The following is a 113,131-nucleotide window of genomic DNA, read 5'->3' as shown; positions in this document are numbered from 1 at the left end:
ATGCGCTCAAGGCCGACCCTGATGTGTACATCCTGTCTGGCAACCAGCAGCCCGGGGTGATGCTGGGTGCGGGCATCGATGCACAAACGGCCCGTACCTCGCTGATGCAGGTGTTGAAACGGCCGCAGTTCGCCGAATTGCGCGCGGTACGCGAGGGCACGGTGCATGCCCTGTGGCATGACTTCTACAACTCGCCGTACAACATCCTCGCCATTGAGGCCCTGGCCAAGTGGGTTCACCCGCAAAAGTTCACCGACCTTGATCCGCAGTTGACCCTCAATGAGCTCAACCAAGAGTTTCTCGACACGCCGCTGGCAGGTCAGTACTGGATCAGTGAACAACCATGAGCGCTATCGCCAACCCGGCAGTGCTTGCTGCCAGTCACGGTTATCGACGCCTGCTGGCGCGGCGCGTGTGCCTGTTACTGGTGATCGGCTGTGCGCTGCTGGGCAGCGTGTTGCTGGACCTGTCCACCGGCTCGTCCGGCATGGGGGTGGGGCAACTGCTGCAGGGTCTGCTGCATCCGCAGACCCTGGATGTCACGGCCCGGGTGATCATCTGGAATGTGCGCTTGCCCTATGCGCTGATGGCGGTACTGGTGGGCGCTGCGCTGTCGCTGGCCGGCGCAGAAATGCAGGCCATCCTCAATAACCCGTTGGCCAGCCCGTTTACCCTGGGCGTGTCTTCGGCGGCGGCGTTGGGGGCTTCGCTGGTGATCGTATTTCCGCTGAGCAGCGCCTTGTTGAGCCGCGACTCGCTGGTGGCGCTGGCAGCCTTTGTATTTGCCTGCGCTTCGATGTTCCTGCTGCACGGCATGTCGCGGCTGCGCGGGGCCGGGGTCGAGACCCTGGTGCTGTTCGGTATTGCCCTGGTGTTCAGTTGCAACGCCCTGGTGGCGCTGTTGCAGTTGCTGGCCACCGAAGATGTGTTGCAGCAACTGGTGTTCTGGAGCCTGGGCAGCGTCGCACGGGCCAATTGGGACAAACTGGGCATTCTTGCCCTGGTGCTGGGGTTGACCGCGCCGTTTTCCCTGCATGCAGCTTCGCGCATGACCTTGCTGCGCATGGGCGAGGAGCGGGCGCAGAGCTTTGGTGTGGACGTGCGGCGGCTGCGTTTTTTCGCCTTGCTGCGCATCAGCCTGCTGTCCGCCACGGCGGTGGCGTTTGTCGGCACCATCGGTTTTATCGGCCTGGTGGGGCCGCATATTGCGCGGATCCTGATCGGTGAAGACCAGCGCTTTCTGTTCCCGGCCAGTGCCCTGGTGGGGGCGTTGTTGCTGTCGCTGTCCTCGGTGGTGAGCAAGGTCATCATGCCGGGGGTGATTGTGCCGGTGGGTATTGTGACCGCGCTGGTAGGCGTGCCGATTTTTGTCGTACTGGTATTCAAGCGGGGCAGGCAGTTATGAGTGAACAAGGGTTGTTGATCGAGCACGCCCAAGTCAAATACGGGCGCAAGGTGGTGATTGCCGACGCTTCGCTGCCGGCCCTGCGCCCGGGTACATTGACCGCCCTGATCGGCCCCAACGGTGCGGGCAAGTCCACCCTGTTGCGCGGGCTGGCGGGCCTTGAGCCGATGACCGGCGCAGTCACCCTGCACGGTCAGCCGTTGGCGCCGATGAGCGTGGCACAGCGTGCGCGGCAGGTCACCTATATGCCCCAGCACCTGCCGCCAGGGCTGGGCTTGAGTGTGATCGAGAGCGTGATGGCGGCACTGCGGGTGGCGGGCAGTGGCGGTGATTGCCTGGAGCAAGCCTACGGGGCTTTGCAGCGCATTGGCATTGCAGCGCTGGCCGATCATATGCTCAACGCACTGTCCGGCGGCCAGCGGCAACTGGTCAGCCTGGCGCAGCTGATTGCCCGCAAGCCCCGGGTCATGCTGCTGGATGAGCCGACCAGTGCGCTGGATTTAAGTTATCAACTGCGGGTAATGGAGTGCGTGCGCCAGATGGTTGGCCAGCACCAGCTGATTGCCGTGATCGTGCTGCACGATATCAGCCTGGCGGCCCGTTTTGCCGACCATATTGCGGTGTTGCGCGAAGGGGCGGTGGTCGCTTTTGGCGCGGCAGAGCAGGTACTGACTGCGCAGCTGTTTGCCGAAGTATATGGGGTCAGGGCACGGGTTGAACGGTGTTCGCAGCAGACCCTGCAGGTAGTGGTCGATAGCCCGGTTTAAACCCCAGCATGCGTCAGCCTGCACGATGGGTTTTTGCTTGTTTTGCCAGGCGCTCTGCAGCGCCCGGTGCTTGACAGCGAAGCCATTGGCAGCCGTAATAGGAGGAAATGTTAACGTTAACTTAAATAATAACAAGAGGCGCAATCCATGCAGCGGACGGTCAAGCGTGATTACTGGCTTATCAGCGGTTTACTGTTTTTCTTCTTCTTTTCCTGGTCTTCCAGCTACTCGCTGTTCTCCATCTGGCTGCATCAGGTCATCGGCCTCAATGGTACCCAGACCGGTTATGTGTTCGCCGCCAACGCGATCGCGGCGTTGCTGATCCAGCCGTTCTACGGGGCCTTGCAGGACAAGCTCGGGTTGTCGAGAAAATTGCTGGTGTGGATTGGCGTGCTGCTGTGTGCTGCAGCGCCGTTCGCAATTTATGTCTACAGCCACTTGCTGGCTCAAAACGTGGTGCTGGGCGCTGTGGTGGGGGCGATTTTTCTGGCCTTTGCCATGCTGGCGGGGGTGGGCGTGATCGAGAGCTATACCGAACGCCTGTCCCGGCATGTGGGTTTTGAATTCGGTACCAGCAGGATGTGGGGATCGTTGGGTTGGGCTGCGGCCACCTGCATTGTGGGCGTGGTGTTCAATATCGACCCCAATATTGCCTTCTATATGAGCAGCGCTGCCGGCGCGGTGTTTTTGCTGATCCTGTTTCGGCTGGACTTGAGCCGCTTCAAGCAACCCGGCGCCTGCGGCGGCGAAAGCGGCGCTGTGCCGGTAACCGTCAGCGACCTGTGGGCATTGCTCAAGCTGCCGCGGTTTTGGGCCTTCAGTGTTTACCTGACCGGGGTTTGCGGGATCTACATGATCTACGAGCAGCAGTTTCCAGTGTATTTCTCGTCGTTTTTTGCGACCCCGGAACAGGGCATCCAGGCCTATGGTTACCTGAATTCATCCCAGGTCTTGCTGGAAGCGGGCCTGCTCCTGGTTGCGCCCTGGGTGGTCGGGCGTACCGGTGCGAAATACGGGCTGATCCTGGCTGGCAGCATCATGTTTTTTCGCATTCTTGGTTCCGGCCTGGCCACAGAAACCTGGGCCATCGCCGTGTTCAAGATGCTGCATGCGGTAGAGGTGCCGATCCTGCTGGTCTCGGTATTCAAATATATCGCGTTTAATTTCGACCCGCGCCTGTCGGCCTCGATCTATCTGGTGGGCTTTCATTTTGCCCAACAGCTCACCGCCATGCTGCTCTCGCCGCTGGTGGGCTACGGTTATGACCAGTATGGGTTTGCCGATGTTTATCTGCTGATGTCCGCGCTGGCCGGTGCCTGCCTGCTGCTGTCCTGGACCCTGCTGCGCAACGACCCCCGGCCGCCGCCGCGCAAGGGAAGTGTGGCAGAGGCGCTGGCAATGCCCGCTATCACTCAATCGGTTACCCGTTATGAACCCTGACAAGGACCACCCCATGCACGCTGTACGGCTGGACAAGGCCCATCGCGCCATCGCGCAAACACTGCCCGAACGCGGCACCGACTATCGCCTCGCTTATCACCTGGCCCCTGCGGCCGGTTGGATGAACGACCCGAACGGGCTGGTGTTCTTTCGCGGCCAATACCATGTGTTTTATCAGCACCATCCGTTTTCTGCGCAATGGGGCCCCATGCACTGGGGGCACGCCTGTAGCGACGATCTGGTGCATTGGCAGCATTTGCCGATTGCCCTGGCGCCCGGTGACGACTACGACCGCGATGGCTGCTTTTCTGGCTCGGCAGTGGTGCTCGATGACACCCTCTACCTGATTTATACCGGCCACATCTGGTTGCAAGAGCCGGGTGATGACCAGCACATCCGCCAGGTCCAGTGCCTGGCCAGCAGCATCGATGGTATTACCTTCACCAAGCTCGGGCCGGTCATCGAGACACCGCCGGACCCGGCCATCATGCATATTCGCGACCCCAAGGTGTGGCAGCGCAACGGTGCATGGTGGATGGCACTGGGCGCGCGGCTGGGCGATGACCCGCAGTTGCTGCTTTATCGATCTGCTGACCTGTTGCACTGGGACTTTCTGGGCTGTGCCCTGCAAGGCCAGCGCGAGCTGGATGGCTATATGTGGGAGTGTCCGGACATCTTTGCACTGGATGGCCGCGATGTGCTGCTGTATTCGCCCCAGGGCCTGAACCCCGTTGGATACGACAACTGGAACCTGTACCAGAACAGCTACCGGGTAGGCCAACTGGACGATAAGGGCGTGTTCAAGCCCTGCGGACCGCTGCATGAACTCGATCATGGCCACGATTTCTATGCCGCCCAGACCCTGCTGGCGCCCGATGGTCGTCGTCTGCTTTGGGCCTGGATGGATATGTGGGAAAGCCCGATGCCCAGCCAGGCCGAACACTGGTGCGGCGCGCTGACATTACCCCGCGAATTGAGCCGCGACGGTGACCGGCTGCGGATGCGTCCGGCCCGTGAACTGGTGGCGTTGAGGCAGTCCGGGCAAGTTCTGCAGATAGGTCAGGTCAAGTCCGCGAGCCAGTTGCTCGAGGCCCGCGGCGCGCTGCTGGAGCTTGAGGTTGAGCTGGATATTGCCCGCAGCAGCGCCGAGCATTTCGGCCTGGCATTGCGCTGCAGCGATGACCAGCAGGAGCAAACCCTGCTGTACTACGATGCCATGGCCCGCCGCCTGGTGCTCGACCGGCAGCACTCGGGTGCCGGGGTGAGCGGTGTTCGCAGCGTACCTGTTGCGGCGGACCAGACACACATTGCCCTGCGGATTTTTCTCGATCGCTCGTCCATTGAAGTGTTTGTCGATGATGGCGCCTGGAGCCTGAGCAGCCGGATTTACCCGCACGCTAACAGCCTTGCGTTGCGGGCGTATGCCGTCAATGGCACAGGGCACTTTGGCGAAGCCCTGGTATGGGGGCTGGCTGATCTGCAGCTTTAAGGCCAAGGTTTTTGCACAGGAGCGGCGGCGCCCGGGTTGGCGCTGTTCTGCCGCTGGCAGGCATGACATCATGCCCGGCCAGACAGGTAATGGCGCGCACCGATGGCCTCAGTAAAAGATGTTGCACGGCTGGCGGGGGTTTCCCTGATGACCGTTTCCAGGGCCCTCAATACCCCGGGAAAGTTGAACCAGGAGACCCTGGCCAAAGTGCTGCAAGCCGTCGAAACACTTGGCTATGTGCCCAGCCTCTCGGCGCGCAAGACCCGTGGCGGGCATTCCAGTGGCAAGACCATCGGTATCTTTGCCCTGGACACGGCCACCACGCCTTTTGCCGTTGACATGCTGCTGTCGATGGAGCGCACGGCCCGCGAACATGGCTGGAACGTGTTTATCCTCAACGTGTTTGAAACCCCGCCAGACCAGCAGGCCATCGAGTTGATGCTCTCCCATCAACCGGACGGCATCATCTTCAGCGCCATGCAGCTGCGGCGGGTGGACATTCCCCGGGTACTGCGCAGCGTGCCGCTGGTACTGGGCAATTGCGTCAGCACCGACCCCGGCATCGCCTGCTATATATCAGACGATGAAGACGGGCAGTATCAGGCGGTCCGCCAGGCGCTGCGACAAGGTTATCGCCGTCCGCTATGCATAAACCTGCCGCAAAGCAGCATGGCCTGGGGGCTGCGCCAGAGCGGGTTGGCCCGTGCCCTGGACGAGGCCGGGATTGAGGCTGCGCAAGTGCCGCAATATGACCTGTCCAACGATGATGGCTATCAGGAAACGCTGGTTGTACTGGAACAAAAGTTGCGTGAGGGTGAAGGGCAGGCGCCCTTTGATCTGCTGATCTGCGGCAACGACCGGATTGCCCTGGTCGCGTATCAGTATCTGCTCAGCCGCGGCTTGCGTATCCCGCAGGATGTGGCGGTGCTGGGTTTTGACAATATGGTGGGGGTTGCCGAGCTGTTTTACCCGCCCTTGAGCACCGTGCAGCTGCCGTATTACGACATGGGCCGGCGTGCGGTGCTGCACCTGATTGAAGGTCTGGACGACTGCGCCGTGCACAAGGTTGCCTGCCCGCTGGTTGAGCGCGAGTCCTGCTGACGCGGTCAATGGCCGCTAAAAATGTCCCTGTAGGCATACAACCCCGGTGTGCCACCGGTCATCACAAACAGCAGCTTATCGCCAGCCTGGTAACGGCCCTGGCGCAAGTCGCTCAGCAGGCCGGCCAGGGCCTTGCCCGAGTACACCGGGTCCACCAGTAAACCTTCGCAACGGGCCAGCAGGCGTACCGCTTCGAGCATGGCCGGGGTCGGCAAGCCGTAACCTTCGCCCAACTGGCTGCCATCGATGTCGATCGCGTCTGTGCGCAGGGCCGCCGAGCTGCCCAGCAGGGCCAGGGTCTGGCGGGTCAGTTGCAGGGTTCTGGCCGCCGCCGTGTCGCGATCCGCCAGCACCGACCAGGACCTGACCGTTGTCGCGCCGCGCCCAAGCAGTTCAAAACCGGCGGCAAGTCCGGCATGGGTGCCGGCACTGCCGTTGGGCACCATGACCTGGCTGAACCGCACCCCCAGCTGTGTTTCCTGCGCCAGGACCTCCGCCGCGCAGCGGGCGTAACCCAGACAACCTGCCGGGGTGGAGCCGCCGGTGGGGATCACCAGCGGCTTGCGCCCCGCCGCACGCAGTTGCTCCGCTCTGATGTCGGCCTGTGCCAACGGGTCTTCACCCCGAGCCAGTACCTGCACCCGGGCGCCAAACAGATGATCGAGGAGCCTGTTGCCGTTGAGTTCGTAATCGGCGTCGTGCCTGGGCACGGCACGGCTGAGGATCAATTCACAGTCGATGCCCTGGCGAGCACAGACCGCCGCCGTCAGCCGGGCATGATTGGACTGGATGCCGCCCACGGTGATGATCGTATCAATACCGTCCTGGAGGGCTGCGCCCAAGTGAAACTCAAGTTTGCGCAACTTGTTGCCGCCACCACCGATCAGCATATGGTCATCGCGCTTGATATACAGCTGCACTTGCTGCTCATGCAAACCCAGCTGTTGTTCAAGGCGGCTGGCCCGTTGAATCGGGGTAGGGCCCTGTAACAGGTCGGCGCGGGGGAACGCGCTCAGCGCCTTGTCCAGTACGGTTTGCATGGGTTGATACCTGAGTGTTCAATTGAATGGGGCCTAACTGTAGGGGTTAAATGGGCGGCAATAAATGCAGTAAGAGTTAGGACTGGTGGAACTGAAAGTTTGTAATGGATGGCCCGGGTTTTATAGATAAAAAGCCCGTTTAATTTATGCCTGACAAGCGCTTAAACTCAGATGAAAAGCATGGGCGTGCCGATGAGCCGTTTATTTTTCCAGCGTGGCCAGAAGGCGGTTTTATGAGCAAGCTCAGGCAGATGGAAGTTTTAGTGGCTGTGGTCGAGGCCGGCAGTTTTGCCGACGCGGCAGTGCGCCTGGACATGTCGGCGGTGATGGTGGGGCGCCATATTCAGAGCCTTGAAACAGCGCTCAACAGCAAGTTGATTCAACGAACTACCCGCCGCCAGTCGGTGACAGGTGAGGGGCGGCTGTTTTATGAAGAGTCGAAAAAGGCCCTTGAACAGATCAAGTACGCCTGGAGCCGGGTCGAAGCCTCCACTGGCAAGCCGGGCGGGTTGTTGCGCATGACTGCGCCCATGACCCTGGGCGTCACGCTGGTGGGGCCGCTGGTGAACGAGTTCATGCAGCTGTACCCGGACGTGCAAGTGGAGCTGATCCTCAGCAACGACGTGGTGGATTTGCACGAAAGCTCATTTGATCTGGGTTTCAGGATATCCGAGCTGATTGAGGTCAACCTCGAATCAAGGCCGCTGCCACCGTACCGAATGGTTATTTGCGCAGCACCCGGGTACCTGCAAACGCACCAGGAGCCACAGACGCCGGAGCAGCTGTACCAGCACCGAATCCTCACCCACACCTCGTGGACCAACCGTTTCGCCTGGCCCCTGCAACACGGTAATAAAACCATGCCCTGGCCCGATCACGCGGTGCTCAGAAGCAACGACGGTCAGGTCCTCCTGCAAGCGGCGATCGCCGGCAACGGCATCTTGATGCAACCCGACTTTCTGGTCGCCGAGGCCCTGGCCAAAGGCGAGCTGGTAACCATCATGGATGCCTGTGCACCGGCAGCCAAACCGGTACAGATGGTCTATCCACGCAGCAAAAAAGCACTGCCCAAGCTCAATGCTTTTGTGACGTTCATTGTCGAGCGTTTGCAGCCGGCATGACCAGGCGGGATGCAGGGCAAGCATTGCGCTGAGCTCCTCACCCCAACCCTCTCCCGGAGGGAGAGGGGGCTGATCAGTGGAGATATTGAGGCCGCTTGCGGCCAGCTCCCTCTCCCACATCAAAGTGCCTACAAGGCCAGAGCCTTACTCTTTGCCAACAGCATCCGGCAGCGCATAGGCAATGATGTAGTCGCCCACGTCAGGCGAATGGCTCATCCCCCCCGCCGAGATCACCACATATTGCTTGCCTGTGGCGGGTGACTTGTAGATCAGCGGTGCCGCTACCGCACCCACCGGCAAGCGGGCCTTCCACACTTGCTTGCCTGTTTTCGAATCCAGGGCGCGCAGGTAGTAATCCTGGGTACCGGCAAAGAACACCAGCCCGGAAGCGGTGGCGGTGGGGCCGCCCAGGGTCGGCATGCCCAGCGGCACCGGCATGTGGGTCTTGATCCCCAGCGGCCCGGTATCCTGGACAGTGCCCAGCGGGACCTGCCAGACCAGTTTCTGCGTATTGAGGTCAATCGCACTCATGCTGCCGAACGGCGGGGTGTTGCACGGCACGCCCAGGGGCGACTGGAGAATGTCGATTTTTACACCGCCATAAATACCGGCCACTTGCGGGCGAATGGTACCCATGAAGCCTGGCACTTCGTCGGTCGACACCTTGAACTTGTTCGTGTCTTCCTTGGTGACCAGTGCCATGCGCAGGGGCATGCGCATGTCATTGACGAACATCATGCCGGTGTTTTCGTCAATGGCAATCCCGCCCCAGTTCATCCCGCCCAGCAAGCCCGGCCATTCAATATAGGGCTTTTCGCCCGGAGGGGTGAACGGGCCCATATAGACCGAATCCTTGAACAGGATCCGGCAATAGAGCTGATCGAATGTGCTCACGCCCCACATGGATTTTTCGGTCAGTGGCTCGGCGCCAATCATCGGCATGCCTGTCGAGAACGGTTGGGTCGGCGACAGGTGTTCGCCTACGGCTGCAGGGGAGGTTGGTACGGCGCGTTCTTCAACGGCGGTCACCGGCAGGCCCGTGCGCCGGTCCAGGACAAAGATATTGCCCGTCTTGGTGGTCTGGATCAGCACCGGGGTTTTCACGCCCTGGGCATTCTTGATGTCGTACAGCACAGGCTGTGAAGGCAGGTCATAGTCCCAGACATCGTGATGGACGGTCTGGTACACCCACTTGGCCTTGCCGGTCGAAGCATCCACAGCGACCACGGCCGAGCCGTATTTCTCCTTGGCCTGGTTGCGGTCGCCGCCCCAATAGTCGGGCGGGCCGTTGCCGGTGGGCAGGTAGACCAGGTTCAGCTCTTTGTCGTAAGTCGGAATGGTCCATACATTGGGGGTTTCCAGGGCGAACTGGTGATCGGCCTCTGTGACGTCGCTGTTTTGCGGCGCACCCACATCCCATGCCCAGGCCAGCTTACCGGTCAGCACATCAAATGCGCGCACGGCACCTGAAGGTTCTCCGGCCACAATATCCCGCACCCAGCCACCCACCACCGTGAGATGGCCCATGACCACCGGCAGGGAAGTGGGGTGGTAGCGCTTGCTGTGTTCGGTGGGGCCCATGCCTTTTTTCAGGTCAACATAGCCGTTGTCGCCAAAGCTCGGGCACAGGGCGCCGCTCTGGGCATCCAGGGCAAACAAACGGGCATCCACAGAGGACACCAGAATGCGCTGACGGCATTGCTGTTGATCGTTGTAGGACGCTTTGACTTCAGCACTCAGGCTGTCGTCCTTGTCGATGTCGTAATAGCCCACGCCCCGGCAAGTAACATGCTCTTCGCTTTTGGCGTGAGGATCGAACTTCCACAGCGGCTTGCCGGTATCGGCGTCAAGGGCGGTGATCAGGTTTTCCGGGGTGCAGGAGTACAGCACATTGCCGATCTGCAACGGGGTGTTTTCGTCGACACCCGCGCCCGGGCCGCTGGTGCGGCGGCCAGTACGGTAGACCCAGGCCACTTGCAGGTCATTGACATTGTCCGGGGTGATTTGAGTGTAAGGCGCAAAGCGGGTACCCGATGCATTGCGGCCAAAGAACTCCCAGTTTTGCGCAGCCGGTGATGGCTCAGCGGCCGGCGCCGGGTCAGACGCGGCAACCGGGTTGGAGATAGCGCCGTGGGGGTAAAAAGCAGCGATCAAGGTGGCGATCAACGCCAAGAACACTGCAACACCGCTGCGGTTAGCCGCACGCCGGGTGTTCAGGGGAAGGCCTGGCAAGGTCGCGCCGACCCACAGACTGAGGGTCAGGATAATGGCCGGGACGACCAGACGTGGCAGCAGTTGCCAATAGCTGAACTGACCCACTTCATAAAATGCCCAGACGCACGTTGCCAGGAAAATGGCCACTGAAAGACTGATGCCGATGCGCTTGCGCAAAAAAAACAGCACCGCCAGCAGCAGATAAGCCAGGCCCGCGATCAGGTAGTAACTGGATCCTCCCAGAGCCACCAGCTTGACCCCGCCATATATCAGGGCCAGTGATACGACCAATACCAGCAGGGAAAATAGCACCCGCGCACTATTGCCAGCCGGGGGCTGTTTACTGTCCGTCATGTTGTTAAATGCTCCATGGTTGATACACACATATCGGTATTCATTAATCAGGAGCAGTCTATGCGGATGGTTTTTTCGATAAATCCGCAGGTTTGAGAAACATTGTTGGTAAAGCAGCAATAATCCGCTGTTGTGGCGAGGGCAACGACGAACATGAAATTTCGTCCGAGTGAGCAATCCGCCGCTGAAAAAAACCGCTGCAGCCCTTAATCTTGAGCTCTTTGTCTGTGTGCGGATGATTCATGTCTTCAATTGCCGATGGCTTGCCCAGCAACAAACGCCTGCCCGCCGTGATCGCGATCTCCCTGGGGATCGGTATGGCGACCCTGGATACCGCCATCGTCAACACGGCCTTGCCAACCCTGGCCGAAGGTATTGGCACTGATTCCGCCTCGGTGATCTGGGTGGTCAATGCCTACCAGCTGGCAACCATCGCCGCGGTGCTGCCGTTTGCCTCGCTCAGCGATGTGCTGGGCCATCGACGGGTGTTTCTCGGCGGTTTGCTGGTGTTTATCGTCGCCTCGCTGTTCTGCGGGCTGGCCTGGTCGCTACCCACGCTGACCGCAGCGCGGGTGGTGCAGGGGTTGGGCGCTGCAGCGATCATGAGCGTGAATATCGCGTTGTTGCGCCACATTTATCCGGCGAAAATCCTCGGTAGGGGCCTGGGTTACAACTCGCTGGTGGTGGGGTTGGCCTTTACCCTGGGGCCGACGGCGGCGTCGGCCATTCTGGCGGTGACCACCTGGCATTGGCTGTATCTGATCAATGTGCCGCTGGGGTTGCTGGCGGTTGTGCTGGGCTTGCGCTCGTTGCCGGAAATTCCCAGAAGCGGGCACGCCTTCGACCGCTTGGCGGCGATCTTGTGTGCCGGGTTGTTTGCCTTGCTGGTATTGGGTCTGGGTTCGGCGGTACATGGCGCCGAAGGTGACCTGAGCCTGGGCCTGGTCGCAGTAGCGCTGGTTTGCGGGGTGTGGCTGATGCGTCGTCAGGCCGATCATCCGGCGCCGATGCTGGCAATCGATCTGTTCAAGCGGCCACTGTTTGCGTTGTCGTCACTGACGGCGATTTGTGCGTTTTGTGCCCAAGGGCTGGCCTTCGTGTCGTTGCCCTTCTTGTTGCAGACGGCATTGGGCCATAGCCAGGTGGCTACCGGGTTTTTGATGACGCCGTGGCCGGCGGTGGTGGCGGTGATGGCACTGATTGCCGGGCGCCTGGCTGATCGGGTGTCGCTGGCGCTGCTGTGCGGGATCGGCTTGTTGCTGTTGAGCGCAGGCATGGCGGCGCTGGCGCTGCTGAGCGAAGGGGCTTCGGCCATTGATATCGGCTGGCGCATGGCGTTGTGCGGTGCCGGGTTCGGGTTTTTCCAGTCGCCCAACCTCAAGGCGATCATGACCAGTGCGCCGCTGGCCCGCAGTGGCGGCGCCAGTGGCATTGTCGCCACGTCGCGGTTGATGGGGCAGACACTGGGGGCGTCGCTGGTGGCGCTGTGCTTTCATCTGTCCACGGGCAGTGGCCCGCAGTTAGCGTTGTGGCTGGGTTGCGTTTTTGCCCTGGCGGGTGCGTTGGCCAGCGGCTTGCGGTTGATGCAGAGCCCCGTTGCATTGCGATCGTAAAAGCCGGCCTTTACAACGAGGTCGCCTCTGTGGGAGCGGGCTTGCCCGCGATGGTATCCCTGCGGTGTGCCGGCCAGACCGCGTCGCCAGCATCGCAGGCAAGCCAGCTCCCACAGGTTTTGCATTGCCAGCAGAACCTGCGGTTTGACAGGATCTTTTGTGGGAGCGGGCTTGCTCGCGATGGCATCGCTGCGGTGTGCCGGCCAGACCGCGTAGCCCGCATCGCAGGCAAGCCAGCTCCCACATGTGATGCATTGCCAGCAGAACCTGCGGTTTGGCAGGATCTTTTGTGGGAGCGGGCTTGCTCGCGATGGCATCCCTGCGGTGTGCCGGCCAGACCGCGTCGCCAGCATCGCAGGCAAGCCAGCTCCCACAAGTGATGCATTGCCAGCAGAAACTGCGGTTTGGCAGGATCTTTTGTGGGAGCGGGCTTGCTCGCGATGGCATCCCTGCGGTGTACCTGCCAGACCGCGTCGCCAGCATCGCAGGCAAGCCAGTACCCACAGTTTTTGCGGTGCTGCCTCCTCACAGACGACCACCTCCCATACAGCCGTTTCAGCCCATAACGTGGCACCTTACCCGCTGGTGCTCGCCCCCTCGCATCTCCTGGGGCTGGCCGCAGCCCTCGCGGCTTGAGCTGCAACGCTCCAGAAAGAAACACCCTTCAGGCAGCTTGCGGTTGCCCGGCAGTTCGGTGGGCGCCGCGACCTGCTCGGCGCGCAAGGGCACACCCAGGCGCGGCACGGCTTCGAACAGCAGGCGCGTGTAAGGGTGGTGCGGCTGGTCGAGCACCTGGGCGGCGCTGCCCAGTTCGACAATCTGCCCCAGGTACATCACCGCCACGCGGTCGGCCATATGGCGCACCACCGAGACGTTGTGGGAGATCAGGATATAGGTGAGGTTACGCGCCTGCTGCAATTCGGCCAGCAGGTTGAGGATCTGTGCCTGCACCGAGATATCCAGCGCCGAGGTCGGTTCGTCAAGGACGATGATGTCCGGGTCCGATGACAGTGCCCGGGCAATTGCGATGCGTTGGCGCTGGCCACCGGAAAACTGGTGGGCAAATCGGTCCAGATACTCGGGGCGGATACCTACTTGGGCTGCTACTTTGGCGGCAATGCTGCGCATCTGTTCGTTCGAGCGCATGCCCCGGGCGTACAGCGGCTCGGTGATGATGCGCCAGATCGGCAGGCGCGGGTTGAGCGACGACTGCGGGTCCTGGAACACGATCTGCACGTTGCTGCTGCCTTCGCCTTTGCTGCCGTTGGCCCAGCTCAGTTCGCCGCTGCTGGGCTTGAGCAGGCCCATCAGCAGTTGTGCCAGGGTGCTTTTGCCGCAGCCCGACTCGCCGACGATGCCCAGGGTTTCCCCGGCCCGCACCTGCAGGTCGATGCCATTGAGCGCGTGGGCGTAACCCCGGGGCCGGCCCAGCCAGTCGTTGCTGACGGGGAAGCGCACGCGCACGTCGGCCAGTTTCAGAATCTCGGGGCCGCTCTGGTTGACGGGGTAGATCAGCGCACTGTTCATTATGAAAGCTCCTGTTGCGGCAACCAGCACGCACGCTTGCGTTGTTCGTCACGGTTGATGGCGGTCAGCACCGGGCGCTCACCGCATACTTGCATGGCATGTACACAACGTTCGGCGAAGGTGCAGCCGGTGGGCAAACGCGACAGGTTGGGGACTTGCCCGGGAATGGTCAGCAGAGGCTGCCCCGGCTCGACCATCTCCGGCAGGCCGCTGAGCAGACCCCGGGTGTAAGGGTGTTGCGGGTTGCTCATCACATCGGCGGTAAGGCCCTGTTCCACCACCGCGCCGGTGTACATCACATACACCCGGTCGCAGAACTGCGACACCAGCGCCATGTCGTGGGTGATCAACAGGATGGCAGTGCCTTTTTGCCGGGCCTTTTCGCGCAGCAGCAACAGCACCTGGCGTTGTACGGTCACGTCCAGCGCGGTGGTGGGTTCGTCGGCAATCAGCAGTTGCGGTTCGCAGGAGAAGGCCAGGGCAATCATTACCCGCTGGCGCATGCCCCCTGACAGTTCGAACGGGTAGCTTTCCAGCACCTGCTCGGGGCTGGCGATATGCATGTCGCGCAGCAGGGCAACCGCCTTGGCGTGGGCTGCGCTGGTACTGATTTTCTGGTGGTGGATGATCACGTCGAGCATCTGCCGGCCAATGCGCCGGGTCGGGTTGAGCGCGGTCATGGGCTCCTGGAAGATCATCGCCGCATCGCGGCCACGGATTTTCAGCAGGTCCTTTTCCGGCGCCTTGAGCATGTCGCGACCGAGCATGCTCAGGCTGCCGGAGGTGATGCGATAGCTGCGTTCGGGCAGCAGGCGCATGCTCAGCATGGCGGTCACCGACTTGCCCGAGCCGGACTCGCCGACCACGCCGACAATCTCGCCGGGGTTGACGTGCAGCGACACGCCGTTGAGTGCCTTGACGCTGCTCTTGTAGGCCGGGAACTCCAGGCTCAGGTTGTCGATGGCCAGTACGGGTTGCGAATGAGTCATGGTCATTTCCCCTGTTGCCGCGGGTCGAGCAGATCGCGCACGCCATCGCCCAGCAAATTGAAGCCGGTGGCGGTGATCAGGATCGCCAGCCCCGGAAAGGTCGAGTACCACCAGTTGTCGAGGATGTAGTTGCGCCCCGTGGCGACCATCGCGCCCCATTCTGCGGTGGGCTGTTGCGCGCCCAGGCCGATAAAGCCCAGGGCCGAGGCCATGAGGATGGCGCTGCCGATATCCAGGCTCAGTTGCACCAGCAAGGGCGGCATGGCGTTGCGCGCCACATGCCAGTGGACCATGTGCCAGCGCCGGGCACCGAAGGTTTCGGCGGCCTTGACGTAGCCCATCTGGCGGATGCTCAGGGCCTGGCCGCGGGCCAGGCGCACATAGGACGGGATGCGCACCAGGGTAATGGCCAGCATGGCGTTGAACAGGCTGGCACCCAGTGCGGCAGCCAGGGCCATGATCAGCACCAGCGACGGCACCGACAGCATGATGTCCATCAGGCGCATGGTCAGGGCGTCGAAGCGCCCGCCAATCACCCCGGAAAAACAGCCCAGCAGGCCGCCGATAAAGCACGAGGCAAAGGCCACGAACAGGCCGACACCTACCGATTGCTGGCTGCCGTACAGCACCCGGCTGAACAGGTCACGGCCCACTTCGTCGGTGCCGAACCAGTGTTCGGCGGAAGGCGGCGCCAGGCGCTCGGCAAGGTTCAGGGCATTGGGGTCGTGGCTGGCCAGCCAGGGGGCGAAGATCATGCACATCACCACCATCAGGGTGATCAACAGGCCGGCCATGGTCAGTGGGCTGCGGCGGATCTGGTAGGCCAGGTAGGTGAGTTTTTCACGCCATTGCGGGCTGTGTGTTGCGCTCAAGGGTACCGACATTTCAATTCACCTCGCCGATACGCGGGTCGATCACCCGGTACAGCAGATCGATGGCCATGTTCAGCAGAACATAGATAAACGACACCAGGATGGCGAAGCCCATCACCGCCGGGAAATCCAGGGACTGGATCGACTTGACCACATAGGCACCCATGCCCGGCCAGGCGAATACGGTCTCGGTCAGGACTGCGCCGTAGAGCAGGTCGCCGAGGGTCAGGCCCAGTACGGTTACAGAAGGAATCAGCGCATTGGGCAGCGCATGGCGCAGGATCACAGTCCATTTCGACAGGCCATAGGCGCGGGCGGTGCGGATATAGTCCTCGCCCAACTGGTCGAGCATGGCCGAGCGAATTTGCCGCGAGATAACCCCCAGGGTCACAAAACCCAGGGTGGCGGCGGGCAGGATCAAGTGCTTGAGTGCATCGACAAACAGGCTGAAGTTACCCGCCAGCAATGAGTCGATCAGATAGAAACCGGTGATGGTGTTGGGTGGTGTCAGTCCTTCCGACAAACGCCCGCCGCCAGGCAGCCAGCCGAGGTGCCCGTAAAACAGCACGATGGCGCCCAGGCCCAGCCAGAACGCCGGGGTGGAGATGCCGGTCACGGCCAGGGTGCGGGCGATCTGGTCAATGGCGCGGTTGTGGTACACCGCCGACAGCACACCCAGCGGCACACCGACGACAATGGCGAGAAACAGCGCCACCAGGGCCAGCTCCAGGGTGGCCGGGAAAAACGCCTGCAAGTCTTCCAGCACCGGGCGATTGGTGCGGATCGAGGTGCCCAGGTCGCCCTGCACCAGGTCGAGCACATAACGGCCGTATTGCTGGTACAGCGGCAGATCCAGCCCCAGCTGATGGCGGATGCCGGCCACCAGCGCATCGCTGGCGCGGTCACCGGCGATCAACCGGGCCGGGTCGCCGGGAATCAGGTGGGAAATGGTAAAGGTAATCAGCGAGACACCGAACACGACCAGTAACAGGCCAAGCAGGCGCTTGCGCAACAACGTCAGGAAGGCCATAGGGCACCTCAGTCACTCTAACGACAGAAATCCAACGCCATGCGCGCCATGGCTGGCGCGCACGCAGCAGCAGGTTTACTTGCTCATGCTGCCCAGGTTGAACACCTGTTCGAGCATCGGGTTGAACACATAGCCCTTGACCGAATCTCGCATCGGCAGGGTGTAGCTCTTCTGATAGAGGTAAACGTAGGCACTGTCGTTGAGCACCGTTTTCTGCGCCTGCTGGTACAGTTCGGTGCGTTTCGCGGTGTCGCTGGTGGTGGCGGCTTCGCGGATCAGGGTATCGACCTGGGGGTTGCTGTAGAACGAGCGGTTGCCCTGCAGGCCCTGCATCTTGGAGTCGAACCAGAAGTTCATGAACATGTAGGGGTCGGCAAAGTCCGGGCTCCAGGTGCCGACGGCGATGTCGTAGTCGGCCTGGCCGACCCGTTCGCGCAGGGTGGCGTTGGCGGTTTTTTCCAGCTTGAGGTTGATGCCCAGGGGCATCAGCGCCGCTTGCAGGGTCAGGCCGATCGGCTCCCAGTTGGCGTCCTTGTCCGAGTACATGTAGCTCAGGTTGGTAATCTTTTTCGGCACTTTGGCCAGGCTGTCGGCGGCGGCCTGCATATCCTGTTTCATGGCTGGCAGCGAGCTGTCGTAGGCCCACATGCCGTCCGGGATCGGCCCGTTGAGCAGTTCGGCCTTGCCCTTGAGAATGCCCTTGACGATACCGTTGTAGTCTACGGCCTCGGTGATGGCCCGACGCGCATCGACGTTGGTCAGCGGGCCCTGCTTGTTATTCAGGTACAGGTAGGTCACGCGCAGCGACGGGTATTCCTTGACCACCACGCCCGGCTTGCTGGCGAGTGAGCCCAACTGGTCTTCTGGCATGTCTTCAATGATGTCCAGGTCGCCGCGTTCAAGTTGCAGACGACGCACCGAAGGCTCGGCGATGATCTTCAGTACTACGGTTTTAAGCGCGGGCTTGGCCCCGGCGTAGTGGGGGTTGGGCTCCATGGTCAGGGACTGGCCTTTCTGCCAGTTGGCCAGACGGTAGGGGCCCGAGCCGGCGGTATGGCTGGAGAGCCAGGCATTGGCCTCGGCGCCCTTGGCGGCCACCAGCGGGTTGACGATGGATGCGCCGTTGTGGGCCAGGGTGAACAGGAAGGGCGCGAACGGGGTCTTGAGGGTGAAGCGGATGGTCTGCGGGTTGACCACCTCGACCAGCATGTCTTCGGGGAATGCACCGGACGGCCCTTGCTTGAGGGTCATCAGACGGTCGAAGGAAAACTTGACGGCGTTGGCGTCCACTTCGGTGCCGTCATCGAACTTGTTGCCGGGCTTGAGCTTGAACTCCCAGACCAGGTTGTCCGGGGACACGGTCCAGCTCTCGGCCAGGTCGCCCTGGACTTCGGTGGTGCTTTTTTCGCCGTCGGTTTTGTAGCCCACCAGGCGCTGGTACGACGGGTAGGTGATGGTCCAGTCGTTGTTGTCGAAGGTCACGGCCGGGTCGAGGGTTTGCGGGTCGGCGGGCTTGCCGATGATCAGCGTGTCCTGGGCGGTGGCAGCGGTAGCGGCTTGCCAGGCGCCTAGGCTGAGGGCGGCACAGAGCAGGCTCGGCAACAGGTTGCGGGTGCGTGAAGCGGTGTTTATCAGGGTCATGCCGGTTTCCTTCAACATTCGATATCTGGAAGTAGGTTTATTTTTGGAATCTATAACCGGGCAGTAGCAGGTGAAGCAGGTGTGCAGCGTTTTCTTGTTGTGTTCAAACAGTGGTGCTGGCCGCGAAACTCTGGGGTTTCGTAGGCCGGATCAGGGGTTGATCAGGGGGTAGTCGTCGGCGTTGGGCAACTCGTAATGCCACCACTCCGTGGCGATCGCGTGGAAGCCGGCAATCAGCATGATGCCCAGCAGCAACAGGCGGTTGCGCTGCACGTTGGGCGGCAGGTCGGGGTAGAACTGATGGGACTGGTCTTGCATCGCGTCGAACGCCGTGCCCATGTCCAGTGGCTGGCCGTCGCCGTCCACCAGGGTCAGGTCCACGGCCACGCCGCGGCTGTGATGGGAACCCAGGTGCGGGTCGCGCACATAGTCGCCATTGGGCAGGGCTTCCCATAACAGGAATTGCGCGTAGGGCGGCCGGTAGGCGTCATAGATGCGCAGGGTAAAACCCGCCAGGGCGGCCAGCTCGACGGCCTTGCGCAAACACGCGGCGGCATCGCGGTGCAACTGGCAACGGGCGGTGGGGTAGATCACTTTGCCGGCCAGGTTATCGGCCGTGGCATAGATCATCTCGATCTGCACCTGGTACTGCTCGGCATCGATATCAACGAGCGGGCTTGGGTATGCAACGCTTTGATTCACACAAACACTCCAGTGGTGATTGGTTTCGGGCGACAGGCTCAGCCTTCGAACTGGCCAAAGGCTTTTTGCAGTTGACGGTTTTTCGCCAGGCGCGCATCCAGGTGCTCGCCGTATTTTTCTGCGACGGCTGAAACCATCAGGTTCAGCAGGCACGCCAGGGGCGCCGGGGAATCCCAGAACTGGCCGACATCGGTCTTGATCTGCAGCAGGTCCAGCGGGTAATCCCGGGCCCAAGGGCATTGCAGATCGGTGATCAGGGCCAGGGGCAAGTCGTGCTCGATGGCGGCGTCACAGAAGGTCTGGGTCACGCTGGAATAGGCACGGAAGTCGGCAATGATCGCGTAGGGGTTGGCGAAGCCGGAATTCAGGGTTTCGGCATAAATGCCGGACAAACCGTCGACGTAATACACCTTGGGGCGGATGTATTCGAGGTGGCTGTGAAAGGCGGTGAGAATGCCGCGGGTGGACTGGATGCCGAGGATAAACACCGCATCGGCGTCGTGAATGCGTTGCACGATGCTGGCAAAGGCGTCGCTGCGGGCCAGGCCGTACACCTGCTGAATGGCCTCGACTTCACGGTGCATGGAGCGCTCGAGGGCATCGTCGTGGGTGTTTTCTGCGCGGAAGGCGCCGATGCGGTCGGTGATCAGCCAGGAAGAGGGCGCCTCACCGCGCAGGCTTTGCTTGACCTCATCTAGGTTCTGGTAACCCAGCGAGCGCAAAAACCGCCCCACGGAAATACCCGTGGTGCTGGCCTGCTGCGCAATGCTGTCGGCGGACTCGAACGGCAACTGCTGCGGATTGCCCAGCAAGTAACTGGCGATGCGCTTGCCGGTGGGGGTCAGGTTGGAGAACTCGTGTTCCAGCAACTGAAGAAAACTGTTCTTTTCCAGGGACATAAGCGCGCCGACTGTTTAATTGTTATAGGCATGTCATTTGCGTGCCTTATGTTACGAACATAACATTTGTTTTCGAGACAATACAACGCCTTTTCTGCGGGTGGCGTGGTTTTCATAAGTGGGGGTGTTTTGGGTCGTGCAACGAGCGCCGCGGGCGCTCGTCAAGGCAGTCAGAGGGTCATAAGCATTTCATGCCAGGCCATGCCGCCATGTTCGGAGGGCGAAGGCTGAACATATTCATAGCCCATTTTTGCGTAGAGCTGGACATGCTGTTCTTTGCACATCAGGTGGATGGTTGCCTTGCCCTGGCTGCGCATCTGCCCGACAAACTCGTCCATCAGCAGCCTGGCAAAACCTTTGCCCTGGTGGGCCGGGGCCACCACCACGGACATGATCACCACATTGGGTGCCACGGGATCATGACCGACCAGTTCCTTGAAATCCTCATCCGACATAACGACAGAATAGGCACAGCCGCTGTTGATAAACCCGACCACTTCGCCGGCCTGCTCAAGGATGAGAAAGCCCTGGGGGTACTGGGCGATGCGCGTGCGAATCTTCTGCAGCGTGGCGGCTTCGTCACCTTCATAAGCGCTGATTTCGATCTGATAGCAGGTTTCGGCGTCCTGGGGTGTTGCCTGTCTGAACAGGGGCATGGCTCAGCTCTCGGTGGACGGGGTTGCGTCCTGTTCAGCTTGCTCGGCCAGCTTGAGGCGGTCAGCCTTGCTGATGTACGGGTTCTTGTTCTTCGGGGCCAGCTTGGCGTTGGCCTTCTTGGCATTGGCCTTCAATATCTGGTTGATTTTTTTGCGACGATTCATGGTTACTGCTCGGTGTGTGGGGCGTAGGGCGGTGATTTTACAGGGGGCGAGGGTGGACTGATATGAAAATATCGGGTGGCGGGATTGGCAAGCTGCGGATTCTGCAGGTGATGCATCACCTGCGGATGCTGGCTTGCCTGCGATGCAAGCGACGCGGTCTGGCTGATGGACCGCAGCGCTGCCATCGCGGGCAAGCCCGCTCCCACAAAGAGGCCTGGCAAGGCGCGGATTCTGTTGGCGATGCATCACCTGTGGGAGCTGGCTTGCCTGCGATACTGGCGACGCGGTCTGGCCGGTACACCGCAGCGCTGCCATCGCGGGCAAGCCCGCTCCCACAAAGGGTTCAGATAAACCTATCGCGCAGATGCATGGCAGGGATAGTCGACATAACCTTTTTCGCCGCTGTTGCCGTAGAAAGTGGCACGGTCGGGCAGGGCGATCGGCCAGCCGTTTTGCATGCGCGCCACCAGGTCGGGGTTGGCGATAAAGGGTCTGCCAAACGCAACCAGGTCCAGCTCGCCGGCTTCCAGCGTCGCCTGTGCCGAGTCCCGGTCAAAACCGCCGGCGGCAATCAGGGTGCCCTGGTACGAGTCGCGAAACACCTGGGCAAAGCCTTCGGGCATACGCTCGGCGCCAATGGTCAACTGGTCGCTCAAATGAACGTAGGCGATGTGCCGCTCCTGCAATTGCCGGGCAACGCTAACCCAGGTCTGCGCTTCGTCAGCAAAGGGGGCCATGTCGAAGAGACGGCCAAAGGGCGAGATGCGCACCCCGACCTTGCTGCCGCCAATTTCCTCGGCCACGGCGTCGATGGTTTCCAGCAGCAGGCGAATGCGGTTGTCGATCGAGCCACCGTAGCGGTCGGTACGGTTGTTGACGCCCGGGTTGATAAATTGCTCGAACAGGTAGCCGTTCGCGCCATGAATCTCCACACCGTCAAAACCAGCTTCCATCGCCCGGCGGGCGGCCAGTACGAAGTCCTGGACCAGCCCTTCGACCTCAAGGGTTGAAAGCGCCCGCGGCGTGCTGGCCTGGATCGGGCCCGGCTGGCGGTTTTCATCCCAGGCATAGGTCATGGAGTTGGCCGCCAGCCTGTCGCTCGATGACACCGGCGCGCCGCCCCCGGGCTGCAAGGTGGTGTGCGAGACCCGTCCCACATGCCAGAGCTGGGCAAATATCTTGCCGCCTTCTTCGTGGACGGCGTCGGTAACCTGCTTCCAGCCCTGCACTTGCTCCTGGTTGTACAGGCCGGGGTTGAACAGGTAGCCGCGCCCCTGGATGGACACCGGCACACCTTCGCTGATGATCAGGCCGGCGCTGGCCCGCTGGCGGTAGTAAAGCGTGGTCAGGGCGTCAGGGATATCGTTCAGGGCACGGGCGCGGGTCATCGGCGCCATCACGACACGGTTCTTCAGCGCGATTCCCGACAGGTTGAACGAGGAAAAAAGCATGCTCATAGGGCTGTGACCTCTGAAGTGGGGCGCGGTGCGGCGCCGATCAGAGTCACTATACTGCGAAGCTACGGATGGATAATCAGCTATGGATTCCAAACATTGTGGCGCTGAATTCCACAATAAAGACGGTGGGAGTGAGCCTGGCGTCGTATGCCTTAACAAGGACCTGGCGTTTTTCTCATTCAGTGCGGCGCACTACCGATGAACTCGCCCGCACCTGCAACTGCGGCGGGAGGATAATCGACTCGCAGGCTTCACCCTTGATGCGTTTGAGCAATAACTCAACGGCGCGTTGACCCATGTCGGCCAGCGGCAGACGCACGCTGGTCAGGGGGACGCTCAATTCATTGGCCAGCGGGATGTCATTGAAACCGACCACGGCAATGTCCTTGCCCGGCACCAGACCCTTGTCCCGCGCAGCACCCATCAGGCCGATGGCGAGAAAGTCGTTGACCGCGAAAAACGCCTGCGGCCGCGGGTCGAGTCCCAGCAGGTATTCGCCTTGCTGGTGCCCGGTCAAGCTGTCAAACGGGCCGTTGAGGGTCCACTCCGGGCGCAGGGCGATGCCTTTTTCGCGGTAGTAACGGGTAAAGCCTCGGGTGCGGTCTGCCCCCGTGGACGCATGCCGCTCGCCCGCCAGTATGGCCACATCGGTAAAACCCTGGCGGTACAAATGCTCTGCCGCCAGCCAGCCGCCCAGTTCATCGTCACTGCCCGCCGTAAGGTGCCCGGCAATCTGCCGGCTGACCAACACATAGGGGATGTGTTTGCGCGTCAGCAGGTCAAGCAGGGGCTGGGTGTCACCCACATGGGAGTCGCCCACGATCAGCCCGGCCACCGAGCGGCGCAGGGCGTGTTCGGCGCGGGCCATTTGCCGGGGTTGCTTGTCGTCGGTGTTGGACACAAAGGTCAGGTAGCCAGCCTGTTCGGCGGTGCTGTCGATGCTGTCGTAGATGGTCGCCATCACCAGATCGGTCAGGCGCGGCATCAGCACGCAGATCTCCTGACTTTTGCGCAGTTTCAGGTTGGATGCCTGGGTATTCGGCCGATAATCCAGCTCTTTTGCCAGTGCGCGAATCCGCTCCACCACCTCGGCAGACGCAGCGCGTTCAACCCCGGCCGGGTCGCCATTGAGCACTCGCGACACCGTGGACACATGAATACCCAGAGCGGTCGCCATGGATTTCAAAGTGGCGGGGCGGGATTGATTCGACATGGTGGCAAGGCTTCCGGCAGTCCGTTATTCAACGCGCGAATTCTACCCGAACAGAGGCCCTAGCCCCGGAATTAAATTTTTACCCAAACGTTTGACTAAAGTTTTTCGGCGCTCTACATTCCGTCAAACCCAAACGTTTGGGTAACCAATAAAAATACGCCGATTACGGCCGACTTTTTGACTTCTGCCATCACTTCAAGAGTCAGATTCCTATGAACACCCCAGTGATCCCGTCTTTTCGCTACCAGATTTTCTTCCTGATCATGCTGATGGCGCTGCTCAACTACATCGACCGTGGCGCGATTGCCTATGCCTCGGCGAGCATCCTTCCCGAGTACGGTTTCGACAAGGCCGACTGGGGCAATGTCCTGGGTTACTTCGGTTACGGTTATATCCTCGGCGCGCTGGTGGGTGGCATTCTGGCCGACCGTTTCGGTGCCAAACGTGTGTGGCTGATTGCCGGGGGCACCTGGTCGATCTTTGAAATTGCCACCGCATTTGCCGGTGATTTTGGCTTGGCGTTTCTCGGTGGCTCGGCCATGGCCGGCTTTGCCACGATTCGCGTCATGTTCGGTTTTGCCGAAGGCCCGGCGTACTCGGTGATCAACAAGAGCGTGGCTAACTGGGCGACCCCGAAGGAGCGCGGTTTTGTCGTGTCGGTGGGCTTGCTCAGCACCCCGCTGGGGGCATTGCTCACCGCGCCGGTGGCTGTCGGCCTGCAAACCCTGACGGGCGACTGGCGCAGCATGTTTGTCGTACTGGGTGTGGTCAGCCTGGCGCTGCTGATTTTCTTCATGACCCGCTTTACCAACACCCCCGATGAAAACCCGCGGGTGTCCAAAGCCGAGCTGGAGTTCCTGCGCAAGGAGCGTGCCGAAGCCGTCAATGCTTCAACCCCGACCACCACCGTGGCGCCGGTGTGGCACTTCTTCAAGAACAAGGACTTGCTGCTCAACGCCGTCGGTTACTTCGCGTTTGTCTACGTGACCTTCCTGCTGCTGACCTGGACGCCCAAGTACCTCCAGGACGAGTTCCACTACAACCTCTCTTCGCTGTGGTACATGGGCATGATCCCGTGGACCGGCGCCTGCTTCACCGTGCTGCTGGGCGGCAAGATTTCCGACTGGCTGCTGCGCCGCACCGGCAACCTGAAAGTGGCACGCAGCTGGCTGGCCGCGACCTGCCTGTTGCTGACCACGCTGTGTTTCATTCTGGTGTCACAAGCCCAGACCGTATGGGGCGTGATTGCCCTGATGACCCTGGCCAATGCCTTGAACGCGCTGCCCAACTCGGTCTACTGGGCCGTGGTGATCGACACCGCGCCATCCAACCGCGTAGGCGCCTACAGCGGCATGACCCACTTTATTGCCAACACCGCTTCGTTTATCGCGCCCATGCTCACCGGTTACCTGACCGTGCGATACGGCTATTCGTCGATGTTCGTGGCCGCTGCAGTGGCCACGGCCCTGGGCATGAGCGCCATGCTGATGGTGCGCCCGGGCGGTCGTCAGGCAGCCAGTTCCCCTATTCCCGCCGTTGTTTGATGGAGTTGTTTGCATGAGCCTGGTGAAGCCTGTTCACGCTGGATATTTTTGTGGCCAATCGGTCACGGCGCTGGCCGAACGCCTGCGCGCGGGCGGCCTGACAAGCGTCGAGCTGACCCAAGCCGCCCTGGACACCATCGCGCGGCTGAACCCGACGCTTAACGCTTTTGTCGAGGTCGATGCCCCCGTCGCCCTGGCCCAGGCGCGCAAGGCCGATGCGCTGTTTGCCCAGGGGCAGGACCTGGGGCCGCTGCAAGGCATACCCGTGGCGGTGAAGGACAATATCGATACCATTGATTACATCACCACCTATGGCTCGGCGCATTTTCAAGGGCACCGGCCGGGCCGGGATGCGCTGTGCGTGCAGCGTCTGCGCGAGGCGGGGGCGGTGATCGTGGGCAAGACCCTGACCCACGAATTCGCCTATGGCCCCACTGGCGACCGTTCGTTGCACGGAGCGGCACGCAACCCTTGGGATGAGCGCTGCATCACCGGTGGCTCCAGCGCCGGCAGTGCCGCAGCGGTCGCCAGCGGCATGGTGCCGCTGGCGCTGGGCACCGACACCGGCGGCTCGATCCGGATTCCGGCTGCCTTGTGCGGCGTGGTCGGTTTCAAGCCGTCGTTTGGCGGCGTGCCGCTGGAAGGGGTGTTCCCGCTGTCGTCGAGCCTTGACCATGTGGGGCCCATCGCCCACAACGTCGCGGATGCGCGCTTGCTGTATGTCGTGATCGCCGGGCGCGCGGTGGCGGCTGCACACCGTGTTCGACCGCTGCGGGTGGGCTGGATCAGCACGGGCACCTTCGGCCCGGTTGACGCCGAAGTGGATCGGCAAGTGCGGCAGGTGGCGCGGCAGTGGTTCGGTGACGGGTTGCAAGAGGTTGTCGAACTGGCACCGCTGGCGGCGGCCATGAAAGACACCCTGCTGACCTTGCAGCGCGCTGAGGCCTATGACGTGCATGCCGAGCGTATGCACGAGGCACCGCAATTGTTCGACCCGGAAGTGCGCGAGCGGCTGGTGTTGTCGCAGGAAGTCAGGGGCTGGCAATACATCCGCGCCCAGGCTGCCCAGGCGTTGTTCAAGACCGAGATGGCGCGGTTGTTCGAGCGCTATGACTATCTGGTATCGCCCAGCGTGCCGATTACTGCCACGGCGGTTGATGCGCGGGAAGTGCGGGTGGGCGAGCAGGAGACCGACGTGCGTGCCGCGGTGCTCAGCCACACCAGTGCCTGGAACCTTACCGGCCTGCCGGCGATCAGCCTGCCTGCCGGGCAGGTGAGGGGCCTGCCGGTAGGGCTGCAGGTGATTGGCGCGATTGGCGAGGATGATCGCCTGTTGCAGGAAATGGCCAGGCTTTGATGACCGGTGTGTGGGAGCGGGCTTGCTCGCGATGGCAGCGCTGCGGTGTAACTGCCAGACCGCGCCGTCCGCATCGCAGGCAAGCCAGCTCCCACAGGTTATTCATCGCCAACAGAATCTGTGCCTTGCCAGAATCCCTTGTGGGAGCGGGCTTGCCCGCGATGGTAGCGCTACGGTATGCCTGCCAGATGCCAGTTCTCACCGTGCTATCACCCGCAGCTAAATATTGTGCTCATCCACATCCAGCGCTTCGCCGATGGCGTAGTAATGCCCACCGGCGATGTAATGCAGGCTGCGCAAGGCGGGGTCGGCAGTTTCAAAATGCCAGTGGCCCTCGCTGAACACACGTGTATCAGCCCAGGCTGCGACCACTTCACCGATAAACAGGTCGTAGGCAGTCTGGTTGTGCGGCTCGGGGATCAGCTTGCACGCCAGCCAGGCTGAGCACCCTTCAACAAAGGGCAGGTCATGGCCCTCCCGCTCGAACAATTGAACTCCACAATGCCCAAGCTTGCCCGGGTCATCGAACAGGCTGACGCTGCCGACCCGGCTGGTCAGGTGGATTTGGGCTACCGTAGGTACCTGGATGACAAAGGTGCCGCTGCTTTCCACCAGCTCGCGGGTTTTCACGCTTTTATCCAGCACCACGGTCAGTTTGGGCGGGGCAAAGTCCAGCGCACAGGCCCACGCCGCTGCCATGACATTCTGTTCGCCGCCGTGGCGGGCCGAGACCAGAACGGTGGGGCCGTGGTTGAGCAGTCGGTAGGCTTTGTCCAGTGGGACGGCTGCAATGTGATCAGGCATTGGGGCTCCGCAAATGGGCAGGGGGTGTCAAGGCCGCAGGCTTTGACTTAATGCATGCAGGATACGATGCTTGATTGCTTATCTGAAGCCTCTTGAAACGGAAGTGTTCATGGCCAATCCTTACCGCGACCTTGTGGCCATACCCGGCGTCATGGGGCTGGTGATCGCCAGTTCCATCGCTCGCTTGCCGCAGGCAATGATTGGTATCGGCATCATCACCATGCTGGTCCAGCAAACCGGGCTTTACTGGCTGGCCGGGGCAGTGGCCGGCACCTTTACCCTGGCCAATGCCGTGGCGGGACCGCAGATTTCCAAGCGGGTCGATCGCCTGGGCCAGCGCCGGGTGTTGCCGGTGTTTACTGCGTTCAGCATCGTGATGCTGCTGGGGTTGATCGCCGCTTCACATCTGCGTGCCGATGCGCCGTTGTTGTTTGTGCTGGCGGCCCTGGCAGGCACCATGCCCAGCATGCCGGCCATGACCCGGGCGCGCTGGACGCAACTGTTTCGCGGCAAGCCGCTGCTGCATACGGCCTTTTCCCTGGACACCGTGCTGACGGAAATGGCCTTTATCCTCGGTCCGCCCCTGGCGATTGGCCTGAGTACCGGGCTGTTTGCCGAAGCCGGGCCGCTGGCGGTGGCGGTGCTACTGGCAGTTGGCGTCACGGCGTTTGTGCTGCAGCGCCAGACCGAGCCGCAGGTGATCAAGGTCGATAACACTGATGCAGGTTCGACCTGGCGCTTGCCGGGCCTGCGCACCATTGTGCTGGCCCTGCTGGGCATGGGCGTGATTGGCGGCGCCGTCGATGTGGCCGTGGTCGCTTTTGCCAACGCCCATGGCTGGCCGGCATCCGCCAGTTTTATCCTTGCCGCCTATGCCCTGGGCTCATTGATCGCCGGCCTGGCCTTTGGCGCCTTCAGGGTTGCCATGCCTATGGCTCAACAATTTTTCATCGGTATTCTGGTCACGGCGATCACCGCGGTATTGCCGATTTTTTCACCGGGGGTGTATTTCCTGGCGTTGATGCTGTTTATCTCCGGGGTGTCTTTTGCGCCGACGATGGTGATTGTGATGAACCTGGGCACCTTGATACTGCCGCCGGAGCGGGTCACCGAGGGCCTGACCTGGATGTCCACCGGCATCAGCATCGGCGTGGCGTTGGGCGGGGTGGTGGCCGGGCTGGTGATCGATGCCTATGGCGCCCGGGCAGGTTTTGCCGTGCCCATCGCCGCAGGGGTGGTGATGGTGCTGATCGTATGGCTGGGGCTGCGCACCCTGCAGACGGCTGCCCAGACCCAGTCGCAACGGGACTTTGCCCACTGATCTGTCAGGCCAGCGACGGACGCAGGACGTCGCGTGATCCCAGCTCGTGGCTGATATCCATGCGCCGATGGGCGATGCGCCAGCCGTTGGGCGTTGACACCCAGCGGTCCTGGTATTCGGCCAGGCATTCATAAGTCATGCTGTGCAGGTTGCCGGTGCCGCGATGGGCTGCGCGTACATAAACGTGACTCGCCACGGCCCCGTCGCGGGCTTCGACCAGCAGGTTGCCGAGCAAGTGTTGGGAGGGGCCGCAACCGCCGAGATGGGCGCGGATCATCGCCACAATCGGCCCGCGTCCTTGCAGGTGAAGGGAGCCGCCATAGTCGGCGGTTGCCTCCTGCACAAAAACCTCATCCAGCGCGGCCCAGTCGCGCTGGTCACAGGCCCGTGCATAGCGAGCCAGCACTTCATTGAGCTGGTGCTCAAGCAGCAGGTGTTCGATGTCCATCTTGCCCCCTCGATTATCGGTGTGCCAGCAGTGTTCCGGCCAGGCTGATGCTCGACCTGGGCGGGGGTTGCCTCATCGTCCGTTCGGACGTTGTAGTGGCGCAGCCGACCGAACGCAGGTGCTGTCTGGATGCAGGGTTTGCGAGTGACATGTTTTCCTTGTGGGAGCCGGGCTTGCCCGCGATGCAGGCACCTCGTTCCAGCAGGATGACCGAGGTGCTGCCATCGCGAGCAAGCCCGCTCCCACCTGTACCTGTCAAAAAATTCATGTTGCGCAGAACAGGCCGTAAGGCCCGGGGCCTCAGGATAGGTTCAAGCCAGCCAATTGTGGGTTGGCGCCATTTATCACTGGAGTTTGCCCCATGAATACCCTCAAAAGCCTGTTGCTTGTAACCCTGATGACCGCCTCTGTGGCTGCGATGGCCGAAGGCGGTGCCGATCGGGTCATGGCGCGGATGGACGCAGCCACGGCGTCCGCCCAGGCCAGCGCGCAGCCGTCGGCAACAAAGACCGCCACGGCCAGCACTCAGGCCGCGTCCAGCAGCGAAACCGCCCGCTCCAATTGAGCTCAGGCCGTGCGCCGGGTGGTCAATTCGATACGGCAGCCCGGCGCCGCGTCGCTGATGCTCAGTTTCATGTCATGCAGGCGCGCAACCGCCGAAACCATGCTCAGCCCCAGGCCATTGCCCGGGGTATGGCGGCTGGCTTCTGCACGGTAGAGCCTGCGCAGCACCGCTTCCTGCTCGGCCTGGGCGATACCCGGGCCGTTGTCCGTCACGCACAGCCCGACCCGGTTCGGTTCACTGATCACGGTCAACCGCACTGCGCTGTGGTCCGGGCAGAACTTGATGGCGTTGTCCAGCAGGTTGCAGATGGCATCGAACAGCAGCTGCGCATCGCCGGGCATCACCGCCGGGAACCGGGCGGGCTCCAGGGTCAGGTTGATGTCGCGCTCCTGTGCCAGGGGTTCATACAGCTCCACGGCGTCGGCACTGATCAGGTTCAGGTCCAGCGGGGCGAAGTGGCTGCGCCGTGCGCTGTCTTCGATTTCGGAGATGCGCAGCAGGGCCTTGAAGGTCAGCAGCAGGGATTTGGCTTCGTTCAACGCCGCGTCGATGCTGGCGGCGTATTGCGCTTCATCCAGGCCACGGCGCTGGGTGCGCTCAAGGCCGGCGATCAGGCGGGTCAGCGGGGTGCGCAGGTCGTGGGCGATGTCGTCGCACACGCCCTTGACCTCGCTCATCAAGCGCTCCAGTTCATCGAGCATGCCGTTGACCACGGTGGCCAGGCGGTCGATGTCGTCGTTGTTGCCCCGTACCGGCAGGCGCCCGGTGAGGTCGCCTTCGATAATGCCCTTGATCGAGCGGCTGACCTTGTCCAGCCGCCGGTGCGCCGAATACCCCAGCACCACGGCGCCGAACAGGCCCACCACCAGCAACAGCACACCACCGGACACCAGTGCGCGAATCAGCAGTTCGTCGAATTCGCGGATGTCGTGGATATCCTGGGCCACCAGCAGGGTCTTGCCGTCGGCCAGGCGATGGACGATAAAGCGCACGGGGCGATGGTGCCCGTTGGCTTTTTTCCAGCGGAATTCCTGGGGTTTGTCGTAGGCCGTAAACGGTGGCAGTTGCTCGATGGCCCCGGCGAGGAACTGGCCCTGCTGGTCGAACAGACTGTGGGGCATGCGCCCGTCGGCGTCCTGCGCGGCGTGGTTGCGGATTTCCCTGAGTTGCAGCTGCGGGTCCTGCGCGCTGCGGTTTTCGACCTGACGATAGAGCAGGGTGTCGGCCTCGGTTTTCAGGTACACCGCCGTCTGCCAGTACACATAGCCGAACAGGGCCAGGAACGAGCAGCCAAACAGGCCGAGAAACACCAGGCCGGTGCGAAAACTGATGGTGCGCGGGATTTCACTCAGGCGAACGAAGGACATAGCCGGCTCCGCGAATGGTATGGATCATCGGCGCTTCACCTTCGCCGTCGACCTTGCGCCGCAAGCGGCCCATATGCACTTCAATGACGTTGGTGCGTTCATCGAAGCGGTAATTCCACACGGCTTCGAACAGCATGGTGCGGGTGACGACTTGCCCGGCGTTGCGCATCAGGTATTCGAGCAGGGCGTATTCCCGGGGCACCAGTTCGATCATCCGGTCACCCCGGCGCACGGTGCGGCTCAGCAGGTCGATTTCCAGGCTGGCTACGCGCAGGCGGGTTTGCCGTGCCTCGGCAGCCGGCTCGGCGCGCCGGCGGTTAAGGGCGTCCAGGCGTGCCGTCAGTTCGATAAATTCGAAGGGCTTGGTCAGGTAATCATCACCGCCGGCGCGCAGGCCACGCACCCGTTCATCGAGGGCGCTGAGGGCACTGAGGATCAGCACCGGGGTGCTCACGCCCGCGGCGCGCAAGGCGGTGAGCAGGCCAAGCCCGTCGAGGCCGCCGGGCAGCATGCGGTCTAGCACGATCAGGTCGAAAGGCTCGCTCAGGGCCTTGAGCAGGCCGTCGCGGCCGGTGTGCGCGCAACTCACGGTGAAGCCGTGGTCACACAGGGCCGCTTCGATTTCACGGCAGGTCGGCACGTCGTCTTCGACGACCAGTACATGGGTCATGGCAGTTGCACCGCTCGCATCATCAGGCAGAGATGGCATAGTGTGGCAGAGCCTGCGGCGGCGCCACGTCGTCGTCGGCTAAATAAAAGTTTAGTTTTGACGGGCGGAGACACTACCTTGCGCATTCTCGTGGTTGAAGATGACGCTCGCACGGCGGCCTACCTGCTGCGCGGGCTGAGCGAAAGCGGTCATGTGGTGGATATCGCCAGCGACGGCAATACGGGGCTGGGCATGGCCCTGGAGGGCATTCATGACGTGCTGGTGGTCGATCGCCGCTTGCCCGGCCTCGATGGCATCGCCCTGGTCAAGGCCCTTCGCGCCCAGCAGCTGCGGGTGCCGGTACTGATGCTCAGCGCCCAGGCGTCCACCACCGACAAGGTCGAAGGCCTGCGGGCCGGCTGCGACGATTACCTGGCCAAACCCTATGCCTTTGCCGAAGTGCTGGCGCGCCTTGACGCCCTGTTGCGCACCCGTGAGCAAGGCAGCGGCCCGACACGCCAGCTGCAAGTGGGCGAACTGCAACTGGATTGCGCCACCCGCACCGCCGTGCGCCAGGGCAGGGTGATTGCGTTGCAGCATCGCGAGGCGCTGTTGCTGGAAAAACTCATGCGCCACAGCGGCCAGGTGGTGACCCGCGACATGTTGCTCGACAGTGCCTGGGATTACGCCTTCGACCCCAACGACAATGTGATCGACAAGCATATCCATCGTCTGCGCCGCAAACTCGATGAAGGCTTCGATTATTCGTTGATCAGGACCGTGCCCGGTGCCGGCTACAGCTTCGAGGCACCGGCGGCGCCCGGCTAAATAAAAGTTTACCTGCCGACGAACGCTCTGGCAGGCGCCCCCCGCTATCTTGGCCGCATTCGTGGAGTGTTCCACACAGGCTCAAGCGGGAGATGGCTTGCCCATGTCGGTTCCAACCCTGGCGGCGCGCAGATGGCGCCGCGTGCGTGTTTTCCCTTTTTCCCTGGCCGTGCTCGGCGGTTTGCTGCTCGCCGGCTGCTCGATGGTGCCCGCCTACCACTCGCCGCAACTGCCCCTGGCCCCGCAGTGGGAGGGCGCGAACGCTGACGCCGCAGCCCGTGGCGGGCAATGGTGGGGTGAGTTCCACAGTGCTGAACTGGACCAGTTGATCGCCCGCGGCTTGGCCGGCAACTACACCCTCAAGGCTGCCGCCAGCCGCATCGATGAGGCCCGCGCCTCGGCGCAGGTGGCGGGTGCGGGGCAGTATCCGGCGCTGAACCTGGGCGGCAGTTTCCAGCGCCAGAACAACTACGGCACCACGGCAAAACGCAGCGTGTTTGCCCAGGCCACGTATGAGATCGACTTTTGGGGCAAGCATCGGGCTGCGGCCGACTCTGCCGATGCCCTGGCCAGTGCCACGCTGTTCGATGCCCAGACCCTGCGCATGAGCCTGGGTGCCAGCATTGCCGACAGTTACTTCCAGGTGCTGTCCCTCGAAGAGCGTTTGCGCCTGGCCCAGGCCATTGCCGACGATGCGCGGCGGGTACTGGCGCTGGTACAAGTGCAGGCCAGCCAGGGCGCGGTGTCGAACCTGGAAGTCGCCCAGCAACGCAACGCCATGCAAACCTTCGAGGCCGCGATGCCGCCCCTGCGCCAGCAACGGGATCTGGCCCTGTATCAACTGGCCGTGCTGGTGGGTGAGCAGCCTGCGGGCTTTCATCTGCAAGCGGGCGGGCTGGACAACCTGCAAGTGCCGCAGCCTGCTGCCGGGCTGCCAATCGGCCTGCTGCGCCAGCGCCCGGATATCCAGGCCGCCGAAGCGCGGCTGCAATCGGCCAACTTCGATGTCGGCGTCGCCCGCGCGGCGTTCCTGCCCAACCTGTCGCTGGACTTGCTCGGCGGCCTCGACACCCTGGGTGGCGGACAGATCTGGAGCGCCATCGGCACCCTTGGTCAGCCGCTGTTTGCCGGTGGTCAGCTCAAGGGGCAATTGCATTTCGATCAGGCCCATGTGCAGGAACTGACCGCGAGCTACCGCGAATCCATTATCGAAGCCCTACAGGATGTGCAAACCCAGCTCAGCGCCGCCCGCGAACTGGACAAAAGCTACGACCTGAACCGGGCTGCGGTCGATTCGGCACGGGAGGCGGCACGCCTGGCGCAGGTTCGCTACCGGCTCGGCTCGACCGACTTCCAGACCCTGCTGATCGTCGAACGCACCCAGTACCAGGCCGAAGACACCCTGTTGCAGGTGCGCCTGCAGCACTTGCAGGCCGCTGTCGGGCTGTTCCGCGCCCTGGGCGGCGACTTCGCGCCCCAGACCCTCGCTTCCCATTCTCCAGCTCAGGTGGCACAGCCATGAATGCCTTGAAATCACATCCTCGCGTCACTTTCTGGGGGCTGGCGGTGCTGGGCCTCGCCGTGGCTTTTGCCGGCGCCTACTGGCTGCGGCAGGCCCAGGCCGCGCCGCTCAAGACCGGGGAGGACGCCGTGCCGGTGCAGATGGCCCGGGTCAGCCGCCAGGACCTGCCCGTATGGATCAGCGCCATTGGCAATGTGCAGCCGCTCAACAGCGTCAATGTGCGGGTGCGGGTGGACGGCGAGTTGCAACAAGTGCTCTTCGAAGAGGGGCAGACCGTCACTGCGGGCAGCCTGCTGGCGGTGGTCGATCCGCGCCTGTATCAGGCCCAGGTGGCCCAGGCGCAAGCCCTGGTGGCCAAGGATCAGGCGCAGTTGGCCAACCTCAAGGTCAGCCTCGACCGCGCCAGCAAACTGGCCGCCGCCCAGGCCGGGCCGACCCAGGACGTGGACACCTATCGCGCGCAACTGGCGGCCCAGCACGCCACGGTGCAGGCCGATCAGGCGATGCTGGACACGGCGCGCCTGCAACTGGAGTTCACCCGGGTCAAGGCGCCGTTCACCGGGCGTACCGGCCAGCGGCAGCTGGATGTCGGCGCCATCGCCCACGGCGCCGAGGCCACCGGGCTGGTGACCATTACCCAGATGAACCCGATCTCGGTGGCGTTCGCCGTGTCCCAGGACGCGCTGGCGAACATTCTTGAAGAAAATGCCAAGGGCGCGCTGCAGGTGGTCGCCATGAGCCGTGACGGCCAGCAGGAAATCGCCCGTGGCCACTTGAGTTTTATCGACAGCCAGGTGGCCCCGGCCAGCGGTCAGGTGCAGCTCAAGGCGCAGTTCGACAACAGCGCCGCCAAACTGTGGCCCGGCGAGCTGGTCAGTGCGCGGTTGCTGGTGCAGACCCACCATGATGTGGCCGTGGTGCCGAGCGATGCCGTGCAGTTGGGCCGCGACGGCCATTTTGTCTATGTGGTGGATGCCGCGCAGCGGGTGCAGCCACGCCGGGTCGACGCCGCCACGGTGGTCGATGGCAAACAGTGGATCCGCCAGGGCCTGGCGGCGGGTGAAACCGTTGTGGTGCAGGGCCAGTCCCGCATCGCCCCGGGGCTCAAGGTCACGCCGGTCAACACTGACAGCACGGCCGAGCTGGCGCAGGTGGCGCCATGAAGGGGCTTGCCGGATTGATCCAGCGCCGTGTGGGCCTGAGCCTGTTGGCCCTGGGAGTCATGCTGCTGGGAGTGTTTGCCTATTTTCAACTGCCGGTCGCGCCATTGCCGAGCGTGGATTTCCCGACGATACAAGTCACCGCCAAGTTGTCCGGCGCCAGTGCCGAAACCATGGCGTCCTCGGTGGCCACGCCCCTGGAGCGTGCGTTTGCCACAGTGCCGCAAGTGACCTCGATGACCTCGTCCAGCGCGGCGGGCAAAACCCAGGTGGTGTTGCAGTTCGATCTGTCGCGGGACATCGACGGCGCCGCCCAGGACGTGCAAACGGCGATCAACACCGCCACGCCCAACCTGCCGCGGACCATGACCAGCGCGCCGACCTTCAACAAGGTCAACCCGGCCGAAGGCACGGTCATGTCCCTGGCCGTGACCTCGCCCACCCGTACCTTGCCTGAACTGGACCGCTACGCTGACAACTACATTGCCCAGCGCCTGTCGCAAATCCCCGGGGTCGGCATGGTGGATTTTCATGGTGAACAGAAACCGGCGGTGCGGGTGCAGATAGATCCCGATGCCCTGGCGGCTCGTGGCCTGACCCTGGAGGATGTGCGCAGCATCATTGGCGTCAGCACCCTCGACCAGCCCAAGGGCACCCTCGACGGCCCGACCCGTTCCATCAGCCTGGGGGCTACCGATCAATTGCTCGACCCGCAACACTATCGCGAGCAGGTGGTGGCCTATAAAAACGGCATGCCCATCAAGCTCGGCGACCTCGGGCGGGTGATCGCCGGGGCCGAAGACACCCAGCAGGCGGCGCAGTTGGGCGCCGAGCCCACGGTGATTGTCGACATTCATAAACAGCCGGGTTTCAACCTGCTGTCGACCATCACCACGATCAAGGCCCGCCTGCCGGAGCTGACCGCCTCGTTGCCCCGGGACGTGCAGGTGCAGGTGGTGGGCGACCGTACCCAGACCATCGAAGCCTCGGTCAATGACATGCAGTTCACCTTGCTGCTGTCCATTGCCCTGGTGGTCGTGGTGATCTTCGTGTTCCTGCGCAAGGCCACGGCCACGCTGATCCCCAGCCTGACCATCCCGCTGTCGCTGACGGCCACGTTCGGGGTCATGTACCTGCTGGGCTACAGCCTGGACAACCTGTCGATCATGGGGCTGGCAATTGCCGTGGGCTTTGTGGTGGACGATGCGATCGTGGTGATGGAGAACATCGTGCGCCATCTTGAGATGGGTAAGTCACGGCTGCAGGCGGCGGTCGACGGCCTGCGCGAAGTGGCGTTCACCATCGTCTCGATGACCGTGTCGCTGATTGCCGTGTTCCTGCCCATCCTGCTGATGTCGGGGATTGTCGGGCGACTGATGCGCGAGTTCGCGGTGACGGTGAGCGTGGCGATCATCATGTCCGGGATCGTGTCCCTGACCATCACCCCGATGCTCTGCGCCTGGCTGCTCAAACCCCATGCCGAAAGCGAGGAGGGGCGCTTTGCCAAAGCCTGCGAACGCCTGTTCGATGGCGTGCAGAACCGCTACCGGCGCAGCCTGGACTGGGTGCTCGACCACCAGCGCATCACCCTGGCAGTGGCCGTGGCTACCCTGGTCGTCACCGCGGCGCTGTATGCAGCCATCCCCAAGGGCTTCTTCCCGCAACAGGACAACGGCCTGATCCAGGGCGTTGCCGAGGCCGCTGCAGACATCTCGCCAACCGCCATGCAGGCACAGGTCAACCGTGCTGCCGAGATCATCGGCCAGGACCCGGATGTGGCCCGGGTGTACTTCTGGATCGGGCCTAACCCGACCGTGAGCCAGGGCAAGATAATGATCAACCTCAAGCCGTTCAGCGAGCGCAGTGCCAGCGCCGGGCAGGTCATCAGTCGCCTGCAGCCGGCGCTGGACCGGCTGGACGGGGTCAAGGTGTTCATGCAGGCCAACCAGGACATCCAGATCGGTGGCCGGGCCAGCAAGACCCAGTACCAGTACACCCTGCAGGACCCGGACAGCGCCGAACTGGATCACTGGAGCGGCGTGCTCCTGGCTCGGCTCAAGACCCTGGCACCGCTGCAAAACGTCACCTCGGACCAGCAACAGGCCATTGCCCAGTCGACCCTGGTGATCGACCGCCCCACGGCCTCGCGCCTGGGCGTCACGGTGCAGGCCATCGACGACGTGCTCTATGACGCCTTTGGCCAGCGGCAGATCGCAACCCTGTTCACCCAACTGGACCAGAACCATGTGATCCTGGAACTCGACCCAGCCTGGCAGACGTCCACGGCGACCCTGGAACATTTATTTGTCCGCGCCGACAGCGGGGCGCTGGTGCCGTTGAGCCTGCTGGCCAGCGTCAAGAGCGAGCAAGTGCCGATCATCATCAACCACCAGGGGGTATTCCCGGCCATTACCTTGTCGTTCGACCTGGCGCCCGGGCATGCCTTGAGCGAAGCGGTGAGCGCCATCAACCAGGCCTCACTGGCCGTGGCCATGCCCGACAGCGTGGTCGGCAGCTTCCAGGGCAGCGCCCAGGCCTTCCAGGACTCGCTCAAATCGCAACCCTGGCTGATCCTGGCGGCCATCCTCACGGTCTACATCGTGCTGGGCGTGCTGTACGAGAACGCCATCCACCCGCTGACCATTATCTCGACCTTGCCGTCCGCGGGTTTTGGCGCGCTGCTGGCGCTGATGCTGAGCGGGCAGGACCTGTCGGTACTGGGCATGATCGGCATCATCCTGCTGATTGGCATCGTCAAGAAAAACGCAATCATGATCGTCGACTTCACCTTGCAGGCGCAGCAGCGGGGCCTGTCGCCCCGGGATGCGGTGCGCGAAGCCTGTCTGCTGCGCCTGCGGCCGATCCTGATGACCTCGCTGGCCGCCTTGCTCGGCGCCGTACCGCTGGCGTTCGGTCATGGTGCTGGCGCAGAACTGCGCCAGCCGTTGGGGATTGCGATAGTGGGCGGTTTGCTGGTGTCGCAGATCCTCACGCTCTACACCACGCCGGTGGTGTACCTGTGGTTTGAGCGGCGGCGGGGCAAGCGCCAGGCCGTTGCTGTCGAGGAGATGGCCTGAGGAGGGGGCCAGAATTGCGCAGCAGTCTGAATTTTTGCGGTGCAAAAAACAAAGGGCCTGCATGAAGAATCTCATGCAAGCCCTTGATTTGTTTGGTGCCCGAAGCCGGAATCGAACCGGCACGTCCTTACGAACGGGGGATTTTAAGTCATCTTACCCGTCGCCAGCATACAAAAGCAGTTGAGCGCTGAGGCCGGCTTTTGCCCGTACTTATAGGCTTAAAAACTTGTTAAAACAGTAACTTACGGACATTCTTAGCTGCATTAAAGAGCGGGTGAAAGCTGAGCTCGGCAGGCCTGGAATGGCGAAAGCTACCAGCAGAGCTCCCACGCCAGCTCCCAAATAGCTCCCAAGCCGGCTACCAATTTTAAGGTGCTGCATACCAAATCGCAGACAGCAAAAAACACCAAGGTCTCGGTAGACGCTGGGGACAAATAGGGGTGTTTTTTGATTGAGCGGGATGAAGCTAGATGGTGCCCCGAGCCGGAGTCGAACCGGCACACATTTCTGCGACGGATTTTAAGTCCGGTGTGTCTACCAATTTCACCATCGGGGCTGATGTTGCGGTAAAGCAGGCGACGATTTAACCCCAAAACAAAGTCAAAATCAATCACTTAACCAGGGAAACGACGTGTTATGGCCTTGAAAATTAATTTTACTAAGTCCACGCTGGACGACCTGACGTGCCCGCAAGGCAAATCCGACATCCTAGTGTACGACACGGAAATCAAAGGTCTGGCGATCCGGGTCACCAAAGCAGGCGGTAAAACTTTTTTTGTGGTGCGCAAAATCAAAGGGCGAGACCACAGGATTAAGCTGGGTGCTTTCGACAAACGCACTACAAAAATTCCGATGATTCGCGACGAAGCCCTGTCGGTGTACACGAACCTGGAAGCGATGCTGGAGGAAAAAACCACGAAAGACTTGCAAGAGGAAGTGACTGTCGAGAGCGCATTCGAGGACATGCTGATCGCAAAAGCGAAGCTCACTGAGTGCACCATCGACGACTATCGCAAGACTTTTAAAAATCACATTGCTCCAAATTTGTCCGGCAGGCCTTTGCGCACAATAGCCGCTAAAGATGTGACCGCCCTGCACGCAAAGGTGACTAAACCGTTGCCAAAAAAGGATGGGACACTTGGCCCGCCACGGGAGAGGACGGCTAACAAGACACTATCCCTGCTCGGCTCGATCTTTTCGTTTGCCATAGCCTTTTACGATAGCGGCTCAAAAAGGCTGGTTGAATACAATCCAGTTGACATCATGACTACGCTAAAAATCTGGCACGAAAATAAGCGATCAAAGATACGCATAAATCCTAATGAGCTTGGGGGGTTTATTGCAGAGTGCCTAGCTATTGCTGATCAGCAGCCGATGCGAGATGTGCCAACATCTTTTAAAACCGTTTCAGCCGCTGTCCTCTTTATGCTTTTTAGCGGAGTGCGGCCAGGGGAGATTGCAAAAATTCGCAAGACGGATATACACCACCCGACTAGATCAATCATCTTTTCGGCGCGGACAAAACTCAACGAACTTGACTCCCTGAAAAATGGAGAGGAATTTCACTTGGTACTAAGTGACAGTGCGTATTGCCAACTCCTTTATGCAATGAAGCACTCAATAAGCGAATACGTCTTCTCCGGAGTTTCGCAAGAAAAAATCAGTGAATCCAGTGTCAGGGATTTTCTGATTAGAGTTCAGAAAAAGGTTGGTACAAGCCTACCCCGGAAAATTATGCGAGCTAGTTTTATCTCGACAGCTCAAAAAGCTCGTATTGGTCAGTATTATACTAAGGTTCTATCTAACCATGGTGGGAAGGGACGATCCGTGGATGTGACGGATGGGTATAAAACCGATTATCTCTCGGAAATCAGGAACGCAATTACACTTGTGGAAAGCGATATTCATACAATGTCTAAAATTGGAAAAGATGTTGTTTGCCGAGGATTGCTGGAAACTTTGGCCCCGCTCGATCAAAAAGCAATGGATCAGCTGGTAGCACACTCCTAAAAAAACCATCTAGACTAACTTAGTCACGCCTTAGATTATTCCGCGCGCTCAGTTGCTAAATCACTCTGCCATACTGCGAATCCGCAATCATATATTGCGACATCCAACCATGTCCGCACTCTCCCTCTGTGAATCCGCACTCACTTACTGCGAAAATACTCTTATATAGTGCGAGGTAGCCAATACCCGCACTCCCATACTGCGATTTTGCACTCACCCACAGCGAACATTCATACAACCGAAAATACATCACTATATTTTCGAAAATACTTCCACCTACTACAACTCCACCGGCACAATAATCTTGTATCAGTAGATAGCCAGTTGTGTCTGTGGCAGGCAATAAGCGACTACTCACATCCCTTCGGGTGTTGCGTTGATAAAAGCTAGCCAATAAAAACAATAATAGGTAAGCCAAGATGAAGAACATCGAGAAGCAAAATAAAGAAACCCGGATAACTTTTAGACTTAACAAGTCTGAGTTAGATACCCTGAATTCCAAAATGAACGAGGCAGGCTACAAGTCCGCAGGTGCCTTTATCCGTGACTTCGTTGCTAACGGTCATGTAAAGCCCAAGGTCACCCAGGATGTCGTCCAGATCGCCAGGGAGCTCATGAATCTCGCATCGCTGATCAACGCCGACCGCCCCGGCAGTGAGCTCCTTGAAAAAGTGAAGTACATCGCCCAGGTAAACCTCGGGGGTGTTCAATGATCGGCAAGATTTTTCCGAAGTCAGCAGGCTCTTTCAAGAACCGCATTCGATACATCTTCGGCTGCACAAAGCACGACCACGGGATCAGCGGAATCCGTACGATCAGCTTCAACACCATGAGCAAAGATCCACTGCCAGGCGTCCTTCAGGGTAACGAAGCAGACCTCGCGGAGATTATCAAAGAGTTCGACCAGATTGAGACCCTTCGCCGCTTCTCAATCGACTCTGAGAAAGCCATCAAACCGGTCTTCCACGCAATGCTGTCCCTGCGCCCCGGAGAGTCCCTGACAACTCCACAATGGCGTCAGGCGGTCACCAAATACATGACTGATCTGAGCTTTGACGAGACTAACCAGTACGTCGCTGTAATGCACCAGGACAAGGATCATCAACACGTCCACATCGTCGCAAATCGCATCCGGCTCAATGATGACTTCTCCATGGTCAGGGACAGCAACGAACGCTCAATCAGCCTGGAGTCAGTGTCGGGTATCGAAGACCGCTTCAACCTGAGCAAAGCCCCTAAGCCGAAGGGCACCTGGGGCGTCTCGATCACCCATGCCGAGCTCCAAGCATCGATTCGCGACAACGACCTGCCTTTGAAGCACAAGATGATCACCAAGATCGCTGGAGCTATCGAAGCCACGAACGCCCAGGATGGCGACATGTTCGACTTCGTCCGGGCGCTGAGAAAGCAAAAGGTCTACATCAAACTGACGCTGAACGACGATGGCCAACCCAAAGGGATCTCGTTCGAATTTGACGGCAAACACATCAGTGGTAGACAGCTCAAGCGCTCAAGATTGACTTGGCACAAACTAACTACACAGGAAGGAATACATTATGACCCCGAAACCATTTCAGAGCTTCAGGTCGAAATTGTTCGAAGAGATCAGGACGAACATCAAAGATCTGAGCGACTCCGGTACTTCTACCTCCTATTCGAAGGCGGCGCGCGACGAATCCCGATCAAAGTCAAATCAAACAACTGGAGACTCGACAGAGACGTCAAAGCGATCCTAGAAGCCCTGGAAATGCTGCTAGGTATCGATCTGACCTTAAAGGGCGCTAACAACAGGCCATCCAAGTATTATGTCGAGTACATCCCAGGCCAGCCTCTGGTTCTACCCGCCAAAAAGCCAATGGAGTACGAGTTTGATTCACTGCATCCATAATGCTCGGTTCGTTATTGGTGATGGCGTACCCGGTCAACGCGTTGCTGGGTACGTTTTCAGCCTTCAAAGTGGCGATGACTACATCCAAACGCAACCAATCCAAGATCTAGGAAAACGTAGGTGAGCTTTTTGTTGAAGACAAAAGCTGGCAGCACGCACCAGACCGCCGACTTTAAGTACGACGATGCGCGGTGTCAGGATTGCAGGGGTTTCGATCATGTCGTAGCGCGTGACATCGACTGGTTCGAAAGACGATTTCTTCCATTGAGCCGCAGATCCAGCAGCGTAAAAACTCTCAAAAAAAGTGTCTTGGATCATGGTGAGCCGGCCAGCACCGTTAGTTGGCGCGCTGATGTCGACAGCAGTAAACTGATTTTTTCGACTTTTTGAGCCGGCCAGTAGAGTTGCTCGACACCACCTACGCTCCATTTCACCCGTTTCGGGGCTTCGGTTTTTATCTGGTAACCTTTAGCTGCCTTGATTTGATCATGGCTCTGTGAGTTGGCATGGCTTATTTTAATACAGCCTTTTTATCGTCACTTTGCGTAGGCTAGCCAAGCAAGGATCATGCCCATTCAAGCGGTTATTGGACAACCTCATGATCGCTATCGCCCGCTTTCCGCTACGTAGCCTCCCGACGAAAATCTAGCTCGATCGTCCAAGTGTCCGCGGCCTCAACAATTTTGGTCGCGCTAATGTTTATGGGTGCAGCGCTGTCCGTGAGCGTCTAGACAGGTCACCTTCCTAGTCCCAGCGTTAGGCTGGCAGAGTCTGGGTATTTGATTGACGCTAATTAGGCCAGTTTTTGCCGCAGATCATGAGGGGAGGCTGAGGAGGCGGTGACGAAAAAAACGGTCGATGGTGGCGAATCAATCCTGAACTACGGCCTTCATTAAGTGTGTCCGGCTGAATCTGGAATGGATGGCAGAATGTACTGGAGTAGCTGACTGGATGGCCGTGAGAACGATATTGAAACTCAACCTGAAACTGACGTGCAGTAGAGCAGAGTGGAGCAACCAGCTGATACGCTAATCGATTGTCCCGGGGCAGAGGGCACCGCTACATCTGTTCAACATAGGTTCGCCAGTGAGGCTGTCCTCAAACCAGACATTTTGATGGTGTGCCGATTCCCAAAATCTAGACGTAATTATCCCAAAAAATTACCGCTTTCATTTGAGATCAAAAGATAAGCTAGCCGGCCTGCGGCCGAATAAGCGATTCTCTGAAATCCAGCCCATGTACAAGTTTTAGGAAAAGCACAAGGAAGATGAAAGTTGATTTCTATAATTTCTGCAGTTTTATATTGAAGTGCGTTCAGAAAGAGAAGAATGGTTTGCTTTTTAAGTATTTTAAAAACAGCTAAAAAAGTTGTCAAGGCCTCAAAATGATATATTTCTAATTCTAATTTGACAGTATTGTGGGTTTTTAGTGATCTACCGAGCAGTGGATGTGATATTGGCTGATTATTGAATTGTAACAGGGTGTGTTTCGCATGATATTGATTTGATATGAAGTCCTTAATGAGGGTTAAGGCATGATGCAATGATAGGGTTTTTGACGAAGAATCCTGTATTTATAATTCAGGCAAGGAGAGCCAGCGGTATAGTGCTCCCCCCGTGAGTATTCAATTTATGCATGGCGAGTAGAGGATGCCGCGAACACTCTTAACCCCCGGGTAAGCGCTGCCGGAATGTTTTTTGATAACTCGCCATGATTAAGTTATGAGGTTGACTATGTCTGGGGTTGAATCAGCACTCATCTTGACGGTTTGAATCGCCCCGGGTTCTTTAGACCCCCTGAAAGCTCATTGCGTAACGCTTTTCAAACTCTACCGGCAACAGCTGATTGTTGAAACCATGACGAAGTTTCGCGTTGTAGAAAATCTTGATGTAATAAAACACATCACTACGTGCATCTTCCCGCGTGGTGTAGATTTTCCGCTTGATCCGTTCCCGCTTTAGAAGCTGGAAAAAGCTCTCGGCCACGGCGTTGTCATGACAGTTGCCTCGACGACTCATGCTGGCAACCAAATGGTTCGCTTTTAAAAAACTGCGCCAATCCGAGCTGCTGTACTGGCTGCCTTGGATGGAGTGAACCATCACCTTGTGTTTCGGTTTACGCCTCCAAACCGCCAACAATAACGCATCAATTGCCAAATCACCGGTCATCTGCGACTTCATTCACCAGCTAACAACCTGACGAGAAAACAGATCCAGCACCACAGCCAAATACAGCCAGCCCTCATACGTACGGATGTCGGTGACCCAAACTTTGTTGGGTTCTCTGACATCGAACTGGCGCCTCAGCAAACTGGGTGCGGCGACCGCTGGCTTACCGCCGTACTTTCCAGGACTACGTCTATACCCTGTCCAAGAGCGCAGCCCTTCAAGACGCATAAGCAGTGAGCGATAGCCGGTTCTGATTCACACGCGGAGGTGCGAAAGTGGCAGCCGCCCTTGGGCACAGGGTTACTAGTTTTCCGTGCATGCGCGGCGGGAGGCTTGGGGGATGGGATGTCGCATCCCGACAGTTGCCCCTTGGTGAGCATGCGTGAGACCTCATCGAGTAGAACCCAACAGTGCTGCCTAAGAGTGGCCGGCTGTGGAAGCCACCGCTAGAGCTAGACCGCGAGGTACTTAGACTCATTGACTGGCGGCGGATCCAGAATCTGAATGCCAGATTTTATGAACGGTTGAAGCAGCCATCCCTAATTTTAAAGATGTCTGCTTCTGCGTCATTCCTTCAGCTTTGCAGGCAAGCACAGCCTGAATTCTATCTGCCGGGATAGGTCGCTTGCCGGCTTTGCCTGTTACTAAACCACCGCCTTCGAAATGGCTCGGTAAACCAGAGAGAACCCCTAGCGCTTCAAGCTTGTTCATCTCTGCCAGCAGACGGGCATTGAACGAAGTGAGAGATTCTTGACGCTCGTAAATGGATGCCATCGCCAATAAAGCAATGGGGTCGACTTCCAGTCGCGCGCTGATGCGCTCGAGCATGTCGAGTGTGATGTTGGTCTTCGCGTGCTCGACATTGTGCAAATGCCGTGCTTCCACTGCGCCACCTAGTTGCTCTTGAGACAGACCTCGAGCAGTTCTGATCGAGCGTAGGATCGCTGCCAGCGTTGATCTCGAAGGCATGGGTGCTTCCCGTAAAGGGAAGGATAAGGCCACATTGAACAATTCATATCCATGTAATATAGTGCGTAATTGTGAATTTCAGGTGAGTAGCTACCACCGCACTGCACTGGCGCCGATGGTTGGGCTCCGTCGTCAGCAGCGGTTTAGTCCATATTTGTCAATTTAAAGGAATTATCGCTGAGGTTGGTTGCTTGCGAACTTGGGCGCCGCCTTTCGAATTGCAGCACCGCAAACGAGGAAATCAGCATCATGTTTATTTCAGATGAGTCTTGTATGGTCGGCTTACCGGGCTTCCCTGGGCCTGGCCGCACGGCTTGGCGGATGATCGAACGAGACACCGAGGATTTCTGGTATCACGTGCGCTTTCGCATTTGTGAAGGAGCAAAGCCTCGGTTCAAAAAAATGATGCCATCAGACCCTTCGATGCTGACACACCTACTCTCGCAGCAGAGCCCAGAGCACAAGATTGAGGTGGTTCAGATTGTGACTCCCCCTTGCATGAATGGGAGTCCTTTAGAGCGTATGGAAAAGTTGATCAGTGCAATCGTCGGCTACGACAGAAGCGGTGAGTGCGTACTGCTTCATAAAGTCGATAGCGGAGCAATCTACAGCAGCTCGCCCGGCGTGATCGACGCATGCCTGCTCAGAAATATTCGAACGATCTACGACGCCATGACTGCCGCCGGGAAGCATTTCCATTGCACCAACTATCAAACCCCGAATCGCTCCGCCACTACAACGGCAGCAGGTTAATCCATGAAGCTACAAATCTATTCAGACCTGCACCTCGAGTTCGCTCGGTTCGATCCCGCCCCAAGCGACGCGGACGTAGTAATTCTCGCCGGCGACATTGATATCAAATCGCGGGGCGTGAAATGGGCAAGCGAGGTTTTTCAATGCCCAGTGATCTATGTATGCGGTAATCATGAGTACTACGGCGGGCACATAGGTCACACACTGCGAAAGATGAAAGACGCTACATTGCCCCATGTGCATGTACTCGAAAACGAGATGCTCATTCTCGATGGCACACGCTTTTTGGTCACAACTGCCTGGACGGATTATTCGTCTACGGGTGATGTGGTTGCGGCAAAGAGAATTGCTTGGGATTCGATGAACGATTTCTTGACTATTCGAGCCGACTTGGATTACAGGCGCTTGCGTCCAGACGACCTAGTCGCTAAGTCAATGAGAGCTCACCTATGGCTAACCCAAGAGCTTAATAGACCTTTCGACGGCAAAACAGTGGTGGTCACACACCATGCACCAGTGTTGGATCACCTGGGTGACGATCACCCTGGACATCTGGCTGCAGCGTATGCGAACGATTGGTCAGAGTTACTTAGTAAGCCTGATCTTTGGGTTTATGGGCATACCCACGTTGCGGCGGACTTCTTAAAGGAAGGGTGTCGAGTGGTGTCCAATCCACGCGGTTATCCGGGGCAGAATACGGGCTTTGATCCTGATTTATTGATCAAGCTTTGATTGTCAGTGATTGGCTATTGGACACGTTCGCGTGGCTGGCCGAGCTCAACGGGATGGAGGATTTTTGATGGTGACATTGGAAGAGGTCTCGCAACTCTTGTACGGCGCTGGAGAGGAGGTTGTCGGCTGGGAAGGTTCACAAGAAGACTTGATCTCTTTGGCTGCAAAGACATTCCCAGGCAAAGCATTCTGTGTGGTGAAACAGTGGATCTTGATCGACCTCACTGTGACGCCGGTTGAAAGGGAAAAGCTTACGAGCCTCGGTCTATTTCCCATGACGCTTTTCGCTCACGAAGTCGTGCTTGACAGTAAAGGTCGCTTTCAATCCGGTATGTGGGTACGCAGTAACTTCGGAAAATCCTTCACTGAAGGCTGCATGTTTGAAACCAACAGTACCGTCTACCTTCTTTTAGGTTCAGGTCTGAAAAAAGAGGCAAGCATTGGCGCTGCTTTTTCCATGAAGGCCGGGTAGGCAACGGTCAGCACAAATACATAATGACCCTTTTTGGAGCTTTGGCCGGATGCCTGAAATCATTGAAGTTGAATTTCATAGTAAGTATCTCAGTGATTTTCAGCTGAGCCGTCTTGTACAGGCAAGTCTTCGAAAATACACCGTGGCCATTACGGCTTTTATCAGCGATGCGGTGATCATAGACAACAGGTGCCTTGGCGTGTTCTTCGATCACCTTCAGGAAGACGAGGTGTATCGAACAGCCAATGGCGGAATCATTTGCACGACAAAAATTCATAGGGCATGGAAAGAAGGACGCTTCTGGCTTTTGGAAACGGGGGAGGGAAATTACCTTGTTGGTAGCTTCAAGCGCGGCGGTGGGCGACGTAATTTTCTTGAATTGATTCGATGGGGTGATCGTCTCAAATCAGAAGATTGAATACTTAATCTCTGGCGTAGTGGCGGTATGACTGCATGGCAGCTGATGAGCGCTGGATGGCTATTACGGTTTTGATCAGCAGCGCTCCGAGTTAGACGTGTGGAGCGCTTCAAACTGCCGCTATCCAGTGAAGCCCATTTTTTCATCGGACGGATTCACAGTTAGCCCTTCTTCAGTAACCGAACTCGTTCAGCAGTTTCTGCAAAAACTCACGTCTCCGTTGGACAATGCTTAAAATGAGGTGGTCACGATCGGTGTCTCTCGTTGATAAGTGCCCAGCGTCCACAAGGCCATGGATGTAGCCTTCAGCTCTGCCTCTAGCTTCGAGCAACGCCTCTGCTGAAGTGCTTTTGTAGATGTCTTCCGCGATGATCTGCCACCGCTTCATTTGACGCCGACCAACCGGGTCGTCCGAAAATTTTGGGGCGTTGATCAGTGTATTGAAATCGTTGTGTACGGTGGCTGTGCTCAAGTTGGGTTCTCAGAACAGTGATGTCTGAGCTGAAGTTATCATGCGCACACTATATCGCCTGCTGCTGGCTGGTTTTTTGTAGGCGCTGACGCGAAGGGCCGAATTTAATGTTGTTACACGCTATCGGTGGCGTCTTTGAGCTTTGTGGAGAGTACAGGCAGTACTATGTAACGAGTAAATTCTTAGCTAGGAGTTCGATATGGGATACCTCAGCCTAGAGGACATCTACCCCGACGACCCCAGTTATTCGTTAGCCTTCAACATCTCTATGTCCATAATTTTGATACTGACTACGATGCCTGCGATTCTGCGGTTGGCTCTTTCATAGCCGTAGCAAGTCCTATCCGACCAAAAGCGGGCGTATGACTCAGGGTGAAAGAGAGCTATCCCTTTAGAATGAGGGACATATCTGGATATTTAGCGCACATGAAATCGACGAATGCGCGAACCTTGGGAGCAGTAAGGCGCCTGGATGTATGCAAGACCCAAAGCCTTGGTTCAACACCCAACACCGTGCCCCACTGAACTAACTCCCCACGCGCAAGCTGGTTCCAGGCAATGGACTGTGGAATGAGGGCGGCGCCACCACCGGCAATAGCCGCATCGCGAACCATAAGTAGCGAAGAGAACCGCAGCTTTGGAATCGGCTCCAGGATCAACTGTTCTCCGTCGAGACTCCAATGCGTGGGCTGGAAGTTCGAAAGCACATTACGGCTGTCTCATTTGTCCTGGGCCTTACCAAGCTGTCCGCTATCCCAGGCTTCAGTGAGCTCGTCTATTCGATCTGCAATCTGAGGCGTTTTTGATAGGACAAGGCAGCGTGTATTGCCGACAAACTCCTCTATCAAATACACCGCGTCGCCGACGTCTAGCTCCAATTCCTGTAGCGCCTCATCGGGAATTCGGATTGCACCGTCACCATCCCATTCTTCGATCATGATTTTTATCGGTGGCTTTCTCACGTGTGGTCTCCATAGCTTAAAGTCGGCAATGGTAACGTGCTTTGCGTGCAGGCTCAGAGCGCGGCGAGCAGCTGTTCGAGCCGTTCACGCTCCCTGGAACTCATTAGCTCGACAGGATCAAATCCGTCGCGCAGCCAGAGTTCAAGTGTTCCGACTCTACCATCAGGCGACCTGCAGTACTCGCAGTAGTCCAGGGTGTCACAGTCATTTAAGAGTGTGAGTCGCCAGCCATCAATTTCCACAGCCATGAGGCCGTGATAGATCTCGCTCCAGGACTGCACGGATCTTCGTGTCATGATGCGTTTACCGAGTGCGACGTCCGTCAGTATCTGGCAGACCTTGCGGGCGGTGAGAGGGGAGGTTGTGTTCAAATCATTCTGAGCTTGAGTCATTGCTTGCTAACGCTAAGTTGCGGTGTGGAGTGGCGTCAATGAAGAGGTCGCTCCTTCGGGCCAAAAGAGGCCGGGCCTGGAAGATGAATCATTGCGGGCCGACAATCTGCTTTCTGTACTCGCCAAGGTTCGCCACCCAGTTACGCGAGATCATGTGAAGCTTATTGGCAAGGTCACGGCAGCACTCAGGTGTGAAGAATGGCGGCAAATCATCTTGCGCACGGACATACTCAAGAATGTTGCCGTGGCACAGGGTGTGCCGAACCCTGACGAGTTCAACATTCTGGCGGGTAGGCAGATTGGCTTCGAAATCTTGCTCACCTGGAAATGCTAAGGCGTCGATTGACATGCCGTTGGCCCTAGCTTGGCGCAGCAGTGAGTTACTGAGCAGCGAGATATCGTCAACGTTGTCGATTCGTGCAGGGATCTTCACTTGAGCCATCGTATTGCGAAGCGAGCCCTCGATTCCGGTGAGAAATCCAGTGCAAGCTGGCAGGTAGAGCTCATGCTTCAGCGCGTCATACGCCTGGATGAAAAGCCAATGACTTTCTGCGCCCAGCGAATGTTGAAGCCAATAGCTGCGCTCGTCGAAGTCCGCACGCTGTCTTCGCAGAAAGTCCTCAAGCTGATATTCGTCGCCAGACAGTTCATGGGGGGCAGTCACAATGGTTACCTCATTACAGCAGATTAGAAAGATGACGGGGCCTGAATCCCCGCAGCAGAGCTAGAAATCTACACCGGACGCTCGGGACAGGACGTCATAGTGTGTTTGCGTTGGAAATCCATTGCAGTACCTCATCGACACCTGCGCGATTAGCCTTCGCAAGCAGAGTCTTGCCAATCTTAAATGGCGCTTCTTCTCTACAGCGTTCTGCAAACCGGACGAAATTCTTATCCGCCGATATGATGACTTCCGCGTCAACCAAGTGCGTCGCCAGACGAGAGTCGCCCGGCGTGCCGGTGGTGACCTTGTGCCATGCTTGAAGAAACTCGAACGACCCGCGTAGCCATTGCCGCGGAACCGCTGCGGGATCGAGTTCATGCAGCCATAGCCGATTCATCGACTCGGTTGATGAAAGCATGGCGGGCACGTCAATCTCGCTGTCGAGCCACTCTCTGATCGCACTCTCGTAAATCTGCAGTTCGGACTTGAACATATGCAGGCTGGGCACGCGCCAGTAGTGCACAGGCTTTCCCGTCCAGCCTGGCGTGCCGGTTTCTGGGATGTGTCCGACATGCTGTAGATGTGTCTCACTGCCAGGCCTGATTTTCTTCAGCCGTTCTCTGATGGCGAATGACTGCTCGACAGCCAGGTTCTCTTCTTGCTCCCGTCGAACGCTTTCATTCGTTGGAGGGGAATCAATCTCCCTGCGTGCACGATCCCAGAAGCCACCGGTACGCCTTACCCAGTCATATCTGACTCGGTTGAACTCCCTCATGTTCGGCTTGGCTATGACCCATTCCGGCCGCAGCCTGATTATCTCTGCTTTGACCTCAGAGCATTCGCTGAACACCTCCGGCATCAGGCGCTTCCAATCATTTTCTGTAAGAAGCCGGATTACCTTACGGCGGGCGTCCGGCACCGGCAGTTGCTGTACCTCATCCACCACAGCGGAAGAAACGACAATTTCAACTCCTGCTGCCCGGGCGCGCATGGCAAGTTCGCTGCCAGCATCCTCATTTGCGATGTAACTCCAGATGTTTGTATCCAAAAAAAATCGCATCAACGCTGTCTCAATCCTGAAAAGTAGTAAGCGTATTACGCTGTGAAGACTGTCAGATTTTGGATCAGCGCAGGTCAAACATCCATTGGAATGCTTCGACTGCGCCTAGCTTTCCGAAAGCAGGTTTGCGTCGCCTAATCACCTAGCTGAAGCCATGCCCTGTGCCACTTGTCTCTTCAGTACATCCGTCAAACAATTCATGTCGTTGGTAGTGAGTTTCACAGAAGATCGACCTCGTCGGGCTTGAGCCATCCTGCCTCGATTACTCGCTGCTTAGCTATCCCAGGCTGAGCGGTGTAAACCACAATCGCGAGACTTTCTTCGGCCCGGCTGCACGTGACATACAGCAGGCGACGAGTGCGAGCCAAGGAATCATCTTTGCCCTCGTGTTGATTTTTTACGTCGCTGTCAGAAGCTGGTTTGACACCCAAGAGCTTGTCGTAACTGAAAAGGAAACCACCTGCCTCTTCGTCATTGAGGATGACCATGACTCTGGGGAACTCCAGCCCCTTTACACCCTGGTGCGTGTCGAAGGGGGAAAGCCCATCGGTATAACCAGCGAACGCAGCCATTTCCGAGAAGGGACGCCCTAGTAGAGTCTGGTATGCATGGGTTTCTAATGCATCACGATCCGATGTGTCTGGAGGGGCATCAGTCGTAGCGCCCAGCGATAGAGCTGCTACAAGTCGGTCTGGGAGATCCAGCAGGCCTGTTTGGAGTAGGACTTGAGCGACGTCTCCTATCAGGGGGTCGTTGTCATTGAATAGTTCACACAGCGATTCAGTAGCGTCTCCTGCTTTCTCAAGCAAGGCTAACTGGTCAGGCACCTCTTTCATGGATTTAGGGTCGAGAAGCGGCGACTGAAGCCGCACAGCTTCCATGAGACTGAAATCGTTCATTTTGGTAGCTTGAAGAATAGGGGCCACCCGTTCGAAAAACAGTTTCAAGATTGGCAGTGTTCCGTCCAACAGCCCGGTTCGTAGGTGCTCAACCCCATACAAAGGTGTGAACACACCCTCGAACCCCATTCGACGTCCGGCCATCTTGTGTTCAAGGATGAGGGTCTTTCTTCCATCCTTACCAGCTGCCCACTGAGTATCGCCGGTGATGGCTGCCATGCGCTGTGCTATGTCTTCCTCCAACCCGAAGCTTTGACCTGGTGTCTGTTGGGTGCAAAACATTCGAACCGTGCCTTCTATGGCGTCCGGCTTTGGCTTCTGCTGATGATTGTCTGCGCCCGCACGGATTACATTGATAAGATCAACAACCCTTGTTGGGCAGCGACGGTTCATACGTTTTTCGGGCACCGCCCAATCTGGAGGGATCGCTTCCTCCAAGCGCACCTTCCCATCGTTGTAGATGCGTTGCATGGTATCGCCGAGAAGCCCGAGACAGAAACGGTCAGGGATGAGGGATTGTGCTCGCAGAAAAGCATCCATGAGAGGCCCATAGGTATCCTGGCTCTCATCGATCAAGAGTACAGGGTGCAAATCCGCCATAATATTCAGCAATGGAGGCAACTGGATAAAAGCAGCTGCCATTTGAATGACTTCACTATGGTTTAGGGCTTGCCTACCGCGATTGTCGCCGGTAGGGCTGTAAATGAATGTGGATATCTCATCCAGGGAATCGAGGCGACGAGCTTTGCTATCCCTTGAAGCTTGATTTGCTAGAAATGTCTTGTTTTGCCCTCGAGCCTTTCCAAGCTTCTCATTGAGCTCACCAATGTCTTGGGTGAGCTTGACCCGAAGCCACTCACGAATGTCATCATTGAAGCCCTGAATCATCCGCCAAGAGAAGGCGTGAATGGTTGACACAACCACCAGTGGGTCGTGTTCAAGACGGCGGGTAATTTCCTCGGACGCCGCTTTGGTATAGGTGATGATCGCGATTTGGCGTCCTTCAAAAGTCAGTCGTTGCCGTTCCCTATTCTTTAGAATTTTCACGGCTTCGACTAACGAATGGGTTTTTCCAGAGCCAGCGCCGGCGTATAGGAAAAAACTCTTCGGATGGTCGAGATTCAGACAGTCCTGAATGATCTGATCGGCATCTGGAACATCATCCATAGTAGCTTCCGGCTGCCGGCTCATGGTGTCACCTCGACAATCGCTGAAGGGATGACCAGTAGCTCTTTGCTTTTTCTTTCGAGCTTGGACTGCAACCACGCCAAGCCTTCATGGATGTAAGTAGGCACCGTCAACTTGGCGAAATCAGAATCGCCGAGAACGTGTAGTGCGAACTCTGCCTTATCACCATCCTTGAGTTTGGTGAACAGCTCTGTGCCAAGCTCTAAGGATGTTTCTGCTTCACGTAGCGCCTTGGCGAAAGATCGCATCAGCCCGCGTCCCGCTTTGTTAGCAAAATGCTCTGTGTTGCTCAAGACAAGGCTGTCTTCAAAGGTATTTGGTAATGCTTCGACCTCTAGCCCAGTTTTGGGTAAGCGGACAGTAATGGGCGTCTGATAAGCGATCCTGATCGAAAACAGCTCGTCAATTTGCTGAGCTTTACTGTCGGAGGTCAGATCCAGTAATGAGTCCACATCATGTCCAAGGCCTGCTGCTCGCATCCAATGGCGCACGGTTGGGTTGTTAGTGGTTTGGCCTTTCTTCCGCTCGACAGGTTTGCCGATCTGTAGGAGACCCGCGTCCAAGTCAGTTATCACCAGAGTGACAATACCCAACGCATCGATCAGGGGCCGGAGCCGATGCGCGTGGCTTCCCCCAATATCCAAAATGGTGATGTAGCACTGGTCTAGGAAACGAAAGTGCTGCCTCAAAAAATGTGGAAGCATCATGCGCTCAGCGGCCCCCTCAACAAGGATCACCGCATCCGCAAAGAACAGGTCGGCATGTTGGGCCCGAAGGTAACGGGTAACGAATTCCTTCGTTTGATTGGACTCGCCGAACACTGTACTTAGGTTCGAAACGGTAGAGACTGGGATTGATATCCCGGCCATGCCGGACGGAAGTCTGCGGAAGTATCTCAAGTTTTCGTAGTCAATCTCATGAGCTACGTGGCTGGAATGGGAACTCACCATCAGCTGTGTCCTGAGGTTCGGATACTTCACTAGCAATGGGTCGCTGCACAGCACATGGTAGGCGTGTTTTATGAATGCTTGCTGAACCTGGACGTGTAGGTGGGCCTCCGGTTCTTCGATTAGAACCAAATGTATAGGCTCAACACCAGTAGCGCTTTGCTCTTCAGGGCTTCTGTACTTCTTCAGCCATTCATCTCGAAATGCCATCAATCGGAATATCATTGAGATGAGGTTCTGGTAGCCGAGCCCGTTGGACGTCTCCGGAAGCCTAAGAGGCGGTGCTCCAGGGGCTCCTCCAACGGAATCCAATTCAAACAGCACCGCTGCTTCGTGGTTCATCCCGTCCGTAGGGGCGAGGCGGGTGGAAACTCGGATGGATGGGTCGGAATTATTCGGATAGCCCAAGCCGGCGACTTCCTTGAGCGCAGGCGCGAAGCTCGTGCTCAAGCGAGTGTCAAAGGCGGTTTGAGCTGCCTCAATTGCTCTGAGTGCCTCCAAATCTGAAATATCTGGGCTATCGCCTGGATCGAGATGCCTGCTGTAGTACGCTCGCAATTGTTCCGAGAGCTTCCTGCCCGATCCATGTCCTCCCTCTAGGACGCCTTCGTCAGCGCTGTCACCAAAGCCGCGTTGAGCATTGATCTCGTGGACTCGAATCAGGTCTGTTAGGGGATTGCGCTCGAGTGGCGTTGCAGTGGCCGCAAGCGGTTGCGGGTTAGCTTTACGAGTTGCAGGATCTGGAGCTTTTAGCTGGCCTGGATCAAGTCGGTACCATCGGATCTTGAAGGTTTTACCGATTCGCCGATTCAGGTAATCATGCAAGCTCTGCGGCCAGAGCGGAAGCGATGGTGGCTGCGTACCTAGCGCTGCCTGTTTTTGAATTTCCTGCTGAAGCTCCCTCACTCGTGCCCGCTCTTTGCGGTAATCGACAAACAGCGTTGGCATATCATCTGGTTCCAGCCGGAACCGCATACCGACATGGCCGCCTTTCCAGGCGAAGTTCGGTATGAGATCTCGGATGTGATGAAGCTCGCCCTGAGCTGCTTCAAGCCAAATATCTAGCGTTGGCAACCAATCAGCCCATTCATTTGCGACTGGGATGGGGAAGCTATCATCTGCAGCCTCCCAAGCTTCACCAATGGCATCGATTGTGGCGAGATGGCTCAGAGTAAGATCTTGCAATCTGAAAATCGACGCTTTCGAAAGTAGGAACTTGCGCAAGGCCAGCATCGCAGATGATTTGCCACTGTTGTTGGCTCCAACGAGGAGTGTGGTCTCGGCTGCGAGGTCGACTCGTACGGATAGGAGCTTGCGGAAGTTCGCGATTTCCAGATGCTGAATTTGCATAGTCTCTTCCCTGATGACTGCTCAACAACGGAGCGTCCGGCTGATAGATGCTGGAACTCTAGCTTAGCCGGCCCGGCACTCCAATCGCCGTGGTGGGATTTCGCCATCATTGGTGCGTCTGCGTGCAGTGGAAACAAGCTCGTGGACTGAGTGATGGCACTGAGCTATGGTCGCTAGCATGATGTGCGTGAAGGCGCGCGATGACTTGGGAAGGAACGGAAACGATGATTTACCAATGCAACGGATGCAACAGGACTACCTTCGAGACAGCATGCCCGTGGTGCATGAGCTCCCAAGTTTCGCCGTCATCAGAGCTCACGTTGCGGCACCTCACTCCACTGGATCCTTCGTTTTATCCCGACTTTCAATACAGATCCAAAGGCTTGATTCAAGATTTCTTCGGTAAGAAGAAAGAGCAAGCCCAACTGAACGATCTTCTGAACAACGTATTGAGAAAATACGCGGAGCTGAAGCAGCCATACTTTACGAACTTCATTCACACGACTCGCGAAAGCGCAGGTAGCAGCGATGACGCAGGCGTGCCCGGCCCACGTTTGGATGGTGTGTACAGCGAGAGAGAGCTATTCAGGGAGGTCTTGATTCGCAAAGGTTTTGACGAGCTTGAAGGGCTTCCATCTCTTTTGGACAAGCTGCTGCAAACCACAGCATTCAACTCTGCCTACCTGGGCTTCTCGAGAGAGTTGACCCGCCACATCCGAGCTGATCTTGCCGACACCTTACGTTCCTGGATTGAAGAGGCCGGGACAACGTTCAGGTCTGACCTGGCCTTGTTCTACTACCACCTCTGGGAAAATGACGTTCCATTTCCCAATGTCCAATTCAATCCCCAAGCAGCCTCCACATCTGGCGTACCGCTGCTTCCGCTACAGTCTTTTCGGAATGGCTTGAGCCTGTGCGAGGAGATTTATTTCGATATCCTCGTTGAGCGGCTGGGATCACAGCTCGAGCATTTCAATCCGAACCAGTTCATCACTATGTACCTGGTGGATGCGATGGACGGTTTTCAGTTCGAAGCCTTCCTGGTCGAGATCTTTCAAACCATTGGCTATGACGTTAAAGAGACCAAGAAGACTGCTGATCAGGGCGCAGACCTTTTCGTTACTAGGTTCGGTAAAAACATGGTCATTCAAGCTAAGAATTACTCTGGCTCTGTAGGCAATGCGGCTGTGCAGCAGGCCATTTCTGCTAAAGCCTTCTACGGGTGTGACGAGGCTATGGTAGTTACCAACTCCTACTACACGAAGTCAGCGAAGGAGTTGGCAAGCGCAGCCGGTGTACGGTTGGTCGACCGAGATGGGCTTCAGAGTTATCTGGATGACTACAATCAAAAACTTATCGAGGTCTTCCAGGCTGAGGAAGAAAGTGCTTAAGCTAGGCGTATCCGTGATTGCAGATGAGCAGTAGATCCCATGTTCTAAGTCCTTATGTTTACCTAGAACGATCAGTCACGAACGCATTTTCGTGACTGGTTAGCGGAGTTAGATCACGCCACCCGGTGAATCGCGCCAGGTTCCGTAGACACCGCCATGCCTCAAAAGGTTGGTCTCAATACTTCGCTTTTGACAGGACACGAATAAATTAAAGTTGCGAACCTAGACTCCTCAGTGCGGGTCTTTGTGATCGCTCATTCATGAATCTTATAACTAAACGATTTACGGTTAACTCTAGAGTTTGGTGTATTGTTAGGGGACTAACTACGTAGAGACTAAGCATGTCAAAACTCGCCGAATTTCGCCAGCTCGAAAAACACCTAGCCGAGCAACTACAAGCCCTAGAAACCCTGAAAGGGGATGCAGGCCTCAAAAAGGAAATAGAGTTCGAAACGAAGCTGCGCGCTCTGCTTGCTGAGTACGGTTACAGCTTGTCTAACGTAATCAACTTGCTGGATCCTCAGGCTGGCCGTAGCGCTCCAGTAGCCGAATCTAAATCCGGCTCTCGTAAGCCTCGTCAGGTTAAGGTCTACAAAAACCCTCACACTGGTGAAGTCATCGAAACCAAAGGTGGGAATCACAAAGGGTTGAAGGAATGGAAAGCAGAGTACGGCTCGGACACCGTTGAGTCTTGGTTAGCCAAGTGATTCTGGTTTGAGTGCAAAAGGGCCCTTTAAGGGCCTTTTTTGCAGTGTAGAGCTAAGAATCCGAGTCGTAAGCGTCCGGCAATTTCCTCTAAGCAGTTACGTAGACTATGAGATGGTGCTCGACTATGCGGACACCATCTCTGGTTAACTAAGTGGCTGGCCTTATCGATATTTCGGGAGCGTGGCTGACTGGAAAGTTTACCGAACGAGCAATGAAGCATTTTTCATGAGCTATTTTGTGCAGCATCTGAGCTTTTTCGATCTCAGACCCCGATGCCAGGATCACTTTGGGCCTCAAAATAACTGAGGTGAACTGACCAGCGCCGTTGCTCTCCTCGACCATTGTTCCTTGAGCGTTGTCCTCGTAGGCCACTACAACGACCCCGGCCTCAGCGCAAAGGCCAAGGTACCAAAGCTTGTGGCACGCAGATAAGGATGCCAAGAGCAATTCCTCGGGATTCCAGCGCGTAGGGTCTCCTCGAAAACTGGGATCGGATGAGCCCTCGATTGGAGTTTTGCCGTTAACTGCGATTAAGTGCGCCCGGCTGTAACCCCGATAAGATGACGTTCCTGTCCCGTTGTTGCCGGCCCAAGTTACCTGGACTTCGTACTCGTGCGCTTTATCTACCATTGCTCCCTCCTGGGATAGTTTTCGAAAAGTCCATTAAAAAACGGACTCATTGAGCAAGCACCTAGCGACGAGGTAGCAGTTCCATAATCTCACTGACCCGTTGCGTAGGCAGGCGAGTGAGGACGTCCTTCAAATAAGCATACGGATCATGCTCGTGGAGTCGCTGCGACTGGATCAGGCATATGATCACCGCCGCCCGTTTGCCGCTGCGTAGTGACCCTGCGAAGAGCCAGTATTGACGACTCAAGGCCCACGGTCGAATCTGGTTCTCGGCCCAATTATTGTCAATGTGTACGGCCCCGTCATTGAGGTAGGGCTACAGCGTTGTCCAGCGCTTCAGGCTGTAATCCAAGGCTCTGCTGATAGGCTCGGTGGCGAGCCTTATGGCGTCGGGGATCATCTCTACAAGTCTCGCAGAAAGGTCGCATAGGCCGCCGCGCTTTCGGTTGATCAGTTAATTTTGAAGGCACCGCGTGGATATGGGATTTCGAAGCAGATGGTTGCTCCAGTAATATCCGTTCGTGACTTCGACGACGGTAATTTCAGGGGAATCAAGGCAGGCTGCAGGGCAATGGTTTTTGCGATTGCAGCCGAATCCAATTATGGACGAGATTTGCGTTGAGATTGTGGCCCAGCGCGACGATGGCAATCGAGGCGCCAGGTTCGGAGCTCTCTTGAATGAATCCGGCTTTGAAGGATTTGAAGTACTAAAGGCGTTGTGGCTGCATGAAAGACCAGCTTAAAAGACTAGAAATGGTGTCCACTAAAATTAGTTGGGCGCCATCGCCTTTGGCGTCGTGGTCAGGAAGGTGAGTTGGCCGGAGGCTTACGCCACTTGGGTTGACAGGCAGCGACAAAGACTAATTTCAAAGACTGAAATTTTGCATCCGGCAAACTAGGAAAACCCTGTAAAGGGTTAACCTAGCAATTAGTGGATTATGGTTTGTTGCGTAGAGAATTAAATTCTTCAAAACCTTTTTCGAGATCTTCGATCAGGTCAAATGGATCTTCAAGGCCGATATGAAGTCGTACAAGGTGCCCATCAATCTCCCAGGATGTCGCACTTCGGATGGCTTTGGGATCTGCAATCATAGCCAAACTTTCAAATCCACCCCAAGAGTAGCCAATTGAAAATAACGATAAGCTATCCAATAACGCGTCTGCCGCAGCTTGTGAAGAAGGTTTGGTCACGAAGGACAGCAAGCCCGAGGCTCCTCTAAAGTCTCTTTTCCATAATTGATGCTGAGGATGAGACTCTAATGCTGGATAATAGACTACTTCAACTTCATCGCGTGTTTCCAACCATTTGGCTACTGTTGTCGCATTTTTATAGTGGCGTTCAAGCCTAATATCTAACGTTCTCATTCCCCGAAGTGCCAAGGTTACATCATCAGGGCTAACAAACAATCCCATGTTGAAGTGGAATTTTTTGAGGCTTTCCCATGCACGCTTGGAGGCTGATACAGTACCGAGAACGGCATCAGAGTGGCCGACGATATATTTGGTGGCGGCCATGATGGAAAGATCGACACCTAGTTCGAGCGATGGAAAGTAAAGGGGAGTTCCCCACGTGTTGTCAGCAATGACCAAAATATTATGCTCATGGGCAACCTTAGCGATGGCTGGTATGTCCTGTATTTCTAGAGTCAATGAGCCTGGGGATTCCGTATAGATGGCTTTTGTATTTGGCTTAAAAAAATCTACTACACCGGCACCTATTGTAGGATCGTAAAACGATACCTCTATTCCAAGGCGATTACCCACTTGTTCACAAAAGGCTCTAATTGGTGCATATACGTTGTCGGCGATTAGCAGGTGATCCCCTGCTCCAACTGCCGACAGTATGGCAGTCGTACAGGCAGATAGCCCTGATGGGCAAAGCACTGTGCCTTCAGCATGCTCTAACTGCTTAAGGGCCTGAGTAAGTGCCTCCGTGGAGGGGTTGTTCCATCGGCCGTAGATGTATTTTTGGCGCCCCTCGCGCATAGATGCGCTCGAAGGGAAAGCCACGGTTGAGCCTCGGTAAACCGGCACATTTACGAATCCATGATGCTGCTCAGGCTCGATAGACGCGTGGGCGAGTAAGGTTTGAACGTTTTTATATTTTTTCATACGGGCATCCAATTCCTGCAGCGGTTGGTGGCTTGGTGCGGACAGAAGTGACGCAGGGTTAGGATTAAAAAGCTATTTTTATTAAATGTCTACTACTAGGTTGGCCTATAAATAAATGTCATATAGAACATGGTCTTAGGATATTTTAAAAAATAGAGTTTACACGACAACCATGTGGATGGTAGATTTTTTGCGACTCAAAACTCTACTATCTGGTCGGTATCGCATCGACGCTCGGTGTAGGATTTTGAATTGGGAGTGGATGGCTTCGTGCTATTGCTGCTACGCAAGTACACGCCGATTTCCGTATCTCGTTGGTAAAAGGATTAGAAGTTAAGAATTGCTATGGATAATAAAAACTGCAGATAAATCGCTTGGGTGAAGTATGAAAAAACAAAAAATAGAATCCCTAACAGCAACTCAGTGCAGTGACAAAAAAAATGATGCATCGAACTGGCTCGATTCTCAAGATAGTGGGTATTCGAAGCATTTAAAAAAACGGCATGTGCAAATGATGGCCTTGGGAGGTGCGATCGGAACTGGCTTGTTCTTAGGTGCTGGTGCTAGGTTGCAAATTGCGGGGCCAGCACTTGCAGTTGTGTATCTAATTTGTGGCATATTTGCGTTCTTTATACTAAGGGCCCTTGGCGAACTGGTTATGCATCGCCCAAGTAGTGGAAGTTTTGTGTCCTATACCAGAGAGTTTATGGGGGAACGTGCATCCTTCGTTGCGGGTTGGATGTATTTTGTTGTATGGGCATTAACTGGTGTGGTTGATATTACTGCTATTGCTATATACATGAAATACTGGAGTGTGTTCTCGGATGTACCTCAGTGGCTATTTGCATTGAGTGCTTTAGGCGTAGTGACGCTAATGAATATGGTTGGTGTCAAATGGTTTGGTGAAATGGAATTTTGGTTTGCTGTGATAAAAGTAGCTGCAATTAGCATATTTTTGATAGTTGGATCGTATTTTTTTGCAACGGGTCATGAAGTGGCTGGTCATATCCCAGGCTTTCATTTGATAACAGATAACGGTGGGGTCTTTCCTCATGGAATATTACCAGCGATTATCATCGTGCAAGGTGTCATTTTTGCTTATGCAAGCATAGAGTTGGTCGGAACAGCAGCTGGAGAAACGGCAGATCCAAGAAAAGTGATTCCAAAAGCAATTAATGGTGTGATTTGGAGGATTAGCCTTTTTTATGTTGGTTCCGTATTCTTGCTTGTTACGGTATTACCTTGGACTGCCTACAGTGCAAATGTTAGCCCGTTTGTCACGTTTTTTGAGGCACTTGGTATCCCAGGAATTGGTTCCGTCATGAACATTGTTGTAATGACGGCAGCACTTTCTAGTCTCAATTCAGGATTGTATGCTACGGGTCGTGTGTTGAGATCACTTGCTATGGGCGGATCTGCACCCAAAATGTTTAAGCGCATGAGTACTCAAGGTGTGCCCTATATGGGGATTTTGGTTACCATGGGCATTAACGTATTTGGTGTTATTTTGAATTTCCTCATTCCCTCTCAATTGTTTGAGCTTTTACTGAATTTGGTCTCTCTGGGGATACTTTCTACGTGGGCCTTCATAGTTCTTTCTCAAATTATGTATCGCCGTGCAGTGAAGAGGGGCGAGGTGGAAATGGTCTCATTCAAAATGCCTGGAGCGCCGTTTACTTCATGGCTGACGCTCGGTTTTTTACTCGTAGTATTGGTTCTCTTGGCGCTCGACTATCCAAATGGTACTTATACTGTCCTCTCTATACCTTTAGTCGCAGGAGCATTGATGCTTGGTTGGTCGAGGGCAGTTCGCTCAAAAGAAAAGGACTTAGAAGGAGCGGGTACACCTAGTCACGTAGGGGCCTAGCTTATTAGCGATGAGAGCACGTCTCGCGGCGTTCTCTCATCGCTTTGAGTTGAACCATAGTGCTAAGACGGCTAATATGCCTGTATCAAACATTTAGGTAAGCTTATGAGCACGCGTTCAGACCTTTTAACTGCTGCCGAATTATTGCTACGTACCAAAGGCTACTCTGCATTTAGCTATGCTGATTTAGCTCAAGAAATTGGTATTAAAAAAGCCAGTATCCATCATCACTTTCCTACAAAAGAAGGGTTGGGTATTGCAGTTATTGAGAGCTATCTTTTTAGATTTACTAAAAATTTAGATCTGATTAACGAGGAGAGTTCCGATACCATCATCCGGTTGAAAGCATTTTCATCTCTGTTTGTTGATAGCTCGAAAAATGGGATGCTACCTCTGTGCGGTGCACTTGCAGCTGAGCTGTCTGCTTTGCCTGATAGTCTCAAAGAACTGACTAGAAAGTTTTTCGAAATACATATCTCATGGTTGGAGGAAAATATTGCGAAGGGGCAGGGTGAGAGCGTTATAAAGGCAGACCTTAATCCTAAAGAAATTTCACGTGCTATTTTGAGCTTGCTTGAAGGTAGTAGCTTCGTTTCTTGGGCGTTCAACGATAAGGTTGTCGACCAATCTGGGTTTGATTTTATTTTGCAGAAAATTATCGTTTCGTAATTTCTATCTAGAATACGATTTGATGATCCCTTTCCGGATTTCTTCTTAAGTCATTGTTTTTGCCCATCTTTTAGATGGGCCCCATCTCGTAACGTCTCCGATACTCTGTAGATTTTCTCTGCATAGGTTGAATCTTCCCGCTCGAATACAAAGCTCATGGCGTTTTAGCCTGGTGAAGCTCCGTATCTGCCTGTCTGTTCTGACAGGTAGCGTATCGATGCGCGCCTTGTTTCATAGGGCTTTGGAGGCATTGGTGTCATCAAGATCTCTAGCGCAGGGATTATTTTTCCAAAAACTCTGTTGCAAGCCAACCTACCAGTTGGTAGGATTGTTTTGTCGCAAACAAACCCACACGAAACAATGCGCTCCACAGAGGATTTACCAAATGACAAATAATCTGAATGGTATTGATGTAGCCGCACTGCAGCAGTTTGCCCAAGGCGTTGCTGAGGATGCTTCCAAGCGGCACGCCAGCTTTAACGTCAAGACTCAGTGGAAAGGCCAAACACGCTCTGTGGCAAAAGTCAGCCGCTACAGCCTCGCCGGTGAGACCTATTCACGTGATTTCGAAATCGTCGCCGATGAGCCAAATGAGTTGCTTGGCCAGAATACTGCGCCGAACCCTCAGGAACTGCTGATGGCGGCCCTCAATGCCTGTATGTCAGTAGGCTACGCGGCCAACGCTGCAATGATGGGTATCAAGATCCACAGTCTGGAAATTGAGACTGACGGTACCCTCGATCTACGTGGTTTTCTGGGTTTGGACGAGAACGTTAACCCAGGCTACGACGAAGTAAGTGTTGTAATTCGTTTGCACACCGACGCATCCCGTGAGCGTGTGGAAGAGCTGCATAAGAATGTGATCAAGACATCGGTCAACTATGCCAACTTTTCTAAAGCCATTCGTATGGTGCCAACGCTCGAAGTTCTAGAAGACTGATTTTTAGGGTTTGACACCTGCTGAACCCTAAAAGCGCCAGTTGAGGAGTTTTCTCTGGCGCTACGGTTTTCGTAATCTAGTTACCGGGAGCATGAAATGAACGATTTTTTCAAAGGTAAGAAACTGCTTGTCGTCGGTGGTACCAGCGGAATGGGCTTGGAAACTGCTCGTATGGTGCTGAAAGCGGGTGGCAGCGTGGTGCTGACGGGTAGCAAGCAAGACAAGGCAGACGCCGTCCGTAGCGAATTGAGCCCGCTTGGCCCGGTTTCAGTGATAGTCGCAAACCTCATGACAGAAGAGGGTATGAATTTCGTTCGTAACGAAATCAACACAAATCATAGCGATATCAGCCTGATGGTTAACTCCGCTGGTATTTTCATTCCCAAAGCTTTCACTGAGCACGACGAGGCTGAGTACGATATGTACCTGTCTATTAATCGTGCAACGTTCTTCATCACCCAAGCGGTGGTCAAGAACATGCTCGCCGCCAAGCGGGAAGGGTCAATTGTCAACGTTGGCTCCATCGGCGCACAGGCTGCTTTGGCAGGTTCGCCGTCCTCTGCCTATTCCATGGCTAAAGCAGGTCTGCATGCGCTGACCCGCAACCTTGCGATTGAATTGGCTCACTCGGGCATCCGCGTAAACGCCGTCTCTCCAGGAATTGTTCACACATCTATCTATGAGGGCTTCATGGACAAAGAGGCAATCCCAGAAGCGATGAAGTCTCTGAACGATTTTCACCCACTGGGCCGAGTTGGCGTTCCGGAAGATGTGGCCAACACTATCGTGTTCCTGTTGTCGGATAAGACATCCTGGGTGACCGGTGCTATCTGGGACGTGGATGCGGGAATCATGGCCGTTCGTGCCTGATTTCAGCTAACGCTGTCTGATGGGAGCTGCCAAAATCGACTCCCATTCCATCACCAAGAGTGCTGGGAGGTGTAATGGCTCGAGTGATTATTCACGGCTATCTGACTGGCCCAGCTGGCTTCAACTACCAGCTTTTGGTGTAGGGCGGCTTAGTTCTGGGCGCAGGAGTTTTTCAATGTCAGGTTCGACAAGAGCAGCGCTGTTAAAAGTCGCGGAAAATCAGATGAGGTCTAAGGGCTACTCAGCATTTAGCTATGCAGATCTAGCCACGACGATTGGCATTAGAAAAGCCAGCATTCATCACCACTTTCCGACCAAAGAGTGTCTTGGTCAAGAGTTGATTAAAGACTCTATCATTCGCTTTGATGCGACTATTCTGTCAATTGAAGACGCTGATGAAGACTCTATGTTGCGGCTTCGAGCCTTCTCCCGTCTATTCGTCGATAGTGGGAATGAAGGGCTTCTACCGTTGTGTGGTGCACTGGCGGCAGAAATGGCAGCGCTACCCTTATCACTTCAAGTGCTGACTCGAGTTTTTTTTGAGACACAACTTGACTGGCTACAGAGAACCATTAGCGAGGTAGCCATTCAGAAAGGATGGATACTTTCCAAGCCAGCTAAATCCTATGCATTCATGCTCTTGAGTGTGTTAGAGGGGGAGTGCCTTATTGATTGGACATTAGGTAGATCAGCTGATCCCTTAGCAGGATTCGACTACATACTCGAATCCCTGGAGCAATCAGTCGTGATGCCTGCTCGTCAGATCAGACACACCAAAAGCAAGCAGCCGAGTTGTTAATAGTCGCTTTTAGTTTTCCTTAATAGCGACGCCTTTATTCCCTTCACTAGAGAGAGATTTATGAGCGGTATTCCGAAGAAATTCGTAGTTGATATTTGGTCTGATTATGTCTGTCCTTGGTGCTGGGTCGCTAAGCGTCGTTTTGAGAAAGCGCTTGAAAGCTTTCCTCACAAGGACAGCGTTCAAGTTAACGTCAGAGCTTACCGTCTTGCCCCGAACCATGTTGCTGAACCTATGGTCGGAGCCCTCAAGCGTAAGTTGGGTAGTCCAGCCGCTGCTGTAACCATGATGAATACAGTTAAGCAATATGGCGCATCTACGGGGCTTGATTACCATTTTGAAACCATGATGTTTGGTGATACAGCGGATGCTCACGTATTAGTCAAAGCAGTCGAAGATGAAGTCGTGAAGAAAAACCTTATGGAAGCGCTCTATGAGCAAAGTACCACCCAAGGTAAATCGCTGTTTGACAGAACAAGTCTAGAGGCGATAGCAAAGTCTGTTGGGGTATCTGATGAGTCGATTCGACTCGCGTGGTCATCCCCTGATCTGCGCCTTCAGATGCAGAGCGACGAGCGCGCGGCGGCTCAATTTGGGTCAGGCGTTCCTTTTTTTGTTTTCAATAATTCGTTCTCTGTTTCGGGTGCTCAGTCTCAAGAAGCTTTTCTTCAAGCACTGAACCAAATGTATTTGGAATCAAAGGGTGAGGATGAGTCGTTTAATGGCCAAGTCTGCGGTCTTGATGGTTGTAATTGATGTTAGAGAGATTGCGGCACCTGATGGTGCTGCAATTTCTGTGTCTGAAATTGCATCGTGGGTGAGGTGAAAATGAACCGTATCGTAGACTTGAAAGCCGAACAGTTCACTCGATTCGTTGCAAAGGGGAACAGTGTCGTGCTGTTTTCGGCGTCTTGGTGCAAACCATGCCAAGAGATGAAGCCGGTCTTTCACGACCTTGCAGACAAGATGCATTCTCGCGCATCCTTTGCAAGGATCGATGTAGCTGTTTCGCCGACGATTTCCCAAATGTATGGGATCCGGTCAGTGCCATCCTTGGCGATTTTTCACGAAGGGCGGTTGCGCTTAGTCTTGGCCGGCTCTCGTTCTGTTGCCGCGTTGAAGAAAGCAATCCTGGCTGAGTTAAAGGACGTCTTGTAAAGCTACCTTAAAGTGGCTTTAGATTTTTCTGCCTTGGATTAGCTATATTTCTCTTCCGGCTTGGCGCGACTTTTATCAGGCCAGTTGTTGATAGTATGAGCTCGGTCTTCGTTGAATATTTCTGTTAGAAGGGCGTTTGCCCGCTTGTATGCGTCGTACTTGAATTCAGTGTCCTCCTCGGGCTGTCGGGCCATTTCTTCAAGCATTTCCTGGTTCAATCGGCGGAAGCGATCCGCGCGTTCACGGGCTTCATAGCGCCCAACACCAAGTTGTTCCAAGGCTTTGCGTCCAAGGGACAAAGCGCTTTCAAAAGTCTCCCGCTCGGCTTCCTCTATACCCATTTGGCGTAGGGTAATGATGTGTCCCATATCACGAGCGCGCACTACCAGTTTCATGGCGGGGAAATGCTCTTGGGCCAGCCGTGTCAGTGCCAAGTTGTCTTCCTGGTTGTCGATGGCGTTGATCAGAACCACTGCTTGAGCTGCACCAGCGGCGTGCAGCAAATCAAGACGGGTCGCGTCGCCGTAGAACACCTTGACTCCGAACTTGCGTAACGTTTCGATATGATCGGGGTCGTGATCTAGCACCACCACTTCAAAACCACAGGACATTAATAGACGGCCTGCAATTTGGCCGAATCTACCGAAGCCAGCGATGATTACCCGAGGATTGCGTTGGTCGATGGTGTCAGCTTCCTGATTGTCCTGTTTGCGCGCTGATTCCAAGCGATTGAGCACTAGAATCAGCAGAGGAGTCACACACATGGAAAGTGCTACCGCCAAGGTTAGACTTTTACCCCAAGGGTCGACCAGGATGCCCGCAACCGTTGCTGCGCCAAATACCACAAAGGCGAACTCACTGCCCTGACCGAGAAATACCGCCTGCCAAGAGCGCTGTTGAGTAGGAACGTTCAGGAAGCGGCCAAGAAGTTTGATCACCAGCAGCTTGATCAGGATAAAACCTAAGGTCAGTGTTAAAACTTTCAGTGGTGCATCAATCAGCGTGCCAAAGTCGATCGACATACCGACGCCGATAAAGAATAAACCAAGCAGTAGCCCCTTGAATGGCTCAATGTCGCTTTCCAGCGCATGCCGGTACTCTGAGCTTGCTAATAGGACACCGGCGAGAAATGCCCCCATAGCCATGGACAATCCTGCCTCTTCTAGCAACAACCCAAATCCAAACACTAGGAAGAGCGCCACGGCACTGAAGATTTCGCGCAAGCCTGAGCGCGCAACAAAGCGCAGAACGGGTCGTGAGACGTACTGACCCAAGAGCACCACCGCGCCGATCGCGCCGACGATTTTTGCAATGGACAACGCGAGCTCCGCGCCGGAGGGCGTACCACCATTTGCCGCTAACAATGGAATCATCGCGACCAGCGGAATCGCTGCAATGTCCTGGAATAACAACACGGCAAAGCTGCTGCGGCCCACGGCAGTGGGTGTCATATTTCGCTCGTTCATGGCCTGCATGGCGATGGCGGTCGACGATAGACTTAGCGTCAACCCCACCAATAGTGCTGCTGACCAGTTCAAGCCAAGTGCGGCACAAAACACGGCAATTGCAGCGCCGCAGACCAGCATCTGCAATGCACCGCCACCGAAGACCATTCGGCGCATGGCCCAAAGACGTTTGGGATCAAGTTCGAGACCAATGATAAACAACATCAAAACTACGCCGATTTCAGCAAAGTGCAGAATGGATTCCACATCCGTAACAAGCTTCAGGCCCCAGGGGCCAATCAGGCAGCCGGCCAATAGATAGCCCAGAACTGGGCCAAGTCCTAATCGAACGGCTATCGGGACTATCAATGCAGCAGAGCCCAAGTAAATGAGCATCTCAATCAGACTGTGAGTCTCCATCTTAATATTCCTTCCAGGAGGCCAACCGCGAGTAATAATGCTCGATTTGTGAGTGTATGAAGTCAGGTTCATCTGCATACGCACCGTGTACCACCACAGGATTCAGCCAGCGCATGTTGCAATAGATTGCTGTTGCGTGGAGGGGTTGAGCCAACACCGAAAAACCTGGATGGTCGCCAATTTGGAAATGATCGTGCTCGCCACCCGTCGTGACGGCCCACATCAGACTCTTATCTTTTAGGCCGACAGAGCCTTTGCCGTATGCCCATCCGTGGGTGAATACTTTATCTATCCATAATTTCAAAAGCGGCGGGGAGCTGTACCAATACATCGGATGTTGCAATACGAGCAGTTGAGCTTGATCGACTGCTCTCTGTTCAGCCTCAACGTCGATATTGAAGTCCGGATAAAGGTCGTACAAGGAGCGTACGACAACGTCCGGATTGCTTGATACGCGCTCGAGCATTGCTTGATTAACAAGTGATTTTTCGGGGTAGGGATGAGCATAAATGATAAGAATCAAGATGACCTCCAGGAGGTCCGTTAGTCGATGAGCGATAGAACCCACCCTCATAAAGGATGGTTTAAATTCAGTACTTTGAGGCCAATTAATTTTTGTGAACGAAAAAGCCCTTCCTGGAGAAGATGCCAAGTCCCAAGGAACGAGATACACCAAATCCAGAAAAGGCTTGATTGTCAGAGCAGCGCTTTACTCGCCAGCTTGTATCTTGAGCACCTTTTCTGCGGTTATTGGCTCTCCTGCAATTCCCCAACTACCGCTTTTTACTTCTTCGAAAAGAACCCAAGTGAGAGCTCGCATGTTTTCACCTTCGACTGAAACCATGGCTTCCGTAACTTTGTGAATCGCCTCGGCTTTCTGTTCTTCCGTGAAAACGCCTTCGATACCTTTAATGATGACTAACGGCATGGTGTGCTCCATTTATGCAAGGGCTTAGGGTCAGTGTCGAAGACGCCCACATCTTCGCGACCTTCGGGGTACGGATTTTTCCCGTCGATACAACAGACATGACAGGCAGGTTCCGGATTACGACAGGACAGCCCACGCAGAAATGAATGTGGGCTAGGCCTTTAAGCAATTACGCTTTAGCTGGAGCAGGTTGAGTCGCGTTACCGTAATTCGGATAGTCGGTATAACCCTTGTCAATCGAACCACTGACACCGTAGTAGGTTGTGCGATCGCCTTCCGATAGTGGCCAGCCGTTCTGCATACGCTCCACCAGATCTGGGTTGGCAATGTAAGCAGTACCGAAGGCGATCAGGTCGAGTTCGCCTTTGGCTAGTTCAGACTCAGCAATATCTTTGGTGAAGCCGCCGGCTGCCATCAAAGTGCCTTTGTAAGCTTCGCGGAATGCGGCACCAAACCCTGGAGGGGTTTGCGCGACTAGGATGGTTGGCTGGTAATTCAGGTGAACGAATGCAAGCTCGCGATCATTAAGTGCATCAGCCATGCTCATCCAAGTTTCTGCTTCGCCCTCGTATACGCCGAAGTCATACAGGCGGCCAAATGGCGAGAACCGTACACCTATCTTGGAACCGCCGATTTCAGCAGCAATTGCGTCAATGGTTTCAAGCAGGAAACGCTGGCGATTGGCGATAGAGCCGCCGTACTGGTCGGTACGAGTATTCAGGGCGCTGCTCAGGAATTGATCGAACAGGAAGCCATTGGCAGCCATGATTTCGATACCGTCAAAACCAGCGTCAATAGCCATGCGAGCCGATTTCACGAAATCCGCAACAACGCGTTTCACTTCGTCAGTTGTCAATGCGCGTGGTGCGGAGGGTTGAACCGGGCCAGATTTTTCAGGCTCTATCCAAGCATATACCGTGGTATCTACCGCAGGGATAGTACCCGAGGAGACTGGTATTATGCCGTGCACCGAAACATGGGACATGCGGCCAACGTGCCAGAGTTGCGCAAAAATCTTCCCCCCTTTGGCATGCACTGCATCTGTGACTGTACGCCAGCCTGGCAAGTGCTCTTTAGCATAAATCCCAGGGGTATATAGATAGCCACGAGCCTCGTCGGAAATTGGCAGCCCTTCAGTGATCAGCAGTCCAGCAGAAGCACGCTGCGCGTAGTACAGCGCGTTGGATTCATTTGGAATGTTGTTCAGCGTCCTTGTGCGAGTCATTGGGGCCATGACAACGCGGTTCTTCAGAGATGTTCCGGCCAGATCGTAAGGTGTGAACAGCTTATTCATGATTACTCTCGACGTCGTGTGAGGGAGCAAGGTCGCGTTTGATTTATGACTTGTCGAACGCGTCGAGTACGTGGGTGCTATACACCAGTGCTGCACCGGCGTTCATGTTGATGGCAACACTCAGTGCCTCAGCAACTTCCTCGCTTGTAATACCGAGCTTCTTGGCTTCCGCTGCGTGGAAAGCAATGCAACCATCGCATCGAGTCGTAACGGCTACTGCTAAGGAAATTAGCTCGCGAGTCTTCGCATCCAGATGGTTTGTTTTGCTACCGGCAGCGCCGAGTGCAGCCATGCCCTTCATGGTCTCCGGGGACAAGCCGTTGAGTTCTACCAAACGAGTGTTGATGTCTTTACGGGTCTGCTTCCAGTCTTGCATTTGATTCTCACTTGGGCGTTCAGCCCGGTTAGTGGCGCGAGGAAATGTGGAACTGGATCAAATCTACCATCCAGTTGGTAGGCTTGCAAGGGGCGTGATAGAATTTGGCACCCTAGAGATGTTGTCACTGATGGTTCAATGCTCAGATCGATGCCTAGAGCCTCTACGAATACGGTTTTAGATTGTATTTATTACAATCCTAGTAGATGGTAGTTTTTTACGCTCGACAGCAGGACGGGCTTTGAGTGTTAAGCGTTATTAAAATCATGCAGTTAGACGAGGTTATTGATGAATTACCTAGCGCACTTGCATTTGGGCGGTCAGGAGCCGCAGCAGCTCCTGGGGAGTCTCTATGGGGATTTTGTAAAGGGAACGCTTGCAGGCCATTTTCCTTTACAGACTGAAGAGGCAATCAGGTTGCATCGCCAAATTGATGTGTTCACTGACTCCCATCCATTGGTCAAAAGGGCGTTAGGACGATTTCGAGTGGCAAGGCGTCGTTATGCAGGAATTGCACTAGACATGTTTTTTGATCATTGCTTGGCTCGCGACTGGGAGCACTTTGCTGATGAGCCTCTGGAGGCTTTCGCAAAAAAGGTCTATGTCATTTTAAAAAACGAGCCTGCCTTACCGGAACGTCTGGCTCAGATCGTTCCGTCCATAATCAGAGAAGATTGGCTTGGTGCATATAAAGATTTTCCAATGATTGGTCATGGACTCAAAGTCATCTCACAGCGCTTATCCCAACCAGAAGGCATGTTTGGCGTCTACGAGGAGCTGTCAGCGCTATATGAGCCGCTGAGTGAAGATTTTCAGGAATTCTATCCAGTGTTGTGGCAGTACGCACAAGCCGGTTTAGGTGCATCAAAGACACCTCAGTGAGCTTATTTGCCTAACAGGTTAGGCTTTTCAGTAGCTTAGTTGGATTTTAGGGATAACCTCATCTTGGAATTATTCCATGGTCTATTCCATAATTTATCAAAGCAGTGGGCTTGTCGATATTAAGCTTGCGCCGGACGATGAGTCTTAACGGTTCTGACACTAATATCCAATTCGCGAGCCATTTCCTTATTGTTCAACCCTTGAGCTATTTTATATAGAACTTGGTTTTCCCGTGGGGGTGGCTCGTTCGAGTTACCATCGTCAAGAAGTAGTTTTTGCGCGATTTCAGCACTATATGTAGCAATTCCCAATGCGTAATAGAGGACTTCAACGTGTTCAATGACCTGAGTCGTTTCGGTAAGTATCTAGGTCAAGCAGCGCGCCTGATGGTTGGTATGCCCGATTACGATACGTACGTTGAGCATATGCAGACTAAGCACCCTGATAAGACGATGATGTCATATGAGGGATTTTTCAGAGAGCGACAAGAGGCTCGCTACGGGGGTGGCAACTGTCAACCTCGGTGCTGTTAGTAATGTTATGTTTTTTGCTAAATAAAGTTAAGCCCGATACCAAGTATCGGGCTTTTTTATTTGGCTATAAAGATTAATTTTAAAACATGCCTAGAGCATAATATGGTTTTTCATTTGATCAAATCGTTCAAAACCCAGTGCTAGGTCAGCAATTAGATCATCTGGATTTTCCAAGCCGATGTGCAGCCGTACCAAGTGGCCCTCATCACTCCATTGTGTTGCACTTCTGATATTGCGAGGGTCTACAGTGATAGCCAAACTTTCAAACCCACCCCAAGAGTAACCCAGGCCGAATAAGTTGAGATTGTCGAGTAGTGCCTTGACAGCCTCGAAAGGTGCGGGTTTGGTTACAAATGACAGTAGGCCAGTAGCGCCAGTGAAATCCCTTAGCCATAGGGCATGATTTGTATGGGATGGAAGCCCAGGATAAATAACGCGTGCAACCTGCTTTTGATCTTCGAGCCATTGTGCAATTTTGGTTGCATTCCGTTGATGTCTCTCCAAACGAACGTCGAGCGTGCGAAGTCCTCGGAGAGCCAAGTTTGTATCATCTGGGCTAACGTAGATGCCGCATTCAAAATGGTAGGCCTTTAATTGAGGCCAGGCGAGCGGTGAAGCCGCGATGGTGCCAATCAATGCATCTGAGTGCCCCACAATATACTTCGTGGCTGCCATGATCGACAGGTCAACACCGTGTTTGATCGCTTTGAAGTACATAGGTGTAGCCCAAGTGTTATCCAGCAGCACTAGGGCACCGCAGTCATGGGCCGCTTCGGCAATCGCAGGTATATCCTGTATTTCAAAGGTGTGGGATCCAGGAGACTCAGTAAACACTGCCTTCGTATTGGATTGAAAGAGGGTTTTTATGTCATGCCCAATCTGTGGGTCATAGTAAGTGGTTTCGATCCCGAACCGTTTTCCAGCCGTTTCCAAAAAGTGACGTGTTGGGGCATAAACGGTATCAGGTACCAAAATGTGCTCGCCTGAGCCAACGACGGAAAGTATCGCCGTGACGCAGGCTGACAGTCCTGATGGACAGAGAACAGTTCCAGTTGCTCCTTCAAGTGCTGTGATCGCTTCGCAGAGAGCCTCGGTGGATGGGTTGTTCCAGCGGCCGTATTGATACCTTTGACTACCGTGCTGCATAGAGTCGACATTGGGGAATATTACAGTTGAACCACGGTATATTGGAGGATTTACGAAGCCATAATGTTCTTCGGGGTGACTTCCCGTGTGCGTAAGTACAGTTGAGGGAGAGTGTATTACCTTTTTATTTTTCATAGATTTTCCCATCGATGAGTCTATTGGCGAGACCTTAAGTATATTTTTATGTGAAGGAAACTATCTTTCGATTGTTTGTCATTTATAGCCATTCTGGTTAATTTTATTAGCTGAAAATGATGCTATGGAAGTTTTTCAAAAGTTGTGCGAGGATGCCTAAATTCGCCTATGAGGGAAAATCATGATTGAGTTAGACAAAGTAGATCGGACGATTCTCAGCATTATTCAGATGAATGGCCGATTGACTAACGCGGAAATTGCCGCGCGCGTATCTCTCTCGCCACCAGCAAGCTGGAAGCGTCTTAAGCGACTCGAGGAAGAAGTTATTGATGGTTATTATGCAACCCTTAACAGAAAGGCTCTTGGCTTAAATGTCTTTGCGTTTATTAGTATTACGCTTGATAGCCACTCAGAAGAGGCGATGGATAATTTTGAGCGAGGTGTTGATGCGCTGCCTAATGTGTTGGCGTGTCATAACATATCTGGGAAATATGATTACTTGTTGCAGGTTGTTGTAGAGGACATGGATGAGTTTCATAAGTTGGCCATGTTTAAGATTCGTAGGTTGGGCAATATCAAAGAGATGTACACAGGGTTTTCGTTGCGAGAAGTTAAGCGGAGTACAACGCTACCTCTTTGAGATTAGTTGGAAAGCATTTAGTGAAGTGGTATTTTATATTGTTTTTTTGATAATCTGGTTTGTGATTTTTAAGGGTATTAGAGCATGGCAAAAAAACTCGAGTCGCTTGCAGAGATTGCTGAATTTAAGATCGTGAACATGATCATAGCAGGGCACCTCAAGCTGGGCTCCAGAGTCACTGAGGCTGAACTTGCAGAGAAACTATCAATAAGCACTGCTCCTGTACATCAAGCGCTGCAGGCTTTGAACAGGCTTGGTGTGGTCATTATAAAGCCACGGAAAGGAACGTATATATTTACTTTTACCAAGGAAGACATATGTAAAATGACGCTTGCGCGTTACGCCATTGAAAGCGAGGCGCTGCGGCAAGCTCATGTAAATAGCTCTACCCGATTTAGTTTGGAGCTTTCTAGGGTGATTTCAAAAATGGAGGAGTCTGTAAGGCAGGGAGATCTAACAGGGTATTTAAAGTATGATGCTGAGTTCCATGATGTTTTCTATAAGTATTCAGAGAATGAATTTCTCGTTATGGCATCTAGCGCGATTACCATAAAAGTAATGGTGTTGTGGTATTTGAGTATTCTTGATAAGTATACAGTTGGCGATATGCTGCTATCTTTTGGTGATCATCAAGCTATTTATGAGAAGGTTGTTGTTGGCGAGATTGATCAAGCATGTAAGATCTTATCTTTGCATTTGAAACGCTTGGAAGATATATTTTCCAGGGAGGAGTAAGTGTTTTTGTTCATTTGCGAGGACGGACATGCTCCGTACGTCCTCAGGTGGTTATGGTTTTTTATCTGTGTTGTTGCTTGTTTGCGTATTGACTATTGTGAAGTTTGGAGTGAGTGAGAGTTTCTGTAGTTGAGCGCTTCGAAGTTGGTCGCTATGTTTTTTTGTGAAGCCAAGTTTGCCAAGAAGGATTTCTATCTGATGTATTGGTTGTGGGTGTTTATTATTGATAAGTGTGAGCGGTTCCCTCGCTAAGGATCTATATATGCTTTTAGATAATTAAAGTGTTTTCGCGTTTTGGAGGAGGCGTTACGCATAACTGCTGCCAGCAGCATGACTGCACGATGAGCGCCGTAAGAGCGCTGTTCACAACGGTCTAGAGATTTTTGTGAAATTTCACAGTTTTTTTTTGCGCGGCTGATATTTCACTGTGGCAGGTGGAGATGCTCTAGGTTGGCGCATGTGAATACTAATATTTAAAATAAATAATTGTAGTGCAGTGAAATTTCACGAGTTTAATTTTTTGAGATTTTTGCAGGGGTTGAAAGCTATTTGGGAAGCTGCTTTTATTAGGTTGTGTGAATGAAAAGTCCACGTTTTTCATGATAGACAAAATAATAATTGAGGCTGGTTGGTATGAGAATTACAAGTGTCGAAGTATTTGATTGCAATGTCCGTGAGAAAGATCCTGCGCTTAGTTATTTTAATCCAATTCTGATCCGTATTAACACTGATGAAGGTGTCTCTGGAATAGGAGAGGCTGGACTTGCATATGGATCAGGTTCAAATGCAGCTGTTGGCATAATCAAGGATCTTGCTCCGCGCCTCATTGGTAAAGACCCCATGCGGATTGAGTCCATCTGGGAAGACTTTTACCGTGGCACTTTCTGGGGGATGGGAGGAGGGCCAGTATTTTATGCCGGCATGAGTGCGATTGATATCGCATTGTGGGACATCAAGGGTAAAAAATATAATGCCCCTATTTACGAGCTGATCGGGGGGAAAACCAATGAAAAGCTTAGAACCTATGCCAGTCAGCTTCAATTTGGTTGGGGAGATGAACAAACAGCCCTTTTCGATCCTAAAGACTACGCGGATGCAGCCTTAAAGGCGGTTGCAGAAGGCTATGATTGTATTAAAGTCGATCCAATTCAGTTTTATGGTACCACCAAAGAAGAAAATGCGCTGAGCAACCCTAAGCAAAGTTACTATGGACTTCTACGTAACGAAGATATCAATCGAGCATACGATCGCCTGAAAGCTATGCGGGATGCCGTGGGTAAAGATGTTGATATTATCTTGGAGATTCACTCTCTGCTCGGGGCAAACTCCGCTATTCAGTTAGCCCGCGCTGTTGAAGACATAGGTGTTTACTACTATGAGGAACCAACAAACCCGATGAATACTGACGCATTTGCAAGGGTTACAAATAGCGTGAGTATGCCCGTGTCCACAGGGGAGCGGAATTATACGCGCTGGGGTTATCGTGAGCTTTTAGAGAAACAGGCGGTAGCTGTAATTCAACCAGATGCTTGCTTGGTGGGAGGGATTACTGAAGCTAAGAAAATTTGCGATTATGCAAATATATATCATGCTACTGTTCAAGTGCATGTGTGCGGTGGGCCGGTTTCTACCGCAGCAGCACTGCATATTGAGACTGCAATACCCAATTTCATTATTCATGAACACCACACAATTGCTTTGAAAAAAGATATTATCGATCTTTGCAAGTATGACTATCAACCAAAGAATGGCTTTTTTACAGTTCCTGAGTTGCCTGGGCTTGGTCAAGAACTGAACGATGAAGTTGTTCATCAGTACTTGGTAGCAACAATAAAATAATAAAGCATTGTGAACTTAGCACTGGTCTTGTTTCAGGTCAGTGCTTTGTTACACCCTGGGAGTATAAAATGGAAACGAACATAGCAGCTTTTTCTAATGAGAGCTCAAGCTCAAAAGCTCTTTATGGAAAGGTGATTAGAAGAATAATACCGTACATGTTTGTTTGTTATTTATTTAATTATCTCGATCGCGTGAATGTTGGTTTTGCTAAGCTGCACATGCTTCAAGATATAGGTATGAGCGAGGCCGCGTACGGATTAGGGGCGGGTATATTTTTCATTGGATACTTGGTGTTTGGCTTGCCAAGTAATCTGATGCTGCAACGGATCGGCGCTAGGCGCTGGGTAGCGATTATCATGGTGCTGTGGGGGATTCTCTCAACCTCATTAATGTTCGTAAAAACAGCGGAAACATTTTACGTACTCAGGTTTCTCACAGGTGCCGCTGAAGCAGGTTTTTTTCCTGGTCTGATTTTGTACTTTACGCAGTGGTTTCCTGCTTCAATACGTGGACGTGTGATGGCTTTGTTTATGTCTGCTATTCCACTCTCTGGCGTTCTGGGCGGGCCGCTTTCTGGGTGGATCCTTGAAGCATTTTCGTCCAGCCCCGTTGGTGGTATGGCTGCATGGCAATGGTTATTCGTTATTGAAGGGGTGCCTACTATTCTGTTAGGTGCAGGTGTATATTTTATTTTGGATGATCGAGTACAGGATGCGCGTTGGTTAACTCAAGAAGAAAAAAATGTAATTATATCTGACTTGGCCGCTGACGAAGCCAAAAAGCCTTCCTGCAAGGCGGAGGGCATGAAGCAAGTCCTGAAAAACAAGTGGGTTTGGATTCTGGGTCTTATTTACTTCTCATTTCAAGGTGGCGTTTACGCTATTAGCTTTTGGCTTCCAACAGTAATTAAATCTGGGAATTGGGGTGGGATGTTTATGGTTGGTTCAATCACTGCCATCCCATATGCTGCAGCTGCCTTGTTCATGCTTTTCATGGGAAGATCTGCCGATGCCAGTGGTGAGCGGCGTTGGCACTTGGCAGTTCCGATGATTATGAGTGCTGTAGGTCTAGCAGTTACTGCCAGTGCAGGGGGCTCATCTACAACTGCTCTGTTAGGACTTACTATTGCAACTATGGGCGCTTTTACAGCACTCCCAATGTTTTGGCCACTGTCGAGTTCGTTCCTTAGTACGGCTTCCGCAGTAGGAGGCGTTGCAGTAATCAATTCGATAGGTCAAGTTGCGGGTTTTGCTAGTCCATATTTCGTTGGCTGGATCAAAGATACGACTCACTCAACAGATGCCGCTTGGTATTTTTTGTCAGCACTAACCCTGTTAGGGGCATTGGTAATGCTTCTTGCTACCAAAAAACGTACCTTCCGCAGTTGAGATAGGGTTATTGCAGCGAACCACTTCGATTTGAGGTGCGGCGTTGAATATATTAATAGTTACAGATTTAATAGGGGTTATGTTGGAGCAGATATTATAAATGTTATCTGTTAATTCTTACATGGTTAATGACACCGATGCCTGATATCAAGGGTTTCGGTGTTCACCTGCTCTTGTGTATTGTTGAGATTAACTTATATCCTGAAGTGGATAGCTCATCTACTCTTGTATGATTGATGGTAATGCTGGTCAAGTTGGGTTGTTGATTATTAAGGAGCTAAGGCTTGGTTTTTGAGTTAGGCTATCTTGTCGATAGTTAGTGGCCTATACAATTGGCTCAGAAATCCAGCTAGACGTATAAGGCTAGTCTTCAGTGTTTAACTTATGTATGGATGATTGTTTAGATAATAGGATTAGAGTAATTCCTCCAAGCACCGCGAGAGAGCTAAGACCAAGACGTGCAGTATAGATTTCTCCCAGTAATAAAACTCCGGCAAGTGATGCAATAACAGGGACACTGAGCTGGACGGTCGCTGCGTGGAACGATGAAAGCTGTCGCATTGCCGCGTACCAAATTGCGTATCCAATGCCAGATGCAATGGTGCCTGACGCAAATGCTGCCGCTATGCCAATAACGTCCGCATGAAAAGACTTAATGAAGGGTAGGGCCGTAAGCATGATGAGCGGTACAGACCTCATGAAGTTGCCACTTGTCGTCGCCAACGGGTCAGTCGAAGCTTTGCCAAGAATTGAATATATCCCCCAGGCTACTCCTGAAGTGATCATTATTGCTGCGCTTATCAGAGGGGGGGCATTCGTACCTGGAACAAGAATCACAACTAATCCAGAAATAGCGAAAACTAAGCCCAGTAATGTTAAAGGCCCCATTCGCTCTCCTTTGAAGAAACCGAACCCAAGCATCGTGAGTTGTACTGCTCCGAACAAAATAAGTGCGCCGATGCCAGTGTCCAGATTCAGGTATGAATAGGAAAAAGCGAATGCATAGACGTAGAGTGATAAGCCTCCTCTCCAAGTTCCTGTGCAATTTGGAGTAGACCGCCTAAGCTTAAGAATTATCCATAAAACAAACGCACCACTGACTAAACGTATAACACTAAAACTGATGGGGTCGATAGCACTGTCTCGCAGTGCCAGCCGACAAAGTACGGAGTTCGCTGCGAAAGCGACCATTGCGATGGTTGTTAGTAAAATTATGCGTCGTGATCGCTTGCTCATGATTTTTTGAGTAAAGCTGGCACTCATGAAGTAGTCTTCCACTTAATTGGGTCAGATTTAGATGTTTCATGATCGAAGAGCTATCGTTATATTTTTTAAATGCATCAATGATAGATGATAATTTTATTGTGCTAAAACTCAACCAACTGGCGATGTACTTTATTCAAAATGTAAAGCAGCTAATTTTTGCGATTGAGTGAGCTGCCAGGCGGGACTCTAGGTCAAATTGCTCCTATCACAGCTGCACATAGAAATGTGACTAATATAATCAACAAAAAAACAATGCCCCATGAGTTTTTTGTTGGTTTCCTTTGATCGCCTCTTTTGGCAGACTCACTATCGCAACAAAGTGAACTATTTCGCCCTTGTTCCCTCGCTCTCTTAAGAGCTAATATTGAGCAGTATCGCATGTAAATATCCCTAGATTAATTTATATTGAATGTGATTTTTCCGAAGTGTACAAATATCTTGAACTCCATGCGGTAATGCATGAGGCAACATAGTCAGCGTCCTTGCTATTGGTTAACAAGTGGTCGGCAGAGTCTAGTGAAATAAAACTTTTAGGATGCTTCGCGGTCTGGTAAATTTTTTGAGCTTGTTCTATTGAAACAACGGTATCTACTGGGGAGTGGAAAACTAGCAGCGCCCTACGTAGGCTTGCAATATTTTTGTCCTGTTGATGTGTCTCAATATCATCAAGGAACTGTTTTTTTATGTTGAACTCTCTACCTGCTAACATGACTTTAAATTCTCCATGATCTCTTATGTTAGCTACCTCGCTTTTGAACTGTTTTATTACATGGGACGCCTCAGCAGGAGCACCTATGGTCACAACTCCTTTTACTTCTGGGATATATTTGGCCGCTGCTATGACTGCAGCCCCTCCTAAACTATGGCCTATTAGGATAGCTGGAGCTTCATGTGTTTCTCGCAAATAGTCTGCTGCTGCTACCAAGTCAGCAACATTGGATGAGAAATTGCTGTTGGAGAAATCACCTTCACTATTGCCAAGGCCTGTAAAATCAAATCTGAGAACAGCAATATTGTTGTCAACCAGGGCTTTTGCAATTCTCGCAGCCGCTTTGATGTCTTTACCGCAAGTGAAGCAGTGGGCGAATAGAGCGTAAGCGCTAGGTGCTTCTGGCGTTTGAAGAAGGCCGGATAAGCTTACTGATTCAGAATTTTTAAATATTATCTGTTGTTTGCTCATGATTTTTCCACAGATCAGCTATTGGTTCAGCAAAAGATCGAGACTTGACCGAGAAGCATTTTTTGCCACGGCCTTTCTAAGGATGCGGTGGCCATTACGAAGCAAGACTACCATCCAGTAGGTAGGTTTGCAATGTTTGTGACCGCTTTGCGAGCGTTTTTGAGTAGAGTATGGATCGAGCGGACTGAAGGGCAGGGCGTTAGGGATGTGGAGAGGTGAAATCCCTCACATCAGCCCGTAAGGGAAATGGCATAGCATAGAGATGGTCATGGATCTAGATGCGTGCTGAATAGTGGGCAGGGTGTTGTCAGGAAAGCCTGATGTAGACTTGATGATCAATGCTTTTGATATGGCCTACAATCAAAGAGAGAAGCTTCAGAACTGCTGCTGCTTCATTTCGATCAGGGGTCGCAATACGCTAGTCGTCAGCGTCAGCGTCAGCGTCAGCGTCTGTGGCTTTACAGCACAAAGTAGAGCACGATATTTGAATAGCCCCTAGTTTCGTAGACATCTTCATACCTTAAAATTAGGCCATTCAGGAGGTGCCATGAGCAATCCACGTTATGCCGAAGAATTCAAAATCCAAGCGATCAATCAAATGATCGAAAAAAAGCTGCCTGTCGCTTATGTGGCAGCACGTTTTGGCGTATCGACTCACAGCCTTTATGCGTGGGTAAAGCGTAAGCGGCTGGCTATCCCACCTTGCGCAATTACAAGACGTAACCGCACGCAGCCCGCTTCTGCATGTCGAAGGGCGTAGCATATGTTCTGGAATGGGTCGTATGGTCAATGAGTCGTTTAGGAGTTGTTCCCGTTGAAATTCGATTTAACTGAACTACACACAAAATATGCAGGCGCGGCAGACCCGGCCCTCGGCCATATTCCGAACGATCTGATAGCTGCTATCCAGGATGTGTACAAGCCGGCGGGAATGCAATTGACGGATCTGGCTCTACGCGAGGCTGAGAGTGTCGAGTATGGTGCCTCCCGCTTTGGCCTCGACGGACACACCATTGCCTTCCGTGTGGCTAAAACAACGCCGACGAAGATTGGACAGTTCGTCACAATATGGAAGCGCCCGACGTCAGGCAGCATCATTGCACCTCTCGATGTCGATGATGGCGTAGCCTTTGTTGTAGTGAGTGTGTTCGATGCAACTCATCGCGGACAGTTTGTTTTCGACCAGAAAATACTGGCATCAAAGGGCATCATGGCGATTAACGGTAAAGGCGGTAAGCGCGCCATCCGCGTTTATCCACCTTGGGTCAAACCAGTCGCCAAAGAGGCCGTTAGGACACAACAATGGCAACTACAATACTTCCTTCCTCTTGAACAAAGCGGAAGCGCCGATTCCGTGCAGGTGCGTCGGTTATTTGAAGTTTAAGATCCTTATCCGTCATTCTTGAGCGTTCTGGGTAAGCCCGACGTCCACCTATACGGCAGGAGCTGATCAATTTCACTCGCACGCTGCGTCGGCAGACGCGTGAGAACGTCCTTCAAATAAGCATACGGATCATGCCCGTTGAGCCGCGCAGATTGGATCAAACCCATGATCGCCGCCGCCCGTTTACCGCTGCGTAGCGACCCTGCGAAGAGCCAGTTCTTGCGTCCAAGAGCCCAAGGCCGGATCTGGTTCTCTACCCAATTATTGTCAATGGGAACAGTTCCGTCATCGAGGTAGCGCGACAGCGCTGCCCAGCGTTTCAGACTGTAATCCAATGCTCTGCTGATAGCCGAACCTTCGGGCACGAGATCGCGCTGCGCGATCATCCAGGCATGCAGCCTATCCATCACCGGTACTGCTTTTTCTTGCCGTATTCGGCGCAGTAAATCCGGATCCAGGTCACGGACTTCACTTTCGATTTCGTACAGCAACTGGATATAGCGCAGGGCTTGCTCGGCGAGCATGCTCTTGTTGGTGGCATGCAATTCGAAGAACTTACGCCGCGCATGGGCCATGCAACCGATCTCCGTCACGCCGAGTTCGAAGCTGGCCTTGTAACCGCCAAAATCATCACAGACCAGCTTGCCCTTCCAGCCTTGCAGGAAGTTGGGGCCGCGATCAGGTGTCTTCCCAGGGTGCATTACATTTCGGTTCAGCAGGCCCAACTGGACATTAGTCAATAATTGATGCTCGGTTACAAATGTGGATGCTACCTCATCAACTCAATTGCTGGCCAACGCCCGCTTGCAGGCCGGGGAAATAATTAACGTCGTGTCCGGGACTATTTGATCACTAAAGTTTTAGGCCTTATCCGAGCAATGCCTATTGAGTATTTGTTTTGATCGGCCACAGGAAATGCGAAAAATCTGCCGATGCCAGTCGCCCGCATAAGCTGCGACACTCCGACGCAGTCATAGGCCTTGGCTCGCTATAACATGCTCGTCAAAAGACATGTGACAGTCTGTCGCATGAGGCTTCGTGGAACCCTGCTTGAAAAAGGCTTCCTGGCTCGTGCGAACAACACATAAAAGCCTTAATCTATTAGCGATTTGTGGTTTCACCGGCTGTTGAAGTAATAGGGGAGTAGGTATGCCTTTACCACACTGTTCCACCAAGTGTGAACGCCTAGCTCTCTTGGGCCATTTCTACTGGGAAGGTACCGGAAGCTATCGGGCTACCAGCGCGAAGACCTGCCTCACAGCGTAATTCTGGCAACGTCTTCGGTTAGAATTTCACTTGGGTGAACTCTCTGAAAGTCGTGTAATTGAGTTGTACCTCCATCGTCCAGTTATTTCTGGGCTGTGGGTTTGACCGACTTCTTCATGCCCTTAATTAGTAGTAATGCCGCTCACATGAAACTGTCCCTTGCAGACCGCTCACTCGTTGCCTGGATGCTGTGTTTTTGCGTCCTGCTCAACGTGTACGCCTGCGGTTTGGGGCATGGGCAGATGACCGGGTTCGAGCTTAATGGCGTCGGCGGTCAGTTCTGTTCTGCGTCGGGCAACAAGAGTCCGGTACAAAGCACGGACTACACCGACCAGTCAGTTAGCGGTTGGGTTGGAAGCTTTACCTGTCCGATCTGTTCTGCGGTGACGTTGAGCATCGCTTTCTTATTTTGTCTGACCTGGTTATTGCGGGTAGGGCAAAAGCTGCGCCCAAGCCGTGAATTGGGTTCCAGGGCGCCTCCTCGATACTCTTGGCCATCGGCTAATCCCCGCGCTCCCCCTCAAAACTGACGCTTGCATGTGACCGGTCAAACTCGGCCGTCACTGCTTTATTACGACGTTATTTTTACGCCTGATTGTCGCTGACGCGACCGCAGGTGGACGTCGTTCAATCGTCATGAGGAGGTAGTCCTATGTCTCGCGTTATTGATCATTCAGGTTGCAAGTTCAGCTTATTCGAAAGCTTAAGTTTTACATCTGCTACATCAGATAATCCGCAACGAACGATTGTGGGGTGGCTGGCATGCGCTCTGTAGTTATTCCTTCAGGGGTTTCACGGCTAGCCACTAAAACTTCGCGCCTAAGCAGTCGTGGCGATTTCCTGTTGCCGTTTCCTGATTACCCCGGCAATGCACGCTGTTTTGTTCATCTTGATACCCGGTTGTTGCCTTACTGGCACACGCTATTTGATGTGTGCCCCGGGCTACTCAAGCTTGATCCTCCAGACGGTTTGAACATCTTCCGTAGTTTCATGATCTGGGCATATCGCAATCACCCACCGCTGAATTGGACGTACTACCTGAGCGTCTGCCGCTGGTTACTCACGTCAAACTATCGATCTCAAATTACTGAGGATTACATCGACTCATTCATGGCTGCAGCGGCAGCCCGATGGGTAAACACCGACGATAGCCAAGCGCGTGGGATGGTACTCGTTTGGCAAGGCTCACCCATGAGGGTGTTTGACTGGAAAGTAGAGCCTCGCAGCGTTCCAGGTAACGATCCTGAGCATGAAGAGTTTCCTCCTGCGCCGTGGGACTTTGCTTGGTGTCCCTTGACAGGGAAGGGCGGCAGCGGATTCCGACGGTGGTTGCCTATTCCCGGATATGAAGGTCAAACACAGTTATCCAAGCCTGTGCGTGATAAGTAGAGCACCTGCTAGTGCGTAGACGTCAAATTATCGCAGCCTGGCTCAGTCTGTTCGCCATGCTGATGATCTTTGCCGGCCCGCTGATCAGTCAGGGGATCAGTCTTGCCCAAGACAAAAGCCAAGCAATGAGCATGGCTGTCATGGAGTGCCACGACATGCCTGGCATGAGCCAGATGTCTCACCATGGCTCTGTGGACAAGCACCATGATCTGATCGTGTGGGAAAAGTGCGGATATTGTTCTCTTCTGTTCCAGCACCCTGCGCTCACTGAGTCAAGCCTGCCGAGCATTCGGCGCCATGTTCCACTGTCAAAGTGTCTATCTGCCCGCTTTATCCCTCGGCAAGCTGTACCACCGGTGTTCCCTGGCGCACGAAGCCGAGCTCCGCCTACTCGACCGTTGAATGTTCTCTTCATTTTCTGCTAGGCGCACATGGCTGGATCTGCGTTGCCGGGGCCACGCACCCGCTGATGCTTATTGTTCAAGTGCGCTTTGCCAGCACCTGTCTTTCAACGGTAGATCCCATGTACTTGACCAAGAACGAGCCATTTTTTCACACTGCCCCATCGCATCTGCGCTGGCGCCGAGCCTTTTGTATGTTTCTGGGGTTGGCATTACCCGTTATTGTCCAAGCCGCGCAGCCTGAGGAGGGTGCAAAAAGCTTACAGTCCTGGACATTGGCACCTACAACCGTTTCTGGAGCAGGTCACGGCTATACTGCACCCACTTCTGAGTCAGCCACGCGCACCGATACGCCCCTGGTCGAAGTCCCGCAGTCGGTGCAAGTTGTCACCCAATCGATGCTTAAGGAACAGGGCAGTCGCTTTCTTTCCGATGCGCTGGTTAACGTTTCCGGGGTAAGAGCAACCAAGCCTCAGGAAGCGCTGTTCGCTCAACCAATCGTGCGCGGTTTTCCGGCAGAAATTTACATGAATGGGCTGCCAGCCTTCGGAGGGACTGCGGCAAGCATTGACCCGACGAGCCTGATCGGTACTGAGCGCATCGAAGTGCTTAAAGGCCCTACGTCAGCGCTGTACGGCGGCGGTATCGGCGCGCCACTGGGTGGCCTGATCAACGTGATTTCGAAGCGGCCAGAGGCCGAGCCTAGCGCGTTCCTGTCGATGCGCGCCGGTAGCTTCGGCACGGTGAATCCTTCGATGGATATCAATACACCCATTGGCGACAAGGTGGCCGCGCGGATTTCCGCCGACTACCAGGAAAACGACAGCTGGATTGATCACGTAAACGGTCATCAATGGTCGATACAGCCCAGCGTTGCGTTCCAGCTATCGCCTGAGACCGAGCTCTTGCTGCGTGGCCAGTATGAGGATCGCAGCCAGCTCGAATTTTCCGGCCTGCCCGCCGCTCAGGCATTGAGTGGGCAGATTGACCGCAACGCTTTCCCGGGTGCCAGCAGCGGGCAGCCTCACACCACCATCGAGAATCGCACGACCACTGCCGAACTCAGGCACGAGGTTAACGACGATACGAGGTTGAGCGTTTCCGCCCAGTATTACGAAGGCAAGATACGCGACAACGGCGGCTTCATATTTCCGGAGCTGCTTGGGGCGGATCCTGCAACACCCACGGTTTATCCAATATTCAAGCTTTACCTGCCAACAAGCATTCGGGAAAGCACGCTGGATACCAACTTGAGCTCCAGAATCGAATCGCTTGGCGGCAGCCACGAACTGATGGTGGGCGCGAGCTACGACCGTACCGACTTCACCTCGGGTGTCTCTAATGCCGAGTTGATTGGCGAGCTTGATCTGGCCAATCCCAGTTATGGGATTTCCTACGGAGCGACGCCGCAAACCATTGTGTCTCAGACCAACCGCTACGAAACGAAAGCTGTTTATCTTCAGGATCAGGCGACTTATGGCCGGTTCCATCTGTTGGGGTCGTTGCGGCTTACCCAGCTCAACCTCAAGCAGCAAGAGCAGGGCGTTGATACCTCTTATCATCGTGTGACACCACGACTGGGCATCACTTATGACCTGACCGAGAGTCTTGCACTGTATGCAGCGTATTCCACCGGTTTCAGGGGCGAGTTCAACTATAACGGCCAGGAAACACCCAAGCCTGAGCTTTCTCGTAACTACGAGGCGGGCGTCAAGCTGGCATACCTAGATCTCGGCCTGTCCGGCACTCTCGCGGTGTTCGAGCAGACGCGCCGCAACGTATCCACCCCAGATCCCGACCCTGCTAAAGCGATTCTGGGGTATTCAGTCCAGAGCGGTGAACAACGCGCTCGCGGAATAGAAGCAGATCTGGTCTGGGAACCAACCCCGGCTCTTTCATTGCTGGGCAACTACGCCTACACACAGGCACAAGTGACAGAAGACAATACGATTCCGATGGGTGATGTCCTAGCGCGCGTACCTCGGCATAGCGGCCGCCTCGCGGCCCGCTATCGGATACTGGATGGCGCGGTAAAGGGACTGGGATTTGGTGCCGGAATTACCGCGCTCAGCGCTCGCGAGCTGACATTGCCTAATACGGTCTCCGTGCCGGGCTACGCATTGCTCGATGCGCAGACTTCGTATGATTTCGACTGTTACACGATCTCTGTATCTGCGGTCAATCTGACAGGCCGTAAAGTCTTCGAGACCTATCAATATCTGGGGTCTCCAGTGGTATTACCCACACAACCACGCTCAGCTTACTTAACGCTGACAGCCAGCTTCTAAGGAAACCATCATGATCGATAACCAACGACGTAACTTGGTGATTGGTGCGCTCCTGGCTCCATTGGCTGCCAGTATTCACCTCAAGGCTTCGGCTGCTGACAAATCCATGCATGAGCATAAGATGCCTGACATGGGCCCCGACATGGATAAAGTGCCTTGGATGGGCGAAGAACAAATCGCAATGTTGATCTACCCAGGCATGACGGTGATGGATCTCGTCGGGCCGCACTGCATGTTTGGTTCACTCATGGGGGCCAAGATTTATATCGTCGCCAAATCGCTGGATCCAGTCACGAGCGATGCAGGGTTAACGATTGTCCCGACCGACACCTTTGATACCTGTCCTCGCGACCTGACTGTACTTTTCACCCCCGGTGGTACGGACGGCACCCTAGCAGCAGCCTCTGATGCCGATACCCTGGCCTTCATGGCTGATCGAGGGTCACGTGCCAAATACGTCACCAGTGTCTGCTCTGGCTCGCTGATACTTGGTGCTGCGGGATTGTTAAAGGGCTACAAGGCTACCTCGCACTGGGCGTGCCGGGATGCTTTGGCCGGGTTCGGTGCAATTCCGACTGAAGCTCGCGTTGTGCGCGACCGTAACCGGATCACGGGGGCGGGTGTAACAGCAGGGCTGGATTTTGGCCTAAGTATGGTCGCTGAGCTACGCGACCAGACCTATGCCGAGTGCACCCAACTGATGAGCGAATATGATCCTGAACCTCCGTTCAACGCAGGCTCCATGAAGACGGCTCCCCCATACGTGAAGAACGCAACGATCCAGATGGCTATGGACTTCACCAAACAGGCAGAAGCGCTTGCTGGCATAACGAAAAGCTAAAGCCTCCCAAGGCCTACAGCGCGTTCCATTGCTGGGGCGCGCCGTGAGCCTTCATTTACAACGAGTGTTTTGAGAGGAGACGCTAGTTGCAAGATTCAACACTAAGATCAGTCGGTGATAGATTCTGGAGGTAGCGGCTCAAATACCCGTGCCAGTAATGCAGTGGCATGCCTAATAGCTTTTTCACGGAAAATGCTGCTGACATTAATTCCCTCGGCGTGGATAAAGGTTAGGCCGTGTATGCCAAGAAACAAAAGCACCTGACGTAGATAAGGTTCTTGGTAATCCGAGCTGTCATCAGCATGAATTCCGCCTTGGACGGTTAGGATGATTGCGCGTTTACCGGTTAACAAACCTTGGGCGCGCGCGGGTGTGTATTTGAAAGCCACGCCAGCTCGGATCTCATGGTCTAAACAAGCTTTAAGAGTGCTGGGAAGAGTGAAGTTGTACATGGGTGATGCGATGAACAATACGTCAGCCTTTACTAGCTCGTTAACCAATTCGTTGGAGCGCTCCAAACAAGCCTGTTCACTTTCACTGCGCTGTCCAGCAGGCTTCATCCAACTACCTAGCAAGTTTGCATCCATGTGGGGTATGGGGTTGAGAGCCACGTCACGAATGATTATTTGATCTGTAGGATGGGCGACTCGCCACTGACTAATAAATTTCAGGGTCAGTTGGCGAGAAACTGACTCTTCTTGACGGATGCTGCTTTCGATGATGAGAACATTGGACATGATTTTTATTCACTATCGTCTTAAGTCGATAGGTCGACATTAATCGCTTTCACATCATAAAAAAGCGCAAAAATAGCTGTTACTTATCTACAAATTCGTTTTCATGCTCATAGTTGTTATCCAGTCGTTTGCCCAGGCATCAGAGCATTGGAGAGCGGGGCATTATTAGTTAGCGTCCAGTGAACCCCCCTTTGCTTTCTGGCATTCGAGAGGATGGTATCGGTCTGTGTTGAGTAGGCATTATTCCGTTCAATGTCAGGGTGCCGATGCCACTAGCGAATGGCTATATCTTCACCACGACTACTCCGATTCAAGCGTTACAAATTTACCGGATCTGTTAAATGTGTAGGTGAGTCTTCGCATCAACTCCAGCCTTCCAGGGTGAAGACCATGAATATCAGATCCAAGGAATCAAAACGACCACTGCAATGGGAAGTGCCACCGCTGCAAGCAACGTTTGACTGGCAATTATCCCTGCCATCAGTGGTGCATCCCCGCCTAGCTGTCGCGCCATGATGTAGGACGACGAAGCTGTAGGCAGTGCCTGGAAAAGCAATGCCGCGATTGCTGCTTTGCCGTCCAATCCAAACACATGACATGCGCACAGCGTGGTCAGCGGCATGATCATGAACTTGACCACCGATGAATACGCGACGGGTCGAACCCAGCTGTGCACAGAGCCCAGCTCAAGTGCTGCCCCTACACACAGTAAGCCAAGTGGTAAGGATGCTTGTCCTAAAGCCTTGATCACCGGCTCAATGCCAGCAGGCAGGCCCAATCCTAATGCCTGAAGCAATATCCCTCCGAAACAGGCGAGTACTAGAGGGTTAAGTGCCAACTGCTTGGCAACCTTGCCCAAAGACATCCTGCCACCTGTGCCATAGCGTGCGAACACCAATACGCAAAGGATGTTTACGGTCGGCACTATTGCAGCATTGGCTACGGCAGCCAGAGCGATGCCCTGAGCACCGAACAAACCGGCCACCACTGAGACGCCCACATAATTATTAAAGCGCACCCCTCCTTGGAAGACGGAAGTGAACGCCGCGTCGTTACCCTTAATGATCCGACGGGCGCCGACCATCAGCACAGCGACCATGACCGTCGAGAGTACAAGCGCCATGATCATCCCTTGGACTGGCACGTTGTCCAACTTGGCGGTTGCCAGACCATGCAAAAACAGCGCGGGCAGAAGAACGTAGTAGCCTAGGCGCTCGGCCTGTGCCCAGAAACTGTCTTCCAGAAACCGGCTGCGCTTGAGCCAGGCGCCCATCACAATCAGCACTGCTATGGGCGCAAGCGCAATCAAAAGTTCGGCGGTCACGAGTATGCCTCTAACGCACGAACCAACCGCTTGCATCCTTCAACCAGGGTAGCTTCGTCGGTGGCGAAGGAAAGGCGTAGATGTCCCGGTAGTCCAAAAGCACTTCCGGGAACCGTTGCAACGCCGACTTCGAGCAGATCTAACGCGAGAGATTGATCGTCAATGCTCGTTTTGAACTGAGGAAGCAGATAGAACGCACCCTCGGGGCATGATACCTCCAGTTTATCGCTCGCTTGGAGGACTTGAAGTGCGGCGTCTCGGCGCTGACGATAGATCGCGTTGCGCTCAGCAAGAAAACCTCGTGGCCCTTCAAGCGCAGCGACCGCAGCGAGCTGGCTCAAGGTGCTGGTCTGCGTACAGTTTTGAGATTGCACGGTAGTGATTGCCGAAATCAGCGACCTCGATCCGCAACCCCAGCCTACGCGCCAACCTGTCATGGCGTAGGCTTTGGATACGCCGTCGACGATGAGGATACGTTCTGCCAGGTCTGGCGCTACCGACGCCAATGTCAGACAAGGGCCTTGAGTGAATCGGATTTCCGCGTAAATATCGTCGGACAGCACCATCACATCCGGATACTGGCGCAGAACTTCAGCCAACGCTTGCAAATCGGTTTCTGAGTACAAAGAGCCGGAGGGATTACCTGGTGCATTGAGAATCACCCACTTGGGCGATTTTGCCAGGCGCAGACCTGCTGCCAAGTGCTCCGCTGTCAATCTGAATCCTTCCGAAGCGGTGGTCGGCAGAATGATCGGTTGGGCACCGCACATCTTAATCATGGCGGGATAGCTGGCCCAGTAAGGCGCCGGGACGATAACGTCATCACCGGGCTTAAGGGTCGCTTGGAAGGCGTTAAAGATGATCTGTTTTGCGCCACATCCAACCGCGATTTGATCATCGCCGAAATCTAATCCCCGGTCTTCCCTTACTCGCATACGGATAGCACTGCGGAGGGGCTCGATACCGTTCGATGGGGAATACGTCAGACGGCTGCCTAACGCTAGATGCGCAGCGTCGAGGACATGCTCAGGGGCATTGAAATCAGGTTCGCCGAGCGTTAAGTCAATTACATCCCGCCCCTCAGCGCGCATGGTGGCAGCAAGTTTGGCCATAAGCAGAATGGGCGATTGGAAAGCACTAGTTGGAGTTTCGTTGTTGTGCATGGTGCCCTTCAGAATGCGTTTGGATGGGCACCACGATAAGGAGTCGATACCTAAAGTAAAAACGATTTAAAATTGGTTGTTCAACAAGTTTTACTCATCGGTCGTTACGTGGGGGCGTGCTTTTTGACAGCCTCCGCCAGGGCGGTTGCTAGCCGTGCAAGTGGCCTTTCTTCTTGCTCCAGAAGCACAACACGACGCGTTCTTTGCGGTGATCCGAATGGCTGGACTTCTAGGTGCTTGAGTTGTTCAAGGTTCTGGCTGGATAGCGGAACCACTGACACCCCCAAACCGCTGGCAACCATCTGAATAATCGCATCCTGGCTGTCCAACTCCATACTGGTTTGCACATGCAGCCGCAGCCGGCGAAGCTCCCGATCTATGGTGCGCCCGGCCCAAGCCCTGCGGTCAAAGCGGATAAACGGTAGTTGTTGAAGTAGCTGTCGAAAATCTAAGCCTGCGCATGAACCGGGAGCAATGATCCAAAAGCCTTCCTCGTAGAGTGTTGTACTAACCAGACCATAAGGGTGCGGTTTCACAGGTTCTGTGGTGATTGCGACATCCAGCTCTCCAGCCTCTACGCGCGTGGCCAATTCGGCAGACATGCCCGAGGCTACGTTTATCCTTAGATGAGGGTGCTCGGCGGCCAGGCCGGCCAGGGCCAAAGGCAAGGCACTGGCCAGCGCAGTCTGGATGGCTCCAATTTTCAGTCGACCGCGCAGCTCGTTTTCACCACCAATGTCCGAAGCAATGCTGTCGTAAAGTGCAACGATCTCGCGCGCCCGCTCCACGGCCAAATGACCTGCATCTGTTAATACGGGCAATCGACGCGAGCGGTCAAACAACGAAGCGTTGAACTCCTCTTCAAGTGACTTTATGTGAAGGCTCACTGCCGATTGTGTGAGATGAACGGTGTCTGCGGCTCGCGCAAACGAACCGTGCTGAGCGATAGCGATTAAGGTACGAAGCGCGCGCAATGACATAGTGATCTCTCCTGCGTTGCATTCGGCAAGCAGGTGACTGGATTGATTGGAAAGTTGCTTTTTTAGGCAACTGGTCATGGCCTTCAACGGGGCCCTAGCAACCTTGATCAGCCATCGATGCTATTGGATTGCCAAATCACTTAGTGATGCGCGGTGATGATACACCCGCTAGCATCGTCTCAGACTATTGGTGCAGTGTCAGATAGCTATATGCAGACCGCTCCCCTGCACGTTAAGAATGCAATGATCCAAATGGCCGTGGACTTCACGAAGCAGGCAGAAGCACTTTCTGGGATGGCAAAAGGTTAGAGCCTTTATCTAAGGCACGCACCTTAGTGGGGGCGTGTCGTCCAATATCAACCAGATGGATATTGATCCAGCCTTCATTACTCTTACAGTCAGCAGCCAGTCGAAGATTTCCCCGGCAACATTGCTAGCGCGACACCGCCCAATACGATGCCTGAGATTAATAGTAGGTGCAGTGATATAGGCTCGTTCAGAATCAGTACGCCTGCGAGCGAAGCAATGATTGGAACGCTCAACTGAAGGGTGGCGGCTTGCTGGGAACTGATATGCCTGACAGTGCTGTACCAGAGCGCATAACCGCAGCCTGATGCCAACACGCCTGATGCAAGCGCGTACATCGCCCCAGTAGGGCTCATATGAAGGCCGCTTCCAAAAAACTTTACTGGAGCCAGTAAAAGTAAGAAAGGGAGACACCTCGCAAAGTTGCCTGCGGTTTCCGTCAGCGGATTCACAGCTGCTTTTCCGAGCAGCGAATAGACTCCCCACGCTACCCCTGAAATTGTCATCAGCACTGCGCTACTCAAGGGCGGCGAATTAGCGCTGGGTAGCAATAAGGTAAGTAAACCACCTGTTGTCACTAACATGCCTATCACCACTTTCTTTTGAAAGCGCTCACCTTGCGCCCAAGAAAACATAAACATTGTGATCTGCACCGCCCCGAATAAAATCAGTGCTCCCATTCCTGCGCCTAACTGAACGTAAGCGATAGAGAAGAGATAGGCGTATAGAAAGAGTGAAAGGCCTCCCTTCCAGCTTCCACGGATAGCGGCTTGAGGATTGCGAAATCTGATCAACAGCAGCAAAAATAACCCGCCACTGAACAAACGAATCACGGTGAATGACTCGGGATCGATTTGACCCTCCATCAGCGCCCGCCGGCAAAAAATTGAATTTGCCGCGAATGCCATCAGGCACAAGATTACTTGGAACACCCAGCGTGATCGCCTGGCACAGTCTCGATTAGCGGTTGATTGTATTTTCACCACAGATGAACCTAAGCGATAAAAAACGTTACTGAATCTCAAGGCCGCAGGAAGACAACTGAGAACTACTCACGGTTGGACATTCCAGGCCTGCCTCATTCACCCAAATCAGGTGAGGCGCAGTGGTGACATCCGCGAAGGTTTAACCCACGAATAACCAGAAACCAGAAGGAGCCCGTTCGGGCTCCTAAAAACTAACCGTTACACGTTTATGCCGAGAGGTATTCGTCCACAGATTTAACGGTGGCGTAGCCAAACTCAAATGCGGCCATCATCGCCGCATGCACTTGAGCGGCAGGCACGTTCACCCCGTGAAATGAGAGATCTAAGGTGGCGCAGGCATCATGCACCACAGTAACCGGATAACCCATATCCGCTGCAGCACGCACTACTGCGTCGATGCACATGTGGCTCATAGCACCTATCACCACGATATCCTGAACATCGAACGCATCCAGTTGCTTCTTGAGGTCAGTGTCTCTGAAGGCGTTGATGTGTTTTTTAACAATCACGGGCTCGTCACCCTCAGGAGCTACCTCTGGCTGAATCTGCGCGCCGCTGGATCCTTTGACGAAAATCGGGACATTCGCATCATCGGATTCGTGCCGTATGTGAAAAACAGGAATACCTTTATTTCGCGCATGGTCGATGACCCGACGAGCATTCGCAACAGCTGCCTCGATGCCACTCAAAGGTAATTTGCCAGTGGGCAAGTATTCGTTTTGCAGATCAATTACTACTAGACCTTGTTTCATGAACGATCTCCAATCAACTTTTCAATGTAATGTTGTTGTGAAGGCTGAGACGGCATTTGGGTAAGCAAGATGCCTTTTGCCCATGTCCAGCAGGGTTTGTATCAGTACTCCAGCGAAGCGCCGTCTTCCGGTATATCGACACGACCCTCGATACCTTGCTTATTGACGTAATTGCGTAACTCTTCACGGGTCAGGGACATATGGTTCACAGCGTCCATGTGCACCGCGACAATTTTTGCGTCTTTCGCGGTCTGTGTAGCACGCAGGACATCTTCCTCGCCCATGATGATCGCCCCCTCGAATCCCGTCATTTTTGCTTTCCCTGCGTTGAGCACGATTACTTCAGGGTGGTATTTCTCGATGGCTTGGTCGACCTCTTTACGCCAGATGGTGTCACCGGCGAGATAGAGAGTTTTGTAGCCTGGCGCTTGAAACACTACACCCATGGCTTCGCCTAGCGGTTTTGCGAGGGCTGGTACGGCATACATTTCGTCAGTGCCATGCTGCCCACCGGTCTTGGTTATTTTGACGCCGCCGAACTCAGCTTCGTCAGTCAGCACACGTACATTCTTGAACCCCTGGGAACGAATCAGCTGTGCATCGTCTTCGTGCTGAGTGAACAGTGGGATGTCTTTAGGCAGCGCTTTTTGTGCCGCATCATCCCAGTGGTCAAGGTGTGTGTGCGTGACGATGACAGCGTCCACACCGGAGATAACGTTGTCTGGGGTTTCGGGTAGATCAACCAGTGGATTGCGGAGGTTGCTTCGGTAGGTATTTTCAAACCCGGGGTAGGCACCTTTTTTAGCCAGCATGGGATCGATCAAGAACGTAGTGCCACCGTAGGTGATCTTCACCGTTGCATTGCGAACTTGCTGCAGATCCACTTTATGGGTTGCATCAGCCGTCTGAGGGGCGTTTGAGCCCGCAAATGCCTGTGTGGTGGCCACAGCGCAAGCAATGCTGAGGGCGAGAGAAAGAGGTGTAAAATTCATAGTGTTAATCCAGTAAATGCATCGAATACACCATTCTTGCCCAAAGCGCTAAAGCCTGATAGCGGCCTAAATGACATATTTCGATATAATCGGGCCAAATGTTCGAGGCTGCCAGATGAAACCCATACGTGTAGCTGTTCTAGCTTTTAACGGCGTGAGTCTGTTCCATCTTTCGGTGCCGGGAATGGTATTGGGGACGGCTCAATCCGAACCTGGCGAACCTCAATACGAGGTCAGCTACTGCACAGAGACGCCTGGAATGGTTAGCTGCGACCAAGGCATCGACTTAGCGGTTGCTCATGGCCTGGAACTCATGGAGGCATCTGATTTAATTGTCATTCCATCGTGGGGCGAACAATTGGTCGCGGCCTCGACACCGCTTTTGAGAGCCCTTCAGCAGGCGAATGCACAAGGCAAGCTCATCGTAGGGTTATGTTTGGGAGCATTCGTACTTGGAGAAGCCGGACTGCTTGATGGTAAAGAGGCGACCACTCACTGGGCAGGCAGAGACGAGTTTTCGCGACGCTTTCCTGAGGTTGGCTTCAGGCCCGATGTGCTCTATGTCAGTGACGGCAACATCATGACCTCGGCTGGAACGGTGGCGGCAATCGATTGTTGCCTGCATTTGGTGCGTCAGCGGCTCGGAGCTGATGTGGCGAATCGCACCGCGAAGATGTTGGTTACCCCACCGCACAGGCAGGGAGGTCAGGCTCAATACGTGGAGCATCCTGTGCCGAAACTCTCTAGCGAGACTCATTTGTCCGATGTGTTGGCGTGGGCTCGAGTGAACCTGGCCAGTGATCTATCGCTCGACGTCATGGCAGACAGGGCGAAAATGAGCAGGCGTACTTTTACCCGGCGGTTTCGGGAGGCCACTGGCAGTACCGTCTCTAAATGGTTGAATGCTCAGCGAGTCGTCAGGGCGCAAGAACTGCTTGAAACGACTGATTTACCTATTGAATGCGTTGCCGGCGAGGCCGGTTTTGGAACCCCCTTGTCCTTGAGGCAACAATTTGGCGCTCAGCTTGGAACGTCACCTTCAGAGTATCGACGAATGTTCTCTCGCGAAACGATACCGGGCGGCAAGGCAAGCGGCAGCTAGCATTAGACCTAACCGCTTATTCGCACCAAGGTTTGACGCTCAACGATGTGCTACTGGTCAGGCCGGAGCATTCCTGACTACCGCGAGTAGCGCCTGCAGCGGATGTAGAACAGTTACACTCTCTTTTTGCTTACCTGGCTTCGGCAAGAATAGCCATAAGCTAATAGCCGGCCTGAAACATTCATTTTTGTTACTAGTGGGCCCCAGGGTTGTTTGTAAATCACTTTAGACATCTCAGCATTCGTAGTCTCATATCCATAGGTATGGAAAGTGTATGGCCCAAGCGTAATATGGAGGTGTCTTGTTGCAGGTGCAAGACAAAGTCATGAACACTCTGCGGGACAGTGGCTTCATCGTCCCCGCTGAACCCAATGAGGTTGAAGCCCGATGTGGGTGTTTCTGGAATTTCGGGGAAGTATTCAGCAACGCAGTGCCAGTCGATGTCCTTCATCGCAAGCATCAGGACTTTGGAGTCAACTGTCTCAATCTATAAAGGCTTGAGCTGCATCAGCGCTTTTGCGTCGCGCAAAGCATCCATAAAACCTGCATAGCGCACGTTTACGAGGATCGAATACTTCGTGATAGGCAAGACGTTTAGCTTGGCCTCGACTGAAGCTCAGCGAGCCCTTAGAACCACACAATACGCTGTTAATGTTGAAGCTATCCTCTTGCTCGCGGAGATGTGCAAGGTCATAGCCGGTGAGGCAGCGGTTAAGTTTGGGAAGATTTGCGCAATAAGATAGGCTTGGTTGTCTGCAATACCGACTGCGCAGCGGTATACCTTACCGATCCGATCGCGACGCGCTGTTTCTTGCTCCAAAGAGCCTTTTTCCGATGGCGAGCTGTGGAGTAACTCACCACCCAGCAACACTGTGGGAATCTCTAGCACGTGGTCATGGGTTTTGCCGTAAGTGCCGCTGCCTTGGCCACTGGCATCAGTGTTGATCATCTGCCAATCGCTGCTCGGTTGGAGGTGGATGATTCAGGCGCGAAGAACAGCCCATAAGGTTTGAGCACCGTATTTAATTGATCTTTCATCACGCCACTTTGGACGCGCACCCACCGCTCTTCGGCATTGATCTCAAGAATGGTGTTCATGTGCCGTCACAGGTCTACGACGATGCCATCAGTCAACGACTGACCATTGGTACCTGTGCCGCCGTCGCATGAGATGAGCGCGACCTGCCGAAGCTAACTAACCTAATGCGTGATGCTACAGGGAAAATTGAGAGCTTATTGTCGTTGGGTGTAAAAATTGAATCATGATGTATTGTTTAGTTCTTTGTCGTCGGACTTGACTTGAAACGTGCTCGATACTCACCGGGTGTGACTGAATAGTTTTTTATAAAGCTACGGATTAAAGTTGATTCATTACGAAAGCCACACTTGCTAGCCACTGTTTTGAGTGGGGTGCTTGACGTGGCAAGTAAGTGTCGAACTGCTTCTAAACGGAGCTGTTCAACCATTTTGCTCGGCGTACTGCCTGTGCTTTCACTGTATTTTCTCGCAAAGGTTCTGTCACTCATGTTCATAAAACTGGCTAACGTAGAGACCGATAAGTCGCCACTGAGATTGTTGTTCAACCAAGCGTGAAGGTCTGAAAATTGACTGCTTTTGGATTGTAGGGTCAAGGATGAACTGAACTGATTTTGATCGCCGGGACGTTTCAAAAAAACAACCAAATGACGTGCAACTTCAAGTGCAGCCGAATGCCCCAAGTCGACTTCAACCATTGCAAGAGCCAGGTCGATTCCGGAGGTAACTCCAGCGGAAGTCCATAGGTCTCCATCGTTAATGAATATAGGCCCGCGCTTTACACTGACGGAGGGAAAGTCATGCTCTAGCTTGTCATAGGCAGACCAATGGGTGGTAACGCTTCGACCCTTCAGCTTTCCAGCGGTCGCTAGTGCAAATATCCCAGTGCACACGGAAACGAGACGCTTGGATTTTTCAGCGTGACTCACAAAATGAGTAAAGAACTTAGGATGCTCACAAAATGCATGTATTCCCGGCCCACCAGGGACGATAAGAGTATGTGCGGGAGAGGTGTGTGCGGCTAAAACTTCAGCGTTTAATGAAAGATTTGAGAGTATTTCAGTCGTTGGGCTTAGCGCGAGAATAGAGAAAGAGTAGGGCGGATGATCGGGGTGCGCAAAATGGTTAGCCGCCATAAAAACATCTAAGGGCCCGGCTAAATCGAGCAGGCTAACTTCAGGGTAGGTAATGAATTGTATGGACTTGGCTGGCATTTCAAATGACTCCTCCCAGGAGAGCACCTCCTGGATGACGATGAGTTTGGCAGAAATTGTCAACGTTTTGTCCTGTTTTTTTGTCAATGTAAACTTATTGTAGTTTTAATGTTGAACGCTCCAGGAACGCTCGGTGTGACATTGGTGGATACAGGTGTTGCTGAAAGCGCGCAATGAGCATTTTTACTAATAGTATTAACGTGGAGTTAATGAAATGTCGGGTCTTATGAAAAGCACAATGGGATTCGAAGTTGATATGGACGATGATTTTGAATTCAGGATTTCTAATATCCTTAATCAGGTGGAGCGAAATTTTTCAGGTGTCGCTAGGTGTGAGCTAAGAAGGGTTGCCGAGTCGAACAGCTGGATAATTGAGTGTTTTTGGAACGACCGACAAGCAATGCATGCTCATTTTTCCTCATGCCAACTGCAAGATCTGGTAGGAGTGTTGGTTTCTAGATCCCGTAAAATCGTATTTGAGTGCGATAATGAATAAGAATAAGTGTGTTTTCGGACTAAGTGCGCTTATGTATTCGAAGTCATGGCCGGTACGGGATTCAACATTGCAGGTATCTCTAAAACCACACTATAACTATCCGGTGCTGAATCTGCTGAGGCCAAATTGGCCTCAGCAATATTCCATATCAAAAATCCACTGTCACTCCGGCGTAAAGCGCGCGGCCATCACCTGGAGAGTGCAGTGATGCCTGAGCACCGTCTGGATCGTACCAAACGTATTCATAATATCGGTTTGTAAGGTTTTTTAACTGTAGATCGACGCTCACAGACGGCGTCACCTTGTAGATTGCACCGAGGTTCATTAGCACGTAACCACCATAAGTCCCCGTCGTGTTTTCTCGCTCCAGATAATAGTTGGTTTGGCCATTCATCCATGCGGTGAGTTGTAAGGCAGGTGTTGCCTCATAGCTGATCCCGGCGTTGTAAAGATGATGGGGGATGTGATCGATTTCCTGACCTTTGCTGTTAGGCAAAGAGGCACTCGGCTGGAGTATCTTAGAATACTGCCAAGAGTAGGCCATCCATATTTCAGTGCGCTCGTCCGGATGCAGGTTCATCTGCAAGTCATAACCCCACCGCCGGGTCTCACCCACGTTATCGGATTCGCCACTCGGGTCATTCAGTCTGCGACTGACCTCACCTGCTGCCTCTTGCTGCCAATAGGCGACCCGGCCATCAACCCAGTCAGCCGGCGTGAACTTGATACCTGTCTCCCAGCCTTCGTTGATCGAGGGTGCGAGGTTTGCATCCCTAGGCGGGATCTTGTAAGCAGCAGCCCCTGTGCCCACTTGAAAGGTACGCCCCCAGTTTGCGTAGATGCTGGCGACGTCCCATGGGGAGTAGACAATACTGATCTTCGGTTGTTTGATCAGCCCGTAGTTGTTTATGTCGTAGTCCGTGCGGGTCAGTTCATTGGTGAAGTCGCCCTCAATCTTGTCAACCCGGTAGGCCGGCACGATTCTCAGTGACTCGAAAGGTTTGATCTCAGCCTGGACATAAGCGCCATAGGTGTCGAAGTTGAATTTTTGATCGCGAGTAGTAGCCAGACGTGCACGGTCTTTGGTGCGATACCGCTCACTCTTATTTTGCTGCTGTTGTATGTCTGCACCACTTTCTACGGCGAAGTCATAGAGCCAGCTAACTTCTGGCCGCCATGTCAGCGAGGTGAGGGCTCCGTACTGGGTTTCGTAGGTATCACGCTCTTGTTGAGAACTGGTGCTCCAATATTGTGTCCAGCGTCGGTCATCGAAGGTGTTCATGTAGGTCTTCGCTGACCAGGCCAGCGTATCAGTCAGGTCTGTATCGAAATGCAGACTGACTTGATTCATGCGCCGCGTGCCCTTGTCCGTAGCGTTAAAGCTATTGGTCATTTCTGGATGATGATGTGCATCGTCTTTAGCCAGATAACCTGCCTCCTGAGCTTCAGCCTCGTAATGACGGGCAATCAGACCGATACGGTAACTGTCATCATCGGGCGTGTAGAACCACTTGCCGGACATCGAATATCGGTCGGCTTCGGCATGATCCCGATACCCATCGGCCTTTTGGTAAGCGAAGAAGTAGTTTTGCGTCCAATTACTATTTTCGATGCCCTTTGCAAGTTGGGTTTCTCGAGTATTAAAACTGTCGTAACGGATGCGTGCCTTACTGTAATCGCCGCCTGTACGGGTCAACATATTCACGTTGCCAGCGATGTTATAGAGGCCGTAACGAGCATCACTGGTGCCACGCACCACCTCAATGCTGTCCAGCTCCATGGGGAAAATCATGTCCAAGAACGGCATGTTGCCGTCATTGCTGTTGCTCGGAATGCCGTCGATCAGCAGCTTCACTGCGTTGACTTCACCTTCGCCGTTGAAGCCGCGAAAGGAAATCTTGCCGGATGTGGTGCCTTGATTGAACTCAGTCAGCATGACTCCTGGTGCGCGGCTAAACAGCTCCCAACTGTAGTTGACTGGCATCTTTTCGAGGATATCTCCCCCTAGGATATCAACCGAGCTGAGAACGTTGCTTGCGTTCAACGGGCCGCCAGTCGAGCCCTGCACGTTAACCGCGCCCAAGGTTAGGGTTGAGTTTTCGGTTTTGCTGGCTTCAGCCAATGCATAGGACAAAGGGCTTATTGCAAACAGGCCAAGCGACAGCAATGGCCATAGTGAGCGGGACACAGACAAACACTTTGCGTGAGGCAAAGTAAATGGAGCAGGCATAGCACGAACTTCCTGATGATCAAGAAACTTTAAGGGCGTTTAAAGTCCATAGCTGGACGTTAAAAGGATTTAAAGAGGGCGCACCGGACATTGTCAGCGGTGTTGTGATCAGGTAAGGGGAGAGGCTCGTGGGCTTAGGCTGGGCCAGCGAATTCTTGGATGTCGTGTTGGGAAATCAGGATTATCAAGGGTGGTATTTGATGTGTACTGCGGTAGGAAATGCCGATAGTAATTGGAGGGTAATGCTGCTAATCCGGCATGACCACAGCAGCAGTCGCCGTGTTGCATGACAGATTTCGATTGGGCTATCTGCAAGGCATCAATCACCTTGCTGAGATCTTTAGGCAGGAGATTTGATTGTCCACTTGAACAGAACCCCCCCCAAAGCATCAGGCGCACGTCCGGCGTCTGTATCGCATGACTTAGCGGCATGGCGAACATGTTTAGCAAGACGGCCAGGCAGGCAATCCAGTGGCTGGTGCGTTTCAACGAACCCATAAAGGAAATGGCCGCAAAGGGGGGCGCTATTTAGCCCGCGTTAACGAATGATGTAAATTTTTCGAGAGTGCGCTATTTCGCCGCAGGTAAAGGTGGAAGAGGGCCAAAGGGGGCTTGATCTAAGTCTTCAGTCATCGCTCTCAGAGCATCTTAGATTCTTCAAGTCCGAAGGGAGTATCAATCATCGGGTGATGCCTGGCTAAGCTTGAAAAGTTACGTAGTACATCGAACATCTTGAGGAGCCGACTATCATCTTTCGTACTCCAGAGCTCGTTTGCAGCGGTGTCATTTCATTGGTCGTCCCGTCTGAAGCCACTCCAAGTAGGCTTGCAACACCGCTTGTACGGACGATTTTTGAATAAAGGTTCCAAGTACTCCTCCCTGATCACATAGTCAGACAGGTGAATACACCGATGATCATTAATGTTTTTGCTATACGAGGCCATCATACTGCGACAGCCTGTCGCAGGCTGGGCAAGAATTTTTTGGCGTAAATTATCAACGTTTGGGCCGGTTAGCTCTAACGATCTAAATTACAATCATTGCAAGGACTGCCCCAATTAAGTGGAGGCATAGAAGAGGTGTTCCTAGCCGTGTCTACAGCACGCTTCATTAGAAAGTGTATTGCGTCCATCCAGTGCTTGAGCGTCCGAGCGAATGCTCATCAGTCCGTTTTCGAATCTGATTGTCCTAAATACTAACTGATTAACCTTATCTTAATAATTGAACCGACAACTAATATTGCTATCCTAGCGATCAGTTTGACTATATACCCTTGATGACGCCTCGAACCTGAGCCCGGTGCTTTTACGCCTTTCGAGCTTGCTAGATCGTCACCTGAATTTAGCTAGAGGCTCGAAATGCATTCTTGGCAACGCTGGACATTAGGCATCCTTACAATTGGCGGCGGCGTGACAGGAATTGCTCTAGGTATCACATTCCTGGACGTTAGTATTTCTTGGCTCCCCGGGTTAGTTTCGGTCGTTTTCCTCACTCTTTATTTGTGGGGAACTTGGTGTGGCATAAAAATTTTAAAAGGCTCACCAGAAGCGCTACGCAGCAGCATGCCCTTTTGGTCAATCCAGATCCCGGTCATCCAGTCTTCTTTAGCCAGCTACATCTTCTCCAACGGAGCTTTTGCGGGAGTATTGTTGAAGCCAACAGAACACAGGTTCGATCTCCAAGTCTGGATCGGGAGTCAAGCGGAGATATCCGTTATGACTGGCAAGCCGCTAACTCTCGGGATCAATGTATTCGCTCTGTTTGTTGTTGTATGGTTATGGCGTTTGGTACGTGTGCAAGCCTCTACTACTTCATTAAAACCAGAACTGCTTTAAGGTTGAGCCAGCTTAGGCACAACATTTTTACGGGCTGTCCTGTCTGTGCCGATTGGCTCAAGTTGGCCAAAAGCGGACGTTCGCGAGTGACCGCTTTCGACGCACAGCTGCCTGTAATGTTAGGCTGATTTCAATCGATCGCCTTACTAACTGCGGCGCCAATAAGTGCGAACGGCGCCAGCACAACCACGAAGACTGTCATCCAGGCTCCCGTATAAGCCTCGTCGATCTTCTTTCCCAACTCTGATGTCGAGGAAGCAGGCTTTTCACGCTTGGAAACACTCAGTACATAACGATAATGCTCGGCCTGGTCACCATGGCGAACGCGGCATGGTTGTTGACTCACGTTTACATAGCGTCCTCTCGCTTTGTCACCTTCTCTTACCGACTGGTCGATTGTACTGTTATAGCTGTCGATGTCTTGTTGCAGGTTCTTCATCTGCGCCTTGAGGTCGGATTCACATTCGTCCTCGCTGGTGAATACGTGGCTATCCTTGTTGATCACGCTGGGACGATTTTGGCTATCCAGATAAACGTTAATTTCACCGCCGTACCCATCATCGCGTTGAAACACCCTGGCCCCCTGGAGTGTCTCGAAACCAGTTTTGGTGAGCGCGTTGAGTTCATCGCCGGAGAGCGGCTTATGCAAGGTATAGCCGTAGACCTGTGGCCCGATGATTCCCGTCTTCTTTGAAGGTGTGGAACACGCCGTTAATGATGAAGCAATAATCGAAAAGCATAGTGCGACACAGATCATCCTGTTCATGAATTCATCCGTTGAATTTTTGTATCACCAATAATCAGGGGTAGGGTACCTGACGTCTACACCAGCATGGTATGTACGAGTTGTTGGTTAGGGCATTATTATTCCAATAATACTGGGCGACGAGCTTGGACAAAATGATGGTGTCGGCGTTGGTGGCCTGCGAGCGCGAGTTTATCAACGCTCGCCACTGACTACTTAGCGTGTGAAATTTTGGGCAGCAACACTCCTGCGCCTCCTTTACACCATAGGGCCCTGCTAGCTAGGCAGGGCGATAACGCACTCAACCTGGCTACCGTTTCTCGAAATTGGTAGGTTCATCTCTGAGGTAGCGATGCAATTTTGCCGAGACCTCGGATAGTCCATGAACAGGATCGCTCATTACAACGTCCCCATTGGACGGGCGGATCATGAAGTTGGAAATGGACAGATCGAAATCAATGTCATGCAGATACTCAGGGAGTAAGCTACGCTGAACGACGCAATGTGCTGGCCGAGCGCGTGTTCAAACTACCCGACCAAAACCTCGACTCTGCAACCGCCGCCGGCGCACTGTTTCGTGGACTCACAGCCTGGTATCTCGCCACACGTTTGAAAGACATCAAGGCCGGTGATTGGGTGCTGGTACACGCAGCAGCGGGTGGGGTAGGTCTGATTTTGACCCAGTGGCTCTCTCATCTTGGGGCCAATGTGATCGGCACCTGCGTGGGTGACGAGAAGGCCCACATCCTCAAAGAGTACGGCTACGCCCATCCCATCAACATCGAAAAGCTCGATTTCCTCGAAGAAACCAAACGATTGACTGATGGCAAGGGCGTCAGCGTCGTCTACGAGTCCATCGGCAAGGACACCTTCGAAAAGTCTCTAGATTGTGTGCAACGCTTCGGTCTGGTGGCCTCCTTCGGCTGGGCGTCCGGTGATGTACCGCCCATAGATCTGGCCTACCTGCGCAACAAGGGTTCATTGTTCATCACCCGACCCACCATCTCGCATTACGTGGCAGAGGCGGCTGACTTCCAGCACGGCGCAGGAGAGCTGTTCGACCTGGTGAAGAAAGGTGCTTTACGCATTCGCATCGACAACGCTTATCCGTTGAAAGAAGCGGCTACTGCGCACCAAGACCTGGCGGCTCGTAAAACCAGCGGGTCGGTGATTCTCACTGTGTGACCGCGACGCTTTCTCCACAAAACAAGAACAAGGGAGAACACCATGTTACTTAAAGGCAAGACCGCCATCGTTACCGGTGGCGCCTCGCTGAGAGGCATCGGCTGGGCAACTGCCAAGTGTTTCGTCGAAAACGGTGCGCGTGTTGCACTTATAGACCTTGATCAGAGCGCGACCGACGCGGCGGCTGCTGAGCTCGGGAACGGTTGTATCGGATTGCAGTGCGACGTCCGTTCCGCGGACGCCTGCCAGCAAGCCGTAGATGCGGTTATCGATGTCTTCGGCCATGTAGACATCCTGATCAATAACGCCGGCGTAAGTCAGCCGTTCAAGCTGATGGCCAGCACGCTTGAAGACTACGACTTGGTCATGGATGTCAGCCTGCGCGGGGCATTCAACATGTCTCGAGCTCTTGTTTCACATCTTCGGGCCCGGCGCAGCGGTGCGATCGTCAACATGGGGTCGGTAGCTGCTCAGCGCGGTGGCGGGGTGCTTGGTGGGCCGCATTACGCCGCAGCAAAGGGTGGGGCGCAGACTTTGGCAAAGGCCATGGCGCGGGAACTGGCCATCGACGGTATCCGAGTCAATGCGATCGCCCCCGGCTTGGTCGATACCGAGCTGCTCATTGGAAAGCTCACTGATGAGGGGCGCCAGGCTGCATTGAACGCGACGCCTCTTGGCCGTCTGGCCATCCCCAAGGATATTGCCGACGCCTGCCTGTTCCTCTCGTCTGACCTTTCGAGCTACGTGACAGGCGTAGTTCTGGACGTCAATGGCGGGCTGCACATCCACTAGGTTGATGCCGCCATTGACGGCTTATATGGGAGATACCGATATGTTGCTCAAGGATAAGGTAGCGGTTGTCACGGGTGCGGCATCGCTCAATGGCATTGGCTGGGCCATCGCCAGTCGATTTGCGGAGGAGGGCGCAAAAGTAGTCTTGCTCGATATCGCAGCCGACAAACTCGAGATTGCCAAGGAAAACCTCGGTGATCCACATCAGGGATTGGTATGTGATGTCCGCCAACCGCCCTAGCAATTCCAGCTTTTAAAAGGCCATTTGTTGTCACCCCCTAAAAAATCCCCCCCCCCGCCTCAAGCTTAAGCCGAACCTTAACAGTATAGCTTTCTTGTACTCACTCCTTAAATTTACGATCTGTCAATAGAAAGCCCAAATAAATACGACGATCGGTCGTTGACCTCTCCGCAAAAAACAATGAGCATGTATTGACACCAGACAGCCCCAGGACGTGCGAAAGGTGAAACCTATTGACTTTAAAGGGTATTTTTATGCGCTTGCCACAAAATAGCGATTACGTCCCGGCTAAAGAAGCTGCCGCAATTCTCGGCCTGTCTCCTGAGACCCTTCGCTTTTGGCGGTACACCGGCAAGTACAAAGACATGCTGCCACCATTTATGCACATCAGCCGGAAGATCTTTTACAAAAAAGCTGATGTACAGCGATTTTCCGAAAAAAGCATGAGCGCCGCCTAACACCAGCCTGGTGTTTTACTCGCGGTAGAAAATAAGGTGCACCGTCTTTGGTTGAGGCGGTGCGCCTTTTCTTTTGCGCGATCACCTCTCCTACCTCATCACCAAAGATCCACTTGGAAGCCGCTTGGGAGCTGCTCGCTTGCCGCTTGCCAATAGAGACTGGCGATCAATCAGGAGCTTCTGTGGCTGGCGGGAGCTTATGTGGGCGGTGCGTAGCTTGCTGGAGATTGGACTTTTGAGCGCTGCGGCTCCCTAATAGCTCCCAAGCGCTGAGCTGTATGGACTTGGAAAGTATTTTACAGAGAGGAAATCGCTTCAACAGGCTGATTTAATTGAGGTTTTTTTGATTTTTTGTAACGCGAAGGGATGATGGGGGTTGACCCCCGGGGGATTTTAAGTCCCATGCGTCTACCAATTTCGCCATTCGGGCGGTAGCGCTGTAAAGCGGGTCACGAAGGTCGGTGCTTTAACGAACAAAGTACTCAAGGCCCGCGCAACAGGTGGACGAATATATAGAGCCTGCGCCCATGAGGCAAGTTCGATAGCGCGTATTTGGCGACATTTTTTTTCCCGTTGGCCGGCTAAAACCGTCGAAAAATCATAGATATAAGTATCGGCCCGGGTTTGCGCCCGTGCTGGCGCAGGCATTTGCCGCGCTGCTGCGGCGCGTATTCCCGAGTAGGCTAGGCTGCTTGCACAGCCGGGACATGAGTGGGCGTGATGAATACGAGTGTGATTTATGCATTGGCAGCCGCTGCGCTGTTCGGGGCCAGTACGCCACTGGCCAAGGTGCTGGGGACTGAAGTCTCGCCGGTGATGCTGGCCGGGCTGTTGTACCTGGGCAGTGGCCTGGGGTTGTTGCTGGTGCGCTGTGTCCGCGATCGGGGCTGGAAGCGCTCGGGCCTGGGGGCCGGTGAATGGCCCTGGCTGCTGGGGGCCATCGTGTTTGGCGGGATCCTGGGGCCTGTCGCCTTGATGTTCGGTTTGACCCTCACCAGCGGTGCGACGGCTTCGCTGATGCTCAATCTGGAGCCGGTGCTGACTGCGCTGCTGGCCTGGGTGGTCTTCAAGGAAAACGCCGACCGGCGGATTGTGCTGGGCATGCTCGCAATCATTGTCGGCGGCGTGGTGTTGTCCTGGCCGGCGGGGGGCGGCGCGGTTGTGTCGCGGTCCTGGCTTGGGCCGTTGGCCGTGGCATTGGCCTGTTTCTGTTGGGCGGTCGATAACAATCTGACGCGCAAGGTGTCTGCTTCAGATGCGCTCTATATCGCGGGCGCCAAAGGCCTGTTCGCGGGGCTGGTGAACTGTGCGATTGCTTTGATTCTGGGGGCGAAGATCCCGGCGCCCGGGGTGCTGAGCCCGACCCTGCTGATCGGTTTTTTAGGCTATGGTGTGAGCCTGGTGCTTTTTGTCCTGGCCTTGCGCGGCCTGGGGGCGGCGCGCACCGGGGCGTATTTTTCGACGGCGCCTTTTCTGGGCGCAGCGATTGCCATTGTGCTGCTGGGCGAGTCGGTGTCGCTGCTGTTCTGGCTGGCTGCAGCCTGCATGGTGGTCGGGGTCTGGCTACACCTGACCGAAAGCCATGAGCATGAGCATGAACATCAGCCGCTGGAGCACTCCCATCGCCATACCCACGATGAACACCACCAGCACACACATGCCGAGGATGTGCCGGCCGGCAAGGCCCACAGCCACACGCATCAGCATGCTGTAATCAGCCACAACCACCCGCACTTCCCGGATATCCATCATCGCCACCGGCACTGAGTCGCTGCATTTTGCACCCTGATTTAATGGAGCTATGGACTGCGCATGTTTGAACACATCGATTTTAATTACCTGCTGGCAACCTATGGCTACCTGGCCATTTTTATCGGCTGTCTGCTCGAAGGTGAAACCATTCTGATTCTGGGGGGGATGGCGGCGCACCAGCATGTGCTCAAGCTGTTGCCGGTGATTGGCTATGCCAGCCTGGCGGGGATGCTGGGGGATCAGTTGTTGTTTTGGGCCGGGCGTTATTTCGGTGCTCGCCTGTTGCCGCGCCTGCACAAGCAGCAGGCCGCCATCGATCGCGTGACGCAGCTTATTAACCGGTATCCGACGGTGTCGATTTTCTCGGTGCGGTTTTTGTATGGCATGCGCTTGATCGGGCCTATGGTGATCGGTGCCAGCAAGGTGTCGCCGTTGAAGTTTCTCTGTATCAATGCCCTGGGCGCTGCTGCTTGGGCAACGCTGTTTGCCAGTGGCGGATATTGGGCCGGGGAGTTTCTCGAAGGCATGCTGGGCGACCTCAAGCCCTACCGCTTGCCGATTGCCCTGGGCGTCGTGGCATTGATGGTGGTGGTGGCCGTGGCCCGTCACTACAGGGCGAAAACCAAGGCCGTCAAATCGAGTTGATCCGCGGCCTACTTGTTTACCATTTGTGTCTTTGAACCGGGTTTTTTGTCCTGTCAAAAAACACCAAATGCCCTTCGGTAAATTGGATTTTACTCGCGCTCATAGAGGAATTTTCCTGCGCCAACTGTCGTTGTTGCCATCTTGTGAGCGCCACGATCTCTAATGTTTTCGGGCTCGCTCGACGGTCTCCAGGTGCCCGCTGCTGCCGTCAGCCTGGCGGGAGCAAGGGGCAGGCTGATCAAGGGGGTGGCGTTGATGTTCTGGCGTGTGTCGGGAGGGTCGCGTGCGCTGGGGATGGGCAATACCCGCCCGGGATGCAGTTGCAAAAAATAAACATGAAAGGCAAAGTCCGGGAACCCGGTTGCGTGACTGATCCCTTGGCCTACGCTTTGAACTACAGGCTCAATGCCAAGGGTTTCAAGGCATTGGTAACACGCTCGCGAAGCCGGTCCGATAGTAAAAGGAGATCTGGATGTTTATCCGTTTATTGATCCTTGCCTCTGTGCTGGTCACTGGCACGGCGCAGGCCGTTGAAGTTCCAAGCCCGCTCGAACAGGACCGCGGCAAGTTTCGCCCGCTGGTTATCGTTGCGCGTGCCGAGGCCGACCCAACCCTGGTCAACCTCAAGAAAGCCCTTGAGGACCCGGCCAACAAGCAGGCTTTTGACCAGCGCAATATGGTGCTCTATACGATTGTGGGCATTACCGGCAAACGCGATGGCAAGGACCTTGAACCCCAGAGCACCATGTCGCTGATTCGCGGGCTCAAGCCGGGGATGATCATCGACCAGGCCAAAGTGATCCTGATCGGCAAGGATGGCGAAAAGAAAGTCGAGACAGTGGGTGATGTTGACCTCGCCGAGCTGTTCAAAACCATTGATGCCTTGCCCGTGGCCGAGAAGGAGACCCAGGCTCCGGTTGCCGTGGAGCCGCCCGCCAAAGGCAGTGCGGCGGGCAAGTCGGTTAAGCCGGGCAAAGCGGTGCAGGCGCTGGATGACTGAATGCCAGGCAAAAAAAGGCCCGCTGGGGGAGCGGGCCTAAATGGGATTCACTAAAGGAGTGGATCCAATCTAGGCGCAATGATGTGAAATTGATGTGAAAGCCTTGCTGTAATGACGCAAGCCACTGCCAAGGTGTGTGGTGAAAATAGTGCCCATCTGTAGCGCAATGCCAGCACGGTAATCCGATAGGGTGGAGCTACTGCTCCCTGACTGTCGGATAACCTTATGCCGTTCTCCCTTGAACTGATCTCTGCCTTCGCGCTCTTTGCCTTCGTTTCCTCCATCACCCCTGGCCCGAATAACACCATGCTCCTGGCATCAGGGGTCAACTTTGGTTTCAGGCGCACCATCCCCCATGCCCTGGGGATCAGTTTCGGCTTTATGTTCCTGGTGCTTGCGGTCGGCCTGGGGTTGGGCGGGGTATTCAAGGCCGTCCCCGTGGCCTACACCGTGCTGCGTTATCTGGGGGCGGCGTATTTGTTGTATCTGGCGTGGAAGGTCGCCACTTCGGGGCCAGTTTCGCCATCGGAGGCGGCCCACGGCAGGCCGTTGGGCTTTTGGGGCGCGGCGGCCTTTCAATGGGTCAACCCCAAGGCCTGGGTCATGGCCATTGGTGCAATTACCACCTACACGCCGTCCCAGGGTTATATCGCCAACGTGTTTATCATTGCCCTGGTGTTCGCCATCATCAACTTGCCCAGCGTGTGCGTATGGGCAGGCTGCGGCAGTGCGTTGCGCAGCGTGCTGACCAGGCCCAGGTGGCTGCTGGCATTCAACCTGACGATGGCGATGCTGCTGGTGGTGTCGCTGTATCCGATTCTGTTTGATGTTCATTGAGCCATTCCTGGCTCAGGGTGGCGGTGTCTCCCAGATACTCCAAAAGCCAGCTCATGGCCGGGGAGTGATTTTTCTGCGCCCAGGCTATGCACGAAGGGCTGGCGGGGAAGGGCCGCTGCAGATTCAGTGCAAGCAGTTGCCCCTGGTCGATCAGGGGCTGGGCCAGATGGGCCGGGACCATGCCCACACACAGGCCGTCACTCAAACAGGCCAGCCCCGAAGCCCAATCGGGCACCATCATCCGGCGCTGGTTATCCAGGGTCCAGGTGTCGCGTTTGGGCAGGCTGCGCGAGGTGTCATCCATGCATAGCGCAGGGTAGGGCCGCAGGTCCTCATCACCGAGCAAACCGGGAATGGCCGCCAGCGGATGCTGCGGGCTGGCAACGCACAACCAGTGCAGAAAACCCATATCGCGAAAGGCGAAACTGCCTGCAACCGGCACGGCACGGGTGGCGCCGATCACCAGATCTGTGCGGCCATCCACCAGGGCATCCCACACACCGTTGTACACCTCGTACTGAACGATCAGCTCCACATCGGGAAAGTGCCGATAGAAGTCGATGATCATTTGCTGGCAGCGCGGCTTTTTGATGATTGAGTCAACGGCCACCCGCAACTGGCCGCTCCAGCCATTGGCAACCTGCTGGCAGAGACGGCGGGTGCCGAGCATTTTTTTCATCACGTCGCGGGCTTCTTTGACAAACATCTGCCCGGCGGGCGTCAGCTCCACGTCGCGGTGGCGACGCACAAACAATGGCACTGCCAGCCACTGCTCCAGTTGGCGCACGGTGTAACTCACGGCGGAGGGTACGCGGTGCAGCTCTTGGGCTGCGCCACTGAAACTGCCGTGGCGGGCGACAGCGTCAATCACATCCAGGGAGTATTCAGACCACACGGCTTTGCCTTCAAAAAATTCGATGTCAGTTGGCAATTATTATCGCTTCACAAGCAAATGCTCAACTGGATAATGCGCGTCAGTCAACAAATTGTTTGATGGCAAGTTTTGGGTGCACATGAAGAACTCTTTTGGATTTACCTGTTACCTCGCCGGGCTCAGCATGCTGGGTTATCTGGCAATGGATATGTACTTGCCGGCATTCGGCACGTTGCGCAGTGAGCTGGGGCTGTCTGCGGGGGCGGTGGGCGCCAGCCTGAGCATCTTTCTGGCCGGTTTTGCCCTGGGCCAGTTGCTGTGGGGGCCATTGTCGGATCGCTGGGGGCGCAAGCCGGTGTTGCTGGCGGGGCTGTCGCTGTTTGCCCTGGGGTGCGCGGGCATGTTCTGGGTTCAGGACAGTGTGCTGCTGCTGAGCCTGCGGTTTATTCAGGCCATCGGCATTTGCGCGGCGGCGGTGACCTGGCAGGCGCTGGTCATTGACCGCTACCCGGCTGACAAGGCCAACCGCGTGTTTGCCGGGATCATGCCGCTGATGGGCCTGTCACCTGCGTTGGCGCCGTTACTGGGGGCCGTGGTGCTGGGGCATCTGGGCTGGCAGGCGATTTTTGCGGTGTTGCTGGGTTTGGCGCTGCTGTTAATCGTTCCGACGCTGCTGCTCAAGGAGCCCCCTCGCGTAGCGTCCAGGGCAGTCAAGGCAAGGGTGAGTTACTGGCAACTGCTGAGCACTGCAACTTTCAGTGGCAACGTGATGATCTTCGCCGCGTGCTCGGCCAGTTTTTTTGCCTGGTTGACGGCCTCGCCCTTTATTTTGGGTGACATGGGCTACAG

At 54.7% G+C, this 113,131-nt stretch carries 103 protein-coding genes, 1 tRNA gene and 7 pseudogenes (2 of these 111 running past the window's edge); 57 read left to right on the top strand and 54 right to left on the bottom strand.

Annotated elements, in window-relative coordinates; genetic code table 11:
• The 6 genes from AB3G35_RS15815 to AB3G35_RS15790 all read left to right on the top strand — a co-directional run.
• Positions 1 to 347 carry the final stretch of an ABC transporter substrate-binding protein gene (locus tag AB3G35_RS15815; RefSeq protein ID WP_369781740.1) on the top strand. It extends 802 nt beyond the left edge of the window, so the window shows 347 of its 1,149 coding nt (coding positions 803–1,149); the start codon falls outside the window, past its left edge; the stop codon is at positions 345 to 347.
• On the top strand, positions 344 to 1,405 hold the full coding sequence (locus AB3G35_RS15810; protein WP_369781739.1) for a FecCD family ABC transporter permease: 1,062 nt from the start codon (positions 344 to 346) through the stop codon (positions 1,403 to 1,405). Before AB3G35_RS15815 ends, AB3G35_RS15810 begins: the two co-directional genes overlap by 4 nt.
• Positions 1,402 to 2,172, top strand: a complete 771-nt coding sequence (locus tag AB3G35_RS15805; protein WP_369781738.1) for an ABC transporter ATP-binding protein — start codon at positions 1,402 to 1,404, stop codon at positions 2,170 to 2,172. Before AB3G35_RS15810 ends, AB3G35_RS15805 begins: the two co-directional genes overlap by 4 nt.
• 147 nt (positions 2,173 to 2,319) lie before the next feature.
• Positions 2,320 to 3,612, top strand: a complete 1,293-nt coding sequence (locus AB3G35_RS15800; protein ID WP_369781737.1) for an MFS transporter — start codon at positions 2,320 to 2,322, stop codon at positions 3,610 to 3,612.
• Positions 3,613 to 3,625: 13 nt separating this feature from the next.
• Positions 3,626 to 5,101: a glycoside hydrolase family 32 protein gene (locus AB3G35_RS15795; RefSeq protein WP_369781736.1), complete on the top strand. Its 1,476-nt coding sequence runs from the start codon at positions 3,626 to 3,628 to the stop codon at positions 5,099 to 5,101.
• Between the two features lie 102 nt (positions 5,102 to 5,203).
• Positions 5,204 to 6,202 (top strand): LacI family DNA-binding transcriptional regulator, encoded by a 999-nt coding sequence (locus AB3G35_RS15790; RefSeq protein ID WP_315248465.1) that lies wholly within the window; start codon positions 5,204 to 5,206, stop codon positions 6,200 to 6,202.
• A 5-nt stretch (positions 6,203 to 6,207) separates the two neighbouring features.
• Here the strand turns inward: AB3G35_RS15790 and AB3G35_RS15785 are convergent, their stop codons facing one another.
• Positions 6,208 to 7,242, bottom strand: coding sequence for a D-cysteine desulfhydrase family protein (locus AB3G35_RS15785; protein WP_369781735.1), 1,035 nt, complete (start codon positions 7,240 to 7,242; stop codon positions 6,208 to 6,210).
• Positions 7,243 to 7,475: 233 nt separating this feature from the next.
• Here AB3G35_RS15785 and AB3G35_RS15780 point away from each other — a divergent pair, with 233 nt between their 5' ends.
• Positions 7,476 to 8,363, top strand: a complete 888-nt coding sequence (locus AB3G35_RS15780) for a LysR substrate-binding domain-containing protein (protein WP_369781734.1) — start codon at positions 7,476 to 7,478, stop codon at positions 8,361 to 8,363.
• A gap of 144 nt (positions 8,364 to 8,507) precedes the next feature.
• Here the strand turns inward: AB3G35_RS15780 and AB3G35_RS15775 are convergent, their stop codons facing one another.
• Positions 8,508 to 10,931: a membrane-bound PQQ-dependent dehydrogenase, glucose/quinate/shikimate family gene (locus AB3G35_RS15775; protein WP_369781733.1), complete on the bottom strand. Its 2,424-nt coding sequence runs from the start codon at positions 10,929 to 10,931 to the stop codon at positions 8,508 to 8,510.
• A 242-nt stretch (positions 10,932 to 11,173) separates the two neighbouring features.
• Between AB3G35_RS15775 and AB3G35_RS15770 the strand changes: the two genes are divergently transcribed.
• Positions 11,174 to 12,544 carry an MFS transporter gene (locus AB3G35_RS15770; RefSeq protein WP_106116735.1) on the top strand — a complete coding sequence of 457 codons (1,371 nt, stop codon included), beginning with the start codon at positions 11,174 to 11,176 and terminating at the stop codon, positions 12,542 to 12,544.
• A 555-nt stretch (positions 12,545 to 13,099) separates the two neighbouring features.
• Here AB3G35_RS15770 and AB3G35_RS15765 read toward each other — a convergent pair.
• From AB3G35_RS15765 to AB3G35_RS15715, 11 genes are all read right to left on the bottom strand, one after another.
• Entirely contained in the window at positions 13,100 to 14,071 is a 972-nt protein-coding gene (locus AB3G35_RS15765; RefSeq protein ID WP_369781732.1) for an ABC transporter ATP-binding protein, read from the bottom strand.
• Positions 14,071 to 15,060, bottom strand: a complete 990-nt coding sequence (locus AB3G35_RS15760; protein ID WP_086797278.1) for an ABC transporter ATP-binding protein — start codon at positions 15,058 to 15,060, stop codon at positions 14,071 to 14,073. Before AB3G35_RS15760 ends, AB3G35_RS15765 begins: the two co-directional genes overlap by 1 nt.
• 2 nt (positions 15,061 to 15,062) lie before the next feature.
• On the bottom strand, positions 15,063 to 15,944 hold the full coding sequence (gene ddpC, locus AB3G35_RS15755; RefSeq protein WP_086797276.1) for a D,D-dipeptide ABC transporter permease: 882 nt from the start codon (positions 15,942 to 15,944) through the stop codon (positions 15,063 to 15,065).
• A gap of 1 nt (position 15,945) precedes the next feature.
• Complete coding sequence (locus AB3G35_RS15750) at positions 15,946 to 16,962, bottom strand: ABC transporter permease (protein ID WP_095003726.1); 1,017 nt, start codon at positions 16,960 to 16,962, stop codon at positions 15,946 to 15,948.
• Positions 16,963 to 17,037: 75 nt separating this feature from the next.
• On the bottom strand, positions 17,038 to 18,603 hold the full coding sequence (locus AB3G35_RS15745) for an ABC transporter substrate-binding protein (protein WP_016781055.1): 1,566 nt from the start codon (positions 18,601 to 18,603) through the stop codon (positions 17,038 to 17,040).
• Positions 18,604 to 18,753: 150 nt separating this feature from the next.
• Positions 18,754 to 19,305, bottom strand: coding sequence for a D-alanyl-D-alanine dipeptidase (gene ddpX / locus AB3G35_RS15740; protein ID WP_016781054.1), 552 nt, complete (start codon positions 19,303 to 19,305; stop codon positions 18,754 to 18,756).
• Between the two features lie 38 nt (positions 19,306 to 19,343).
• Complete coding sequence (locus AB3G35_RS15735) at positions 19,344 to 20,204, bottom strand: MurR/RpiR family transcriptional regulator (RefSeq protein WP_086797272.1); 861 nt, start codon at positions 20,202 to 20,204, stop codon at positions 19,344 to 19,346.
• Between the two features lie 170 nt (positions 20,205 to 20,374).
• On the bottom strand, positions 20,375 to 20,860 hold the full coding sequence (locus tag AB3G35_RS15730; protein ID WP_106115832.1) for a GNAT family N-acetyltransferase: 486 nt from the start codon (positions 20,858 to 20,860) through the stop codon (positions 20,375 to 20,377).
• A 3-nt stretch (positions 20,861 to 20,863) separates the two neighbouring features.
• Entirely contained in the window at positions 20,864 to 21,025 is a 162-nt protein-coding gene (locus AB3G35_RS15725; RefSeq protein WP_095003729.1) for a DUF2986 domain-containing protein, read from the bottom strand.
• Between the two features lie 353 nt (positions 21,026 to 21,378).
• Entirely contained in the window at positions 21,379 to 22,482 is a 1,104-nt protein-coding gene (locus AB3G35_RS15720; RefSeq protein ID WP_369781731.1) for an alkene reductase, read from the bottom strand.
• A gap of 175 nt (positions 22,483 to 22,657) precedes the next feature.
• Positions 22,658 to 23,695: a LacI family DNA-binding transcriptional regulator gene (locus tag AB3G35_RS15715; protein ID WP_369781730.1), complete on the bottom strand. Its 1,038-nt coding sequence runs from the start codon at positions 23,693 to 23,695 to the stop codon at positions 22,658 to 22,660.
• A 212-nt stretch (positions 23,696 to 23,907) separates the two neighbouring features.
• Here AB3G35_RS15715 and AB3G35_RS15710 point away from each other — a divergent pair, with 212 nt between their 5' ends.
• Together AB3G35_RS15710 and AB3G35_RS15705 are read left to right on the top strand one after the other, a co-directional pair.
• A complete protein-coding gene (locus tag AB3G35_RS15710) occupies positions 23,908 to 25,239 on the top strand; it encodes an MFS transporter (RefSeq protein ID WP_134048584.1) in 1,332 nt (443 codons plus the stop codon).
• A 13-nt stretch (positions 25,240 to 25,252) separates the two neighbouring features.
• Complete coding sequence (locus AB3G35_RS15705; protein ID WP_369781729.1) at positions 25,253 to 26,596, top strand: amidase; 1,344 nt, start codon at positions 25,253 to 25,255, stop codon at positions 26,594 to 26,596.
• A gap of 219 nt (positions 26,597 to 26,815) precedes the next feature.
• Here the strand turns inward: AB3G35_RS15705 and AB3G35_RS15700 are convergent, their stop codons facing one another.
• Positions 26,816 to 27,400 (bottom strand): flavin reductase family protein, encoded by a 585-nt coding sequence (locus AB3G35_RS15700; protein WP_134048580.1) that lies wholly within the window; start codon positions 27,398 to 27,400, stop codon positions 26,816 to 26,818.
• Between the two features lie 109 nt (positions 27,401 to 27,509).
• On the opposite strand from AB3G35_RS15700, the gene AB3G35_RS15695 reads away from it, so the two are divergent.
• Complete coding sequence (locus tag AB3G35_RS15695; protein ID WP_369781728.1) at positions 27,510 to 28,721, top strand: MFS transporter; 1,212 nt, start codon at positions 27,510 to 27,512, stop codon at positions 28,719 to 28,721.
• A 4-nt stretch (positions 28,722 to 28,725) separates the two neighbouring features.
• Here the strand turns inward: AB3G35_RS15695 and AB3G35_RS15690 are convergent, their stop codons facing one another.
• Positions 28,726 to 29,169, bottom strand: a complete 444-nt coding sequence (locus AB3G35_RS15690) for a nuclear transport factor 2 family protein (protein ID WP_369781727.1) — start codon at positions 29,167 to 29,169, stop codon at positions 28,726 to 28,728.
• A gap of 361 nt (positions 29,170 to 29,530) precedes the next feature.
• Here AB3G35_RS15690 and AB3G35_RS15685 point away from each other — a divergent pair, with 361 nt between their 5' ends.
• Entirely contained in the window at positions 29,531 to 29,734 is a 204-nt protein-coding gene (locus AB3G35_RS15685) for a co-regulatory protein PtrA N-terminal domain-containing protein (RefSeq protein ID WP_016781043.1), read from the top strand.
• A gap of 2 nt (positions 29,735 to 29,736) precedes the next feature.
• On the opposite strand, the gene AB3G35_RS15680 is transcribed toward AB3G35_RS15685, so the two are convergent.
• A complete protein-coding gene (locus AB3G35_RS15680; protein WP_016781042.1) occupies positions 29,737 to 31,101 on the bottom strand; it encodes a HAMP domain-containing sensor histidine kinase in 1,365 nt (454 codons plus the stop codon).
• Positions 31,079 to 31,771, bottom strand: a complete 693-nt coding sequence (locus AB3G35_RS15675) for a response regulator transcription factor (RefSeq protein WP_106116009.1) — start codon at positions 31,769 to 31,771, stop codon at positions 31,079 to 31,081. The genes AB3G35_RS15680 and AB3G35_RS15675 overlap by 23 nt, the downstream gene beginning before the upstream one ends.
• 117 nt (positions 31,772 to 31,888) lie before the next feature.
• Here AB3G35_RS15675 and AB3G35_RS15670 point away from each other — a divergent pair, with 117 nt between their 5' ends.
• The 4 genes from AB3G35_RS15670 (at position 31,889) to AB3G35_RS15655 (ending at position 38,337) form a co-directional block, all read left to right on the top strand.
• Positions 31,889 to 32,578: a response regulator transcription factor gene (locus AB3G35_RS15670; protein WP_016781040.1), complete on the top strand. Its 690-nt coding sequence runs from the start codon at positions 31,889 to 31,891 to the stop codon at positions 32,576 to 32,578.
• A gap of 103 nt (positions 32,579 to 32,681) precedes the next feature.
• Positions 32,682 to 34,100 (top strand): efflux transporter outer membrane subunit, encoded by a 1,419-nt coding sequence (locus tag AB3G35_RS15665; protein ID WP_340079178.1) that lies wholly within the window; start codon positions 32,682 to 32,684, stop codon positions 34,098 to 34,100.
• Positions 34,097 to 35,263: an efflux RND transporter periplasmic adaptor subunit gene (locus AB3G35_RS15660; RefSeq protein ID WP_134048572.1), complete on the top strand. Its 1,167-nt coding sequence runs from the start codon at positions 34,097 to 34,099 to the stop codon at positions 35,261 to 35,263. The genes AB3G35_RS15665 and AB3G35_RS15660 overlap by 4 nt, the downstream gene beginning before the upstream one ends.
• Positions 35,260 to 38,337, top strand: coding sequence for an efflux RND transporter permease subunit (locus tag AB3G35_RS15655; protein ID WP_134048570.1), 3,078 nt, complete (start codon positions 35,260 to 35,262; stop codon positions 38,335 to 38,337). The genes AB3G35_RS15660 and AB3G35_RS15655 overlap by 4 nt, the downstream gene beginning before the upstream one ends.
• 471 nt (positions 38,338 to 38,808) lie before the next feature.
• On the opposite strand, the gene AB3G35_RS15650 is transcribed toward AB3G35_RS15655, so the two are convergent.
• Positions 38,809 to 38,893: transfer RNA gene (locus AB3G35_RS15650), tRNA-Leu, on the bottom strand.
• Positions 38,894 to 38,973: 80 nt separating this feature from the next.
• Between AB3G35_RS15650 and AB3G35_RS15645 the strand changes: the two genes are divergently transcribed.
• From AB3G35_RS15645 to AB3G35_RS15630, 4 genes are all read left to right on the top strand, one after another.
• Entirely contained in the window at positions 38,974 to 40,347 is a 1,374-nt protein-coding gene (locus tag AB3G35_RS15645; RefSeq protein ID WP_169916582.1) for an integrase family protein, read from the top strand.
• Between the two features lie 419 nt (positions 40,348 to 40,766).
• Positions 40,767 to 41,060, top strand: coding sequence for a hypothetical protein (locus AB3G35_RS15640; protein WP_169916583.1), 294 nt, complete (start codon positions 40,767 to 40,769; stop codon positions 41,058 to 41,060).
• Positions 41,057 to 42,235, top strand: coding sequence for a relaxase/mobilization nuclease domain-containing protein (locus AB3G35_RS15635; protein WP_169916584.1), 1,179 nt, complete (start codon positions 41,057 to 41,059; stop codon positions 42,233 to 42,235). The genes AB3G35_RS15640 and AB3G35_RS15635 overlap by 4 nt, the downstream gene beginning before the upstream one ends.
• Before the next feature lie 120 nt (positions 42,236 to 42,355).
• Complete coding sequence (locus tag AB3G35_RS15630; RefSeq protein ID WP_324707871.1) at positions 42,356 to 42,625, top strand: hypothetical protein; 270 nt, start codon at positions 42,356 to 42,358, stop codon at positions 42,623 to 42,625.
• Between the two features lie 1,397 nt (positions 42,626 to 44,022).
• Here AB3G35_RS15630 and AB3G35_RS15625 read toward each other — a convergent pair.
• Positions 44,023 to 44,634 (bottom strand): annotated as a pseudogene (locus AB3G35_RS15625) (IS3 family transposase); the annotation flags it as partial.
• Positions 44,635 to 44,877: 243 nt separating this feature from the next.
• Positions 44,878 to 45,372 (bottom strand): helix-turn-helix domain-containing protein, encoded by a 495-nt coding sequence (locus tag AB3G35_RS15620; protein WP_262372321.1) that lies wholly within the window; start codon positions 45,370 to 45,372, stop codon positions 44,878 to 44,880.
• Between the two features lie 249 nt (positions 45,373 to 45,621).
• Here AB3G35_RS15620 and AB3G35_RS15615 point away from each other — a divergent pair, with 249 nt between their 5' ends.
• From AB3G35_RS15615 to AB3G35_RS15600, 4 genes are all read left to right on the top strand, one after another.
• Positions 45,622 to 46,125, top strand: a complete 504-nt coding sequence (locus tag AB3G35_RS15615; RefSeq protein WP_169916586.1) for a hypothetical protein — start codon at positions 45,622 to 45,624, stop codon at positions 46,123 to 46,125.
• 3 nt (positions 46,126 to 46,128) lie between these two features.
• Positions 46,129 to 46,857 carry a metallophosphoesterase family protein gene (locus tag AB3G35_RS15610; protein WP_169916587.1) on the top strand — a complete coding sequence of 243 codons (729 nt, stop codon included), beginning with the start codon at positions 46,129 to 46,131 and terminating at the stop codon, positions 46,855 to 46,857.
• Positions 46,858 to 46,924: 67 nt separating this feature from the next.
• Positions 46,925 to 47,329, top strand: coding sequence for a hypothetical protein (locus AB3G35_RS15605; RefSeq protein WP_169916588.1), 405 nt, complete (start codon positions 46,925 to 46,927; stop codon positions 47,327 to 47,329).
• A 49-nt stretch (positions 47,330 to 47,378) separates the two neighbouring features.
• A complete protein-coding gene (locus AB3G35_RS15600) occupies positions 47,379 to 47,747 on the top strand; it encodes a hypothetical protein (protein ID WP_169916589.1) in 369 nt (122 codons plus the stop codon).
• Positions 47,748 to 47,919: 172 nt separating this feature from the next.
• On the opposite strand, the gene AB3G35_RS15595 is transcribed toward AB3G35_RS15600, so the two are convergent.
• The 7 genes and pseudogenes from AB3G35_RS15595 to AB3G35_RS15565 form a co-directional block, all read right to left on the bottom strand.
• A complete protein-coding gene (locus AB3G35_RS15595; RefSeq protein WP_169916590.1) occupies positions 47,920 to 48,219 on the bottom strand; it encodes a hypothetical protein in 300 nt (99 codons plus the stop codon).
• 383 nt (positions 48,220 to 48,602) lie between these two features.
• A pseudogene (locus AB3G35_RS15590) lies at positions 48,603 to 48,926 on the bottom strand (LysR substrate-binding domain-containing protein); the annotation flags it as partial.
• Between the two features lie 12 nt (positions 48,927 to 48,938).
• Positions 48,939 to 49,181: an AbrB/MazE/SpoVT family DNA-binding domain-containing protein gene (locus AB3G35_RS15585; protein ID WP_169916591.1), complete on the bottom strand. Its 243-nt coding sequence runs from the start codon at positions 49,179 to 49,181 to the stop codon at positions 48,939 to 48,941.
• Between the two features lie 480 nt (positions 49,182 to 49,661).
• Positions 49,662 to 50,237, bottom strand: a complete 576-nt coding sequence (locus AB3G35_RS15580) for a hypothetical protein (protein ID WP_169916592.1) — start codon at positions 50,235 to 50,237, stop codon at positions 49,662 to 49,664.
• Positions 50,238 to 50,331: 94 nt separating this feature from the next.
• A complete protein-coding gene (locus tag AB3G35_RS15575) occupies positions 50,332 to 51,297 on the bottom strand; it encodes a PIN domain-containing protein (protein WP_169916593.1) in 966 nt (321 codons plus the stop codon).
• Positions 51,298 to 51,515: 218 nt separating this feature from the next.
• Positions 51,516 to 53,387: a UvrD-helicase domain-containing protein gene (locus AB3G35_RS15570; protein ID WP_169916594.1), complete on the bottom strand. Its 1,872-nt coding sequence runs from the start codon at positions 53,385 to 53,387 to the stop codon at positions 51,516 to 51,518.
• The gene (locus tag AB3G35_RS15565; RefSeq protein WP_169916595.1) at positions 53,384 to 55,681 is read right to left on the bottom strand and encodes an AAA family ATPase; all 2,298 of its coding nucleotides are present in this window, start codon (positions 55,679 to 55,681) and stop codon (positions 53,384 to 53,386) included. The genes AB3G35_RS15570 and AB3G35_RS15565 overlap by 4 nt, the downstream gene beginning before the upstream one ends.
• A gap of 224 nt (positions 55,682 to 55,905) precedes the next feature.
• On the opposite strand from AB3G35_RS15565, the gene AB3G35_RS15560 reads away from it, so the two are divergent.
• On the top strand, positions 55,906 to 57,072 hold the full coding sequence (locus tag AB3G35_RS15560) for a restriction endonuclease (protein WP_235573534.1): 1,167 nt from the start codon (positions 55,906 to 55,908) through the stop codon (positions 57,070 to 57,072).
• A gap of 341 nt (positions 57,073 to 57,413) precedes the next feature.
• A complete protein-coding gene (locus tag AB3G35_RS15555; RefSeq protein WP_169916596.1) occupies positions 57,414 to 57,779 on the top strand; it encodes a histone-like nucleoid-structuring protein, MvaT/MvaU family in 366 nt (121 codons plus the stop codon).
• Between the two features lie 148 nt (positions 57,780 to 57,927).
• Here AB3G35_RS15555 and AB3G35_RS15550 read toward each other — a convergent pair whose 3' ends face one another.
• The 4 genes and pseudogenes from AB3G35_RS15550 to metC (AB3G35_RS15535) all read right to left on the bottom strand — a co-directional run bounded on the left by AB3G35_RS15550 (position 57,928) and on the right by metC (AB3G35_RS15535) (position 60,522).
• Positions 57,928 to 58,410 carry an OsmC family protein gene (locus AB3G35_RS15550; RefSeq protein ID WP_169916597.1) on the bottom strand — a complete coding sequence of 161 codons (483 nt, stop codon included), beginning with the start codon at positions 58,408 to 58,410 and terminating at the stop codon, positions 57,928 to 57,930.
• A 61-nt stretch (positions 58,411 to 58,471) separates the two neighbouring features.
• Positions 58,472 to 58,771 (bottom strand): annotated as a pseudogene (locus tag AB3G35_RS15545) (transposase); the annotation flags it as partial.
• Positions 58,772 to 58,961: 190 nt separating this feature from the next.
• Positions 58,962 to 59,060, bottom strand: a complete 99-nt coding sequence (locus tag AB3G35_RS15540) for a hypothetical protein (RefSeq protein ID WP_369782749.1) — start codon at positions 59,058 to 59,060, stop codon at positions 58,962 to 58,964.
• A gap of 286 nt (positions 59,061 to 59,346) precedes the next feature.
• Positions 59,347 to 60,522 carry a cystathionine beta-lyase gene (gene metC / locus AB3G35_RS15535; protein ID WP_169916598.1) on the bottom strand — a complete coding sequence of 392 codons (1,176 nt, stop codon included), beginning with the start codon at positions 60,520 to 60,522 and terminating at the stop codon, positions 59,347 to 59,349.
• A gap of 385 nt (positions 60,523 to 60,907) precedes the next feature.
• Here metC (AB3G35_RS15535) and AB3G35_RS15530 point away from each other — a divergent pair, with 385 nt between their 5' ends.
• The 7 genes from AB3G35_RS15530 (at position 60,908) to AB3G35_RS15500 (ending at position 66,825) form a co-directional block, all read left to right on the top strand.
• Positions 60,908 to 62,389 (top strand): amino acid permease, encoded by a 1,482-nt coding sequence (locus AB3G35_RS15530; protein WP_169916599.1) that lies wholly within the window; start codon positions 60,908 to 60,910, stop codon positions 62,387 to 62,389.
• A 105-nt stretch (positions 62,390 to 62,494) separates the two neighbouring features.
• Positions 62,495 to 63,058 (top strand): TetR/AcrR family transcriptional regulator, encoded by a 564-nt coding sequence (locus AB3G35_RS15525; protein WP_169916600.1) that lies wholly within the window; start codon positions 62,495 to 62,497, stop codon positions 63,056 to 63,058.
• Positions 63,059 to 63,443: 385 nt separating this feature from the next.
• Positions 63,444 to 63,998, top strand: a complete 555-nt coding sequence (locus tag AB3G35_RS15520) for an OsmC family protein (RefSeq protein ID WP_169916601.1) — start codon at positions 63,444 to 63,446, stop codon at positions 63,996 to 63,998.
• Between the two features lie 96 nt (positions 63,999 to 64,094).
• Positions 64,095 to 64,868 carry an SDR family NAD(P)-dependent oxidoreductase gene (locus AB3G35_RS15515; RefSeq protein ID WP_169916602.1) on the top strand — a complete coding sequence of 258 codons (774 nt, stop codon included), beginning with the start codon at positions 64,095 to 64,097 and terminating at the stop codon, positions 64,866 to 64,868.
• A gap of 175 nt (positions 64,869 to 65,043) precedes the next feature.
• Positions 65,044 to 65,667 carry a TetR/AcrR family transcriptional regulator gene (locus AB3G35_RS15510; protein WP_169916603.1) on the top strand — a complete coding sequence of 208 codons (624 nt, stop codon included), beginning with the start codon at positions 65,044 to 65,046 and terminating at the stop codon, positions 65,665 to 65,667.
• A gap of 60 nt (positions 65,668 to 65,727) precedes the next feature.
• Positions 65,728 to 66,423, top strand: a complete 696-nt coding sequence (locus AB3G35_RS15505; RefSeq protein ID WP_169916604.1) for a DsbA family oxidoreductase — start codon at positions 65,728 to 65,730, stop codon at positions 66,421 to 66,423.
• Between the two features lie 72 nt (positions 66,424 to 66,495).
• Positions 66,496 to 66,825 carry a co-chaperone YbbN gene (locus AB3G35_RS15500; RefSeq protein WP_169916605.1) on the top strand — a complete coding sequence of 110 codons (330 nt, stop codon included), beginning with the start codon at positions 66,496 to 66,498 and terminating at the stop codon, positions 66,823 to 66,825.
• 38 nt (positions 66,826 to 66,863) lie between these two features.
• On the opposite strand, the gene kefC is transcribed toward AB3G35_RS15500, so the two are convergent.
• The 5 genes from kefC to AB3G35_RS15475 all read right to left on the bottom strand — a co-directional run bounded on the left by kefC (position 66,864) and on the right by AB3G35_RS15475 (position 71,288).
• Positions 66,864 to 68,690 carry a glutathione-regulated potassium-efflux system protein KefC gene (gene kefC / locus AB3G35_RS15495; protein WP_369781726.1) on the bottom strand — a complete coding sequence of 609 codons (1,827 nt, stop codon included), beginning with the start codon at positions 68,688 to 68,690 and terminating at the stop codon, positions 66,864 to 66,866.
• Position 68,691: 1 nt separating this feature from the next.
• Positions 68,692 to 69,213: a glutathione-regulated potassium-efflux system oxidoreductase KefF gene (gene kefF / locus AB3G35_RS15490; protein WP_169916607.1), complete on the bottom strand. Its 522-nt coding sequence runs from the start codon at positions 69,211 to 69,213 to the stop codon at positions 68,692 to 68,694.
• 186 nt (positions 69,214 to 69,399) lie between these two features.
• Positions 69,400 to 69,618: a 4-oxalocrotonate tautomerase family protein gene (locus tag AB3G35_RS15485; RefSeq protein WP_169916608.1), complete on the bottom strand. Its 219-nt coding sequence runs from the start codon at positions 69,616 to 69,618 to the stop codon at positions 69,400 to 69,402.
• A 169-nt stretch (positions 69,619 to 69,787) separates the two neighbouring features.
• Complete coding sequence (locus AB3G35_RS15480; RefSeq protein ID WP_169916609.1) at positions 69,788 to 70,912, bottom strand: alkene reductase; 1,125 nt, start codon at positions 70,910 to 70,912, stop codon at positions 69,788 to 69,790.
• A gap of 43 nt (positions 70,913 to 70,955) precedes the next feature.
• Complete coding sequence (locus tag AB3G35_RS15475; protein ID WP_169916610.1) at positions 70,956 to 71,288, bottom strand: carboxymuconolactone decarboxylase family protein; 333 nt, start codon at positions 71,286 to 71,288, stop codon at positions 70,956 to 70,958.
• A gap of 288 nt (positions 71,289 to 71,576) precedes the next feature.
• On the opposite strand from AB3G35_RS15475, the gene AB3G35_RS15470 reads away from it, so the two are divergent.
• Positions 71,577 to 72,170 carry an ACP phosphodiesterase gene (locus AB3G35_RS15470; protein WP_169916611.1) on the top strand — a complete coding sequence of 198 codons (594 nt, stop codon included), beginning with the start codon at positions 71,577 to 71,579 and terminating at the stop codon, positions 72,168 to 72,170.
• 58 nt (positions 72,171 to 72,228) lie between these two features.
• Here AB3G35_RS15470 and AB3G35_RS15465 read toward each other — a convergent pair.
• Positions 72,229 to 72,472, bottom strand: a pseudogene (locus AB3G35_RS15465) (response regulator transcription factor); the annotation flags it as partial.
• A gap of 30 nt (positions 72,473 to 72,502) precedes the next feature.
• Between AB3G35_RS15465 and AB3G35_RS15460 the strand changes: the two are divergent.
• A complete protein-coding gene (locus AB3G35_RS15460) occupies positions 72,503 to 72,703 on the top strand; it encodes a YbdD/YjiX family protein (protein ID WP_169916612.1) in 201 nt (66 codons plus the stop codon).
• A 90-nt stretch (positions 72,704 to 72,793) separates the two neighbouring features.
• Here AB3G35_RS15460 and metC (AB3G35_RS15455) read toward each other — a convergent pair whose 3' ends face one another.
• Positions 72,794 to 73,984 (bottom strand): cystathionine beta-lyase, encoded by a 1,191-nt coding sequence (gene metC / locus AB3G35_RS15455; protein ID WP_169916613.1) that lies wholly within the window; start codon positions 73,982 to 73,984, stop codon positions 72,794 to 72,796.
• A gap of 181 nt (positions 73,985 to 74,165) precedes the next feature.
• Here metC (AB3G35_RS15455) and AB3G35_RS15450 point away from each other — a divergent pair, with 181 nt between their 5' ends.
• From AB3G35_RS15450 to AB3G35_RS15435, 4 genes are all read left to right on the top strand, one after another.
• Entirely contained in the window at positions 74,166 to 74,624 is a 459-nt protein-coding gene (locus AB3G35_RS15450) for an Lrp/AsnC family transcriptional regulator (RefSeq protein WP_169916614.1), read from the top strand.
• Between the two features lie 84 nt (positions 74,625 to 74,708).
• Positions 74,709 to 75,359: a GntR family transcriptional regulator gene (locus tag AB3G35_RS15445; RefSeq protein WP_169916615.1), complete on the top strand. Its 651-nt coding sequence runs from the start codon at positions 74,709 to 74,711 to the stop codon at positions 75,357 to 75,359.
• Between the two features lie 633 nt (positions 75,360 to 75,992).
• A complete protein-coding gene (locus AB3G35_RS15440; RefSeq protein WP_369781725.1) occupies positions 75,993 to 77,198 on the top strand; it encodes a mandelate racemase/muconate lactonizing enzyme family protein in 1,206 nt (401 codons plus the stop codon).
• A 68-nt stretch (positions 77,199 to 77,266) separates the two neighbouring features.
• Positions 77,267 to 78,586: an MFS transporter gene (locus AB3G35_RS15435; protein WP_169916617.1), complete on the top strand. Its 1,320-nt coding sequence runs from the start codon at positions 77,267 to 77,269 to the stop codon at positions 78,584 to 78,586.
• A 363-nt stretch (positions 78,587 to 78,949) separates the two neighbouring features.
• Here the strand turns inward: AB3G35_RS15435 and AB3G35_RS15430 are convergent, their stop codons facing one another.
• Together AB3G35_RS15430 and AB3G35_RS15425 are read right to left on the bottom strand one after the other, a co-directional pair.
• Entirely contained in the window at positions 78,950 to 79,849 is a 900-nt protein-coding gene (locus AB3G35_RS15430) for a DMT family transporter (RefSeq protein ID WP_262372322.1), read from the bottom strand.
• Between the two features lie 403 nt (positions 79,850 to 80,252).
• Entirely contained in the window at positions 80,253 to 81,032 is a 780-nt protein-coding gene (locus tag AB3G35_RS15425; protein WP_169916618.1) for a S9 family peptidase, read from the bottom strand.
• A gap of 547 nt (positions 81,033 to 81,579) precedes the next feature.
• Between AB3G35_RS15425 and AB3G35_RS15420 the strand changes: the two are divergent.
• A pseudogene (locus AB3G35_RS15420) lies at positions 81,580 to 81,714 on the top strand (transposase); the annotation flags it as partial.
• A gap of 132 nt (positions 81,715 to 81,846) precedes the next feature.
• A complete protein-coding gene (locus AB3G35_RS15415) occupies positions 81,847 to 82,416 on the top strand; it encodes a MepB family protein (RefSeq protein ID WP_169916619.1) in 570 nt (189 codons plus the stop codon).
• Between the two features lie 5 nt (positions 82,417 to 82,421).
• Here the strand turns inward: AB3G35_RS15415 and AB3G35_RS15410 are convergent.
• Positions 82,422 to 83,084: pseudogene (locus tag AB3G35_RS15410) on the bottom strand (IS66 family transposase); the annotation flags it as partial.
• A 744-nt stretch (positions 83,085 to 83,828) separates the two neighbouring features.
• Between AB3G35_RS15410 and AB3G35_RS15405 the strand changes: the two are divergent.
• From AB3G35_RS15405 to AB3G35_RS15385, 5 genes are all read left to right on the top strand, one after another.
• Positions 83,829 to 84,212: a DUF2946 domain-containing protein gene (locus AB3G35_RS15405; protein ID WP_169916640.1), complete on the top strand. Its 384-nt coding sequence runs from the start codon at positions 83,829 to 83,831 to the stop codon at positions 84,210 to 84,212.
• 232 nt (positions 84,213 to 84,444) lie between these two features.
• Entirely contained in the window at positions 84,445 to 85,071 is a 627-nt protein-coding gene (locus tag AB3G35_RS15400; RefSeq protein WP_169916620.1) for a putative natural product biosynthesis protein, read from the top strand.
• 11 nt (positions 85,072 to 85,082) lie between these two features.
• Positions 85,083 to 85,496 carry a DUF2946 domain-containing protein gene (locus AB3G35_RS15395; RefSeq protein WP_169916621.1) on the top strand — a complete coding sequence of 138 codons (414 nt, stop codon included), beginning with the start codon at positions 85,083 to 85,085 and terminating at the stop codon, positions 85,494 to 85,496.
• Positions 85,497 to 85,540: 44 nt separating this feature from the next.
• Positions 85,541 to 87,760, top strand: a complete 2,220-nt coding sequence (locus tag AB3G35_RS15390; protein WP_315246453.1) for a TonB-dependent siderophore receptor — start codon at positions 85,541 to 85,543, stop codon at positions 87,758 to 87,760.
• Positions 87,761 to 87,770: 10 nt separating this feature from the next.
• The gene (locus AB3G35_RS15385) at positions 87,771 to 88,601 is read left to right on the top strand and encodes a DJ-1/PfpI family protein (protein WP_169916622.1); all 831 of its coding nucleotides are present in this window, start codon (positions 87,771 to 87,773) and stop codon (positions 88,599 to 88,601) included.
• Positions 88,602 to 88,708: 107 nt separating this feature from the next.
• On the opposite strand, the gene AB3G35_RS15380 is transcribed toward AB3G35_RS15385, so the two are convergent.
• From AB3G35_RS15380 to AB3G35_RS15350, 7 genes are all read right to left on the bottom strand, one after another.
• Complete coding sequence (locus tag AB3G35_RS15380; protein ID WP_169916623.1) at positions 88,709 to 89,338, bottom strand: FMN-dependent NADH-azoreductase; 630 nt, start codon at positions 89,336 to 89,338, stop codon at positions 88,709 to 88,711.
• 397 nt (positions 89,339 to 89,735) lie between these two features.
• The gene (locus tag AB3G35_RS15375) at positions 89,736 to 90,698 is read right to left on the bottom strand and encodes an AEC family transporter (RefSeq protein WP_186348285.1); all 963 of its coding nucleotides are present in this window, start codon (positions 90,696 to 90,698) and stop codon (positions 89,736 to 89,738) included.
• Positions 90,659 to 91,825, bottom strand: a complete 1,167-nt coding sequence (locus AB3G35_RS15370) for a pyridoxal phosphate-dependent aminotransferase (protein ID WP_169916625.1) — start codon at positions 91,823 to 91,825, stop codon at positions 90,659 to 90,661. Before AB3G35_RS15370 ends, AB3G35_RS15375 begins: the two co-directional genes overlap by 40 nt.
• A 104-nt stretch (positions 91,826 to 91,929) precedes the next feature.
• Entirely contained in the window at positions 91,930 to 92,805 is an 876-nt protein-coding gene (locus AB3G35_RS15365; protein WP_169916641.1) for a LysR family transcriptional regulator, read from the bottom strand.
• A gap of 398 nt (positions 92,806 to 93,203) precedes the next feature.
• Positions 93,204 to 94,043, bottom strand: coding sequence for a DMT family transporter (locus AB3G35_RS15360; RefSeq protein ID WP_315246439.1), 840 nt, complete (start codon positions 94,041 to 94,043; stop codon positions 93,204 to 93,206).
• Positions 94,044 to 94,303: 260 nt separating this feature from the next.
• Positions 94,304 to 94,849 carry a cysteine hydrolase family protein gene (locus tag AB3G35_RS15355; protein WP_169917310.1) on the bottom strand — a complete coding sequence of 182 codons (546 nt, stop codon included), beginning with the start codon at positions 94,847 to 94,849 and terminating at the stop codon, positions 94,304 to 94,306.
• A gap of 101 nt (positions 94,850 to 94,950) precedes the next feature.
• Positions 94,951 to 95,841: an MBL fold metallo-hydrolase gene (locus AB3G35_RS15350; protein WP_169917309.1), complete on the bottom strand. Its 891-nt coding sequence runs from the start codon at positions 95,839 to 95,841 to the stop codon at positions 94,951 to 94,953.
• Between the two features lie 115 nt (positions 95,842 to 95,956).
• Between AB3G35_RS15350 and AB3G35_RS15345 the strand changes: the two genes are divergently transcribed.
• Entirely contained in the window at positions 95,957 to 96,943 is a 987-nt protein-coding gene (locus AB3G35_RS15345) for a GlxA family transcriptional regulator (RefSeq protein ID WP_169917308.1), read from the top strand.
• A 265-nt stretch (positions 96,944 to 97,208) separates the two neighbouring features.
• Here AB3G35_RS15345 and AB3G35_RS15340 read toward each other — a convergent pair.
• The 4 genes and pseudogenes from AB3G35_RS15340 to AB3G35_RS15325 form a co-directional block, all read right to left on the bottom strand.
• A pseudogene (locus AB3G35_RS15340) lies at positions 97,209 to 98,131 on the bottom strand (FAD-binding oxidoreductase); the annotation flags it as partial.
• A gap of 86 nt (positions 98,132 to 98,217) precedes the next feature.
• The gene (locus AB3G35_RS15335) at positions 98,218 to 99,255 is read right to left on the bottom strand and encodes a GlxA family transcriptional regulator (RefSeq protein ID WP_262372769.1); all 1,038 of its coding nucleotides are present in this window, start codon (positions 99,253 to 99,255) and stop codon (positions 98,218 to 98,220) included.
• 581 nt (positions 99,256 to 99,836) lie between these two features.
• Positions 99,837 to 101,918, bottom strand: coding sequence for a TonB-dependent receptor (locus AB3G35_RS15330; protein ID WP_369781724.1), 2,082 nt, complete (start codon positions 101,916 to 101,918; stop codon positions 99,837 to 99,839).
• A gap of 108 nt (positions 101,919 to 102,026) precedes the next feature.
• Positions 102,027 to 102,416: a DUF2946 domain-containing protein gene (locus tag AB3G35_RS15325; RefSeq protein ID WP_169917306.1), complete on the bottom strand. Its 390-nt coding sequence runs from the start codon at positions 102,414 to 102,416 to the stop codon at positions 102,027 to 102,029.
• Positions 102,417 to 103,276: 860 nt separating this feature from the next.
• Here AB3G35_RS15325 and AB3G35_RS15320 point away from each other — a divergent pair.
• Positions 103,277 to 103,753, top strand: a complete 477-nt coding sequence (locus tag AB3G35_RS15320) for a hypothetical protein (protein ID WP_169917305.1) — start codon at positions 103,277 to 103,279, stop codon at positions 103,751 to 103,753.
• 130 nt (positions 103,754 to 103,883) lie between these two features.
• On the opposite strand, the gene AB3G35_RS15315 is transcribed toward AB3G35_RS15320, so the two are convergent.
• A complete protein-coding gene (locus AB3G35_RS15315; protein ID WP_169917304.1) occupies positions 103,884 to 104,519 on the bottom strand; it encodes a hypothetical protein in 636 nt (211 codons plus the stop codon).
• A 483-nt stretch (positions 104,520 to 105,002) separates the two neighbouring features.
• Between AB3G35_RS15315 and AB3G35_RS15310 the strand changes: the two genes are divergently transcribed.
• From AB3G35_RS15310 to AB3G35_RS15275, 8 genes are all read left to right on the top strand, one after another.
• The gene (locus tag AB3G35_RS15310) at positions 105,003 to 105,683 is read left to right on the top strand and encodes a quinone oxidoreductase (protein WP_169917303.1); all 681 of its coding nucleotides are present in this window, start codon (positions 105,003 to 105,005) and stop codon (positions 105,681 to 105,683) included.
• A gap of 42 nt (positions 105,684 to 105,725) precedes the next feature.
• Positions 105,726 to 106,475, top strand: a complete 750-nt coding sequence (locus AB3G35_RS15305; protein ID WP_315246419.1) for an SDR family NAD(P)-dependent oxidoreductase — start codon at positions 105,726 to 105,728, stop codon at positions 106,473 to 106,475.
• 40 nt (positions 106,476 to 106,515) lie between these two features.
• Positions 106,516 to 106,716, top strand: coding sequence for an SDR family oxidoreductase (locus AB3G35_RS15300; protein WP_169917301.1), 201 nt, complete (start codon positions 106,516 to 106,518; stop codon positions 106,714 to 106,716).
• Between the two features lie 254 nt (positions 106,717 to 106,970).
• On the top strand, positions 106,971 to 107,174 hold the full coding sequence (locus AB3G35_RS15295; RefSeq protein WP_169917299.1) for a helix-turn-helix domain-containing protein: 204 nt from the start codon (positions 106,971 to 106,973) through the stop codon (positions 107,172 to 107,174).
• A 720-nt stretch (positions 107,175 to 107,894) separates the two neighbouring features.
• Positions 107,895 to 108,941, top strand: coding sequence for a DMT family transporter (locus AB3G35_RS15290; protein WP_095039540.1), 1,047 nt, complete (start codon positions 107,895 to 107,897; stop codon positions 108,939 to 108,941).
• 45 nt (positions 108,942 to 108,986) lie between these two features.
• Positions 108,987 to 109,571 (top strand): DedA family protein, encoded by a 585-nt coding sequence (locus AB3G35_RS15285; RefSeq protein WP_016781035.1) that lies wholly within the window; start codon positions 108,987 to 108,989, stop codon positions 109,569 to 109,571.
• A gap of 472 nt (positions 109,572 to 110,043) precedes the next feature.
• Complete coding sequence (locus AB3G35_RS15280) at positions 110,044 to 110,571, top strand: DUF4174 domain-containing protein (protein ID WP_016781034.1); 528 nt, start codon at positions 110,044 to 110,046, stop codon at positions 110,569 to 110,571.
• 225 nt (positions 110,572 to 110,796) lie between these two features.
• Complete coding sequence (locus AB3G35_RS15275) at positions 110,797 to 111,408, top strand: LysE family translocator (protein WP_016781033.1); 612 nt, start codon at positions 110,797 to 110,799, stop codon at positions 111,406 to 111,408.
• Here the strand turns inward: AB3G35_RS15275 and punR are convergent.
• Positions 111,344 to 112,303 carry a DNA-binding transcriptional activator PunR gene (punR, locus tag AB3G35_RS15270; protein WP_083369857.1) on the bottom strand — a complete coding sequence of 320 codons (960 nt, stop codon included), beginning with the start codon at positions 112,301 to 112,303 and terminating at the stop codon, positions 111,344 to 111,346. The two genes, AB3G35_RS15275 and punR, sit on opposite strands and share 65 nt — an antisense overlap.
• Positions 112,304 to 112,421: 118 nt before the next feature.
• On the opposite strand from punR, the gene punC reads away from it, so the two are divergent.
• On the top strand, positions 112,422 to 113,131 hold the 5' portion of the coding sequence (gene punC / locus AB3G35_RS15265) for a purine nucleoside transporter PunC (protein WP_315246400.1). The gene runs 472 nt beyond the window's last position; only the first 710 of its 1,182 coding nucleotides appear in the window; it begins with the start codon at positions 112,422 to 112,424; the stop codon falls past the right edge of the window.

The sequence above is a fragment of the Pseudomonas sp. WC2401 genome, assembly GCF_041200115.1.
Classification (GTDB): Bacteria; Pseudomonadota; Gammaproteobacteria; order Pseudomonadales; family Pseudomonadaceae; genus Aquipseudomonas; species Aquipseudomonas fragi.
This window is presented reverse-complemented; position numbering and strand designations above follow the sequence as displayed.

What these genes read in the sequence shown, in the direction of transcription:
- AB3G35_RS15810 (WP_369781739.1), top strand. Translation starts at nt 344, where the DNA reads ATGAGCGCTATCGCCAACCCGGCAGTGCTTGCTGCCAGTCACGGTTAT.
- AB3G35_RS15805 (WP_369781738.1), top strand. Translation starts at nt 1,402, where the DNA reads ATGAGTGAACAAGGGTTGTTGATCGAGCACGCCCAAGTCAAATACGGG.
- AB3G35_RS15800 (WP_369781737.1), top strand. Translation starts at nt 2,320, where the DNA reads ATGCAGCGGACGGTCAAGCGTGATTACTGGCTTATCAGCGGTTTACTG.
- AB3G35_RS15795 (WP_369781736.1), top strand. Translation starts at nt 3,626, where the DNA reads ATGCACGCTGTACGGCTGGACAAGGCCCATCGCGCCATCGCGCAAACA.
- AB3G35_RS15790 (WP_315248465.1), top strand. Translation starts at nt 5,204, where the DNA reads ATGGCCTCAGTAAAAGATGTTGCACGGCTGGCGGGGGTTTCCCTGATG.
- AB3G35_RS15785 (WP_369781735.1), bottom strand. Translation starts at nt 7,242, where the DNA reads ATGCAAACCGTACTGGACAAGGCGCTGAGCGCGTTCCCCCGCGCCGAC.
- AB3G35_RS15780 (WP_369781734.1), top strand. Translation starts at nt 7,476, where the DNA reads ATGAGCAAGCTCAGGCAGATGGAAGTTTTAGTGGCTGTGGTCGAGGCC.
- AB3G35_RS15775 (WP_369781733.1), bottom strand. Translation starts at nt 10,931, where the DNA reads ATGACGGACAGTAAACAGCCCCCGGCTGGCAATAGTGCGCGGGTGCTA.
- AB3G35_RS15770 (WP_106116735.1), top strand. Translation starts at nt 11,174, where the DNA reads ATGTCTTCAATTGCCGATGGCTTGCCCAGCAACAAACGCCTGCCCGCC.
- AB3G35_RS15765 (WP_369781732.1), bottom strand. Translation starts at nt 14,071, where the DNA reads ATGAACAGTGCGCTGATCTACCCCGTCAACCAGAGCGGCCCCGAGATT.
- AB3G35_RS15760 (WP_086797278.1), bottom strand. Translation starts at nt 15,060, where the DNA reads ATGACTCATTCGCAACCCGTACTGGCCATCGACAACCTGAGCCTGGAG.
- ddpC (WP_086797276.1), bottom strand. Translation starts at nt 15,944, where the DNA reads ATGTCGGTACCCTTGAGCGCAACACACAGCCCGCAATGGCGTGAAAAA.
- AB3G35_RS15750 (WP_095003726.1), bottom strand. Translation starts at nt 16,962, where the DNA reads ATGGCCTTCCTGACGTTGTTGCGCAAGCGCCTGCTTGGCCTGTTACTG.
- AB3G35_RS15745 (WP_016781055.1), bottom strand. Translation starts at nt 18,603, where the DNA reads ATGACCCTGATAAACACCGCTTCACGCACCCGCAACCTGTTGCCGAGC.
- AB3G35_RS15735 (WP_086797272.1), bottom strand. Translation starts at nt 20,204, where the DNA reads ATGTCCCTGGAAAAGAACAGTTTTCTTCAGTTGCTGGAACACGAGTTC.
- AB3G35_RS15730 (WP_106115832.1), bottom strand. Translation starts at nt 20,860, where the DNA reads ATGCCCCTGTTCAGACAGGCAACACCCCAGGACGCCGAAACCTGCTAT.
- AB3G35_RS15725 (WP_095003729.1), bottom strand. Translation starts at nt 21,025, where the DNA reads ATGAATCGTCGCAAAAAAATCAACCAGATATTGAAGGCCAATGCCAAG.
- AB3G35_RS15720 (WP_369781731.1), bottom strand. Translation starts at nt 22,482, where the DNA reads ATGAGCATGCTTTTTTCCTCGTTCAACCTGTCGGGAATCGCGCTGAAG.
- AB3G35_RS15715 (WP_369781730.1), bottom strand. Translation starts at nt 23,695, where the DNA reads ATGTCGAATCAATCCCGCCCCGCCACTTTGAAATCCATGGCGACCGCT.
- AB3G35_RS15710 (WP_134048584.1), top strand. Translation starts at nt 23,908, where the DNA reads ATGAACACCCCAGTGATCCCGTCTTTTCGCTACCAGATTTTCTTCCTG.
- AB3G35_RS15705 (WP_369781729.1), top strand. Translation starts at nt 25,253, where the DNA reads ATGAGCCTGGTGAAGCCTGTTCACGCTGGATATTTTTGTGGCCAATCG.
- AB3G35_RS15700 (WP_134048580.1), bottom strand. Translation starts at nt 27,400, where the DNA reads ATGCCTGATCACATTGCAGCCGTCCCACTGGACAAAGCCTACCGACTG.
- AB3G35_RS15695 (WP_369781728.1), top strand. Translation starts at nt 27,510, where the DNA reads ATGGCCAATCCTTACCGCGACCTTGTGGCCATACCCGGCGTCATGGGG.
- AB3G35_RS15690 (WP_369781727.1), bottom strand. Translation starts at nt 29,169, where the DNA reads ATGGACATCGAACACCTGCTGCTTGAGCACCAGCTCAATGAAGTGCTG.
- AB3G35_RS15685 (WP_016781043.1), top strand. Translation starts at nt 29,531, where the DNA reads ATGAATACCCTCAAAAGCCTGTTGCTTGTAACCCTGATGACCGCCTCT.
- AB3G35_RS15680 (WP_016781042.1), bottom strand. Translation starts at nt 31,101, where the DNA reads ATGTCCTTCGTTCGCCTGAGTGAAATCCCGCGCACCATCAGTTTTCGC.
- AB3G35_RS15675 (WP_106116009.1), bottom strand. Translation starts at nt 31,771, where the DNA reads ATGACCCATGTACTGGTCGTCGAAGACGACGTGCCGACCTGCCGTGAA.
- AB3G35_RS15665 (WP_340079178.1), top strand. Translation starts at nt 32,682, where the DNA reads ATGTCGGTTCCAACCCTGGCGGCGCGCAGATGGCGCCGCGTGCGTGTT.
- AB3G35_RS15660 (WP_134048572.1), top strand. Translation starts at nt 34,097, where the DNA reads ATGAATGCCTTGAAATCACATCCTCGCGTCACTTTCTGGGGGCTGGCG.
- AB3G35_RS15655 (WP_134048570.1), top strand. Translation starts at nt 35,260, where the DNA reads ATGAAGGGGCTTGCCGGATTGATCCAGCGCCGTGTGGGCCTGAGCCTG.
- AB3G35_RS15645 (WP_169916582.1), top strand. Translation starts at nt 38,974, where the DNA reads ATGGCCTTGAAAATTAATTTTACTAAGTCCACGCTGGACGACCTGACG.
- AB3G35_RS15640 (WP_169916583.1), top strand. Translation starts at nt 40,767, where the DNA reads ATGAAGAACATCGAGAAGCAAAATAAAGAAACCCGGATAACTTTTAGA.
- AB3G35_RS15635 (WP_169916584.1), top strand. Translation starts at nt 41,057, where the DNA reads ATGATCGGCAAGATTTTTCCGAAGTCAGCAGGCTCTTTCAAGAACCGC.
- AB3G35_RS15620 (WP_262372321.1), bottom strand. Translation starts at nt 45,372, where the DNA reads ATGCCTTCGAGATCAACGCTGGCAGCGATCCTACGCTCGATCAGAACT.
- AB3G35_RS15615 (WP_169916586.1), top strand. Translation starts at nt 45,622, where the DNA reads ATGTTTATTTCAGATGAGTCTTGTATGGTCGGCTTACCGGGCTTCCCT.
- AB3G35_RS15610 (WP_169916587.1), top strand. Translation starts at nt 46,129, where the DNA reads ATGAAGCTACAAATCTATTCAGACCTGCACCTCGAGTTCGCTCGGTTC.
- AB3G35_RS15605 (WP_169916588.1), top strand. Translation starts at nt 46,925, where the DNA reads ATGGTGACATTGGAAGAGGTCTCGCAACTCTTGTACGGCGCTGGAGAG.
- AB3G35_RS15600 (WP_169916589.1), top strand. Translation starts at nt 47,379, where the DNA reads ATGCCTGAAATCATTGAAGTTGAATTTCATAGTAAGTATCTCAGTGAT.
- AB3G35_RS15575 (WP_169916593.1), bottom strand. Translation starts at nt 51,297, where the DNA reads ATGCGATTTTTTTTGGATACAAACATCTGGAGTTACATCGCAAATGAG.
- AB3G35_RS15570 (WP_169916594.1), bottom strand. Translation starts at nt 53,387, where the DNA reads ATGAGCCGGCAGCCGGAAGCTACTATGGATGATGTTCCAGATGCCGAT.
- AB3G35_RS15565 (WP_169916595.1), bottom strand. Translation starts at nt 55,681, where the DNA reads ATGCAAATTCAGCATCTGGAAATCGCGAACTTCCGCAAGCTCCTATCC.
- AB3G35_RS15560 (WP_235573534.1), top strand. Translation starts at nt 55,906, where the DNA reads ATGATTTACCAATGCAACGGATGCAACAGGACTACCTTCGAGACAGCA.
- AB3G35_RS15555 (WP_169916596.1), top strand. Translation starts at nt 57,414, where the DNA reads ATGTCAAAACTCGCCGAATTTCGCCAGCTCGAAAAACACCTAGCCGAG.
- AB3G35_RS15550 (WP_169916597.1), bottom strand. Translation starts at nt 58,410, where the DNA reads ATGGTAGATAAAGCGCACGAGTACGAAGTCCAGGTAACTTGGGCCGGC.
- metC (WP_169916598.1), bottom strand. Translation starts at nt 60,522, where the DNA reads ATGAAAAAATATAAAAACGTTCAAACCTTACTCGCCCACGCGTCTATC.
- AB3G35_RS15530 (WP_169916599.1), top strand. Translation starts at nt 60,908, where the DNA reads ATGAAAAAACAAAAAATAGAATCCCTAACAGCAACTCAGTGCAGTGAC.
- AB3G35_RS15525 (WP_169916600.1), top strand. Translation starts at nt 62,495, where the DNA reads ATGAGCACGCGTTCAGACCTTTTAACTGCTGCCGAATTATTGCTACGT.
- AB3G35_RS15520 (WP_169916601.1), top strand. Translation starts at nt 63,444, where the DNA reads ATGACAAATAATCTGAATGGTATTGATGTAGCCGCACTGCAGCAGTTT.
- AB3G35_RS15515 (WP_169916602.1), top strand. Translation starts at nt 64,095, where the DNA reads ATGAACGATTTTTTCAAAGGTAAGAAACTGCTTGTCGTCGGTGGTACC.
- AB3G35_RS15510 (WP_169916603.1), top strand. Translation starts at nt 65,044, where the DNA reads ATGTCAGGTTCGACAAGAGCAGCGCTGTTAAAAGTCGCGGAAAATCAG.
- AB3G35_RS15505 (WP_169916604.1), top strand. Translation starts at nt 65,728, where the DNA reads ATGAGCGGTATTCCGAAGAAATTCGTAGTTGATATTTGGTCTGATTAT.
- AB3G35_RS15500 (WP_169916605.1), top strand. Translation starts at nt 66,496, where the DNA reads ATGAACCGTATCGTAGACTTGAAAGCCGAACAGTTCACTCGATTCGTT.
- kefC (WP_369781726.1), bottom strand. Translation starts at nt 68,690, where the DNA reads ATGGAGACTCACAGTCTGATTGAGATGCTCATTTACTTGGGCTCTGCT.
- AB3G35_RS15485 (WP_169916608.1), bottom strand. Translation starts at nt 69,618, where the DNA reads ATGCCGTTAGTCATCATTAAAGGTATCGAAGGCGTTTTCACGGAAGAA.
- AB3G35_RS15480 (WP_169916609.1), bottom strand. Translation starts at nt 70,912, where the DNA reads ATGAATAAGCTGTTCACACCTTACGATCTGGCCGGAACATCTCTGAAG.
- AB3G35_RS15475 (WP_169916610.1), bottom strand. Translation starts at nt 71,288, where the DNA reads ATGCAAGACTGGAAGCAGACCCGTAAAGACATCAACACTCGTTTGGTA.
- AB3G35_RS15470 (WP_169916611.1), top strand. Translation starts at nt 71,577, where the DNA reads ATGAATTACCTAGCGCACTTGCATTTGGGCGGTCAGGAGCCGCAGCAG.
- metC (WP_169916613.1), bottom strand. Translation starts at nt 73,984, where the DNA reads ATGAAAAATAAAAAGGTAATACACTCTCCCTCAACTGTACTTACGCAC.
- AB3G35_RS15450 (WP_169916614.1), top strand. Translation starts at nt 74,166, where the DNA reads ATGATTGAGTTAGACAAAGTAGATCGGACGATTCTCAGCATTATTCAG.
- AB3G35_RS15445 (WP_169916615.1), top strand. Translation starts at nt 74,709, where the DNA reads ATGGCAAAAAAACTCGAGTCGCTTGCAGAGATTGCTGAATTTAAGATC.
- AB3G35_RS15440 (WP_369781725.1), top strand. Translation starts at nt 75,993, where the DNA reads ATGAGAATTACAAGTGTCGAAGTATTTGATTGCAATGTCCGTGAGAAA.
- AB3G35_RS15435 (WP_169916617.1), top strand. Translation starts at nt 77,267, where the DNA reads ATGGAAACGAACATAGCAGCTTTTTCTAATGAGAGCTCAAGCTCAAAA.
- AB3G35_RS15430 (WP_262372322.1), bottom strand. Translation starts at nt 79,849, where the DNA reads ATGAGTGCCAGCTTTACTCAAAAAATCATGAGCAAGCGATCACGACGC.
- AB3G35_RS15425 (WP_169916618.1), bottom strand. Translation starts at nt 81,032, where the DNA reads ATGAGCAAACAACAGATAATATTTAAAAATTCTGAATCAGTAAGCTTA.
- AB3G35_RS15405 (WP_169916640.1), top strand. Translation starts at nt 83,829, where the DNA reads ATGAAACTGTCCCTTGCAGACCGCTCACTCGTTGCCTGGATGCTGTGT.
- AB3G35_RS15400 (WP_169916620.1), top strand. Translation starts at nt 84,445, where the DNA reads ATGCGCTCTGTAGTTATTCCTTCAGGGGTTTCACGGCTAGCCACTAAA.
- AB3G35_RS15390 (WP_315246453.1), top strand. Translation starts at nt 85,541, where the DNA reads ATGCTTATTGTTCAAGTGCGCTTTGCCAGCACCTGTCTTTCAACGGTA.
- AB3G35_RS15385 (WP_169916622.1), top strand. Translation starts at nt 87,771, where the DNA reads ATGATCGATAACCAACGACGTAACTTGGTGATTGGTGCGCTCCTGGCT.
- AB3G35_RS15380 (WP_169916623.1), bottom strand. Translation starts at nt 89,338, where the DNA reads ATGTCCAATGTTCTCATCATCGAAAGCAGCATCCGTCAAGAAGAGTCA.
- AB3G35_RS15375 (WP_186348285.1), bottom strand. Translation starts at nt 90,698, where the DNA reads ATGCAAGCGGTTGGTTCGTGCGTTAGAGGCATACTCGTGACCGCCGAA.
- AB3G35_RS15370 (WP_169916625.1), bottom strand. Translation starts at nt 91,825, where the DNA reads ATGCACAACAACGAAACTCCAACTAGTGCTTTCCAATCGCCCATTCTG.
- AB3G35_RS15365 (WP_169916641.1), bottom strand. Translation starts at nt 92,805, where the DNA reads ATGTCATTGCGCGCGCTTCGTACCTTAATCGCTATCGCTCAGCACGGT.
- AB3G35_RS15355 (WP_169917310.1), bottom strand. Translation starts at nt 94,849, where the DNA reads ATGAAACAAGGTCTAGTAGTAATTGATCTGCAAAACGAATACTTGCCC.
- AB3G35_RS15350 (WP_169917309.1), bottom strand. Translation starts at nt 95,841, where the DNA reads ATGAATTTTACACCTCTTTCTCTCGCCCTCAGCATTGCTTGCGCTGTG.
- AB3G35_RS15345 (WP_169917308.1), top strand. Translation starts at nt 95,957, where the DNA reads ATGAAACCCATACGTGTAGCTGTTCTAGCTTTTAACGGCGTGAGTCTG.
- AB3G35_RS15330 (WP_369781724.1), bottom strand. Translation starts at nt 101,918, where the DNA reads ATGCCTGCTCCATTTACTTTGCCTCACGCAAAGTGTTTGTCTGTGTCC.
- AB3G35_RS15325 (WP_169917306.1), bottom strand. Translation starts at nt 102,416, where the DNA reads ATGGGTTCGTTGAAACGCACCAGCCACTGGATTGCCTGCCTGGCCGTC.
- AB3G35_RS15320 (WP_169917305.1), top strand. Translation starts at nt 103,277, where the DNA reads ATGCATTCTTGGCAACGCTGGACATTAGGCATCCTTACAATTGGCGGC.
- AB3G35_RS15315 (WP_169917304.1), bottom strand. Translation starts at nt 104,519, where the DNA reads ATGAACAGGATGATCTGTGTCGCACTATGCTTTTCGATTATTGCTTCA.
- AB3G35_RS15305 (WP_315246419.1), top strand. Translation starts at nt 105,726, where the DNA reads ATGTTACTTAAAGGCAAGACCGCCATCGTTACCGGTGGCGCCTCGCTG.
- AB3G35_RS15300 (WP_169917301.1), top strand. Translation starts at nt 106,516, where the DNA reads ATGTTGCTCAAGGATAAGGTAGCGGTTGTCACGGGTGCGGCATCGCTC.
- AB3G35_RS15295 (WP_169917299.1), top strand. Translation starts at nt 106,971, where the DNA reads ATGCGCTTGCCACAAAATAGCGATTACGTCCCGGCTAAAGAAGCTGCC.
- AB3G35_RS15290 (WP_095039540.1), top strand. Translation starts at nt 107,895, where the DNA reads ATGAATACGAGTGTGATTTATGCATTGGCAGCCGCTGCGCTGTTCGGG.
- AB3G35_RS15285 (WP_016781035.1), top strand. Translation starts at nt 108,987, where the DNA reads ATGTTTGAACACATCGATTTTAATTACCTGCTGGCAACCTATGGCTAC.
- AB3G35_RS15280 (WP_016781034.1), top strand. Translation starts at nt 110,044, where the DNA reads ATGTTTATCCGTTTATTGATCCTTGCCTCTGTGCTGGTCACTGGCACG.
- AB3G35_RS15275 (WP_016781033.1), top strand. Translation starts at nt 110,797, where the DNA reads ATGCCGTTCTCCCTTGAACTGATCTCTGCCTTCGCGCTCTTTGCCTTC.